This is a genomic window from Streptomyces sp. NPDC059909 (assembly GCF_042730885.1).
In the GTDB taxonomy this organism is placed as follows: Bacteria; Actinomycetota; Actinomycetes; order Streptomycetales; family Streptomycetaceae; genus Streptomyces.
Genome location: NZ_JBHWKX010000003.1, coordinates 170179 through 284449, shown reverse-complemented (window position 1 = coordinate 284449; position 114271 = coordinate 170179). Strand labels below are relative to the sequence as shown.

Here is a 114271-nt window from a genome sequence, read left to right as displayed (position 1 = left end):
GCGCAGCCCGCGTCGATGGCGGCGAACACGTACTTCGGCTGGAAGTGGATGTCCGCGATCACCGGGATCTGCGACTTCCTCGCGATCGTGGCGAGCGCGTCGGCGTCGTCCTGGGTGGGACAGGCGACACGGACGATCTGGCAGCCGGACGCCGTCAGCTCGGCGATCTGCTGCAGCGTCGCCCCGATGTCGGAGGTCCGCGTCGTCGTCATCGACTGCACGGACACGGGAGCGTCTCCGCCGACGGCGACCGAGCCGACCTGGATCTTGCGGCTGACACGGCGGTCGGCGAGCTTGGTCGGAACGGACGGGATACCGAGAGAAATCGCGGTCATCTGCTGTGCAACCCCAAGGTGTGGATCGAGGTCCCGATGTCGGCGGGCTCCAGGCTTTGAGATTACGCCACGCGACTCGGCCTGAGCACACCGCGCCCGCCGTGGCTCCCAAAGAGTGAGTGGCCGGCATCAACCATGGCCGGCCACTCCGGACAGCACCGGGGGTCCGGGGGTTGTCCCCCGGAAAACACAGCACTAAGAGATTTTCACCGGGTTGACGATGTCCGCGACCAGCACGAGCAGCGTGAAGCAGATGAAGATCCCCGCCACCACATAGGCGACCGGCATCAGCTTCGCGACGTCGAACGGTCCCGGGTCGGGCCGCCGGAACACCCTGGCGACATGGCGCCGTACGGACTCCCACAGCGCTCCCGCGATGTGCCCGCCGTCGAGCGGCAGCAGCGGCAGCATGTTGAACAGGAACAGGGAGAGGTTGAAGCCCGCGAGCAGCATCAGGAACGTCGCGATGATGTTCTCGGTGGGGGCGTCCAGGTTGAGCACCTCACCGCTGATGCGAGCCGCGCCGACGACGCCGACCGGGGAGTCGTCCTTGCGCTCGCCGTCACCGAAGGCCGCGTCCCACAGATCGGGCACCTTGGCGGGGATCGAGACGATCGACTCGGCGCCCTTCTCGATCATGTCGCCCATGCGGTCCACGGACTGGCCGAAGGTCTGCGGCACGATCTCGGTCTTGGCGGCGAAGCCGAAGTAGCCGGCCTTGACGAAGCCCTCGGGCACGATCTCCCCGTCGGCGTCCTTCTCGACCACCTCGTTCTCGGCCAGCGTGGCGTGGAGGACCTTCTCCTCGCCGCCGCGCTCGACCGTCACGGTGGCCGGGCCGATGGTGGCGCGGATCCGGTCGGACAGGTCGGCCCAGTCCTTGACCGGCACCCCGTTGAAGGCGACGATCCGGTCGCCCGCCTGGAGACCCGCGGCGTGCGCGGGACCCACCGGGTCGCCCTTCGCGCACTTCTCCCGCTTCTCGCTCTGCTCGATGACGCACTTCTGGACACCGGCCACCTCGGTGGTCTGCACCGGCGTGCCGAACGTCATCAACACGCCGAGGAAGATCGCGACGGCGAGCACCAGGTTCATGAACGGGCCCGCGAACATCACGATGACGCGCTTCCAGGGCTTGCGCGTGTAGAAGAGCCGGGTCTCGTCGCCGGGCTTCAGCTCCTCGAAGGCCGCCGAGCGGGCGTCCTCGATCATTCCGCGCCAGGGCGAGGTGGAGCGGGCCTCGATGCGGCCGTCCTCGCCCGGCGGGAACATCCCGATCATGCGGATGTAGCCGCCGGCCGGGATCGCCTTGATCCCGTACTCCGTCTCGCCCTTGTGCCGCGACCAGATCGTGGGGCCGAAACCGACCATGTACTGGGGCACGCGGATGCCGAAGAGCTTGGCCGTGGAGAGATGGCCGAGCTCGTGCCAGGCGATGGAGAAGAGCAGTCCCACGGCGAAGAGCACTATGCCGAGGACCGTCAACAGAATCGTCATGCGCGAGCCTCCGCTGTCGCCATCGCTGTCTGTGCCGCCAGTTCCCGGGCGCGAGCGCGCGCCCAGGTCTCCGCTTCCAGGACGTCCGGGACCGTCAGAGAGGTTCCCCGTACGCCCTGGTGCTCACCGACGACTGCCGTGACCGTATCCATGATTCCGTTGAACGGCAGCCGTCCCGCGAGAAACGCGTCGACGCACTCCTCGTTCGCGGCATTGAACACCGCCGGGGCCGTCCCGCCCAGTTCCCCCACATGCCGGGCGAGTCCCACGGACGGGAAGGCCTCGTTGTCGAGGGGGAAGAACTCCCAGGTGGAGGCCTTCGACCAGTCGAACGCGGGCGCCGCGTCGGGCACCCGCTGGGGCCAGCCGATGCCGATGGCGATCGGGCCGCGCATGTCGGGCGGGGTGGCCTGGGCGAGGGTCGAGCCGTCCGTGAACTCCACCATCGAGTGGACGTACGACTGGGGGTGGACGACGACCTCGATGCGGTCGAACGGGATGTCGTAGAGGAGGTGTGCCTCGATGACCTCCAGGCCCTTGTTGACGAGCGTCGCGCTGTTGACCGTGATCACCGGGCCCATGGCCCAGGTGGGGTGCGCGAGGGCGTCCTCGGGAGTGACGTCGGCGAGCTCGGCCCTCGTACGGCCGCGGAAGGGGCCACCGGACGCGGTGACGACGAGCTTGCGGACATCGGCGCGGGTGCCCGCGGCCAGGGCCTGGAAGAGCGCGGCGTGCTCGGAGTCCACGGGGATGATCTGGCCGGGCTTCGCCAGCGCCTTGACCAGGGGGCCGCCGACGATCAGCGACTCCTTGTTGGCGAGGGCGAGGGTGCGGCCCGCCTCGAGGGCGGCGAGGGTGGGCGCGAGGCCGATGGAGCCGGTGATGCCGTTGAGCACGGTGTGGCAGTCGGATGCGGCGAGCTCGGCCGCCGCGTCGGGTCCGGCAAGGATCCCGGGGAGCGGCTCGCCCGTCCCGTACCGCGCGCGCAGGGCCTCGCGGAGCGCGGGTACGGCGTCCTCGCGCGCGACGGCGACCGTGCGCACCCGGAGTGTGTGCGCCTGCTCGGCGAGCAGCTCGACCCTGCCGCCCGCGGCGGAGAGCGCGGTGACGCGGAAGCGGTCGGGGTTGCGCAGGACCAGGTCGATGGCCTGCGTACCGATGGACCCGGTGGAGCCGAGGACGACGATGTCCCGGCGGCCTTCGGCCGGATCGAAGGCGATGTGCGGGTCGGCGAGGGGGGATGGGCTGTCGCTCATGCCCCCATTGTGGCCGCATCCGCTGCGGGCCCGGACAGGGCGTCCCCGGAGAGGGTGCCTCCGGCCAGGGCGTGTCCGGGCAAGGGCCTCCTACGCGCCCTTCGCGGCCCCCGCGGAGAACTTCTCCCACTGGGCCGTGATCACTTCCTCCGGGACTCCCCCGATGTCCTTGGTGTCGGTGATCTCCGCGCGGAAGGAGAGCGTGGTGGAGCCGGAGCGGACGACGGTGAGGTACTCGTACAGCTTCAGCTTCCCCTTCACGTCGAGGATCGTGAAGCGGTACGCCTTCGCCTCGTCGCCGACGGCCGGGGCCTTGGCGGGCTCCACCGTCAGATACTTCGCCTTCGCGATGGCGCGTATCTCGGTGAACCCGGCGGCGCACTCCTTGCCGGCCGTGTCGAGGGCCTTCATGACACCGGCGGCGTCCTTGGGGCTGTAGCTGCGCAGCTGTACGGCGACGGTGGTGCCGATCATCTCGTCGGGCACGTCGACCCGGCGGTGCACCTCGGCTGCGGGGGCGTACGCGGTGGCGCCCTTGGCGAGGCTGACCAGCGGCTGGCAGGTTTCGGGGTCGGCGGTGTACTCCTCGCCGAGCGGGGCGCCGAGGGTGAACTCGGACGCGGTGTACCTGCCGACCTTCTCGCCGTCGGTGAAGGCGAGGGCGGTGAGCTGCTGCTGGGTGAGGGCGCCGGCGGCGGCCGAGCCGCTTCCGGCGCTCGCCGACGGCTTGTCGTCCCCGCCGGGCTTTCCGTCCTTCGCGTCCCCGCCGCAGCCGGCCGTGCCGCTGAGCACGGCACCGGCGAGCGCGACGGCGGCGGCGCGCCGTATCAGCTGGTTTCCCGCCCCGAACATCCTTGCCCCGTTCCTCGGTTGATGTGGCAAGGCCCACCGTATCGGCAGCCGGTGGCGGGGTGTTGTGGCCACCCTCCCCCACGACCCTTCGGGCATGGGGGAGGGTGGGCGCGACTCGCCTCACCGAATGGGGCGGTGGACGTTCTCCCGTTGCGCCGGGCCGGGGGTGGCGTCCGCGATCCAGGGGCCCTCGCCGCTGGGGTCGATGACGCCCTGCTCCAGCCAGGTGTAGGTGCCGGCGAGTACGCCCTTGACCACCTTGCGGTCGAGGTCGTCCGTGTTCGCCCAGAGGCGGCCGAAGAGCTCGTCGACGCGGAGGCGCGACTGGCGGCAGAACGCGTCCGCGAGCTGGTACGCCTCGCGGCCGTGGTCTCCGGTGATCCTCAGGTGCTCCGCGCGTACGCACGCCGCGCTCATCGCGAAGAGTTCGGCGCCGATGTCGACGACCCGGCCGAGGAAGCCCTGCTTGGTCTCCATCCGGCCCTGCCAGCGGGACATCGCGTAGAACGTGGAGCGGGCGAGCTTGCGTGCCGAGCGCTCCACGAACCGCAGGTGCGTGGCGAGGTCGGCGTGGCCGCCGCGGTGGAACTCGGCGTACGAGCCCGGCAGTTGGCCCGGCCCCGCCACGAGCTTCGGCAGCCAGCGGGCGTAGAACGCGGTCGCCTGCGCGCCCGCCTTCGCCTTGTCGCCCAGGGACTTGTCCGGGTCGATGATGTCGCCGGCGACCGCGAGGTGCGCGTCGACCGCCTCGCGGGCGATCAGCAGATGCATGATCTCGGTGGAGCCCTCGAAGATCCGGTTGATCCTCAGGTCGCGCAGCATCTGCTCGGCCGGCACCGCGCGCTCGCCCCGGGCCGCCAGCGACTCCGCGGTCTCGAAGCCACGGCCGCCGCGGATCTGGATCAGTTCGTCGGCGATCAGCCAGGCCATCTCGGAGCCGTACAGCTTGGCGAGTGCCGCCTCGATGCGGATGTCGTTGCGGTCCTCGTCGGCCATCTGGGACGACAGGTCCACGATCGCCTCCAGGGCGAAGGTCGTCGCCGCGATGAAGGAGATCTTCGAGCCGACGGCCTCGTGCTCGGCGACCGGCTTGCCCCACTGCTCACGCACGGCCGACCACTCACGGGCGATCTTCAGCGACCACTTCCCCGCGCCCACGCACATCGCGGGCAACGACAGCCGCCCGGTGTTGAGCGTGGTCAGGGCGATCTTGAGGCCGGCGCCCTCGGGGCCGATGCGGTTCGCGGCCGGGACCCGGACCTGGTGGAAGCGGGTCACACCGTTCTCGAGACCGCGCAGCCCCATGAAGGCGTTCCGGTTCTCGACCGTGATGCCCGGGGATGCCGCCTCGACGACGAAGGCGGTGATGCCGCCCTTGTGGCCGTCGGACCGGGGCACACGGGCCATGACGACGAGGAGGTCGGCGACCACGCCGTTGGTGGTCCAGAGCTTGACGCCGTCGAGGACGTAGTCGTCTCCGTCGGGCACCGCCGTGGTCGCGAGGCGCGCCGGGTCGGAGCCCACGTCCGGCTCGGTGAGCAGGAACGCCGTGATGTCCGTACGAGCACATCGCGGCAGGAACGCGTCCTTCTGCTCCGGCGTGCCGAAGAGCTTGAGCGGCTGCGGTACGCCGATGGACTGGTGCGCGGAGAGCAGCGCACCCACGGCCGGGCTGGCGGAGCCGACGAGGCCGAGGGCCTTGTTGTAGTACACCTGGGTGAGCCCGAGCCCGCCGTACTTCGGGTCGATCTTCATGCCGAGGGCGCCGAGCTCCTTGAGCCCGCTGATCACCTCGTCCGGGATCCGGGCCTCGCGCTCGATGCGTGCGCTGTCGATCCGTGTCTCGCAGAAGTCGCGCAGCTTGGCGAGGAACTGCTCGCCGCGCTGGACGTCCTCGGGGGACGGCATCGGATGGGGGTGGATCAGGTCGAGCCGGAAGCGGCCCAGGAACAGTTCCTTGGCGAAGCTGGGCTTGCGCCAGCCCTGTTCGCGGGCGGCCTCGGCGACCTGGCGGGCTTCCCGTTCGGAGACCTTGGGCGCGGATTGCGGTGTGGATGGGGCGGACATGAGGGACTCACCTCGCCGCAGCGTCGGGGGCGGCCGCACGGAATTACCGTACGGTGCTACTCGTCCGTATCTACCCGATTACCGAGCGCCTCACCAGTCCTGCGGCGCACCCGGGTGTACGCGTGCACACAGAGACACGAAGACGGCCGGAGCCCCCGCACAGTGGGCTCCGGCCGTCGGCTCGGGTGTTACTACAGGGCCAGTCCGGTGAGGACGAGCACCCGCTCGTACGTGTAGTCGTCCATCGCGTACCTGACGCCCTCGCGGCCCACGCCGGACTGCTTGACGCCGCCGTACGGCATCTGGTCGGCGCGGTAGGACGGGACGTCGCCGACGATTACGCCGCCGACCTCGAGTGCGCGGTGGGCGCGGAACGCGGTCTGCAGGTCACGGGTGAAGACGCCGGTCTGCAGACCGAACTTGGAGTTGTTGACCTCGGCGAAGGCCTCGGCCTCGCCGTCGACCCGGTGCAGGGTCAGGACCGGGCCGAAGGCCTCCTCGCAGGCGAGGGTGGCGTCGGCCGGCAGGTCGGCGAGCACGGTCGGGGCGTAGGTCGCGCCGTCGCGCTTGCCGCCGGTGAGCAGCTTCGCGCCGCCGGAGACGGCCTCGTCGACCCAGGACTCGACGCGCTTGGCCGCGTCCTCGCTGACGAGCGGGCCGACGTCGGTCGCGTCGTCGGACGGGTCGCCGGTGCCCTGCGCCTCGACAGCGGCGACGAGCTTCGGGACGAGCCGGTCGTAGACCGACGCATCGGCGATGACGCGCTGCACGGAGATGCAGGACTGGCCGCCCTGGTAGTTGGCGAAGGTGGCGATCCGGGTCGCGGCCCGGTCGAGGTCCTCCTCGGAGGACCAGTCGGCGAGGACGACGGCCGCGGCGTTGCCGCCGAGCTCCAGGGTGCAGTGCTTGTGCGGCACGGACTCCTGGATGGCGTAGCCGACCTTGTCCGAGCCGGTGAAGGAGATCACCGGCAGGCGCTCGTCCTTGACCAGGGCGGGCATGGACTCGTTCAGGACCGGCAGGACGGACCAGGAGCCGGCGGGCAGCTCGGTCTCGGCCAGCAGCTCGCCGAGGATCAGGCCGGAGAGCGGGGTCGCGGGCGCCGGCTTGAGGATGATCGGCGCGCCGACCGCGATGGCCGGGGCGATCTTGTGGGCGCAGAGGTTCAGCGGGAAGTTGAACGGCGCGATGCCGAGGACGACGCCCTTGGGGAAGCGGCGGGTGAGCGCGAGGCGGCCCTGGCCACCGGCGTCGGTGTCGAGGCGCTGGGCCTCGCCGCCGTTGAAGCGGCGGGCCTCCTCGGCGGCGAAGCGGAAGACGGATACGGCACGGCCGACCTCGCCACGGGCCCACTTGATGGGCTTGCCGTTCTCGGCGGAGATCAGCTGGGCGATCTCCTCGGTCCGCTCGACCAGACGCCTGGACACGTGGTCGAGGGCGGCGGCACGTACATGGGCGGGGGTCGCCGCGAACTCGTCCACGACGGCGTGCGCGGCGGCCACGGCCTCCTCGACCTGGGCCTCGGTCGGCACGGACACGGTGCCGACGACGCGGCCGTCCCACGGGGACGTGACGTCGAAGGTGGCGTCGCCGGTGGCCTGGCGGCCGGCGAGCCAGAAGGCGTGGGTCGAAGTCATCTGCGGTCCCGGCCCTTCCGAAGTAGTGGGGTTCTCTCCTCCACACGGTAGGGGTGTGGGCCGGGATCGTGGTTTGTCCGCGTTGGAGTGGTCGGCGGGACGGTCTGGCCGCTTTGGCGAGTGCGCAGGTCAGCGACTGCTTTCCCGGCCGCGGCGTTCCGTGCTGACGATCAGGCACACACCCGCCACGACCACGGCGCCGCCGAGGGCGATCGGCCAGGTCAGCTGCTCGTTGAGGATCAGCGCGCCGAGGAGTACGGCGACGACCGGGTTGACGTACGCGTACGTGGCGACGAGCGAGAGCGGCGCGGAGTGGAGCAGCCAGGCGTACGCCGTGAACGCGATGAGCGAGCCGAAGACGACGAGATAGGCGAGGGCGGTCCAGGAGCGGCCCGACACGTCACCGAGCACGAAGCCGTGCTGCTCGCCCCGGCCGAGGCCGACCAGCAGACAGCCGATGCCGCCCGCGACCATTTCGTACGCGCTCGCCGCGAAGGGGTTGGCAGGCATGGGGATGCGGGCGGAGGAGAAGGAGCCGACCGACCACATGACGGTCGCCCCGATCACGGTGAGGACGCCCCACAGGCGTACGTCGCCGCTCAGCCCGGGGAGGGTCAGCACGGCGAGGCCCGCGAGCCCGAGCAGGACACCGCTGTACGCGCCGATGCCGGGCCGCTCGCCGAAGGCCCTGCGCAGCACGACGACCCAGGCGGGGACCACGGCGATGAGGAGGGCGGTGAGCCCGGAGGGCACGGCGGTCTCGGCGAGGACGACGAGTCCGTTGCCGCCGAGGAGGAGCAGCAGACCGACGACCGCTGCGGAGGTGAGCTGGGCACGGGTGGCCTTCAGCGCGGAGGGGCCCTGCCGCCAGGCGATGATCGCGGAGAGGATCAGTCCGGCGGCGATGAAGCGGGCGCCGGCGGACAGGAACGGGGGCATCGTCTCGACGACGACGCGGATGCCGAGATACGTCGATCCCCAGACGACGTACACGATGGCGAGCGCGCCCCAGACGGCCCCGGATATCCGGCGCCCGGGTGCGGGGGATGCGGTGGGGATGCCCGGTGCTTCGGCGGCGGGGGCGTCGGGGCAGGGAGCGGGTTGCGTCATCGGTCCTTCTCGTCCTCGTCTCGCGGACGGGCGGCGGGTGCCTCCCCGTCGCTGGAGATCACGAGGCAGGACCCTAGTGCTTCAGCAACCAAAAGCCAGAATTCCTGCCCGACTTCGGGCAGGCGGGCGGGAAATTTCCTGCGGTGCCGGAACGGAGACGGCTTGCCGGCGCCTGAGGCGGGCCTCCTCCCCGCCCCGCCCCTCCCGAACCGGGGCTCCGCCCCAGGCCCCGTTCCGGGGCTCCATCGCCGGACCCCGCGCCTCCAGCGCCGGCGGGGCTCCTTCGGAGCCCGTCCGGCGCTTGAGGGCGAACGCCCCGGTCCACCGAGCGGTACGGGGAGGCGCCCGCAGGGCAGGGCAGAGGGCAGGGCGGGGCCCCGAGGGGTCACTCGCGGGTGGGGCCCTCCGTCGCCTTCAGGGCCAGCCAGAGCTCCATGCGGACGTCCGGGTCGTCCAGGGAGCGGCCGAGTATCTCCTCGACGCGGCGCATGCGATAGCGCAGCGTGTGGCGGTGGACGCCCAGGTCGGCGGCCGCCGCGTCCCACTGGCCGTGGCGGGAGAGCCAGGCGCGGAGGGAGGCGACGAGGTCGCCGCGGCCGGTCGCGTCGTGTTCGTACAGGGCGCGGAGCATGCCGTCGGCGAAGGCACGTACAGCGTCGTCCGCAAGGAGCGGCAGGACGGAGCCGGCGGCGAGCTCCTCGTGCTCGACAAGGGCGCGGCCGCGGCGGCGGGCGACGGACAGGGCCTGCTCGGCCTGCTTGTACGCCGACGCGGCGGCGATCGGGCCGGTCGGGGCGGACATGCCGACGACGATGCCCGCCTCCTCGGCCTCCCGTTCCGGATACGACTCGCAGGCGGCCACGACCGCTCCCCCGTCGGCCGCCAGGACGACGAGCCGGTCGTCGCCCTCGGGAACGGTCAGCATCGCCTCGCCCGACCGGGACGCCGCGGACTCCAGCGACTCGGCGAGCGCGTGCACGGGATGCTCGGCGGCCGGGTCCGGCTCGCCCGCCTGCTCGGCGATCAGCAGCCGGAAGGGGGCGTCGAGGAGCTCGCCGTACAGATCCCCGGCGACCGCGCGGGCGTGGTCGGGCTGCCCGGACAGCATCATCCGCACCACCGCGGCGCCGAGGCGCTGCTCGGCGGCCTGGAGTGAGCGGGAACGTTCCGTCGTCAGCGTCAGCAGGGCGACGGCGGAGTGCACGGCGTACCGCTCGGCCGTCCCCAGCGGGGCGCCCGTGCCGACGGCGAGCGCGCCCCGCACCCTCCGGCCGGTACCCAGCGACTGCAGCTCGACCCGGTCCTCCGTCCCGCCCACGACGGCGCTGGCGGGCGCCGGCCGCTCGCGCAGCCGCTCGACGTCGGCGGTGAGCCGGGCCGCGCGCCGGGCTGCCCAGTCGGGGGCGGCCGCGACGACGGCGCCGGACGCGTCGTAGAGCGCGGCCCAGCCGTCGACGTGCGAGGCGAGCCTGGCCAGCAGCGCGGCAGGGCCCTCGGCGAGTGCGGCGCGGGTCAGCTCGCGCTGGGCCTCGAAGCCCGCGGTCACGGCCCGGTACTGGTCAGCGGCGATGGCGGCCGACACGGCCTTGCTGATGGCGAGGAAGGGGGTGCGGCGCGGCACTTCGAGGAGCGGGAAGTCCTCCTCCTTGGCCACGTCCAGCAGGGCCTCGGGGATGTCGTCATAGTTGACCCCGACGGCGAAGCCGAGCCCGACCACTCCGGCGCCGACCAGTCGCCGCACATAGCGGCGCATCGCCTCGTGGTCCGCGGCGTCCAGCGTCGTCGCGGTGACGAGAAGCAGCTCGCCGCCCTCCATGTACGGCACGGGGTCGGCGAGCTCGCTGACGTGCGCCCAGCGCACGGGGGTCCCGAGCCGGTCCTCCCCGGCGCGCACGGTCAGTTTGAGCGCGGAGTGCTGGACAAGCTGGGCGAGGGTGACCGGCATGGGACCGCGTGCTTTCGGCAGAGGGTGAGTGCTTCTGGGGTTTTTCGCCGTCCCGTATGAACGGCACACCTCGATTCTGCCACCGCGTACGAGTGGCCGGGTCGGGTCCGGTCGGTCGGGCCGGACCCGACCGCACCAGCCGGGGTCAGGTCCGCAGATCCACCAGCAGCGGCGGGGTGTGTTCGCCCCGCACCGAAGCGAGGGACAGCACCGCATGTCCGGCCGGTACGGAGTGCGCCAGCTCGGACGCCGACCAGCGCTCCCGCTCGACCTCACGGACCGTCACCGCTTCGGCGGTGGCGGCCTTTCCGGTCACCAGGCGCCGCATGAAGTGCAGCGCCTTGGTCAGCGGTTCGTCCGAGATGATCTGCCGGTTGGTGACGTCCCGGGTCTGCACCCACTCGGTGCCCCAGGTCTCCGCGAAGCGCCCGCCGTCCCAGGGCGCGAGCCCGGCGAAGGCCATCCGGCATCCCACGGCGCCCAGCAGCGGCCCGCGCAGCGCCTCGGGCACGTCCTCCAGCGTCCGCAGCGACAGCACGACCCCGGCGTTCGCGGAGCGCAGCCGCTGCACGGCCCGCACCGAGTCCGCCGTGACGGTGTACGTGGCGTCGTCGAGCACCAGGCAGGCGAAGAGCGAGCGGTCGGTGCGGGCGAGCGCGGCCTCGGTGAACTGGGCGAGGACGAGCCGGGCGATGATCCGGGACGCCTCGGCGTGGCCGCGCTCGGGCAGGTCGACACGGACCCGCAGCGGATGCTCGATGGCCCGCAGCGAGAACTGCCGGCCGGGCTCCCTCGTACGGAAGAACGGCGCGAACGCGGGCCGGTCGAGGAACGCGATCCGCTCGGCGAGCAGCACACCGACGTCGTCCGCGCGCTCCGACTGGCGCCCGCGGGCGTCGAGTTCACGGAGCTGGGAGGCCTCGCCGGCCGCCTCCAGGGCCGTGCGCAGCTCGCCGAGCGCGGCCGGCGCGCCTCCGACGAGTTCGCGCAGCTCCGGCACGGCCGGGAAGTGGCCGTGGACGCTCCGGTACGGCCCGATCAGCTGGGCGAGCGCGGTGGCGGCCCGGCGGCTGTCGACCGTCAGGTCGCCGACGAGCGCCTCGGCGAGGATGCGGGCGGCCTCGTCGGGGTCGTCGGCGCCGCCGTAGAGGTCGAGGTCGTGCGTGGACTCGGGCCGTCCGAGGGCGATGACGAGGTCGAAGGCGTCGTCGGGGGCGAGCGCCGTGCCGTGGGCGGTGACGGCGACGACGGCGGCCCGGTTGGCGAGCGCCTGCAGGCACATGGCCTCGACGACGGGTCGTACGAGCCGCACGGTCTTGCCGGACCCGGAGGGGCCGACGGCCAGCAGTGAGGTCCCCAGGAGCGCGGGTTCGAGGGCGACACCGGTGGTGCGGCGGGCGTAGGGGTTGCGGGGGTGGTCGGCGGCGGTGCCGATCCGGACCTGCCCGGTGGCGAGGTCGTGGGCGGCCGTGCGGACAGGCAGGTCCCGTAGGCCCGAGGGGTGCGCGCAGGCGGCGGGGCCGTCGGCGCGGACGGCGTCGGTGAAGGCGGGCAGGCGCTCGGGCCGGGTGCGGACGCCCTGCCAGGCGCGGCGGATCCGGGCGTAGTCGACATCGCCGAGCCTGCCCTTCCTCGTCGCCTCGGCGAGGGTGCGCGCCGCCTCGTCGAGCCCGGCGGCACGCAACTCGGGCCAGTCGGCGGGGTCGTGCGCAGGCGCGGGAGGGGGCGCAGCGGGCGCCGACACCGGGCTGCTGCGCAGCGCCCGGCGCCACCGCCCGACCTTGGCGAACGGCCACAGCACGGGCAGGGCGATCACTGCATAGAGTGTGTAGCTCACTGCTGCCGCGACAAACCGATTGCCGCCACCCTGCAGCCAGGACTCGGGCACCGACCGGAGGACGAGGTCCACGCCCGGAACGGTCCTCGTCCAGACGAGCAGCAGGACTACGGCCGCGCCGACGGCCGTGCTGGCCACGGCGGCCTTGGGCCCGCGGACTTCCGTGAAGCGCGCGAACGCCTCTCGACAGTTGCCCAGGCGGCCGAACCCGTACACGAGCGCTCCGGTGATCAGCAGCTGGTAGATGTCCAGAGCGTTCGCCGCGCCCAGCGGCATCGGCTCGTCGCCGAAGCTGACCCACCAGTCCCGCGGCGTGAACAGCTCCAGCGGGATTCGCCAGTAAGGGATGTAACCGTTCGTCCAGAGCGACCACACCAGGACGCAGGCCAGGAACGAGATCACGGCGCCGCTCAGCAGCGCGCGATCCTGCGTGGTCACTGGCTCCTCGGCCGGCCGGGGCACATGACCGTACCGCCACACACCGGGCTCGCCCTCAGGGCGCGGCGTCCTCAGCCATTCGGAGAGCGGCGGCCGGAGGGCGGGAGGCTCTACCGGCATCGGCGGCAGCCCACGCGGCGGAGGCCCGGCGGGGCGCGGGACGGAGTGCGGGGCCGGGTGTGCCTGGTGTGCGCTCCCTGAGCTGCCCGCCCGCGAACCGCGCGCGTCGTACGTGCCTTCGGTGTCCATGAACCCTGCCCCCTGACCAGCCAGGACCGCGTCTGTGCCACCGTCAATCTAGTGCCCGTCGGCGGGGAGTTCAGCGAGTACGCCGTGGGCGAGCCGCTGCAGCGCGGCGCTGTCTCGGCACCGAGTACGAGATGGGAGTGGTCCTCCAGCAGCTCGACCATCCGCGTGGAACGCGGCGGGCCGCTCGGCGGGCGGGGCACCGGGGCCGAGCGGGGCGCGCCACGCAGGTCCGGGGGCCTCCCTCGGGAAAGCAACAGCACCGACCCCGGCTGAAGCAGCCATCCTGGAAGGAGCCCGATGCTCCCGGAGGGAATCCCGAGGCGTACTGCTCTATGTCCGTGGCGGACAACGACACGCCCCGACCACTCCCGAACGGAGCATGCCCGACCCCCAGACCCGGACCTAGCCTGCGAAGAAAGCAGAAGTGCGTCCGAAAGACACCCCCAGGAGCCCTCATGACCGCAATCCCGCAGGAGCGCCGCGTCGTCACCGCCATTCCCGGCCCGAAGTCGCAGGAGCTGCAGGCCCGTCGTCTCTCCGCGGTCGCGGGCGGCGTGGGCTCCGTGCTGCCGGTGTTCACCGCCCGCGCCGGTGGCGGCATCATCGAGGACGTCGACGGCAACCGCCTCATCGACTTCGGCTCCGGCATCGCCGTGACCTCCGTGGGCGCCTCCGCCGAGGCCGTCGTGCGCCGCGCGTCCGCCCAGCTGCAGGACTTCACGCACACCTGTTTCATGGTCACCCCGTACGAGGGCTACGTGGAGGTCTGTGAGGCCCTCGCCGAGCTCACCCCGGGCGACCACGCCAAGAAGTCCGCGCTGTTCAACTCCGGCGCCGAGGCCGTCGAGAACGCCGTCAAGATCGCGCGTTCGTACACCAAGCGCCAGGCCGTCGTTGTCTTCGACCACGGCTACCACGGCCGCACGAACCTCACGATGGCGCTGACCGCCAAGAACATGCCGTACAAGCACGGCTTCGGCCCGTTCGCCCCCGAGGTCTACCGCGTGCCGGTGGCGTACGGCTACCGCTGGCCGACCGGCCCGGAGAACTGCGGCCCCGAGGCCGCCGCCCAGGCCATCGACCAGATCACCAAGCAGATCGGTCCCGACAACGTCGCCGCGATCATCATCGAGCCGGTCCTCGGCGAGGGCGGCTTCATCGAGCCGGCCAAGGGCTTCCTCCCGGCGATCGCGCAGTTCGCCAAGGACAACGGCATCGTCTTCGTCGCCGACGAGATCCAGTCCGGCTTCTGCCGCACCGGCCAGTGGTTCGCCTGCGAGGACGAGGGCGTCGTCCCGGACCTGATCACCACCGCCAAGGGCATCGCGGGCGGTCTGCCGCTCGCCGCCGTCACCGGCCGCGCCGAGATCATGGACGCCCCGCACGCGGGCGGCCTGGGCGGCACCTACGGCGGTAACCCGGTGGCCTGCGCCGGTGCCCTCGGCGCCATCGAGACCATGCGCGAGCTGGACCTCAACGGCAAGGCCAAGCGCATCGAGGAGGTCATGAAGGGCCGCCTCGCCGCCATGCAGGAGAAGTACGAGATCATCGGCGACATCCGCGGCCGCGGCGCCATGATCGCGATCGAGCTGGTGAAGGACCCGGCCACCAAGGAGCCGAACCCCGAGGCCACCGGCGCGCTCGCCAAGGCCTGCCACGCCGAGGGTCTGCTCGTCCTGACCTGCGGCACGTACGGCAACGTGCTCCGCTTCCTGCCGCCGCTGGTCATCGGCGAGGACCTGCTGAACGAGGGCCTGGACATCCTCGAGGCCGCGTTCGCCACGGTCTGAGCCGGGCGGCTGGGGTGTGACCCCCAGTAATCGCGCGTTCCCTGTGAAGAAGGTGTGGGGGGCCAATGGCGGGATGGAATTCCGGCTGTTGGTCCCCCTCCTGCTGCCGTACGGTTTCTGCAGATGAGAGAAACACCCCGCCCGCAGGGGACTGCGAGCGATTCCAGGCCGGAGCCTCCCCAGCCCCGACCTGGCCGTGCCCTCGCGCACACCACCGGAGCCTCTGGGTCCGGAACTCCTCACCGATCGGATGGCCGCCCGCCCCAAACCCCCCGGGGCGCGCGGCAAACCGATCCAGGCGGCCGCCTCGGAACCACCCCCCCTGTTCCGGGGCGGTCGGCTCTTTCCCGGCTTTCCGGCGCCCGGCTCTCCCTCGCCCGGGTTTCCGGCGCCCTTCCTCCCCCGATTCGGGCCTCCCTGGTCTCGTCGCTTCCCCCGGCGTTCTGCGTCGCCCTCTTCGCGCTGATCACCTGGCAGGTCGCCGCGCACGGTCCGCTGCGCGCCCTGGACGAGCGCCTGGACCGTGCCCTCGTGGGCGAAGGCCCCGCCGGACTCACCGAATTCCTCGCCGACCTCGGCAACATGCCGGTCGCGCTGCCGGTGCTCGCCGCGGCCGTCGCGTACGCGCTGTACCGACGGCGTCGCCACCAGGCCCTGGCCGTCGCCCTCGCCATGGCCCTCGTACCGGCGCTCGTCGCCCCGCTCAAGGAACTCACCGACCGTCCGGGGCCGCTGACCGCCGAGACCGGCTACTTCCCGTCGGGGCACGCGGCCACGGCGATGGTGGCCTACATGGGCGCGGCACTGCTCGTCGGCAGACGGCTGATGCCCGTCGCCGTCCTGCTCACGGTGGCGACGGGCACCGGCCTCGTCCTGCGCGGTTACCACTGGCCCCTGGACGTCCTGGGCAGCTGGTGTCTGTGCGGGGTCCTGCTGCCGGCGGTCACCAGGAGTATTCGTCGAAGTTCCGGGAGAACTCCCCGCCGCCGTACCGGTCCCAGTTGATCGACCAGGTCATGAGCCCGCGCAGCCCCGGCCACCTCCCGTGGGTCTGGTAGGAGCCGCAGTTGGTGCCCTTGGTCAGGCAGTCCAGCGCCTTGTCGACCTCGGCGGGCGGCGTGTGGCCGTTGCCGGCCGTCGTCGTGGCGGGCAGACCGATCGCCACCTGCTCCGGGCGCAGGGCCGGGAAGAACCTCGACTGGTCCTTGGCGACCGGGAAGCCGGTGAGGAGCATGTCGGTCATGGAGATGTGGAAGTCCGCGTTCCCCATGGTGTGGTACTGGTCGTCGAGGCCCATGATCGGGCCCGAGTTGTAGTGCTGGACGTGCAGCAGGGTGAGGTCGTCGCGCAGGGCGTGGATGACCGGGAGGTACGCCCCGCAGCGCGGGTCCTGGCCGCCGAACGGCCCGGAGCCGTAGTACTGGTGGCCGAGCTGCACGAAGAACGTCTCCGGTGCCATGGTCAGCACGAAGTCGTCGCCGTACCTGGCCTTGAGGGTCTTGAGCGCCGAGATCAGGTTGACGACCACCGGGGTGGTGGGGTTGCGGAAGTCGGTGTCGCCCGCGTTCAGCGACAGGGAGTGCCCCTCGAAGTCGATGTCCAGGCCGTCGAGGCCGTAGTCGTCGATGATCTTCGATACGGAGGAGACGAAGGTGTCGCGGGCGGCGGTGGTGGCGAGCTGGACCTGGCCGTTCTGGCCGCCGATGGAGATCAGGACCTTCTTGCCGGCGGCCTGCTTGGCCTTGATGGCGGCCTTGAAGTCGGCGACGGACTCGACGTTCGGGCACTCTCCCCCTGGCACGGCTCCGCCAGCGCCGGGGGGACCCCCAGCCGGGCAGAGGCTGAAGCGGATGTCGCCCGAGGTCACCGAGGTCGGTTCGCCGAAGGCGAGGTTGATGATGTCCCAGGAGTCGGGCACGTCGGCCATGCGCGTGTAGCCGGAGCCGTTGGCGAAGCTCGCGTGGAGATAGCCGACCAGGGCATGGGCGGGCAGGCCGGGCCCGGGGCCGGGACCGCCGCCCGATGCCGTCGTCGCGGTGACGGCCGTGGACTTCGGCGACTCGCCCGCGCTGTTGGTGGCGGTGACCTGGAAGCTGTACGAGGTCGACGCGGCCAGTCCCGTGACGGTGGCCGAGGCGCCGGTCACCGAGAGGACCTCGGTGCCGTTGCGGTAGACGTTGTAGCCGGTCGCCCCGGGGACGGGTGACCAGGAGAGCGGCACGGTGGAGGACGTGGGGGTGCCGGCGCTGAGCCCGGCCGGCGCTGCCGGGATCCCGACCGGGGCGCCGCCCGGGCCGAAGAGGGAGAGGTCGTCGGCCTGGTAGGCGCCGGTGCCGTACCAGCCGTGCGTGTAGACCGTCACGGACGTCGTGGTGGCGCCGGTGCTGAACGTCGTCGTCAGCTTCTGCCAGTCGGGGGCCGACTGGGTCCAGGTCGAGACGTCACTGGTGCCGGTGCCGGACGCCCCGAGGTAGACATAGCTGCCGCGCACCCAACCGCTCAGCGTGTACGAGGAGTTGGGCTGCACCGTGATGGTCTGCGAGCACTTGGCGTTGTCGCTGCCGGCCGGGGTCGCCTGCAGCGCCTTGGTGCCGCTGTGCACGGGGGACGAGACGGCGGCGCCGCTGCCCGCCGTGCAACTCCAGCCGTCCAGGCCGGACTCGAAGCCTCCGTTGCGTGCCAGCTCGGCGTCGGCGGCCTGTGCGGTGTGGGCGGACGCGACGAGTCCGCTCGCGGCGAGGAGAGCCGCCACGACGACGGCGAGAGGTCTGGTGCGGACCACAACTGCCTCCGGGTGTGGGGGGATTCGAGGTGGAACCCGGCACAACATGGTCCAGACCAATCGAGTTGTCAAGACCTCTGACACCGCACCGGTGAGCTCACCCCTTGCCCTCCCCCGCGATCACGGCCGCTGCCTCGTGCATCGACAGCTCCAGCAGCGCCGGATCCGTGAGCGTCCCCGAACCGTCGGGCGGGATCAGCCAGCGCACCCCGCCCGCGGCCCGCCCGGGGTACGGGACGACGATCCAGGTACCGCGCCCGGCGGTGCGTACGCCCGTACCGACCCAGCGCCCGGATGTGCCGGGCGGCACGAAGAAGCCCATGCGGGCGTCGCCGAAGCCGGCGAGGACGGGACCCGGCCGGTCCATGAGCCGGGTCAGGACGTCGAACGTCGGATGGCCGAGCTGCCCCGGCAGGATCAGTACGTCCCAGCGCCTGCCCGCCGGGAGCAGGGCGACCCCCTGGGGGTTGCGCTCCCACTCCCAGCGGCAGGCGTCGGGGTCCGGCGCCACCGACACCAGCCATTGCACCGCAGTCCTGGACCCCGCACCGGTCATGGCCAACAGCCTCCGTCTCCATGTGACGTGCACGCGCGGACAACGCGTTCACACGGGGAGAGCGGGGCGGGCGCCGGCTATTACGCGGGTTTCGGGGACCGGTTGAATCGGCCGTCGGACCAACCGGCGGCTCGACCGTGAGCAGGTCAGCTGTCGAAGCCGAGGCCGAGGCGGTCCATCACCTTCAGCCACAGGTTCCGCCGCCCGCCGTTGGCGTCCGCGCGGGCCAGCGACCACTTGGTGATGCCGATTCCGGCCCAGGCGACCGGCTCCGGCGGGAAGGGCAGCGGCTTCGTCCGCACCATCTCCAGCTCGGTGCGCTCGGTGCGCTCACCGGCGAGGAGATCGAGCATCACCTCCGCGCCGAAGCGCGTGGCGCCGACGCCGAGTCCCGTGTACCCGGCGGCGTACGCCACCTTCCCGCCGTGGGCCGTACCGAAGAAGGCGGAGAAACGGGAGCAGGTGTCGATCGCGCCGCCCCAGGCATGGCTGAAGCGCAGCCCCTCCAGCTGCGGGAAGCACGTGAAGAACTGGCCCGCCAGCTTCAGGTACGTCTCGGGCCGGTGGTCCATCTCGGCGGTGACCTTGCCGCCGTACGGATAGATCGCGTCGTAGCCGCCCCACAGGATGCGGTGGTCGGCGGTGATCCGGAAGTAGTGGAACTGGTTGGCGCTGTCGCCGAGTCCCCGGCGGTTCTTCCAGCCGACCGACTCCAGCTGCGCGGGCGACAGCGGCTCGGTCATCAGCGCGTAGTCGTACACCGGGACGGTGAAGGGGCGGACCCGCTTGACCAGCGACGGGAAGACGTTCGTGCCGAGCGCGACGCGGCGGGCGTGGACCCGGCCGTAGGAGGTGCGGAGGGCCATCCCGGGGCCGGAGGCGGCGAGTTCGAGAGCGCGGGTGTTCTCGTACACCCGCACGCCGAGGTCGAGGCAGGCCTGCTTGAGGCCCCAGGCGAGCTTCGCCGGATGCAGCATGGCCACGCCGCGCCGGTCGAGCAGCCCGCCGAGGAAGGTCGGCGAGTTGACCTCGGCCCGCACGGCGTCCCGGTCCAGCAGCTCCAGTCCGTCGCCGAAGCCGAGGCGCTCGGCCTCCTCGTACGTCTCACGGAGCTCTTCGAGCTGGTGCGGTTCGGTGGCCACATCGATCTCGCCGGAGCGCTCGAAGTCGCAGTCGATGCCATAGGTGCCGACGGCGGCCTCGATGGCGTCGAGGTTCCGCGCGCCGAGCTCCTCCAGCTTCACCATCTCCTGCGGCCAGCGGGCGAGCCCGTTGCCGAGGCCATGGGTGAGCGATGCGGCGCAGAAGCCGCCGTTGCGGCCCGAGGCGGCCCAGCCCACCTCGCGGCCTTCGATCAGTACGACATCCCGCTCGGGGTCGCGCTCCTTGGCGAGGAGCGCGGTCCACAGTCCGCTGTAGCCGCCACCGACGACGAGGAGGTCGGTCCGCTCGTCGTCGGTGAGGGCGGGCAGGGTGGCGGGCTTGCCGGGGTCTTCCAGCCAGAAGGGGACGGGCTGGGCGTCGGAGAGTGATGAGGCAAAGGTCATGGCAGCTGGGGCCATGGTTTCCACTCCTTCAGGACCTATTTCGCTCGTGCGGTTTTCGTCCGCCGGTTGCTGATCGCCTGGCCGGCGACGACGACGATGACGGCGATGGCGAACATGGCCGTGCCGATCACGTTGATCTGGACGGGCGTACCGCGCTGGGCCGAGCCCCACACGAACATGGGGAAGGTGACGGTGTTGCCCGAGTTGAAGTTGGTGATGATGAAGTCGTCGAAGGAGAGCGCGAAGGACAGCAGCGCGCCCGCCGCGATACCCGGGGCCGCGATCGGCAGGGTGACCCGGAGGAAGGTCTGCACCGGACCGGCGTAGAGATCACGCGCCGCCTCCTCCAGACGCGGGTCCATCGACAGGACGCGCGCCTTGACGGCGGCGACGACGAAGCTGAGGCAGAACATGACGTGGGCGATCAGGATCGTCCAGAAGCCCAGCTCGATGCCCATGTTGAGGAACAGCGCGAGCAGCGAGGCGGCCATCACGATCTCGGGCATCGCCATCGGCAGGAAGATCAGCGAGTTGATCGCGCCACGCGCCCGGAAGCGGTAGCGGACCAGCGCGAAGGCGATCATCGTGCCGAGGACGGTCGCGCCGAGGGTGGACCAGGCGGCGAGCTGGAGGGACAGCGAGAGCGAGCCGCACAGGTCGGCGACGCCGCACGGGTCCTTCCAGGCGTCCAGCGAGAACTCCTGCCAGGCGTAGTTGAACCGCCCGTTGGGGTTGTTGAAGGAGAACACCGTCACGACGACGTTCGGCACGATCAGATAGGCGAGCGTGCCGAGGCCCGCGATGACGACGAGGTTGCGTCGGAGCCACTGCATCAGACCAGGTCCTCCGTTCCGGCGCGGCGGATGTAGACCGTGACCATGATCAGCACGACGGCCATCAGGATGAAGGACAGCGCGGCCGCTGTCGGGTAGTCCAGGATCCGCAGGTACTGCGACTGGATGACATTGCCGATCATTCGGGTGTCCGTGGAGCCCAGCAGCTCCGCGTTGACGTAGTCGCCGCTCGCCGGGATGAAGGTGAGCAGCGTCCCGGAGACCACGCCCGGCATCGACAGCGGGAAGGTGACCTTGCGGAAGGTCGTGGCGGGCGTGGCGTAGAGGTCGCCCGCCGCCTCGTGCAGCCGGGTGTCGATCCGCTCCAGCGAGGTGTACAGCGGAAGGATCATGAACGGCAGGAAGTTGTACGTCAGACCGCAGACGACCGCGAGCGGGGTGGCCAGCACCCTGTCCCCCTCGGTCATGCCCAGCAGGCTGGTGACGTCGAGGATGTGCAGCGCATTGAGCGTCTCCACCACCGGTCCGCCGTCGGCGAGGATCGTCTTCCAGGCGAGCGTGCGGATCAGGAAGCTGGTGAAGAACGGCGCGATGACCAGGATCAGCAGCACATTGCGCCAGCGGCCCGCCTTGAACGCGATGAGGTACGCGAGCGGGTAGCCGAGCAGCAGACACAGCGCGGTGGCGGTGCCGGCGTACAGCAGCGAGCGCAGGAACTGCGGGTAGTACTCCTGGAAGGCCTCCCAGTAGGTCTGGAAGTGCCAGGTGACCTCGAAGCCCTTCTCGAGGGAGCCGGTCTGCACCGAGGTCGAGGCCTGGTAGACCATCGGCAGCACGAAGAAGACCAGCAGCCACAGGATGCCGGGCAGCAGCAGCCAGTACGGGACCAGTTTGCGGCGGACCGAGGGCTTGTGGACGGGTGGTTCAGCGGCGGCGGCCACCGGGGGCGGCGCTTCGGTGACGGTCATGCGCTCTCCTCGACCGTCTCGACACCGGCGTCGATGTCCTGGTCGGCGTCGAGGCCGAAGGTGTGCTCCGGGTTCCAGTGCAGCACGACCTCGGCACCGGGCACGAGCCGGGAGTCCCGCTCGATGTTCTGTACGTACACCTCCAGCTCGGGGCAGACCGGGCTGTCGATGACGTACTGCGTGGAGACGCCGATGAAGCTGGAGTCGGCGATCTTTCCGGTGATCCGGTTGCGGCCGTCGGCGATCTCTCCCGCGTCGTCGGCGTGCGCGAGCGATATCTTCTCGGGCCGGACGCCGACCAGCAGCTTCCCGCCGCTGCGGGGCTGGGTGGCGCAGCGCTGCGCGGGGATCCGCAGCTTGGCGTCGGCGGCCGCCACGAGGATGTCACTGCCGCCGGTCTCGGCGACCTCGGCCTCGATCAGGTTGGAGGTGCCGAGGAAGTTGGCGACGAAGGTCGTCTGCGGGTTCTCGTAGAGCTCGGCGGGCGCGCCCAGCTGCTCGACCCGGCCGCCGTTCATCACCGCGACCGTGTCGGCCATGGTCATGGCCTCCTCCTGGTCGTGGGTGACGTGGACGAAGGTGATGCCTACCTCGGTCTGGATGCGCTTGAGCTCCAGCTGCATCTGCCGGCGCAGCTTGAGGTCGAGGGCGCCGAGCGGCTCGTCGAGGAGCAGCACCTGCGGGTGGTTGATGAGCGCGCGGGCGACGGCGACGCGCTGCTGCTGGCCACCGGAGAGCTGGTGCGGCTTGCGGTGCGCGAAGTCACCGAGCTGGACGAGCTCGAGCATCTCGTCGACCTGCTTCTTGACGGACTTGATGCCGCGGCGGCGCAGGCCGAACGCGATGTTCTCGTAGATGTTCAGGTGCGGGAAGAGCGCATAGCTCTGGAAGACGGTGTTGACCGGGCGCTTGTGCGGCGGCAGGGCGGTGACGTCCTTGCCGCCGAGGAAGACGGTGCCGGTGCTGGGGTCCTCGAGGCCGGCGATCATCCGCAGCGTGGTGGTCTTGCCGCAGCCGGATGCACCGAGCAGGGCGAAGAACGAGCCCTGCGGGACGGTCAGGTCGAGCGGGTGCACGGCGGTGAAGGAGCCGTAGGTCTTGCTGATCCCGGAGAGCCGGACGTCGCCGCCCTCGGTCTTCGAAGTCTTCGAATCAGTCATGGGTCGCGTTCCCAGTGGTGTCGATGGGCAGGGGGAGGTCAGGCGCCGATGAGTTTGGCGAACTTCTCTTCGTACGCCGTCTCTTCCTTGCTGCTGAGCGAGCGGAAGGCGTGGGACTTGGCGGCCATGGCCTTGTCCGGGAGGATCAGCGTGTTCGATGCCAGCGCGGGGTCGATCTTCGCGAGCTCGTCCTTCACCCCGTCGACCGGGCAGACGTAGTTGATGTACGCGGCCAGCTGCGCGGCGACCGGAAGCTCGTAGTAGTAGTCGATGAGCTTCTCGGCGTTGGTCTTGTGCCGGGCCTTGGCCGGGACCAGCAGATTGTCGCTGGAGGTGATGTAACCGGCCGACGGGATCGCGAACTTGATGTCCGGGTTGTCGGCCTGGAGCTGGATGACGTCACCGGCCCAGGCGAGACAGGCGGCAAGGTCGCCCTTGTCCAGGTCCGAGGTGTAGTCGTTGCCGGTGAAGCGGCGGATCTGCTTCTTGTCGACGCCCTTCTGGAGCCGCCCGATCGCGGCGTCGTAGTCGGCGTCGGTGAACTTCCCGGGGTCCTTGCCCATGTCGATCAGCGTCATGCCGACCGAGTCGCGCATCTCGGTGAGGAAGCCGACCCGGCCCTTGAGCGTGGGGTCGTCCAGCAGCTGGGCGACCGAGTCCACCTTGCGGCCGCCGGTCGCCTTGGAGTTGTAGGCGATGACCGTGGAGATACCGGTCCAGGGGTACGAGTAGGCCCGGCCCGGGTCCCAGTCGGGGCTGCGGAACTGCGAGGACAGATTGGCGAAGGCGTGCGGCAGGTTCGACGGGTCGAGCTTCTGCGCCCAGCCGAGCCGGATCATCCGGGCGGCCAGCCAGTCGGTGACGCAGATCAGGTCGCGGCCGGTGTCCTGGCCGGCCGCGAGCTGCGGCTTGATCTTGCCGAAGAACTCGACGTTGTCGTTGATGTCCTCGGTGTACTTGACCGTGATCCCGGTGCGCTTGGTGAACGCCTCCAGGGTGGGACGGCTCTTCTCGTCCTCACTGATGTCCATGTACTCGGTCCAGTTGGAGAAGGCTATGCGCTTCTCCTTGGCCGAGTGGTCGTCGGAGACCGCTGCGTCGCCCTCCCGCTTGGCGGGCGGGATGCCACACGCGCTCAGCATCCCGGCGCCGCCGATGGTGAGGGCGCCGACGCCTGACGCACGCAGCAGCGAACGGCGGGAGAGGGCGCCCCTGCCGTTCGTCATACTGCGCTGCACAGCGGCCAGCTGGGCCGCGGAGAGGCGGTCGGACTGGTAGTGCTCCATGCGCTGTTCCCTTTCGGGTGGATGAGGCCGCTGGTCGGGCGGCGAGCCACGCGGCAGTAGCCGCAGGTCCTTACGGTCGGTCCCCGAAGACGGTGCGGTGCCAGTCCTTCCTGATCACCGCAGTGTTGTCGTACATCACGTGCTTGACCTGCGTGTACTCCTCGAAGGAATACGCCGACATGTCCTTTCCGAACCCGCTGGCCTTGTATCCGCCGTGGGGCATCTCGCTGATGATCGGAATGTGGTCGTTCACCCAGAGGCAGCCCGCCTTGATCTCGCGGGTGGCCCGGCCCGCGCGGTACACGTCACGGCTCCAGGCGGAGGCGGCGAGTCCGTACGGGGTGTCGTTGGCGAGGGCGATGCCCTCGTCGTCGGAGTCGAAGGGCAGCACGACCAGGACCGGGCCGAAGATCTCGGACTGGACGACCTCGCTGTCCTGGGCGGCGCCCGCGATCAGCGTCGGCAGGTAGTACGCGCCCTTCTCCAGGTCCCCGCCGGGCGCCCGGCCGCCGGTGACGACGGTGGCGTACGAACGGGCCCGGTCGACGAAACCCGCGACCCGGTCGCGCTGGGTGTGCGAGACGAGCGGGCCGAGGTCCGTGGACGGGTCGAAGGGGTCGCCGAGCCGTACGGTCGCCATCAGGTCGGCGACGCCGGCGACGAACGCGTCGTACAGCGGGCGCTGGACATAGGCACGGGTCGCGGCGGTGCAGTCCTGGCCGCTGTTGATCAGCGAGCCGGCGACCGCGCCGTGCACGGCGGCCTCCAGGTCCGCGTCGTCGAAGACGACGAAGGGGGCCTTGCCGCCGAGCTCCAGGTGGAGCCGCTTGACGGTGGAGGTGGCGATCTCGGCGACGCGCTTGCCGACCGCGGTCGAGCCCGTGAAGGACGTCATGGCCACGTCCGGGTGGCCGACGAGGTGCTCGCCGGCCTCCCTGCCCGCGCCGGTGACGACATTGACGACCCCGTCGGGGATGCCTGCATCGGCCGCTGCCCGGGCGAACATCAGAGAGGTCAGCGGGGTGATCTCGGCGGGCTTGAGGACAATCGTGTTGCCCGCTGCGACGGCCGGGAGGATCTTCCAGGCGGCCATCTGGAGCGGATAGTTCCAGGGCGCGATGGAGCCGACGACACCGATCGGCTCCCGGCGTACGTACGAGGTGTGGTCGCCGCTGTACTCCCCCGCGGACTGCCCCTGGAGATGGCGGGCGGCGCCGGCGAAGAACGCGGTGTTGTCCACGGTGCCGGGCACGTCGAACTCGCGGGTCAGCTTGATCGGCTTGCCGCACTGCAGCGACTCGGCCTGGGCGAAGTCCTCGGCCTGCTCGGCGAGCACGGACGCGAAGCGGTGGAGTGCGTCGGAGCGCTCGCCGGGGGTGGCTCCCGCCCAGCCGGGGAAGGCCTCGCGCGCGGCGGCGACGGCGGCGTCCACGTCGGCGGTGCCCGCCAGTTCGTACGCGAGGACCTGCTCCCCGGTGGCGGGGTCGACGACGGCGTGGTGATGTCCCGACGTGCCCGGGCGCAGCCGGCCGCCGATGTACTGTGCGCCGTCGGTGAAACGGTCCTGTGCCTGGAAGCGGTTGACCATGACTCTCCGTTGCTCCAGCTCGAAGTGAGTGCCGATCCTGACAGAATGGAGTTTCGCCAACAAGGGATTCCGTAGTTGCCTTTTGATTACGCGACGGAATCGGTCGACCATGTGTCGCGCCGGCGGGGTCATCCGCGTACGGAGTGTCAGTGGCGGGTGCCAGACTCGCGTGCATGGGGATCACCAGCACCACCGTCGAGGCCCTGGTCGCGCAGGCCGGCAGCGGGCGACGGCTCAAGTATCTGCACTTCTGGGGACATACACCGCGCCGCGACGGTGCCGTCGGCGCGAGTTGTCTGAGTCAGTGGTGGCCGTCGCCGTTCACCGTGGACGGGGTCGAGTACGCGACCGCCGAGCACTGGATGATGGCCGGGAAAGCCCGGCTCTTCGGTGACGAGGACGCGGAGCGCAAGGCCGTTGCGGCCACGAGCCCGGCGCTGGCGAAGAAGACGGGCCGTCTCGTGCTCGGGTTCAACGACGGGATATGGGAGCGCGAGCGGTTCGGGATCGTGGTCGAGGGCAGCGTGCACAAGTTCGCCCAGCACGCCGACCTGCGCGAATTCCTGCTCTCGACCGGGGACCGGGTGCTGGTGGAGGCGAGTCCGCGGGACCGCGTCTGGGGGATCGGTCTCACCGCGGACGACGAGCGGGCCCATGACCCCGCGCAGTGGCGGGGGCTGAATCTGCTGGGCTTCGCCCTGATGGAGGCGCGTGAGCGCCTGCGGGCTGAGGCCTGAGCCCGGGGGACGGACGGCCGGGCGGCGCGGGGGGCCGCCCGGACGGTCCCGTCCGGTCGGGCGCCGATCAGCGCGGGGCGGCGTCGACGACCAGCGTCGTCGCCCAGGGGTCCTCGTCGACGCCGCTCTCCTCCCATTCGTCGGCGTTCACGATGATCCAGGCGAAGAACGCGATGATGGCGGCTCCCAGGGCGATGCCGACGGAGCCGAGGATGATCCCGGCGAGGGCCTGGCCCTTGTTGTTCGCCTCGCCCCGCTGGTACCGCTTGCGGCCGATGATGCCGAAGATCAGGGCGAGCGCCCCCAGGATCAGGCTGGGGATGCCGTACATGCAGAAGAGACAGACGGCGAGGATGCCGAGCACCATCGCGGCCGTGCCCATGCCGTTCTGCGGCTGGGTGCCCATGGTCCAGGAGCCGGAGTAGCCCGGGTATCCGGGGTAGCCGTAGCCGGGCGCACCGGGCTGGGCGCCCGGCGCGGCCGGATAGCCGTAGCCGGGGGTGCCGGGCGCGGCCGGGTAGCCGTACGGGCCGGGGGCGGGCTGTGCGGGCCCGCCCGGGGCTATCGGCGGTGGCGGTACGGCACCGGCGTCCCCGGTCTCCGGCCCGGTGCCCGGCACCCCGGCCGAGGGCGTCGACGTCACGGTCGGCTGGTCGTGGACGGCGGGGCGGCCCGGCTGCGCGTCGGGCGCCGTCTTGCCGAGGTCCACCCTGTCCTGCCCGCCCTGGGACGCCCTGCGCTCCGGCGGGGCCCACGGGTCGTTCGGCTCGTATCCGCCCGGCGGCCGGTCGCTCTGCTCTGGCATGGGCCCTCCCCCATCGTGAATTCGTCATGCTACGGGCTGGGCACCGCGCGGCACCCACCCCGCCTACGATGATCCCTGACCCGGACGGCTCAGCACATGGAGGACCCCGATGACCGATCTGCACCCCTTCATCGCGGGGCTGCCCAAGGCCGAGCTGCATGTCCACCACGTCGGTTCGGCGTCGCCGCGCATCGTGTCCGAACTGGCCGCCCGGCACCCGGACTCCAAGGTCCCCACCGACCCGGACGCCCTCGCCGACTACTTCACCTTCACCGACTTCGCGCACTTCATCGAGGTCTATCTCTCGGTCGTCGATCTCGTCCGCACCCCCGAGGACGTCCGGCTGCTGACCTTCGAGGTCGCCCGCGACATGGCCCGGCAGAACATCCGGTACGCCGAGCTGACCATCACGCCGTTCAGCTCGATCCGCCGGGGCATCCCCGAGCGGGGCTTCATGGAGGCCATCGAGGACGCCCGCAAGGCGGCCGAGTCCGAGCTCGGCGTCGTCCTGCGCTGGTGCTTCGACATCCCCGGCGAGGCGGGGCTCGACGCGGCCGAGGAGACGGCGCGGCTCGCGGTCGGCCTGCGCCCTGAGGGGCTGGTCTCGTTCGGCCTCGGCGGGCCCGAGATCGGCGTGCCCCGGCCGCAGTTCAAGCCGTACTTCGACCGGGCCGTCGCCGCCGGGCTGCGGTCCGTGCCGCACGCCGGTGAGACGACCGGGCCCGGGACCATCTGGGACGCGCTGAACGACCTGCGCGCCGAGCGCATCGGCCACGGCACCAGTGCCCCGCAGGACCCGAAGCTGCTGGCCCACCTGGCCGAGCACCGCATCCCGCTGGAGGTGTGCCCCACCTCCAACATCGCCACCCGGGCCGTGGCGAACCTCGACGAGCACCCCATCAAGGAGATGGTCGCCGCCGGGGTGCTGGTGACCATCAACAGCGACGACCCGCCGATGTTCGGCACCGACCTCAACAACGAGTACGCGGTCGCCGCACGGCTGCTCGAGCTGGACGAGCGGGGCGTCGCCGCGCTCGCGAAGAACGCGGTGGAGGCGTCGTTCCTCGACGCCGCCGGAAAGGCACGGATCGCCTCGGAGATCGATGCCCACACCGAGCGGTGGCTGGCGAAGTGAGGTCCGCCCCATGCGCACCGTCACGCTCGTAGCGCACCGGGGCGATCCCTACGTCGCCCGCGAGAACACGCTGCCGTCGCTGCACTCCGCGATCGCCCGGGGCGCGGACGCCGTCGAGGTCGACGTCCGGCTGACCCGCGACGGCGTGCCCGTGCTGCTGCACGACGAGACGCTCAAGCGTCTCTGGGGCCACGACCGTCCCCTCGCCCGGCTCACCCATGAGCAGTTGACCGAGCTGACGTCCGGCGGGGTGCCGACCCTGCGCGAGGCGATCATCGCGGTGGGCGCCCACCGGCTGATGCTCGATCTCCCCGGCGCCGACGACGCGGCGGTGCGCGCCGTCGTCGGCACGGTCCGCGAGTGCGGTGCGGGCGAGCGGGTCTACTACACGGGCGGCCCGGCCGGCCTGCTCGCGGTCCGCGCCGCCGACCCCCGTGCGGAGATCGCCCTGACCTGGACGACGCTCGCCCCGCCCCGGCCGGCCCTGCTGGGCGCGCTGCGCCCGCGCTGGCTCAACTACCGCTTCGGTCTGGTGAGCCGGGAGCTCGCGGACCGGGTCCATGCGGACGGGCTGCTGCTCTCCGCCTGGACCGCCGACACACGCCGTACGATGCGCCGCCTCGTCGGCCGCGGGGTGGACTCGATCACGACCAACCGCGTCGATACGCTCGCCTCCGTACTCCTCAAGTCCCGTGCCGGAAAAGGACACTTCACGTGACCGAGAACGCCGCCAGGATCCGCACCGACATCGCCCACAACGCCCGGGTCTGGAACTACTGGCTCGGCGGCAAGGACAACTACCAGATCGACCGTCAGGTCGGTGACCAGGTGACCGGGATGTTCCCGAGCATCGGCCAGGTCGCCCGCGCCGACCGGGCGTTCCTCGGCCGGGCGGTGACCTTCCTCGCGCGGGAGGCGGGGGTGCGGCAGTTCCTGGACATCGGCACCGGGCTGCCGACCGTCGACAACACCCACGAGGTCGCCCAGCGCATCGCCCCCGACGCGCGGATCGTGTACGTCGACAACGACCCGATCGTGCTGACCCACGCCCGCGCACTGCTGACCAGCACGCCGGAGGGCCGCACCGCCTACATCGACGCGGACGCCCACCGCCCCGACGACATCCTGCGGTCCGTCGAGCCGACGCTCGATCTGTCGCAGCCGGTCGCGGTGATAATGCTCGGCATCCTCAACTTCGTCCTCGACACGGACGAGGCCACGTCGATCGTGCGCCGCGTCATGGGCGCCGTACCGTCCGGCAGCTATCTGGCCCTGACACACCCGACCCTGGAGCTGGGCGGCGAGGGCAACGCCGAGGCGATGGCGTTCTGGAACGAGAACGCGACCCCGCCGATCACCGCCCGCAGCCCCGCCGAGTTCGCCGGCTTCCTCGACGGTCTCGAGGTCCTCGAGCCGGGCATCGTCTCCTGTGCGCGCTGGCGCGCCGAAGGCGACCCGGTCGCGGAGGTGGCGCAGTTCGGCGCGGTGGGCCGCAAGTCGTAGTGGACATACGGGGGACGTGGGCCGCCCGGCCGTGGGCGGTTGACGTGGGGCTCACCCCTGCTGGTGCAGGCGGCGGTCACCATGCCGTTCGTGGTGCCGCGCGACCCGCAGCTGCCGGCGGCCCCGCGGAACTGCCCGGCCTGCTGGAGCGCGTACGCGGCAGCGGTCTCGACGTCTCGTACGAGGTGGCCGGCACCGCCCGGCCCCTGCCGGGGAGGGACGTGCTCGACCTCAGGACCGGTGAGCCCGCCGCGTACTCCGTCGGGCTGTCCATGAAGGAGCTGGGCGGGCGCGAGGTGTGGGGCAAGTCGGGTGGCCGCTGGGGCTACAACGCGGCCGTCGCGGCCACCCGTGATCTGTCCCGCACGCTGGTCTACAGCGTCAACGCCACTGACGCGAAGGGCCAGGACTCCAACAAGGCGGCCCTGAACGTCATCATGGCGGCGTTCGGCTAGGCGGACCGAGCGGTCCGGGCGGCCGCGGCCTCGGCGGGCCCGGCCGGCTCGCTCGCCTCAGCCTGCTCGGCCGGGGGCAGCGCCTCCAGCTGCTTGATCAGCCGTCGTACGTACAGCAGCGGGATCACCCCGACCACCCCGAACGACATGTCGATGACCGACCACCAGAAGGGGATGTCCCGGATCGGGCCGCAGATCAGCGCGAGCGGAATGATTCCGGCGCAGGCGATCATGCCGAACTCGATGACCCAGATGTTCCGTACGGGGTCGCGGTACGGGCCGTAGAAGGCGACGGCGATGACGAGGTGCGCGAAGGCCAGCCAGTCGGTCCCGTACAGAAGGAACGGGTACTGCTCGTCGGCGACCTCCGCGCCGTGCCGCACCCGCTCGATCCACTCGGACAGAGCCGGGAAGGTGTCCGCGACCGGGGAGGCCCAGGACGTCAGGGCGTTGTGGACGAGGCGGAGTTCGGTGACAAGAGGAAAGGCCGTCAGTCCGCTCAGGACGAGGCAGCCGATGAAGACGGCCAACCACACGCGTATGCGGCGCAGCAGCGCTCTTCGCTCGCTCATGCCCGCAGCGTACGCCCGTCATGAACGCGTTCAAAAACCGGGGGTCCGGGTGATGCTTCGGGCCACGGCGTGCGAGGCGACGGTGGCGCCCGCAGCCAGCGCCAGCCCGGTCAGCACGTCACGCGGCCTGGTGGGGCGAAGCACGCCCGCGCGGCGCAGCCGCCCCCGCGCCCAGAGCGCGAACGGCACGACGACGAGGGGTGAGGTGACGGAGCCCGGGGTGTAGCCGCGGAAGGCGGCGGCCTGGGCGAGATGAACGAGGCCGTGGAGGCCGAATCCGCTGAGCGCACCCTGGTAGAAGCCGGACCGGCCCCCGGTGCGCGCACCCGCGACGGCGGCGGCACCGACGATCGTTGCCATGGCACCGACCGCGACGGCGAACTCGCGCTCGTCGACGGCTTCCAGGGCGCGCCACACCCGCTCGGGCGCATCGGGGAACCGCTTGCGCAAGGCGGGCAGATTCTCCCGTATCCAGCGCGGGCCGAAGGCCACCTCCTCCGCATCGTGCAGCACCCAGGCGGCGAACAGCCCATAGGTGACAAGTGGGTTCACGGTCTGCATGACCGCAAGTCTGCTGCAGGCCCACGACGCCGTTCCACCGCTTCGCGCATTCCGTGCGCTCCTCGGGCGTGATGTCCCCGGCCATGGCGAGTCGTTCGCGCATCGAGCCGTCGGGGACGCCGGGTGACCGGCACGAGGAGCAGCCATGGACAGGTGTCTATACTTCATGAACACATGTCCATGAAGTGATTGGCGATCATGAACGCGACGGCGAACGTCCTGGTCGGCCTGGTGGCCGCGCTGCACGTCTACATCCTGGTGCTGGAGATGTTCCTGTGGGAGCGGGCGCCGGGGCGGAAGCTGTCCGGGTTCGACCCGGAACTGGCGCGGGCGACGGCGCCGCTGGCCGCGAACCAGGGGCTGTACAACGGGTTCCTGGCGGCCGGGCTGATGTGGGGGCTGATCGCCGCGGACCCGGCGGGCCACCAGGTGCGGGTCTTCTTCCTCGCGTGCGTGGTGGTCGCCGGGCTGTACGGCGGCGCCACCGCGAACCGGCGCATCTACGTGGCCCAGGCCCTGCCGGGCGCGGTGGCGCTGGCCGCGGTGCTGGTGGCGGGATGAGCGGGGACCCACGGGCGGAGCGCACCCGGGACCGGCTGCGGCAGGCGCTGCTGGAGGTGTGCGCCGAGCGGCCGCTGGCGGAGGTCAGCGTCGCGGGTCTGGTCCGCCGGGCGGGCCTCGGGCGTGCCACGTTCTACCTGCACTACCCGGATCTGGACGCGCTCGCCGTGGACGCCTGCGCCGAGATCGTCCGCGACGCGGTGGAGGCGCTGCACGCGTGGCGGGGGGTACCGGATCCGGCGGTCCCGCCCGCCGCGCTGACGTCGTTCTTCGGCCGGATCGCCCCGCACGCCGCGCTCCACCGCACACTGCTCCGCGAGGGCGGCGGCGGGCCGCTGGGCGACCTCCTCCACCGCGAACTGCGCGCCCGCAGCTGCGACGAGCGCGCGCTGGCGGGCGCGCCCGAACCCGATCTGATCGCGTCGGCGGTGGCGGCGACGTTCACGGGCGTCCTTGCCGACTGGCTCCACGACCGCATCCCGGCGTCACCGGATGCGATGGCGGCCCGTGTGTGGCGCCTGCTGCTCTCGCTGCACATGACTGCGCTGCCGTAGACGCGGCGGCTCGCGTGCGTGCGTGCGTGCGAGCGCCTGTGGCGGGCTTCCTCCCCGCCCCTTCCCGAACCGGGGGCGAGCCCCCAGCCCCCCGAGCGTGATCGGTACCGCCTGGTGGGCCCGCGTGTCCGTCCCTCAAACGCCGGACGGGCCCGAAGGGCGCCCAGCAAACGGCTCCGGGCCGGGGCGGGGAGGGGAGGGGAGGAGGCCCGCGCAGGCGCCACCGCCATCCGCAGGGAACGCCGAAGGGCGGGCCTTTGGCCCGCCCTTCGACTGCCGCCCGTTGGGGCACGGGGCACACGGGGCGCCGCACGCGGTCAACTCCCGGCCCCGCCGGAGGCGTTATACGTCCAGCGACGTCATCACGTGCTTGATGCGCGTGTAGTCGTCGAAGCCGTACGCCGACAGGTCCTTGCCGTAGCCCGACTTCTTGAAGCCGCCGTGCGGCATCTCGGCCACCAGCGGGATGTGCGTGTTGATCCACACGCACCCGAAGTCCAGCGCCTTGGACATCCGCATCGCCCGCGCGTGGTCCTTCGTCCACACCGACGACGCCAGCGCGTACTCCACGCCGTTCGCGTAGTCGAGCGCCTGCTCCTCGTCGCGGAAGGACTGGACCGTGATGACCGGGCCGAAGACCTCGTTCTGGATGATCTCGTCGTCCTGCTTGAGGCCGGACACGACGGTCGGGGCGTAGAAGTAGCCCTTGTCACCGACCTGGTGACCGCCGGCCTCCACCTTCGCGTGCGCCGGCAGGCGGTCGATGAAGCCGGCGACCTGCTTCAGCTGGTTGGCGTTGTTCAGCGGCCCGTAGAGCACGTCCGCGTCGTCCGGCTGACCGGTCTTCGTGTCCTTCGCGGCCTTGGCGAGCGCCGCCACGAACTCGTCGTGGATCGACTCGTGCACGAGCACACGCGTTGCCGCCGTACAGTCCTGGCCCGCGTTGAAGAAGCCCGCCACCGAGATGTCCTCGACGGCCTTCGCGATGTCGGTGTCCTCGAAGACGACGACCGGCGCCTTGCCGCCCAGCTCCAGGTGGACGCGCTTGACGTCCTTCGCCGCGGACTCGGCGACCTGCATGCCGGCGCGCACCGAACCCGTGATGGACGCCATCGCCGGGGTCGGGTGCTCGACCATCATGCGGCCCGTGTCGCGGTCGCCGCACAGGACGTTGAAGACACCCTTGGGCACGATGGAGCCGATGATCTCGGCGATCAGGACGGTGGACGCCGGGGTGGTGTCCGAGGGCTTCAGCACGACCGTGTTGCCCGCGGCGAGCGCCGGCGCGAACTTCCACACCGCCATCATCATCGGGTAGTTCCACGGCGCGACCTGCGCGCAGACGCCGACCGGCTCGCGGCGGACGATGGAGGTCATGCCCTCCATGTACTCACCGGCCGAACGGCCCTCGAGCATCCGGGCCGCACCCGCGAAGAAGCGGATCTGGTCGACCATGGGCGGGATCTCTTCGGTGCGGGTGAGCTCCAGCGGCTTGCCGGTGTTCTCCGACTCGGCCGCGATCAGCTCCTCGGCCCGCTCCTCGAACGCGTCCGCGATCTTCAGCAGTACCTTCTGGCGCTCCGCCGGCGTGGTGTCGCGCCAGGCCGGGAAGGCCGCGGCGGCGGCGGCCATGGCGGCGTCGACGTCCGCCTGACCGGAGAGCGGTGAGGTCGCGTACACCTCGCCCGTGGCCGGGTTGACCACCTCGATGGTCCGCCCGTCCGCGGCGTCCCGGAACTCTCCGTCGATGTAGTTGCGCAGACGACGCAGTTCGGTGGTCACAGCCACCCCTCCTCAGATGTCCGATGGGTGAGACACCCCAACCCTACGTCGCCCAGGCTAGCCCGCCAGGCGACGCTTTCGACAGGCCTGACCCCCGTCGACTTCGAAATCGGTGAGATTTCTTCCCGAGAACAACGAATTTCATCGCTGACGGGTTGCGGGATCGACGAGTCCGGTGCACAGTGTGCTCGTGGCCAGCCGAAGCACAGACTCCAGGACCGGGAGCGGATCGTCCCCGACGATCGATGCCGTCTCCCTGGCGATCATCGAGCAGTTGCAGGAGGACGGACGCCGTCCGTACGCCGCTATAGGCAAGGCCGTCGGCCTTTCCGAAGCGGCCGTCCGGCAGCGCGTCCAGAAGCTGCTCGACCAAGGCGTGATGCAGATCGTCGCCGTCACCGACCCGCTCACCGTGGGTCTGCGGCGCCAGGCGATGGTCGGGATCAACGTCGAGGGCGACCTGGACCCGGTGGCCGACGCGCTGACTGCCATGCCCGAGTGCGAGTACGTCGTCATGACGGCGGGCTCGTTCGACCTCATGGTGGAGATCGTCTGCGAGGACGACGACCACCTGCTTGAAGTGATCAACCGACGCATCCGCACCCTCCCCGGTGTGCGCTCCACCGAGAGCTTCGTCTACCTCAAGCTCAAGAAGCAGACCTATATGTGGGGAACCCGATAGCCGTGAGCAAGGACCTCTCCAAGACCGCCTACGACCACCTGTGGATGCACTTCACCCGCATGTCGTCGTACGAGAACTCGCCCGTACCCACCATCGTGCGTGGTGAGGGCACCTACATCTACGACGACAAGGGCAAGCGCTACCTCGACGGCCTCGCGGGCCTGTTCGTGGTGCAGGCCGGCCACGGCCGCAGGGAACTGGCCGAGGTCGCCGCCAAGCAGGCCGAGCAGCTCGCGTTCTTCCCCGTCTGGTCGTACGCCCACCCGCAGGCGGTGGAGCTGGCCGAGCGGCTCGCCAACGAAGCCCCGGGCGACCTGAACAAGGTCTTCTTCACCACGGGCGGCGGTGAGGCGGTCGAGACCGCATGGAAGCTCGCCAAGCAGTACTTCAAGCTCGTGGGCAAGCCGACCAAGTACAAGGTCATCTCGCGTGCGGTCGCCTACCACGGCACCCCGCAGGGCGCCCTGTCCATCACCGGCCTGCCGGGCCTGAAGGCCCCGTTCGAGCCGCTGGTGCCCGGTGCGCACAAGGTGCCGAACACCAACATCTACCGCGCCCCGCTGTACGGCGACGACCCGGAGGCCTTCGGCCGCTGGGCCGCCGACCAGATCGAGCAGCAGATCCTCTTCGAAGGCCCCGACACCGTCGCCGCGGTCTTCCTCGAGCCCGTGCAGAACGCGGGTGGCTGCTTCCCGCCGCCGCCCGGCTACTTCCAGCGGGTCCGCGAGATCTGCGACCAGTACGACGTGCTGCTCGTCTCCGACGAGGTCATCTGTGCCTTCGGCCGCCTCGGCACGACGTTCGCCTGTGACAAGTTCGGCTACGTGCCGGACATGATCACCTGCGCCAAGGGCATGACCTCGGGCTACTCCCCGATCGGTGCCTGCATCGTCTCCGACCGGCTCGCCGAGCCGTTCTACAAGGGCGACAACACCTTCCTGCACGGCTACACCTTCGGTGGCCACCCGGTCTCCGCGGCCGTCGGCATCGCCAACCTCGACCTGTTCGAGCGCGAGAAGATCAACCAGCACGTGCTCGACAACGAGGGCGCGTTCCTGCGCACGCTGCAGAAGCTGCACGACCTGCCGATCGTCGGCGACGTCCGCGGCAACGGCTTCTTCTACGGCATCGAGCTCGTGAAGGACAAGAACACCAAGGAGTCCTTCAACGAGGAGGAGACCGAGCGCGTCCTGTACGGCTTCCTCTCCAAGGCCCTGTTCGACGCCGGTCTGTACTGCCGCGCCGACGACCGGGGCGACCCGGTCGTCCAGCTGGCCCCGCCGCTGATCGCCGACCAGTCCACCTTCGACGAGATCGAGCAGATCCTGCGCTCGGTCCTCACGGAGGCCTGGGCCAAGCTGTAGGCGACGAGGCTGCCGGCAACGACTGCCGGTCATCCGCTCATCGGCTTCTCGCGGCCCGGATGCACCCCTTCGAGTGAGAGGGGGGCGTCCGGGCCGCGTGCTGTCCGCACACCCGGTTCCGAGTCCCTACGGTGCTGTGACCGATCGGCCCCGACCTCGTTCCCCCGTACGGGGGAACGGAACAACGGATCTGAACCGAGGTGTACGCCATGGTGGTGGCCCCGCCGGACAACGATGTGCTCTGGGCGCGCTCCCTGCACCACTCCCTGGGCGGCTCGCCGGCCCTGTGCGGAGTCTCCCTCGGTGTGCGCGAAGGCGAGATCCTCGCCGTGAACGGCCCGCGCGGCTGCGGAAAGACCACGCTGCTGCGCTGCCTGTCGGGCCAGCTCGTCCCGGAGGAGGGCGAGGTGTGGTTCAACAGCAGCCCCGTCCACACCATGCGGGCTCCCGCCCGCGAGCGACTGCGCCGCGACCGCTTCGGCTGGATCGGCCCCGAGCCGCAGCTGGTCCCCGAGCTGAACGCGTGGGAGAACGCCGCCCTGCCGCTGCTGCTGCGCGGCTCGTCCCACCGGGCCGCCCGGGCCACCGCCATGGAGTGGCTGGAGCGGCTCGATATCGGCGCGTGCGCGCGCAAGCGCCCCCGCGTGCTGCTCCAGGCCCAGCGGCAGCGGATCGCCCTCGCCCGCGCGCTCGTCACCACGCCCGCGGTGGTCTTCGCCGACGAGCCCACCGCCGCGCTGCACCAGAGCGACCGCGTCCAGGTGCTGCGTACGCTCACCACCGCGGCGCGCTCGCACCGCATCACCCTCGTCATCGCCGGCCACGACGCGGAGGTGGCGTCGCTCGCCGACCGCACGGTGTCGCTGGTCGACGGACGGCGCATCAGCTCCGCCCACGGTTCCGACGCGGAAGGCCGGGCCGCGTGCTCGCTCTCCGTCTGACCCGCGGCTCCCACCCGCTGGTCCTGCTGCGCCGGCTGATGGTCGCCGCGGCTTCGGCCGGCGTCGGCTTCCTGCTGCTGTGCACGCTGGCGGAAGCGGCGGCGCAGACGGAGCCCACCCCCGGGCCACTGCTGCGGCTGCTGTGGTGTCTGGTGCCGCTCGCCGCGACCGTGCACCTCGCGGTCGCCGTGGCGCGTACGGACCCGAGCACCCGGCCCCGGCCGGGGCTCTCCGCCGTCGGTCTGGGGCCCGTACGGCTCACCGCCCTGGCCGCGGTGTCGACGGCCGTGTCGTGCACGCTCGGGAGCATGGTGGCCCTGCTGGTCTTCCTCCATCTACGGGGCGATCTGACCGGACTGCCGATCGACGGGGCGGCCGCCGAGCAGCTCTCCGCCGGTGCGCCCCTGCCTCTGGGCGCCGCGCTCACCCTCCTGTCGCTCGTACCGCTGGCCGGGGCGGGGGCGGCGGCGCTCGCGCTGCGCCCGCGCCGTACCAAGCCCGGCGAGGAAGCCGAGGACGGACATGACGGGCGCCGGTCCGGAGCCGCGCCCGGCGGGCTCCCGTGGGGCGTCGCGCTCACCGCGGCGGGCATCGCGGTCGAGGCGTACGCGGGCGAAGGCGTGCTGGGCGCTGTCGCCGGCGGCGCGGGGGATCCTCCCGCCGGGGTGCTGCTGGGCTGGACGCTGACCGCGCTGGGGCTCGCGATGGCGGGCCCGGGCATCGTGCATCTGTGCGGGCGCGTGGTGCAGGCCGTCCGTCCCGGGGCGGTACGGCTGCTCGCGGGCCGGGCGCTGATGGACGACGCGGCCCGCATCGGGCGGCCGCTCGGGGTCGTCTGCGCGGTGGCGTCCGCCCTGATCGCCGCGGCGGCGCTCTCCGGCGGCGGGCAAGGACCGCGGCCCTTCGGCGAGTTGACCGGACTCGGGGCCACACTGGTCCTGGCCTGTACGGCGGCGACGCTGCTCACCTCGGCCCTGGAGGCCAAGCACACCCGCGAGGCCAGACAGACCGGACTGCTGGACCTCGGCACCCCCGTGTCCTTCCTCCGGGCGTCCGTGGTGCTGCGCACGGTGGTGCTGCTTGCGGTCTTCGCCCCGCTCACCTGGGCGGTGGCGGAGCTCGCGGCGCTGCCGCTGCGCCGCTGACCCGGCCACGGCGGCGGGTGGGCAGGGCCCTATCGTGGGCGCATGGTGCACGGACACAGGCGCAGGCTGGGGTCGTCGTTCGACGACGACCGCGAGATCGAGACCCTTGAGGAGTTCGACCAGGTGGTCGCGCGGCGCGGCACCCTCGCCGGGCACCGCGTCCAGTCGGTCGACCTGACGGCACGCACCTTCGCCCTGCTCTCCGCCGACACCACCGGTGCGATGTTCTTCGGCTGTCCCATGGAGCCCGACGCCGCCACGAAGGTCCGCTCGGACGGTGCGCTCGTCTTCCCGCCCATACCGGATCTGCCGTTCGATCCGTACCGCGGGCTTCTGTACTCCCCCGACGAGCTGTTCGACGGTCTTGCCGACGGCGGTTACGAGGGCACGACCGACGCCCTCGCGTACGAGTGGTTCCAGCAGACCAAGGCCGACCGCGACATCTACGCCTCGATGCTGCGCTCGATCCACGACGACGCCGTTTCGGACGCCCTCGACGAACTCCTGAACGGTGCACGGGTCGTGGGCGTGATGGGCGGCCACGCGATGCACCGCGGCACCGACGCCTACGCCGGCGCCGCCCGGCTCGGCCGGGCTCTGGCCCGTACCGGCCTGACCGTTGCGACGGGCGGCGGCCCCGGCGCGATGGAGGCCGCGAACCTGGGCGCGTACGCGTCGGCGCACAGCGACGAGATGCTCGACGAGGCCCTCGAACTCCTCGCCAAGGCCCCCTCGTTCACCCCGTCCGTCACCGAATGGGCGGCCGCCGCCTTCGAGATCCGCTGGCGCTGGCCGCAGGGCGGCGACTCGATCGGCATCCCCACCTGGTTCTACGGCCACGAGCCGCCGAATCCGTTCGCGGGTCACATCGCCAAGTACTTCGCCAACGCCACCCGCGAGGACGGCCTCCTCGCCCGCTGCAACGCCGGGGTGGTCTTCCTCCCGGGGGCGGCAGGCACGGTCCAGGAGATCTTCGACAACGCGACCCCGAACTACTACGAGTCGCGTGGCGAGCCCACCCCCATGGTGCTGGTGAACCGCGCCCACTGGACCGAGAAGCTCCCGGCATGGTCCCTCCTCCGCTCCCTGGCCGCGAGCCGCTCCATGGAGTCCCGGATCGCCCTGGTCGACTCGGTGGACGAGGTCCCGGAGGCGCTGGCCCGGCTGACGCCTGGCGCGTAGGCCCCTGCGGGGGGCCGCCCCGCCCTTCCCCAGTGTCGATGTGCGCTCCGCCTCGTGGGCCCGCCGCAGGCGCCCCGCGGACGTCAGCCCTCGGCAGCCGCCAGCGCCACCACATCCTCGGCGTCGAAAGCAACGCCGACCTCCGCCCCCACCTCGGGCACGTCCTTCAGCCCGCACTCCGCCTCCAGCGCAGGCGCGTCGGAGGGCCTCAGCCGTACGGCCACGTGATGGCCTCGGAAGGTGAGCGACTCGACCACGCACGGCAGGCCCTCGTCCGCCGCCCCGAGCCGCACCGCCGCCGGACGGACCAGCAGCCGGCAGGCGCCCTGCGGGGAACCGGGCGGGACGGGGATCTTGCCCCAGGGGGTGTCGGCGGCCTCGCCGGTCACCGTCGCGGGCACCACGTTGTCGAAGCCGAGGAAGCGGGCGACGAACTCGGAGGCGGGCCACTGCCACACCTCGCGCGGGGTGCCGCTCTGGGCGATCCGGCCGTCGCGCATGACGACGACCCGGTCGGCGAGCGCGAAGGCCTCGCCCTGGTCGTGGGTGACGGCGAGCACGGTCGTACCCAACTGCCCGAAGAGCTCGCGCAGTTCGACGACGAGCCGCTCCCTGAGCGTCCGGTCGAGCTGTCCGAGTGGCTCGTCGAGCATCAGCAGCCGGGGGCGGGGAGCGAGCGCGCGGGCGAGGGCGACGCGCTGCTGCTCACCGCCGGAGAGCGCGGCGACGGACCGCTTCCCGGCACCGGGCAGCCCGACGAGTTCGAGCAACTCCTCGACGCGGCGCCGCTGTTCCGCCTTCGGTACGCCGTGCATGCGCAGACCGAAGGCGACATTGCCGCCGACGTCGCGCTGCGGGAACAGCTGGTGGTCCTGGAACATCAGGCCGACCCCGCGCCGGTGCACCGGCACGCCCGCCTGGTCGGCGCCGCCGAGCAGGACCCGCCCTGCGGCCAGCGGCTGGAGTCCGGCCACGGCCCGCAGCAGCGTCGACTTGCCGCTGCCGCTGGGGCCCAGCACGCAGACGATCTCGTGGTCGGCGACCTCCAGGTCCACGGCGTCGAGCGCCGCCCGCCGCCCGAACCGTACGGTCGCGTCGTCCAGCGTCAGCATCAGAACTCCCCTGCGGAACGGTCGGGCCGGATACGTTCGAGCAGCAGCAGAGCCGCCGCGCAGACCAGCATGAGGATGGTCGAAAGGGCCATCGCCTGCCCGTAGTTGAGTGCGCCGGGGCGGCCCAGCAGCCGCGCCACGGCCACCGGCAGCGTGGGATTGTCCGGCCGGGCGATGAAGACGGTCGCCCCGAACTCACCGAGCGAGACGGCGAAGGCGAAGCCCGCGGCGACGAGCAGCGCCCGGCGCACCATCGGCAGATCGACCTCGCGCCACGCGCGCAGCGGCGACGCGCCCAGCACGGCCGCCGCCTCACGCAGCCGTGAGTCGACCGCCCGCAGCACGGGCAGCATGGTCCGCACCACGAACGGCACCCCGACCAGGGCCTGCGCGAGCGGCACCAGGATCCATGACGTGCGCAGGTCGAGCGGCGGCTCGTCGAGCGTGATGAGGAAGCCGAAGCCGACGGTGACGGCGGAGACGCCGAGCGGCAGCATCAGCAGCGCGTCGAAGCCCCGCACCAGCCGGCCGGCCTTGCGGGTGAGGGCCGCGGCCGCCAGTCCGCCGATCAGCAGGGCGATGGCGGTGGCGGCGAGCGCGTACTGCAGGGAGTTCCACACCGCCTCCAGCGGCGGTACGAGGAACGTGCCGCCGCTCGCCTCGGCGGACTGCAGGGCCTCGTAGAAGGCGAAGCCGTAGCCGCCGGCCCCGGCGCTCACGGCGAAGGAGCGCTCGACCAGCACACCGAGCGGCGCCAGGATCAGCAGGACGACGGTGGCCAGTACGGCCGCGAGCAGCGACCACTGGCCCGCTCCGCGCGGCCGGTGTGCGGTCAGCGCGGGATCGACGAGCTTCAGGGCGGTCTCGCGCCGGCGTACGGTCCACGCGTGCACAGCGAGGATCGCCATGACCGCAGCGAACTGAACCAGCGTCAGCACGGCGGCCGTCGACAGGTCGAGCCGGACGGCGGTCTGCCGGTAGATCTCGACCTCGACCGTGGAGTACGCGGGTCCGCCCAGGATCTGTACGACACCGAAGGAGGTGAAGGTGAAGAGGAACACCATCAGCGCGGCGGCGGCCACGGCCGGGGTCAGCGCGGGAAGGGTGACGCGCCGCCAGGCGGCGAACCGGCCCGCGCCGAGGACCCGTGCCGCCTCCTCCTGGCGCGGGTCGAACTGCGCCCACAGGCCGCCCACGGTCCTTACGACGACCGCGTAGTTGAAGAAGACATGGGCGAGGAGGATCGCCCAGACGGTCGTGTCGAGGCGTACGCCCCACAGCTCGTCGAGCAGTCCGCCGCGTCCCAGCAGCGCGAGGAAGGCGGTGCCGACGACCACGGTCGGCAGCACGAACGGCACGGTGACGACCGCGCGCAGCAGCTGCTTCCCGGGGAAGTCGAAGCGGGCGAAGACATATGCGCCGGGGAGCGCGAGCAGCAGCGTGAGCCCGGTGGAGGCGAGCGCCTGCCACGCCGTGAACCAGACGACGTCCAGCACGTCCGGCCGGCCGAGCACCTGGCCGATCCGGCCGAACTGCCAGACACCCTCCGCCGTGAGCCCGCGGCCGACGATCGCGGTCACGGGATAGGCGAAGAAGACCGCGAAGAACGCGACGGGCACGGCCATCAGGGCGAGCCGCGCCGCGTTCCCGCGGAGTGTGCTGCGTGCTTCGGGACGCCTGTCCGGGTCGGAACGCCTGGTTACTTCAGGACGAGCGAGGACCACGACTGGATCCACTGGTCACGGTTGTCGGCGATCTTCTTCGGCTCCATGGTCTGCGGCTTGTCGACCACGGCACCGAACTCGGTGAAGAGCTCGGGCACCTCGGCTTCGTTCACCACCGGGTTCACGAACATGTTGAGCGGCATGTCCTCCTGGAACTTCTTGCTGATCAGGAAGTCCAGCAGGGCCTTGCCGCCCGCCTCGTTCTTCGCACCCTTCAGCAGGCCCGCGGCCTCGGTCTGGCGGAAGCAGGTGCCGGTGGCGACACCGGTCGGCGCCTCCTTGGGCTGCGGCTTGGCGTAAAGCACCTCGACCGGCGGGCTGGAGGCGTACGAGACGACGAGCGGCCGGTCGCCCTTGGCCTCCTTGCCGCCCGCGGAGCCCGAGAACTCCTGGTTGTAGGCGAGTTCCCAGCTGTCGACGACCTTCACGCCGTTCGTCTTCAGCTTCTTCCAGTAGTCCTGCCAGCCCTCGTCGCCGTACGCGGCGGCCGTGCCGAGGAGGAAGCCGAGACCGGGTGACGAGCGCTCGGCGTTCTCGACCACCAGGAGGTTCTTGTAGACCGGCTTCGCCAGGTCGTCGAGGGTCTGCGGCGGGGCGAGCTTCTTGTCGGCGAAGTACGCCTTGTCGTAGTTGACGCAGATGTCGCCGGTGTCGACCGGCGTGACCCGGTGTTCGTCCTTGTCGAGCTGGACGGCAGCGGGGACCCGGTCCAGGCCCTTGGCCTCGTACGGCGTGAAGAGGCCGTTGTCGAGGGCCCGCGAGAGGGTGGTGTTGTCGACGCCGAAGAACACGTCGCCCTGCGGGGAGCCCTTGGTGAGGACCTCCTTGTTGAGGGCTTCGACGGCGTCACCGCTCTTCAGCACCTTGACCGTGTACCCGGTCTGCCGGGTGAACTCCTCGAGCACCGCCGGGGTGGCGTTGAACGAGTCGTGGCTGACGAGCGTCACGGTCTTCGACGCCTTGCCGGAGTCCGAGCCGGACGACGCGTCCGTCGACTCCCCGCCGCAGGCCGCGAGCGTGCTGATGCCGAGCGCGGCGGCCACGGCCGTGACCGTGATCTTCTTGGTGGTGCTCACTGACATGTCCTCCTGGGGGTGACCAGGAAGAGACGCGGCCCTGCCCGGGTCCCGTGAACGGGAGCCGGGCAGGGCGCAACAGCTTGAGTCTCGTCCGAACTTCCTACCCCGAATGACCGGGGCGAGGTTCAGAGGGTCTGCGGTCTGACGGTCACCGCACTCTCAGCGCTGTGGCGCTCCCCTGTCGGAATATGCAAATGTTCGAGCCCAGGTTACACGGGGGTCAGCGCTCGGAAGCCGCGAGCTGTCCGCATGCTCCGTCGATCTCCTGACCGCGTGTGTCCCGAACGGTCACGGGCACTCCGTGGGCGGCGATCGCCTCGACGAACGCCTTCTCGTCCTCCGGGCGGGAGGCCGTCCACTTCGATCCCGGCGTCGGGTTGAGCGGGATGAGGTTGACGTGCACCCGCTTGCCCTTGAGGAGCCGGCCGAGCAGGTCACCGCGCCACGCCTGGTCGTTGATGTCGCGGATCAGGGCGTACTCGATGGAGATCCGCCGGCCGGACTTCTCCGCGTACTCCCAGGCGGCGTCCAGCACCTCCCGCACCTTCCAGCGCGTGTTCACCGGCACGAGGGTGTCGCGCAGCTCGTCGTCCGGGGCGTGCAGGGAGACGGCGAGACGGCACTTGAAGCCCTCGTCGGCGAACCGGTGCATCGCCGGGACCAGACCCACGGTCGAGACGGTGATCCCGCGCTGCGAGATGCCGAGGCCGTCCGGCTCGGGGTCGGTGAGCCGGCGGATGGCGCCGACGACCCGCTTGTAGTTGGCGAGCGGCTCACCCATGCCCATGAAGACGATGTTGCTGAGCCGGGCGGGTCCGCCGGGGACCTCCCCGTCGCGCAGGGCCCGCATGCCGTCCACGATCTGGTGCACGATCTCGGCGGTCGAGAGATTGCGGTCCAGCCCCGCCTGACCGGTGGCGCAGAACGGGCAGTTCATGCCACAGCCGGCCTGCGAGGAGATGCACATCGTCACCCGGTCCGGGTAGCGCATCAGGACCGACTCGACGAGCGTCCCGTCGTGCAGCCGCCACAGCGTCTTGCGGGTCGTGTCCTCGTCACAGGAGATGTGCCGGACGACGGACATCAGATCGGGCAGCAACTCCGACGCGAGCCGCTCGCGCGCGGCCGCCGGGATGTCGGTCCACTGCGCGGGGTCGTGCGCGTACCGCGCGAAGTAGTGCTGCGACAACTGCTTGGCGCGGAACGGCTTCTCGCCGATCGCGGCGACGGCCTCCTTGCGCTCGGCGGGCGTGAGGTCGGCGAGGTGCCGCGGGGGCTTCTTGGCTCCGCGGGGGGCGACGAAAGTGAGTTCTCCGGGCTTGGGCATGGTTCATCCAGTGTCGCAGACGGAATCCGGTGACCTGCGGCCGCTGATATTGGGGGTGGGCGTCACCGGTCGTCGCAGGTGGCTGCCGGGCGCCCTCGGACGGCCCGGAGACGGCCCGGCAGGGTGAGCGTTCTGGCTGGCCAGAGCGGTAACGAGCGGTCCCGGGCCCGACCGGCTGCTGCGCCCGCGCCAGAACCTGTGAAGCGCAGCACCCCTCTCTCGGGAAGGACGTTGCCGCTCGGGCCCCATCCAGCCCTAGAATCGAACTTGTGTCCGAACAAGTGTCGCGCCTGGAACGCCTGCGCAGTGTCCGCCAGTGGCTGGCCTGGCAGCTGCGCCGCACTGACGAGACGATCGCGGATCTGGAGCGACAGGAGGTGGCGGCCGCACGTGCAGCGCGCACGCCGCCCCCGCCTCAACCTGGGTGGAAACTCGCGATGCGGCGAGCAGGCGGCACGTCCACCCCCGACGCCGTCCACACGAGCGACTGCGGCATGGCCGGCTGGCACACGAAGCCGCTGGCGCGCGAGCAGGCCCTCCGCGCCATCACCGAGGACGGCATCGCAGCGTGCCCGTACTGCCGCCCCGACACCGATCTCGGTGTGCTGTGAACGGTGACCCGTCGCAGCCTGATGACGCAGGCACTGCACCGATCCTCGTCCACCGCGCCACGGCCGCCGGCGGCCGCCGGGTGACAATCCGCACCCGGATCGTCGGCCTCGCCCACAGCGACGCCGACCTGATCGAGTTCCTGCGCCGCGCAGGCCTGCCGGACGCGTGGGAACTGCTGGACGACCCGCACTGGGTGGAATGGCAGGGCGGGCGACCGCACGACTACGGCACGGACTGACCCCTCCGGCGAACCGATCGGCCCTTGAAACGATCTCGTCGCCCTGGCTGAGGCCCGGTGGCCCCGAGGGTCGATCGGGTGTCGACGCACGCCGGGGCCGGGCGACGTGGTCGCTGAAAGGGCAATGGCCCGGGAACTGGAGAGTTCCCGGGCCATTGCTGGGCGGATCAGCCCTTACGACGAGGGGCCCGCCGCCCTGTGGCGACGAGCCCCTGCACCGGGAAGGACCAGCTCAGCCGGACCCTACGAACACGACGAACAGCAACCACACCACCGGCGCGGTCGGCAGCAGCGAGTCCAGCCGGTCCATGATCCCGCCGTGCCCCGGCAGCAGCGTGCCCATGTCCTTGATCCCGAGGTCCCGCTTGATCATCGACTCGCCGAGGTCGCCCAGGGTCGCGCTGACCGCGACCGCGAGGCCGAGCAGCACACCCTGCCACCAGGTGCCGCCGTCGATCAGCAGCGGCATGCAGAGCACGCCCGCCGCCATGCCGAACGTCACCGCTCCGACGAGGCCCTCGCGGGTCTTCCCGGGGCTGATGCGCGGCGCGAGCTTGTGCTTGCCGAAGCGCCAGCCGATCGCATAGGCGCCGGTGTCGCTGACCACGGTCAGCAGCAGGAAGGTGAACACGCGCTGCGGCCCGTCGTCGGCGGTGAGCATCATCGCGACGAACGTGGCGAGGAACGGTACGTAGAACGCGGCGAAGAGGCCTGCCGTGACGTCCTTGAGGTAGCCCTCGGGCGGTTCGGTCATGCGCCAGACCAGCACGGCCAGCGCGGTGAGCGCCATGGCGACCCACGCGCCCTCGGCGCCCCGGACGTAGCCGGCCACGACCATCGCCGCGCCGCCCACCGCGAGCGGCACCAGAGGGGCCTTGATGCCCTTGCGCTCGTCGAGCCGCGAGGTCAGCTCCCACAGGCCGACGACCACGGCGACGGCGATGACGCCGACGAACACCGCCTTGACGACGAAGAGAGATGCGATGATCACGGCGCCGAGCCCGACGCCGACGCCTATGGCGGCCCGCAGATCCCGGCCGGCGCGCTTCTTCTGCGGCGGCTGTGAGGGCTGCGGCGACTCCGGCGGCTCGGACGCCGCAGGCGGCGGAGGGGTGGGCATGGGCTCCTGCGGCATCTCGTCGCGGAACAGGGGGCCACTCCATCGAGCGGCCCCCCGGTCGCGGTCGTCGCGGTGATCGCGGTCTTCTGCGTCTCTACCTGCGTCGGGAACGTCCGGCTCCGGCACGATGGGCACGGGCCGAGTGTGCTGGGCGCCATGCTCATCGTAAGCGGGACCCGCCGGGGCGGCCCCCTGGTCGGGCGGCCCCCAGTGACCGGGGCTGTAACCCGCGCTCGGCGGGGCCCCCCAGGAAGAGTCGTTCATCAGACCTCGAGCAGCTCGGCTTCCTTGTGCTTGAGCAGCTCGTCCACCTGCGCCACGTACTTCGCGGTGGTGTCGTCGAGCTCCTTCTCCGCGCGACGGCCCTCGTCCTCGCCGACCTCGCCGTCCTTGATCAGCTTGTCGATGGCCTCCTTGGCCTTGCGGCGCACGGAGCGGATCGAGATCTTGGCGTCCTCGGCCTTGCCCTTGGCGACCTTGATGAACTCCTTGCGGCGCTCCTCGGTCAGCTCGGGGAACACCACCCGGATGATGTTGCCGTCGTTGCTCGGGTTGACGCCCAGGTCCGAGTCCCTGATCGCCTGCTCGATGTTGCGCAGCGCGCTCTTGTCGAACGGGGTCACCACGGCCATCCGCGGCTCGGGCACCGAGAACGAGGCGAGCTGGTTGATCGGCGTCAGCGCACCGTAGTAGTCGGCCACGATCTTGTTGAACATCGCCGGGTGCGCACGCCCGGTGCGGATCGCGGCGAAGTCCTCCTTGGCGACCACGACGGCCTTCTCCATCTTCTCCTCGGCCTCGAGGAGGGTCTCTTCGATCACCACTTGCTCCTGCGTGTCTTGAGTAGGCCCGGCGTGTACGCGTGTCGGTCAGCTTGGCGCTTGCGAGTCCACGTGACGAATACGAGTACGAGGCCGGCGAATCTTGGCGGCGCGTTCCCCTGCACGGTGTCCGACCGGCAGGGCTTTGTCCATCCCCACTGGGGGCTAGCGGGCGTTCGTCCGGATCAGGCCCGGGTGCCCTGGGCGCTCACGAGCGTGCCGATCTTCTCACCCCGGACCGCCCGCGCGATATTGCCCGCGGCGAGCAGTTCGAAGACGAGGATGGGCAGATCGTTGTCGCGGCAGAGGGTGATGGCGGTGGCGTCGGCAACCTTGAGGTTGCGGGCGAGCACCTCGCCGTACTCCAGCGCGTCGAACTTCACGGCGTCCGGGTTGGCCTTGGGGTCGGAGTCGTAGACCCCGTCGACCCCGTTCTTGCCCATGAGGAGGGCCTCGGCGTCGATCTCCAGGGCGCGCTGGGCCGCGGTGGTGTCGGTGGAGAAGTACGGCATGCCCATACCGGCGCCGAAGATGACGACGCGGCCCTTCTCCAGGTGGCGCACCGCCCGCAGCGGGATGTACGGCTCAGCGACCTGCCCCATGGTGATGGCGGTCTGGACTCGTGAGTCGATGCCCTCCTTCTCCAGGAAGTCCTGGAGGGCGAGGCAGTTCATGACCGTACCGAGCATGCCCATGTAGTCGGAGCGGGCCCGGTCCATGCCGCGCTGCTGCAGTTCCGCGCCACGGAAGAAGTTGCCGCCGCCGATGACGACCGCGATCTCCGCGCCGTCACGGACGACCGCGGCGATCTCGCGGGCGATGGCGTGTACGACGTCGGGATCGACGCCCAGGCCCGTACCACCGGAGAAGGCTTCACCGGACAGCTTCAGCATGAAGCGGCCGGCCTTCTTGCCGGTGTGGTCGCTCTTGTCGTCGGCTGCCGGGTTGGCGTCCGCGCCCTTGTTCATGGAGATCTCCTCGTGCACATACGAAGAAGGCCACTGCCGGTGGGTGCTGGTGTCCCTGCGGCAATGGCCTCCTCGTCTGATCTGCGGTCGTCCGACGTCTACGCGGCCGACGACTGCTGGGAAACCCTAGCGGGCTCCCGTGTCGATCGCGTACCGGCTCAGATGCCGACCTTGATGCGCGAGAAGCGCTTCAGGGTGACACCGGCCTCGTCCAGGATCTGCTGGACGGACTTCTTGTTGTCGAGCGCGTAGGGCTGGCCAAGGAGGGTGGCCTCCTTGAAGAAGCCGTTGACACGACCCTCGACGATCTTCGGGAGGGCGGCCTCGGGCTTGCCCTCGGCGCGCGTGGTCTCCTCGGCGACGCGACGCTCGGACTCGACGACCTCGGCCGGAACGTCCTCACGGGAGAGGTACTTCGGCGCGAAGGCGGCGATGTGCTGCGCGACGCCCTTGGCGATCTCGGCGTTCGGCTTGTCGAGCTCGACGAGAACACCGATCTGCGGGGGCAGGTCCGGCATGGTGCGGTGCATGTACGCCGTGACGTAGGCGCCGGAGAACTGCGCGAAGCGGTCCAGGACGATCTTCTCGCCGAGGTTGGCGTTGGCCTCGTCCACGTACGCCTGGACGGTCTTGCCGGGCTCGATCTCGGAGGCGAGCAGCGCCTCGACGTCCGCCGGGTTGGTCTTGGCGACGTGGGTGGCCAGAGCGCCCGCGACGGCCTGGAACTTCTCACCCTTGGCGACGAAGTCCGTCTCGCACTTCAGCTCGAGGATGACACCGGAGGTGTTGTCCTCGGCGATCAGGGAGACGACGGCGCCGTTCTCGGCGGAGCGGCCCTCGCGCTTGGCCACACCCTTCTGGCCCTTGATGCGCAGCGCCTCGACGGCCTTGTCGACGTTGCCCTCGGCCTCGTCGAGCGCCTTCTTGCAGTCCATCATGCCCGCGCCGGTGAGCTCGCGGAGCTTCTTAACGTCAGCGGCGGTGTAGTTCGCCATGTCTGTGAATCTCTCTGAAGTCGAAGAGTCGAACGATCTACGGGCCGACGGCGGGGGCTTCATGGGCCCCCGCCGTCAACTTCCGAACCTGGGGTGTCAGGCCTGCTCGGCGTCCGCAGCCGGAGCCTCGGCCGGGGCCTCGGCAGCAGCCTCGGCCGGCTTCTCGGCCTCGGCGGCCGGGGTCTCGTCGGCCTTCTTCTCGCCCTCGAGCAGGTCGCGCTCCCACTCGGCCAGCGGCTCGCCCGCGGCCTTGTCGCCCGGCTTCGAGTCACCGGCGGCAACGCCGGAGCGGGCGATGAGGCCCTCGGCGACGGCGTCGGCGATCACGCGGGTGAGCAGCGTGACGGAGCGGATCGCGTCGTCGTTGCCCGGGATCTTGTAGTCGACCTCGTCGGGGTCGCAGTTGGTGTCGAGGATCGCGACGACCGGGATGTGGAGCTTGCGCGCCTCACCGACGGCGATGTGCTCCTTCTTGGTGTCGACGATCCAGACGGCGCTCGGCACCTTCTGCATCTCGCGGATACCGCCGAGGGTCTTCTCCAGCTTGGCCTTCTCGCGCGAGAGGACCAGGAGCTCCTTCTTGGTGAGGCCGGAGGCGGCCACGTCCTCGAAGTCGATCGCCTCGAGCTCCTTCAGACGCTGAAGGCGCTTGTAGACGGTGGAGAAGTTGGTGAGCATGCCGCCGAGCCAGCGCTGGTTGACGTAGGGCATGCCCACGCGGGTCGCCTGCTCGGCGATAGCCTCCTGCGCCTGCTTCTTGGTACCGATGAACATGATGGAGCCGCCGTGCGCGACGGTCTCCTTGACGAACTCGTAGGCGCGGTCGATGTACGACAGCGACTGGAGCAGGTCGATGATGTAGATGCCGTTGCGCTCGGTGAAGATGAAGCGCTTCATCTTCGGGTTCCAGCGACGGGTCTGGTGACCGAAGTGGACGCCGCTCTCCAGCAGCTCCCGCATCGTGACGACGGCCATGGCCGTATCTCCTTGAGTTTCTCGGTTGTGTCCTGACGCCCCGACGCGCCTGCCACAAGGGACCGAGGAGCGCGGCCACCGACCAAGGTTGAGGGTGGTGGCGGGGCGTGCGAAGTCGACCCGGTGACCCGGATCGCCAGAAGAAGTGTACGGGACCGGCGCAGTGCCGGGTGACGGCGCTGTCCACAACCGGCCGGTTGTCCACAGATCCGGACCATGATCAGCGGATTGGGGCGGTGGTGCGGCACGGTCCTGAGCCATGAAACGTGTTGTGAGGTGTGTACGTGGCGTGAGGCACGTAGGGGGCGGGGTGAGGCGCGTACGGGACGGGGTGCGGCGCGTACGTGGCGAGAGACGCGTACGTACCGTGCCGCCCACACGTGCCGTGACGTTGGCCGTCATCGCGGTGGCGGCGTTGCTGGTGCTGCTGCCGGGAGGGGTGGCGTGGGCGGGCACATGGCCGGTGGGGCCGCCGCGGCCTGCTGTGGTCCGGGGCTGGGAGCCGCCGGCCGCGCCGTACGGGCGGGGGCACCGCGGTGTGGATCTGGCGGCGCCGCCGGGCGCGGAGGTACGGGCGGCCGCGGCGGGCCGGGTGTCGTTCGCGGGGGTGGTGGCGGGCCGCGGGGTCCTCTCCATCACCCTGTCGGGCACGGGCAAGCCTCCCTTGCGCACGACGTACGAGCCCGTGCGCCCGCTGGTCCGCCCGGGCACCGAGGTGACCGCGGGCCAGGTGGTGGCCGTCGTGTCGGAGGGCCCGTCCCACTGTCCGCAGGGCTGTGTGCACTGGGGTCTGCGCCGCGGGGACGCCTACCTCGATCCGCTGTCGCTGCTGTCGCCCTCCCAGCTGCGCCGTGGCCCGTCCCGGCTGCTCCCGGTCTTCGGGGTGCCGGTGCCGGTGGCGCAGTCGCCGCCAGGGCCGAGGCACGCGGTTGAGGCCCTGGCCACGGGGGCGGGGTCGGCCCAGGCGCCGGCGCTGGCGGTGGCCGCGGCGGCGGTCTGGTTGCGCCGGCCCCGTCGGCGCACCGGCGGGCGCGAGGACGCGGGGGCGCGACGGACAGGCCGGGTAGTGGCGCGAATCCGCCCTCGGTGTCCGACGGCCAGGCCGGCGGATGCCGGCACGAGCGCCCGGTCGCTCGAGCGCCGCAGCGCGGGGCGGGCCGCACAACACCGGCTCCGCCGCCCAGGTGACCCCGGTGGACCCAGTCGTCACGGAGGCGAAGCTGGCCTACAGGGCACCGGCGTCCGCGCCCGTGACCCCGGTGGTCACTCCCCGCGGACGCCCCGGAGCGCCATCCCCACCGCGGCCTCGGCGATGTCGGAGGGGTCCTCCGCCGCGCCGAGCTCGATGCGGCGGACAGCGGCGTCGACGACGCCTTGGAGGAGCATCGCGGCGAGGCGAGGCTGCTGGTGGCCGAGCTCTCCGAGGGCCTCGACGATCATCGCGACGAGGCCGCCGTGCGCCGCGCGGATCTTCTCGCGGGCACCGGCGTCGAGCTCGCTCGCGGAGATCGCGACTACGGCCCGGTGGCGCCGGTCGCCGACGAGGTCGAGCTGCCGGCGGACATAGGCCTCGACCTTGCCCTCGGGCGTCCCGGCACGCTCCATGGCGGCTTCCACCTCCGCGGCCCAGACCGGGAAGTCGACGGCACACAGCTCTTCGACGACCGCGGCGCGCGAGCGGAAGTACTCGTACACGGAGGACCTGGCCAGGCCCGTGCGCTCTGCGAGGGCGGGGAAGGTCAGCGCTTCCGTACCGCCTTCGGACAGCAGGGAACGCGCGGCATCCAGCAGGGCGCCGCGCTGCATGGTCCGGTGCTCGGCCACGGAGGCCGCTCGAATCCTGGGCACGAATCCACTTTACGGGCGCTCCTCCGACGACGGAGGGGTGCGGGGACGATTCGGCATCCCCGGGGGCCACGTGTCAGCGGCCGACGTCCGCCAGCTTCGCCCTGAGCTGCAGCACCGACTTCGTGTGGATCTGGCTGACCCTGCTCTCCGTGACCCCGAGGACATTGCCGATCTCGGCAAGGGTGAGGCCTTCGTAGTAGTAGAGCGTGACAACCGTCTTCTCGCGGTCGGGGAGCGTGTTGATCGCGCGGGCGAGAAGCCGTCGCAGCTCCCGGTCCTCGGCGACCTCCACCGGGTTGTCCGCGGCGGTGTCCTCCAGCGTGTCCATCAAGCTGAGCCGGTCGCCGCCCTCCCCGCCGACGTGCAGGAGCTCCTCCAGGGCCACCACGTTCGCCAGGGACAACTGACTGAAGACCGAGTGCAGTTCCTCCAGACCGATGCCCATCTCCGCGGCGACCTCGCTCTCGGACGGGGTGCGCCGCAGTTGCGCCTCCAGCGTGGCGTAGGCGCGCTCGACTGCGCGTGCCTTCTGCCGGACGGACCGGGGGATCCAGTCCAGCGCCCGGAGTTCGTCGATCATGGCACCCCGGATGCGGGTGATCGCGTACGTCTCGAACTTGATCGACCGGTCGATGTCGAACTTCTCGATGGCATCGATCAGCCCGAACACCCCGGACGAGACGAAGTCCGCCTGCTCGACGTTGGACGGCAGCCCCACGCTCACCCGGCCCGCGACGTACTTCACCAGCGGTGAGTAGTGCAGGATCAGCTGCTCCCGCAGCCGCCCGTCGCCCGTGGCCTTGTACGACCGCCACAACTCGTCGAGCGACGAGGGGGCGGGCGGCCGCACGGCGCCACGTGCAGCTGAGGGCACTGCCGCGCGGTCAGACCCGGAGGTGTGCTGGGGCATGCGTTGCCTTGAGCCGTTCTGCTGTGGGTGAGGTGTGGGGGGACGGGTTTCCGGTCGGGTGGCTGGGCGGGGAACCTGGTGAGCGTAGCGTGACTGAGCTGTTGCGGTGCGCGAAGACCGGCGGATGGCGCCTGTGCAGGTTTGGCCCATCGACCACATCTTCGAACGAGGGCCGACGCCGTGTGCGCCGGCCCTCCGGGCGTCACCGGGGGAGTCGTGAAGGCCTTCGGCATCACCTTTTCACCCGAATGCGCCAGGTCAAGCACCGCCTCGCCGGGTGTTCGACGGGGGTATCGCGGACCTGACCAACTGCCAGCCGTCGCCGTGCCGTTCGACGAACCCCAGCGCCAGCAGTTCGTACAGCCTCCCGAGCGCCTCGTCCGTGGGGACTCCTGCTCGGCGGGCGATGTCGCGTCCGTGGATGACGCCATGCGCCGGGAGCGTCTCCAGGACCTGTGCCTCGGCGGGTCCGAGGAGGTCCCGGGGCAGCACCGGCCCGCGGCGCTCCGGGGCGAGGTCGCCGATGTCGCCGACCAGCTCCACGACTTCGTCGGCGTCGGTGACGAGCACCGCCTCACCCCGGAGGAGTTCATGCACGCCTGCCGAGAGTCCGCTGGTCACCGGCCCCGGAACGCCCATCGTCAAGCGGCCGAGGCGCTGCGCGGCGCGTGCAGTGACCAGCGAGCCGCTGCGGTATTCGGCCTCCACGACGACGGTGCCCCTGGTGAGAGCGGCGATGACGCGGTTCCGCAGGACGAACCGGCTGCGCGTCGGATGGCTGCCCGGCGGCAACTCCCCGATCACCAAGCCCTGTTCGGCGATGCGGCCGATCAACTCGGCGTGGGAGCGCGGGTAGACGACGTCGACCCCGCAGGCGAGCACCGCGATGGTCGCGCCGCCGGCGGCCAGGGCGCCTCGGTGAGCGGCGCCGTCGACGCCGTGCGCGCCGCCGGAGACGACGACCCAGCCGCGCTCGGCGAGTCCGGAGCCGAGACCCGTCGCCATATGGGCGCCGTACGGCGTGCAGGCCCGGGCGCCCACCACGGCAACCGACCGCAGCGCCCATTTCCGCAGGTCCGGGCCGCCCCGGACCCAGAGTCCGACGGGCCTCGCGTCGCCGAGATCGTCCAGCTGGCGCGGCCACTCAGGGTCGCCCGGACACAGGAAGCGCCCGCCGACCCCCGCCGCTGTCTCGAGATCGCGATCCGGGCGGGCCGCCGCCGCCCGTATCCGGTGGCCCTCGATGCGCCGCTCCCCCGCGCCGGGCAGCGTGCCTTCGGGGAATCGGGGTGCGGTCAGGCGCGCCATGAGCTCCACCGCGCCGTGCTCGCGCAGCCAGCGCCCACCATGTTCGTCACCCGGTTCGACGACCCCGGTCAACGCGGCGCGCGCCAGCCGCTCCTCGTTGTTGACGCCGCCGGCGGTCATGTGGGGCCCCCGCTCTTCCCGCCGATCCGGCACCGGCGGGGGCAATTCGGTGGTGCACCGGGCGACGCCACGCGGCCCAGCGCCGCCCGGTGCACCACCGCACTGCCCGTCCGCCCGGACCACATCCCGGGACCACCGGTGCTCCCGCTGCCGCCGTCGGTCACGGCGCTGCACCTGGCCGTGGCGCCGCGGCCGGTCACGGCGCCGCTCCCACCACCGTCGGGGCGCCCCTCGCAATGCCGGTGCGCAGTTGCAGGGCGAGGGCGACGTCGTCGACGGCGGGGCAGTCATGACCGGCGAGGTCGGCGATCGTCCAGGCGACGCGGAGGACGCGATCCATGCCTCGGGCGGTGAGCAGACCCCGCTCCATGTCCCGCTCCGCTGCGGCGAGCACGCCGGGTGCCGCCTGCCAGCGGGTGCGGAGCTCATGGCCGGGCACCTCGCTGTTGACGCTCCACGGGGTGCCCTCCAGGCGGGCGGCGGCCCTGGCCCTGGCCTCTCGGACCCGGTCGGCGACGGTCTCCGAGGTCTCCCCTCGTCCGCCCTGCCCCAGCAGATCGGAGCGGCTGACCGGATCCACCTCGACGCGTAGATCGACCCGGTCGAGCAGCGGCCCGGACAGCCGTGCCTGGTAGCGCCGGATCGCCGACGACGGGCATTCGCACCCGGCGCCGTTCAGCGTGTGCCGCCCGCACGGGCACGGGTTCGCCGCGAGGACCATCAGGAAGCGGGCCGGCAGCCGGACCACTCCCGCGCTCCGCGCCACGATCACATGCCCGGACTCCAGTGGCTGGCGCAGCGCGTCCAGTGCCTTGGCGGAGAACTCCGGGGCCTCGTCCAGAAAGAGCACCCCTCGGTGGGCCAGTGACACCGCTCCGGGCCTCGGCAGTCCCTGGCCGCCGCCGACGAGGGACTGCATCGTCGCCGAGTGGTGGGGGGCGCAGTACGGCGCCGTACGCACCAGGGGCTCGCCGGGCGGCAGGATGCCCGCGACCGAGTGGACCGCGGTGACTTCGAGGGACTCCTGCCGGGTCAGCGGTGGCAGCAAGCCCGGCAGCCGCTCCGCGAGCATCGTCTTGCCCGCGCCCGGCGGGCCCTGCAGCAGCAGATGGTGGGCTCCGGCCGCCGCGACCTCCAGGGCGGTGCGGGCAGCGTGCTGGCCTGCCACGTCCGCGAGGTCCGGCCACTGGTTCTGCCCGTCACCGGCTGCCGCGCCCGGCGCGAGCCCTGTGCCGACCCCGGCTCCCGGCACGAGGAGGCCGGCGAGCATGGCGTCCGGCCGGCCTTCGCCGTCCGGCTCCTCCTCGGGCACCGGCTCATCGTTCAGCACGGCGATCAGCTGGCGCAGGCTGCGCACGCCCAGGACGGAGACGCCCGGCACCAGCGAAGCCTCCCCCGCCGTCTGCTCGGGAACGACCACCTGCCGGTAGCCCGCCTCGGCAGCCGCGAGGACCGCGGGCAGCACGCCGCGCACCGGCCGCGCCCTGCCGTCGAGCCCCAGCTCCCCGATGAGCACGAGATCGGCGATCGCCCTCGGATCGATACGCTCCGCCGCGCCGAGCACGGCGCAGGCGACGGCCAGGTCGAAACCGCTCCCTCCCTTGGGCACGAAGGCCGGGCTGAGCCCCACCGTGAGTTTCTTCTGCGGCCATTCGGCGTCGGAGTTGACCACGGCCGCCCTGACCCTGTCCCGGCTCTCCACCAGGCTCTTGTCGGGCAGTCCCACGAGAGCGAAGGTCGCGACGCCGGGCTCCAGGTCGGCCTGGACCTCGACCACCACGCCTTCGACGCCGACCAGGGCCACCGAGCACGTGCGCGCGAATCCCATCAGGCCACCCCCCGCGCGTGCTCGACGCGAGGCGCGCCTCTCCGGGGGACGACCACTCCGACGAGATCGATCCGCACTCCGCCCGGCGGGGGTCCGCCGTGGCGCTCCAGCCAGCAAGCGGCCAGCCGTCTCAGCCGGTCCGCCTTGGCGGGCGTGACCGCGGCCATCGGGTGCTCGAAGGCCCCCGTCCCCGGCGGGGCGCCCCTGCGGGTCTTCACCTCGCAGACGACCACCGCATCGCCGTCCCGGGCGACGATGTCGATCTCGCCGGCCCGTCCACACCGCCAGTTCCGTGCCAGCACGGCCATTCCGGCTTCGGTGAGCCGACGTGCCGCCAGCTCCTCGCCGTACCGCCCCAGTGCCCCCGTCGCGTTCATTTCGGCACCACCTCCGGCACCGACTCTGACGCGTCACACCCCAGCTTGTGGATCTTGGTGGACAACCCGTCCGTTGTGGATAACTCAGCCACCCGGAAGTTCGAGGTCGGTCTTGTTCAGCTCCTCGATGTTCACGTCCTTGAACGTGAGCACGCGGACCTGCTTGACGAACCTGGCCGGCCTGTACATGTCCCAGACCCAGGCGTCCGCCATCGAGACCTCGAAAAAGACCTCACCCTGGACCGAGTGCACCTGCATCTCGTAGTCATTGGTGAGATAGAAGCGACGCTCGGTCTCGATCACGTATTTGAACAGACCGACGACGTCGCGGTACTCCCGGTAGAGCTTCAGCTCCATCTCGGTCTCGTACTTCTCGAGGTCCTCGGCGCTCATGGCATGTTCCCCTTCAGCCGTGCGTCCCCCCATTGTGCGCCAGCCTCCCGTACCCCTAGGCGATTTCTGGGGCCAGGACCACCGGCATGCTCGGAGGACCCTCGTCGAGCAGCGTGCGCAGCAGCTCGGCGAGTCTGGTCGGGTACACCGTCTCATGTGCCGCCGACAGTTCCGCGGAGGTCCACCACCTCAGGCCCGCGACGCTGCGCTGCTCAAGCGTGGTGAGCCCGCCGAGGCTGGTCGCGGTCTGCCCCGTTCGTGCCAGGTAGTACCACTCGTCCTGGTCCCAGCGCCGCCCGTCGAAGGGGAAGGAGCAGAGGCGCTGCCAGATCACCGGCCCCAGCTCGACGTCTGTGATTCCGGTCTCCTCGGCGAGCTCGCGCAGCGCGGCCTCCTCGCGGGTCTCACCGCCCTCGACACCGCCGCCCGGCGTGAACCACCAGGTGTCTTCGGGATCGTCCGGTTCGTACCCGTGGATCAGCAGAATGCGGTCCTCCGGGTCGAGCAGGATCACCCGCGCGACCTTCCGCAGTTCATTCGTTGCAAGGCGCTCGACGGTCTCCGTGGTCGCCACACCGGCCTCACCGGCCTCTACGACCGGCTCCCGCCCGGGCACCTCACGCATCCACCATCACCCTTCCCCGCGCCCCGGGCGCCCTGCGCCGCCTCAGGAATGCCGCGACGGGCCCGTACGCCGCACCGCCCAGGATCAGCGCGACACCGGCCAGCACGGACCCGACGACCAGCTTCACCGGCCCCGGCTGCGACACTCCGCCCGGCAGGCCGGCAAAGCCCTGCGGCCGCTCCACGAGCCCGCCCAGGGGCCACGCCACGGCATCGACCCGGGCGCTCACGGCCGTCCGCGGCACGGACCCCTGCCCCGGATCCTGCAGATGCACCCGGGAGTCCAGGGAACCCATGCGCTCGTCGCCCAGGAGGAAGATCTGCCCTTCGGGCACGGTGGCGTTGAACGCCGTCGAGGCAGGGCCCTTGGTGCGCAGATACGGTTCTTCGACGGCCTTGCCGTTGATGGTCATCCGGCCGTCCGCATCGCAGCACGCGATCTTGTCACCGCCGACCGCGACGACCCGCTTCACCATCGGCAGGTCGCCCCACACCTTGTCGGTGAAGACCACGACATCCCCGCGCCGCACCTGGGACCCGTCGATCCGCTGCGCCAGCACCCGGTCGCCCGCCTCGACGGTCGGCGACATGGAGTCGGTCGGGACCGTGTACGGCTGGTACACGACGGCTCCCCAGACGAAGCCTCCGAGGAAGAGCACACAGCCGACGGCCACGGCCAGCCCCGACAGCGCGCTGCCGAGGCGGCCGCGGCCGCCTTCCGTACGTCCTGTTCCGCTCATCCCAGCGCTCCCCACCTCGGAGATCGACGATCGCTGATCTGAGCGGCACCCTACCCGCCGGTCCGCCCGCGGGTCAGCCCCACCGGTTACCCGGCGGTCCGCCCCTCGGTCTCTCCGGCGCTCGTCCCGACGCCCGCCACCACTGCGGTCGGGACGCCGGCCGCGGCAGCCGCGGCCAGCCTCCTCCTGCGCAGCACGACGATCGGCACCGCGCCCGCGAGCCCCAGCGCACCGGGCGCGACGGCGGCAGCGGCCGAGGCCGCGGCGCCGAGACCGGGCTGGTCGAAGGTGCTGGGCACGGGCAGCGTGGACCAGCGGCCGGGCGGCCAGGCCACCACGACCGCCCGGCCGACGACGTCGTCGACCGAGACGGTGCCGTTGCCCGGAAGCTCCTGGTGGTAGCGCGAGTCCAGCGAGTTCTGCCGGTTGTCGCCCATGACCCAGATGCGGCCCTCGGGCACCTTGATCGGCCCGAACGGCTCGTCGTCGCAGGGAGTGCTGCCGGGGTGGATGTACGACGTCTCGTCCAGCTCTTTGCCGTTGACCTTGACCTTTCCGCCCTGCTTGCACTCGACGGTGTCACCGCCGACCGCGATGACCCGCTTGATGAGGTCCTTCTCCTCGGCGGACGGCATGAGGCCGATGAAGCTGAGGAACTTCTGCACCGCGTTCGGCTCGGGGGTCTGCGTGGTCTCCAGCCAGCCGCCCGGGTCGTGGAAGACGACGACCTCGCCACGCTCGGGCTCCGCGCCGAACCAGGGCGTCAGCTTGTCGACCAGCACCCGGTCGCCCCGCTGCAGGGTGTTCATCATCGAGTCCGAGGGGATCGAGAAGGCCTGCACCAGGAAGGTCTTGATCAGGAGCGCGAGGAGAAGGGCGATACCGATCAGCAGCGGCAGTTCCTTCCAGAACGACCGGTGCTTCCTCGCCGCGCCGCCGTCGGCCGACGAGTCGTCGTCCCCGAAGCCGTCGTCACCGGAACCGCCGCCGGGAGCACCGCCACCCGACGCGGGGTCGTGGTCCGCGGGACCCTGGCCTCCATGGCCGCCGTCAGTCGTCCGGAAAGCCTCGCCGAAGCTGCCGTGGCCGCCGAAGCCCCCGGAGACTCCGGAGCCGCCAGGACCGGGGGAACGCTCCGTGAGCCGCTCGGGCCGTTCCTCCGGCTCGTCGCGTCCGGATCGTGCGCCGACCGCCAAATCCCCCACATCCACTCCTCACTCCGTGCGACCACCCGCGCCGAAAGCGACGCAGGCCCATTACTCCCATAACGAGCGGGAGTTCCGCAGGGCTCGGGAGCAGGATCATTCCATTGGGATCCCGGGAGGACACACTATGCGACGGGGCCTGCGCCGTGGTCGCCCCGGCACGCGGTTCGGGGACCGACGCGTACGTCTCCCGCTGTTCCAGCTTGCTCCAGTGGTCGAGGGGCCACGCGATGTAGACCGCGCGGCCGACGACATCGTCTTCCGACACCGTGCCGCGGAACGGCTCCTGGAGGTGGAAGCGCGAGTCGGCGGAGTTGGACCGGTGGTCCCCCATCACGAAGAGCCGCCCGGCCGGGACCTTCACCTCGAACTTGAGTTTGGAAGGCTCGTTTCCGGGATGCAGGTACGGCTCGTTCAGCGGTACGCCGTTGACGGTGACCCTGCCGTTCGCGTCGCAGCACTTGACGGTGTCGCCGCCGACCGCGATGACGCGCTTGATCAGATCCTGCTCGTCGTCGGACGGCAGCAGTCCGATGAAGGTCAGTCCCTGCTTGACCTGCTTGACGACGACCGGATCGTCCTTCTTGGGCGCCTGCTCCTGTTGCAGCCAGCCGCCCGGGTCCTTGAAGACGACGACGTCGCCGCGCTCCGGCTCGGAGCCGAACCAGGGTGTCAGCTTGTCCACCAGCACCCGGTCGTCGATCTTGATCGTCTGCTCCATCGATCCTGACGGGATCACGAACGCCTGGACCAGGAAGGTCTTGAGTACCAGCGCGATCAGCAGCGCCACGGTTATGAGGAGGGGTATCTCCTTGACCGCGGAGCGCTGCCTCCGCCGCTTCACCTTGCGCGCCAGCTTGCGCCGCTCCGCGCGCCCCGGGAGAGTCCGTGCGCCGTCGGTGGGGCGGGTCCCGGTGGGCAGCCGGGTGTCGGCCCGGTGGCTCGCGCGCCGTCCGCGATTACCCATGCGTGCCGCCGGGTCCGGGTACGCGGTCGAAGGCGCCGGTCTGCTCCAGTGCGGACCAGCGGCCGGCCGGCCAGCCGATCCAGTCGGCCCGGCCGATCACCTTGTCGAGGGGCACCATCCCGCCGCCGGGCTCGCCGAGGTGGTCCCGGGAGTCGCGGGACTTGCTGCGGTGGTCGCCCAGGACGAAGAGGGTGCCTTGCGGTACGACGATGTCGAAGGGCACCCGGGACGGGGCGTCGCCGAAGTAGACGTAGCGCTCTTCGACCGGTACGCCGTTCACCTCGAGTCTTCCCTCCTTGTCGCAGCACACGACCCGGTCGCCGCCGATGCCGGCCACGCGCTTCACGAAGTCGGTCTCGGCCGGCTCTGCCAGGCCCAGCGCCGCGGCGGCGCCCTGCACCAGCCCGGCGACCGCGTTCTCCTCCGGGGCCTCCCGGAGGAATGATCCGGTGCCGTCGAACACGACCACGTCCCCGCGCCGGGGCTCGGAACCGAAACGGTACGCCAGCTTGTTCACCAGCACCCGGTCGCCGACTTCCAGGGCCGGCTCCATCGAGGTGCTGGGGATCAGGAAGGGCTGCAGCACGAAGTGGCTGAGCAGCAGCAGGACGACGCCGCAGCCGACACCGAGCAGACCGGCCCGCCTCAGCGAGAGACCTGTCGTCAGTCCGGTCGGCAGCCCGGTCACGACGCCGGGAACGCGCGCGGAGCGCGACCCCTCCTCCGCCTCGGACCCTTGGGTCCCTGGTGCGGATGAGCGGCCACGCTCCGTGTGCTGTGCTTCGGTGTCCATCGGGGCCAGATGCTATCCGGCCGCCATAAGAACCGTATGAGGCCGAAGCCCCGCGCGGGTGTGAGCCGTGGCTCAGTTCTCGCGCTTCTCCTTGATCTTCGCGGCCTTGCCGCGCAGCTCGCGCAGGTAGTACAGCTTGGCGCGACGGACGTCACCGCGGGTGACGAGCTCGATCTTCTCGAAGATCGGGCTGTGCACCGGGAAGGTGCGCTCGACGCCGACGGAGAAGGAGACCTTGCGGACCGTGAAGGTCTCGCTGACACCGGAGCCCTGGCGGCGGATGACGACGCCCTTGAACTGCTGGATACGGGAGCGGTTGCCCTCGATGACGCGAACGTGGACGTTCACGGTGTCACCGGGACGGAAGGCGGGGACGTCGGTCCGCAGCGAGGCGGCGTTGACGACGTCGAGCACGTGCGACATGTTCGTCTGCTTTCTTCGCCGATGCCACAGGTCATCAGCGGTAGAGAGATAAGGATTCAGGGGCCGGGTCGTCGGAGCGGGCGTCGTGTCCCCCTGTGGCAGGGGCGCACGCCGGACGCACGGCAGCGGCCTATTCTTCCACGGCCTGTGGCCGTCGCCAAAATCGACCGTCGGGCGACGGAGCCCAGCCCAGGATGGAGAGGATCTCGCGGTCCTTCTTGTCGAACTCCGACGGGTCGCAGCGCTCGATGAGATCGGGCCGGTTCTCGGCCGTACGACGGAACGCCTCGTCCCGCCGCCAGCGCGCGATCTTCCCGTGGTGCCCGCTGAGCAGGACGTCCGGGATGTCCCGTCCGCGCCACTGAGGGGGCTTGGTGTAGACGGGGCCCTCAAGGAGGTTCGCCATGGCGCCGGGCGCGAAGGAGTCGTCGCGGTGCGACTCGGCGTTCCCGAGGACGCCCGGCAGCAGGCGTGCGACCGCCTCCGTGATGACGAGTACGGCCGCCTCGCCGCCGGCCAGGACGTAGTCCCCGATGGAGACCTCGTAGACGGGTATCCGGGTGGCGTACTCGTCCATGACACGCCGGTCGATGCCCTCGTACCGGGCCGGGGTGAAGATCAGCCACGGCCGCTCGGACAGCTGGACGGCGAGCTCCTGGGTGAAGGGCCGGCCGCTGGGAGTGGGGACGACCATCACGGGGCCGTGCGCCCCGGCCTCGTAGCCGTCGGCGAGCGCCTGGTCGAGCGCGTCGCCCCAGGGCTCGGTCTTCATGACCATGCCGGGGCCGCCGCCGTAGGGGGTGTCGTCGACGGTGCTGTGCCGGTCGTACGTCCAGTGCCGCAGGTCGTGCACGTGCACGTCGAGCCTGCCGCGCGCCCGTGCCTTGCCGACGAGCGAGACGTTCAGCGGCTCCAGGTACTCGGGGAAGATCGTGACGACGTCGAGCCGCATCAGTCGCCGTCCTCGTCGCGGGCGGAGGCGATCTCGGACCGGTCGTCGATGAGCCCGGGCGGAGGGTCGATCACGGCCTTCTGTTCCTTCAGATCGATCTCGGTGACGATCTCCTCCACGAACGGGATCATCACCTCGCTGCCGTCGGGCCGCTCCACGATGAACAGGTCCTGCGAGGGCAGGTGCGAGATCTCGGTGATCCGGCCGACCTCCGTGCCGTCGGCGAGCACCACGTCCAGGTCCATCAGCTGGTGGTCGTAGTACTCGTCGGGCTCCTCCGGCTGCTCGTCCGGGTCGACGTCGGCGATGAGCAGGATGTTGCGCAGGGCCTCGGCACCGTTGCGGTCCCGTACGCCCTCGAAGCGGAGCAGCAGCCTCCCGCTGTGCACCCGACCGGTCTCGATGGTCAGCGGTCCGGCGGATGCCGGGTCGGTGGCCAAAACGGCTCCGGGGGCGAGCCGCAGTTCCGGCTCGTCGGTGCGGACCTCGACGGTGACCTCGCCCTTGATGCCATGGGCACGGCCGATCCGTGCGACTACCAACTGCACGCTCAACGCTCCTGTCATACGACGACGGGCCGGGGCGGGCCGTAAGCCCTCCCCGGCCCGCGCCGGTGTTTCGATCGAGTCAGTGGACCTGGTCCACGTCGACGAGGTCGACACGGATGCCACGGCCACCGATGGCGCCCACGACGGTGCGCAGGGCGCGTGCGGTGCGGCCGTTACGGCCGATCACCTTACCGAGGTCGTCGGGGTGCACCCGGACCTCGAGCACACGCCCGCGACGCAGATCGCGCGAGGCGACCTGCACATCGTCCGGGTTGTCGACGATGCCCTTCACGAGGTGCTCGAGAGCCTCCTCGAGCATGCTCAGGCCTCGGTCGACTCGGCGGGAGCGGCCTCGGCCTCGTCCGCCTTCTTCTCGGTCTTCTTCGCCTTCGGGGTGATGGCCTCACCCTTGGCGTCGTCGCCCTCGAGCGCCTTCGCGAAGGCGTCGAAGGAGGCGCGCTTGTCTTCCTTCGTCTCCGGCTGCAGCAGCGGCTTCTCCGGGGCCGGCAGGCCCTTGTGCTTCTGCCAGTCACCGGTGAGCTTCAGGATGGCGAGAACCGGCTCGGTCGGCTGGGCGCCGACGGACAGCCAGTACTGCGCACGCTCCGAGTCGACCTCGATGCGCGACGGGTTGTACGTCGGGTGGTACAGACCGATCTCCTCGATGGCCCGGCCGTCACGGCGGGTACGGGAGTCGGCGACGACGATGCGGTAGTGAGGCGAACGGATCTTGCCCAGACGCTTCAGCTTGATCTTGACTGCCACGGGAGTGGGATCTCCTGGTTTTGACGTGGTTGGGCACAACGAGATGCCGCGTGGGGTTGCGGACCCGATGGCCCGATGGACGCGTCAGCCGGAGGAGAGAGGGGTCCTATGCGACTGTCGAGTACAGCTAGCCATTGTGCCACACGGATCCGGCGCGTCGGACCCGAGTCCGTCCGGCCTCCCGGCCACGGCCCGGCGCCCGCCCCCGCGGCTCGGGGAGCGGCCGTCTCAGCTTGCCGCGGCCACCGCTTCCGGGATACGGAACGGCTTTCCGCAGCCGCCGCAGACGATCGGCGCCTGGGCGAGGACCGAGGGCACCACCCGGACGTTGCGACCGCAGTCGCAGACCGCCTTCACCCGCACACCGCCGCCGGACGAGCCGTGCCGGGCGGCCGGACCCCGGAAGGTCCGCTTGGTGTCGGAGGCCGTCGCGACCGAGTGCGCCGCGAGGGCGCGCTGCAGCCGCTCGATCGTCGGTCGGTACCGCCGCTTCGCCTCGGCGTTGAGCGTGACCAGCGAGAAACCGCTGCTCGGGTGCGGCTCCTCGGGGTGGTCCAGGCCCATCTCCTCGGCGATCGCCAGGAACCGGCGGTTGTGGTAGCGGCCGGCGCGGGAGGTGTCTCGGACCCCTCGGGCGGCGGCGATGCCGTGGACTGCCTCATGAAGCAGTCGCTCGAAGGAGAGCTCGTGACCGCAGGCGGACGAGGACTCTCCGATCAGGGACTCTGGCGCGGCAAGATCCGGCAGCTCGGGGTGGTGCCGCTGAATGTCGGCCCACGCCTGTGCCAGCTCTGCGGCGAGAACAGGTGGTGTCGTGCTCACGTCGTGATAACGAGCCTGGCGGCTCACGGGTTCCATTCCGGGGCATCCCAAATATTTTGCACGTACCCGTCAGTTGCCATTGATGCGTCCTGACGAGGGCGGGTGCGCTGATCTGCGGAGAAGCCTCACAGCTCACACCAAGGTGGTACGTAGCGACGCGTACGCCCGGCGTGTAGCCGACTCCGCACGCCGGGGCGCGGGTGCCTGCCCGGGGCTCAGGGGCCTCCGGAGGCGCCCCCGCCAACCGGAGCCGGGGCGTCCTGACGCCGGACGTCAGGGCGTCGGGGCGTCAGTAGGCGCGCGCGACGATCGCGAGGGTACCGGGGGCGTCGTCGGTGTCCGGCACCGCCCCGTCCTCGGTGACCAGACACCGTACGGACACGGCCTGATCGGCCAGCAGAGCCTCGCCCTCGGTGCCGAGCGTCGCCCACGGGATACGCGCCCAGCCGCCCGCGGCCGCGGCCTCGGCGGCCTCCTCGATCGTGGTCACGTCGGCCGTGCGGGACTCGCGGCGTTCACGCGATTGGCTCAGAAGCAGCGCCTGGTCGTCCTCCAGGACCTTGGGCAGCAGACCGGTGAGCGCGTCGATGGCGACGGGCTCCTTGCCGCCGGGGATGCGGCGGGCCAGCATCGCCGTGCCGCCCTCCAGGTCGCGCGGGCCGACCTCGATCCGGACCGGTACGCCCTTGAGCTCCCAGTCCACGGCGCGCCGGCCGAAGGGGGTGTCGGTGCGGTCGTCGACCTGGACCCGGATGCCGGCGGCCTTCAGCCGGTCGCCGATCTCGCGCACCTTCGCCAGCACGGCCTCGTCGCCCTTGATGGCGAGGACGACGGCCTGGACGGGCGCCAGCCGGGGCGGGACCCGCAGTCCGCTGTCGTCGCCGTGCGACATGATCAGGCCGCCGACCATCCGCGTGGAGGAGCCCCAGGAGGTCTGCCAGGCCAGCTCCTGCTTGCCCTCCTTCGACAGGTACGTGGTGTTGAAGGCCTTGGAGAAGTTGGTGCCGAGCTCATGGCTCGTGCCCATCTGGAGTGCCTTGCCGTCGCCCATCATGCCTTCGAGCGTGAGGGTGTTGATGGCGCCGGCGAAGCGCTCCCTGGCGGTCTTGCGGCCGAGCACCACGTCGATAGCGAGGACGTTCACCATGAAGTCGGCGTAGACCTCGCGGTGGATGTGGGCGGCGTAGTCCCGGGCCTCCTCGTACGTGGCGTGGGCGGTGTGGCCCTCCTGCCAGAGGAACTCGGTGGTGCGCAGGAAGACCCGGGGGCGCATCTCCCAGCGGACCACGTTCGCCCACTGGTTGATGAGCAGCGGCAGGTCGCGGTAGCTCTGGATCCACTTGGAGAAGTAGTCGTTGATGATCGTCTCGGAGGTGGGGCGGACGACGACCGGCTCCTCCAGCTCCTTGCCCCCGCCGTGTGTGACGACCGCGAGCTCGGGGGCGAAGCCCTCGACGTGCTCGGCTTCCTTCGTCAGGTAGGACTGCGGGATGAAGAGGGGGAAGTACGCGTTGGACGCCCCGGCTTCCTTGATGCGGGCGTCCATCTCCTGCTGCATCCGTTCCCAGAGCCCGTAGCCGTACGGTCGGATCACCATCGTGCCGCGCACCGGGCCGTTGTCGGCGAGCTCGGCCTTGTTGATGAGGTCCTGGTACCAGCGGGGGAAGTCCTCGGCCCTGGGCGTGAGAACGGGTGCCTTTGCCATGGCGGGAATCGTACGGCGGCTGCACCCTGGATGGGGAATCGTTCCGGGCGCGGGGGCGCACGACCGGGGCACGTCAGGCTTTGCGGCGCGACCCCTGGACGTACGGACGGATGCGGAGTTCTCTGGCATACGGGGGGAGCAAGAGCGCACGTACACGGGGGGCTGTCATTCAGGGCACTGCTGACCTCTCGGCGGATTGGGGCGCTTTTCGATGACACCTACGCTCGTCCGGCACCACCCGCGTACGGCTGCCGCCCCGGCGGATCCCGCGGCGCGCGCCCGCGACTGGGCGGAGATCCAGGAGCGGATGCTGGTGCCCCTCTACGAGGCGGTGTACGAGCACCTGGAGGTCGGCAAGGGCTCCCGGCTGCTGGGGCTCGGCTGCGGCTCGGGCCTCGCCCTGCTGATGGCCGCGGCGCGCGGGGCGCGCGTCACGGGAGTCGACACGGACCGGTCGCGGCTCGCGCTGGCCCGCGAGCGGCTGCTCGGGCCGGAGCCCGACCGGTCCGGCGGGACCGGGGCGCGGCTGGTGGAGGGCGGCCCGGAGGAGGCGGCCGATCCCGCGCGCGCCCGGTTCGACGTGATCACGGTTTTTCAGCCGATCGGGTGTACGGCGGGTGACTCCGAAGGACTCGTACCCGCGCTGGAGGCGGCGGTTCCGCTCGCCGAGCGCGGCAGCCGGGTCGTGCTGGCGGGCTGGGGCCCGCCGGAGCGGTGCGCCACGTCGGCCGTGCTGCGGGTCGCGAGCCGGCTCACCGAGCGGCTGCGCGGAGGCGGGGGCTGGCGCCCCACGAAGCGGGACGACCTGGAGGACGTGGCGACCAGTGCGGGGCTGAAGCCGGACGGCTCCGGGCGGGTGGCGTGCCCCTTCGGCTACGCGGACCTGGAGAGCGCGGTGCGCGGACTGCTGTCGACGGGGCTGTTCGACGCGGCGATACGGGCGACGGACCAGGCCCAGGTGGAGAAGGAGATCACGGAGGCGCTGCACGCGCATGTGCGGGCCGACGGGACGGTGTGGATGCCGAACGTCTTCCGGTACCTGATCGCGCGTACGCCGTAGGCGATGTACGGCCCGCGCGAGGGTGGGCGATGTACGGCCCGCGCGGGGTAGGCGATGTACGGCCCGCGCGGGGGTGGGCGATGTACGGCCCGCGCGGGCCGGACGGGCGGGCTTCGAAGCCGGTACGGTCCGGGTGGCCCGGGTGTCCGTCCTCGAACGCCGGACGGGCTTGAAACGCACCCCCGGACAGGCCCGCTCAGTCGGTGGAGTTCTTCGCGAGGCGCGGGATGCCTGCGGCGCGGTACGCCTCGGCCTCCTCCAGCGTCTCGTTGGCCAGCAGCGCCTCCGCGAGCGCGTCCAGGCGGTCCCGGTTGTCGCGCAGCAGGCTGCAGGCGCTCTCGTAGCACTCGTCGACGATCCGGCGCATCTCGTGGTCCACCGCGTCCAGCGTCGCCGGAGCGGCGATGAGCCCGTACGGCTCCTGTGCATCGCCCGGGATCGCGGTGAGCCGGCCGACGCGTTCGCTCATGCCCCAGCGGCCGACCATGCCCCGGACCAGCCGGGTGGCCTGCTCGAGGTCGCTCTCCGAGCCGGTGGTGATGATGCCGAAGACGACATGCTCGGCCGCCATCCCGCCGAGCGCGCCGGTGATGCGGCCGCGCAGGTACTCCTCCGTGTACGCGTACCGGTCGGCATCCGGGGTGGAGAGGGTGACGCCCAGGGCCCGCCCGCGCGGCACGATCGTGATCTTGCGAACGGGGTCGGCGCCCGGCTGGAGCATGCCGAGGAGGGCGTGGCCGCTCTCGTGGTAGGCGGTCCTGCGGCGCTCCTCCGCGGGCATCACGAGCGGCCGCTCCGCACCGAGCTGGACCTTCTCCAGGGCGTCGGAGAGATCGCTCTGGGTGACCTGGCGCTGTTGCCGCTTCACGGCGAGCAGCGCGGCCTCGTTCGCGAGGTTGGCGAGTTCGGCGCCGGTCATCCCCGGTGTCGTACGGGCCACTTGGGCGAGGTCGACGGTCTCGGCGAGCGGGATCCCCCGGGTGTGGATCCTGAGGATCGCCTCGCGGCCGCCCCGGTCGGGCGGGCTGACCTGCACGATGCGGTCGAAGCGCCCCGGCCGGGTGAGCGCGGGGTCGAGGACGTCGGCGCGGTTCGTGGCGGCGAGCACGACGACCCCTTCGGAGCCGGTGAAGCCGTCCATCTCGGTGAGGATCTGATTGAGCGTCTGCTCGCGCTCGTCGTGGCCGCCGAGGCCCGCCCCGCCGCCACGGACCCGTCCGATGGTGTCGATCTCGTCGATGAAGACGATGGCCGGGGCGACCTTGCGGGCCTCGGCGAAGAGTTCCCGTACGCGCGAGGCGCCCACGCCCACGATCATCTCGATGAACTCGGAGGCGGAGGCGGAGAAGAACGGCACCCCAGCCTCGCCCGCCACGGCCCGCGCGAGCAGGGTCTTTCCGGTGCCGGGCGGTCCGGCGAGCAGCACACCGCCGGGCATCCGGGCACCCATCTCCCGGTAGGCCCGCGGGTTCTTGAGGAAGTCGACGACATCGTTGAGCTCGCCCTCGACCTCGTCGATCCCGGCCACGTCCTCGAAGGTGGTGCGCTTGCCCGCCATCAGCTCGACGGGTTTCGGCGGCGCCTTGCGTCCGAGCGCCCCGGCGCCCATCCCCCCGCCCATCCGCCGTGCGATGAACACCCACAGGAGGACGAGCAGGGCGATCGGTGCGAGCGAGATCAGCAGATTGGACAGAAAGCCGCGCTGGACGACGACGGGCTCGGCCGTCACGGTCACGCCCTTCCGGGTGAGCTGCTGCCAGAGGTCGTCGTCGGCGAAGGCGGGTCGCTGGGTGGTGAACTTGGAGTAGTCGCCCTTGCCGTCCGGGAGGGGCTGCTCGTTCTTCAGCTGGCCCTGGATCGCGTCGCCCTTGGCGTAGATCTTGGTGACGTTGCCCGCGGTGACCTGCTTGCTGAACTCCGTGTACGAGACGGTCGGCTCTTCGCTCTCGCCGAAGTACGACAGCGCCAGGAACGCGGCGAGGAAGACGACGAACGCGGCGAGGACCAGCCCGGGCCAGCCGCCGGGCATCTTCTTCTTCGGCGGCGGAGCCCCCTCGGAGCGCCAGGGCTGGTCGGTGCGGTCACGCGGGGGTACGGGATTGGCCACGCTGCCCTCCTGCTCCGGTGCTCCGCTGGTCAGGCCATATCTCCTGCCCATGACCGCACACATCACCGGTCCCCGCCACCGGGGCGCCGGGCACCCCGGCCGGGCGGCTCGGCGGGCCGGACGTCCCGGCGAGCCCGGCACACGGCGGAGGGCCCCGCGGTCCGTGACCGCGGGGCCCTCCTCACGTGCTGTTCCGGCAGGTCCTGACAGATCCTGGCAGGTCAGCCCATGAACTTCTTGAACTCCTCGGGGAGCTCGAAGTCCTTGGCCTGGCCGCCCGCCGGGAGGCCGAACGCGCCGCCCTGAGCGGCCTGCTCGCGCCGGGCGGCGGCCGCCTGCTCCTCGGCCTTGCGCTTCATCGGGTTGCCGCTCTTGCGCTTGCCCTTGGCCTGCTTCTGCTGCTTCTTCTGGCGGCCGGGGCCGCCACCCATGCCGGGGATGCCCGGCATACCCGGCATACCGCCGCCCTGCGCCATCCGCGACATCATCTTGCGGGCCTCGAAGAAGCGCTCGACCAGGCCCTTGACCGCGCTGACGTCGACACCGGAGCCCTTGGCGATACGGGCACGGCGCGAGCCGTTGATGATCGTCGGGTCCTGGCGCTCGCCGGGCGTCATCGACTTGATGATCGCGGCCGTACGGTCCACGTCACGCTCGTCGATGTTGTTGATCTGGTCCTTGATCTGGCCCATGCCGGGCAGCATGCCGAGCAGCTTGGAGATGGAGCCCATCTTCCTGACCTGCTCCATCTGGGCCAGGAAGTCGTCGAGCGTGAAGTCCTTGCCCTTGCTGCTCGCCAGCTTGGAGGCCATCTTGGCGGCCTCTTCCTGGCTGAAGGTCTGCTCGGCCTTCTCGATGAGCGAGAGCATGTCGCCCATGCCGAGGATGCGGGACGCCATGCGGTCCGGGTGGAACGCGTCGAAGTCGTCCAGCTTCTCGCCGTTGGAGGCGAACATGATCTGCTTGCCCGTGACGTGCGCGATGGAGAGCGCGGCACCACCACGGGCGTCGCCGTCCAGCTTGGACAGGACCACGCCGTCGAAGCCGACGCCGTCGCGGAAGGCCTCCGCGGTGTTGACCGCGTCCTGCCCGATCATCGCGTCGACGACGAAGAGGACCTCGTCGGGGCTGACCGCGTCACGGATGTCCGCGGCCTGCTGCATCATCTCCTGGTCGATACCGAGGCGGCCCGCGGTGTCGACGATGACGATGTCGTGGACCTTCGTCTTCGCGTGGTCGATCGACTCCTTGGCGACCTGGACCGGGTCGCCCACGCCGTTGCCCGGCTGCGGGGCGTAGACGGCGACGCCGGCGCGCTCGGCGACGACGGCGAGCTGGTTGACGGCGTTCGGGCGCTGGAGGTCACAGGCGACGAGCAGCGGCGAGTGGCCCTGGCTCTTGAGCCAGAGACCGAGCTTTCCGGCCAGGGTCGTCTTACCGGCACCCTGGAGACCCGCGAGCATGATCACGGTCGGGGGCTGCTTGGCGAACCGCAGCCGGCGGGTCTCGCCGCCGAGGATGCCGATGAGCTCCTCGTTGACGATCTTGATGACCTGCTGGGCCGGGTTCAGCGCCTGGGACACCTCGGATCCCATCGCGCGCTCCTTCACCTGCTTGATGAAGGAGCGGACGACGGGCAGCGCCACGTCCGCCTCGAGCAGCGCGATCCGGATCTCGCGCGCCGTGGCGTCGATGTCCGCCTCGGACAGGCGGCCCTTGCCCCGGAGGTTCTTGAATGTCGCTGCAAGGCGGTCGGAGAGGGTATCGAACACGGTGGTCGCGGATCCTCAGGTCTCGGGGGCGGGCGGACAGATGTCCCCCAAGGGTATCCGGACGCGTGGGATGGGGTCTGCCCCCTGTCCACCCGCCCGCCGGTGATCCGTCATCCGCGCAGTGCGGTTTCGAGCGTACGGGCCACGTCAGCGGCCTCCTCGGACGGCAGCGGCGCCCCCTCGGGGCCTGTGACGTAGAACGCATCCACGGCATTCGCGCCGAGCGTGGACACATGCGCGCTGCGCACCAGCACCGCCGCCGATTCGAGGGCGTGCCCGATGCGGTGGAGCAGCCCGGGGGCGTCCTGCGCACGGACCTCGATGACCGTGGCCAGCCGGGAGGCCGCGGAGGCGACCGTGACCCGGGGCGGCGGCGCCGTGACCCCGCGCCGCCGCGGATAGGCCGCGTCACGCTCGGCCAGCCGGGCCGGGACGTCCAGCGACCCGTCGAGGGCGCGTACGAGGTCGGCGCGGAGCCTGGCGGCCTGCGGCAGGGACCCGTACGCGGCCGCGACCCGCCAGTTCAGTACGAGGACGGCGCCCGGCCCCACCTCGCTCGGCAGTTCGATGGCGCGCAGGTCGGCGGCGCGGACGGTGAGCCGGTGCAGGGCGAGGACGCCGGCGACCGCGGGCAGCACGCCCGGCTGGTCGGGCAGGGCGATGAGCAGCTCCACGCCGACGGGTTCCGGTTCGCCGTCCGGGTGCGGGGTCTCCGCCTGGGCGTGCAGGGCGAGCACGGGCCCGCCGGTGCGCAGTGCCTCGATGGCGAGCCGCTCCTGCTCGGCGCTGGGCGCGGCGGGCTCGGGTTCGGCCGGGGCCTCCCCCGCGAGCACCCCGGCGACCCGTTTGACCAGGTCGGCGACGAGCGAGCCGCGCCAAGCGGACCAGGCCGCGGGGCCGGTCGCGAGGGCGTCGGCCTCGGTGAGCGCGTGCAGCAGTTCCAGGGTGCTCAGGGATCCCACGACGTCGGCGACCGAGCGCACGGTGTGGGGGTCGTCCAGATCGCGCCGGGTGGCCGTCTCGATGAGCAGCAGGTGTTGGCGTACGAGCGTGGCGATCACGCCGACGTCGTGCTTGTCGAAGCCGATCCGGGTGGCGACGTCGCGGGCGATGGTCTCGCCCGCCACCGAGTGGTCGCCCGGCCAGCCCTTGCCGATGTCGTGCAGCAGGGCGGCGACGAGGAGCAGATCGGGGCGGCCGACGCGCCGGGTCAGGGCCGAGGCACGCACGGCGGCCTCGACGAGGTGACGGTCGACGGTCCAGGTGTGGACGGGGTTGCGCTGCGGGCGGCACCGCACGCGCTCCCAGTCCGGCAGCAGCCGGGTGATCAGCCCTTCGGCCTCCAGAGCCTCCCATACGGCGACGGTGGATTCGCCGGCGCCGAGGAGGGTGACGAGCTCCTCGCGGGCCTCGGCCGGCCAGGGCACGGGCAGGGTCTTGCCGGCCGTGGCGAGGTGGCGCACCGCGTGCAGGGATACCGGCAGCCCGGACTGGGCCGCGGCGGCGGCCGCCCGCAGCGGCAGCACCGGGTCGCGCTCCGGCTTGGCGGTTCGGGCGAGGACGACCTCGCCGTCCATCTCGACGACGCCCTCGGCGAGCGGGGTGCGCTCGGGCTCAGTCCGGCGGCCGCCCAGCATGGTGCGCAGCCGGGGGCGTACGGACCGGGCCTTGAGGACGCGGTTCACCTCGCGCCAGGTGACGTCCGAGGCGTACGAGACGGTCCGCGCGGCCTCGTACACCTGCCGCAGCAGCGCGTCGGGGTCGAGGAGGCCCAGCTCCTCGGCGACCTGGTCCTGCTCCTGGAGGGCGAGCCTGTCGGTGGCGCGCCCGGTGGTGAGGTGGAGGGCGTCCCGGGTGTCGAGGAGCACGCGCCGCGCGTCGGCGAGCCCTTCGCGGGGTGCGTCGGCGAGCCAGGACGCGGCGACCGCGCGCAGGGCGGTGGCGTCGCGCAGTCCGCCGCGGGCCTCCTTGAGGTCGGGCTCCAGCAGGAACTGCAGCTCGCCCTGGCGTTCGGCCCGCTCGCGGCACAGTTCGTCGAGCTCGGGGAGGCGCTTGGGCGCCTGGTTGCGCCAGTCGGCCAGTACGGCGGTGCGCAGCGCGGCGACCAGGCCCAGGTCTCCGGCGACGCCGCGGGCGTCGAGCAGCCCGAGCTGCACCTTGAGGTCGTCGCCCGCGGTCTTGCGGGCCTCGCCGGGGGTTCGTACGGAGTGGTCCAGGGCGAGCCCGAGGTCCCACACCGGGTACCAGATCCGGTCGGCGAGTGAGGCGATGGCGTCCGCGTCGGCGCTGCCGTCGTGCAGCAGGAGGAGATCGAGGTCGCTGCGCGGGGACAGCTCGCCGCGTCCGTAGCCGCCGACGGCCACGAGTGCGGCCCCGCGTACGCCGATGCCGTGCGCCGCCGTGGTGAACAGCGCGGAGAGCCAGTCGTCGGTCAGCCTGGCCAGGGCGGCACGGCGCGGCGGCCCGGACCGCGCCTTCTCCTGGAGGAGGCGCAGCCGGGCCGCCGCGTAGCCGCTGGGTCCCGAGTCTTCCGCTTCTGTGGTCACATCGAGGCTCGTCACCCAGCAACTCCCGTCTACAGCGCGTCCGGTCCGCGTTCGCCGGTCCGTACCCGGACCGCGGTCTCGACCGGCACGCTCCACACTTTGCCGTCTCCGATCTTGCCGGTTCGCGCCGCCTTCACCACCACGTCGATGAGCTGTTCGGCGTCATCGTCCTCGACCAGTACCTCGATACGGATCTTGGGGACGAGGTCGACGGTGTACTCCGCGCCGCGGTAGACCTCGGTGTGGCCGCGCTGCCGTCCGTAGCCGCTGGCCTCGGTGACCGTGAGCCCCTGGACTCCGAAGGCCTGCAGAGCCTCCTTGATCTCGTCCAGCCGGTGCGGCTTCACGACTGCGGTGATGAGCTTCATGCGTCCACCTTCTTGTTCTGCGGTGCGGCTGCCACGGTGTCGGCGGGGGCAGGAGCGGCCTTGCGCGATCCCGCACCACCGCCCGCTCCGCTGAAGTCGTACGCGGTCTCGGCGTGCTCGACCTGGTCGATGCCGGAGATCTCGTCGTCCTCGCTGACCCGCATCCCGATCGTCTTGTCGAGCAGGAAGGCGAGGATCGCGGAGACGATCAAAGAGTAGGCCAGGACCGCGAAGACACCGATGGCCTGCTTGCCGAGCTGCTCGAATCCGCCGCCGTAGGCGAGGCCCTTGACCTCGGACTGCATCGTGCCGGTGGCGAAGACGCCCACGAGGAGGGAACCGGCGACACCGCCCACGAGGTGGACACCGACGACGTCGAGGGAGTCGTCGTAGCCGAACTTGTACTTGAGGCCGACGGCCATGGCGCACAGCAGACCGGCGATGGCACCGATGGCGATGGCACCGATCGGGCTGACCGCGCCGCCGGACGGGGTGATGGCGACCAGGCCCGCGACCGCGCCGGAGGCGGCGCCGAGGGTGGTGAAGGAGCCGTGCCGGATCTTCTCGTAGGCGAGCCAGGCGAGCATCGCGGCGGCGGTGGCGACCTGCGTGTTGACGAACATCACCGCGCCGACGCCGTCGTCGTTGCCGAGCCACGAGCCGGCGTTGAAGCCGAACCAGCCGAACCACAGGAGCCCGGCGCCGAGCATCACCAGCGGCAGGCTGTGCGGGCGCATCGGGTCCTTCTTGAAGCCGACGCGCTTGCCGATCACGAGGATCACGCCGAGCGCCGCGGCACCGGCGTTGATGTGCACGGCGGTACCGCCGGCGAAGTCGATGACGCCCATCTCGAACAGCCAGCCGCCCGTGCCCCACACCCAGTGCGCGACCGGGAAGTAGACGACGGTGACCCACAGCGCGACGAAGAGCGCCCAGGCGGTGAACTTCACCCGGTCCGCGAGGGCACCGCTGATCAGCGCGGGCGTGATGATCGCGAACATCAGCTGGAACACGGCGAAGACGAACACCGGGATGGTGTAGCCGTCCCACAGCTGGGCCTTGTCGATGCCGGCGAATCCGACGAAGTCGGAGGACCAGCCGATGAGGGAGCCCGAGTCGGTGCCGAAGGCGAGGCTGAAGCCGTACAGCACCCACAGGATCGTGACGATCCCGAGGCTGATGAAGCTCATCATCAGCATGTTGAGGGTGCTCTTGACGCGGACCATGCCTCCGTAGAAGAAGGCCAAGCCCGGTGTCATGAGCATCACCAGGGCGGAACAGATGAGCATGAACCCGGTGTTCGCGGCAGACAGCTCGGGGGCGTCTGCGGCAAGCGTCGTGATGCCTGGAGGCATCGGCGTCTCCTCGTCGTCGTACGGCCTGTGCGGGGCGGGAAGCCTGTTCGGCTGGACAACCGTGCGGCTGGGTCCGGTGCGGCTGCCTTTGGAGTCGGCCGGTTATGCGCCATGAGATTGGCGCGCCGCGGTTTCCGCCGATGCCGCTCGATGTTTCGCCGCAGTGACGAAGAGGTCGGGCGTGTTACGCCCTCATGAACTGCCCGTCGCGACCCGGCCACGGGCATACCATCCCGAAACCGGAACCACCATGGGAGAAGCCACGACGGCGATCAGCCACATCCGCGAGAGCGGCGCCGGTTCAGACGCAAAAGGGGGCCGGTCGCGACGGCCACCCGACGTGACCTGGCGTGGGGGGCCGAGTCGGGCTGTTCGTGGGTGACCGTCGCGCCGGGGTCCGGGGGTGCGGCGCGTGGTCAGACCGCCTCGGCGGTCTCGGGCAGCTGGGCGGTGAGCAGATCGGTGAGACGGACGACCTCGGCAACGTCCCCGAAGTCCCTGGCCGCCGTGTCGACGGTCTTGCGCAGCCTGGTGTTGACCCGCTCGGAGCGGACCCGCCTGGCGATGTGGAGCGCCTGCTCGGCGAGCTGTGTGGACTGCTCGGGCTCCCTCTTCAGCAGATGCACCGTGGCCATGCCGATGAGGTTCAGTGCATACGAGCGCTGGTGCTCGGTGTCGTCGTGGAAGAGCTCGACGGCGCGCTCCATGACGGGCTCGGCGAGCGAGGCGTAGGTGGGGCTGCGACCCGCGACGTAGGCCAGGTCGCGGTAGGAGTGGGCGTTCTCGCCGTTGAGCTCGGCCTCGGAGAAGAAGCGGATCCAGTCGGGCTCGGGCTCACCGGCCTCGAGCGCGTCGGCGAAGGTGTCCTCGGCCATGCGGACGGCCCGCTTGGTCTTGCTGGGCTGGCCCATGTTGGCGTACGCACGGGCCTCCATCGCATACAGCATCGCCTGGGTGCGCGGGGTCGCGCAGTCGCGGCTGCCGTACTGCGCGAGGTGGATGAGTTCCAGGGCGTCGTCGGGCCGGCCGAGGTGGATCATCTGGCGGCTCATGGACGAGAGGATGTACGAGCCGAGGGGCTTGTCGCCGGCCTCCTTGGCGGCGTGCAGGGCGAGGACGAAGTACTTCTGGGCGGTGGGCTGCAGGCCCACGTCGTAACTCATCCAGCCGGCCAGCTCGGCCAGCTCGGCGGCGACCTTGAAGAGCCGTGTGGCCGTCGCCTCGGGCTGGGGCTCCTGGAGCAGGTCGGTCACTTCGTGCAATTGGCCGACGACCGCCTTGCGGCGCAGTCCGCCGCCGCACTGGGCGTCCCACTGGCGGAACATCGCGGTCGTGGACTCCAGCAGGTCGAGCTCGGGCCTGGAGAGCCGGGAGGGGCGGCGGACGGCCGCCGCTGGCCCGGACGGTCCGGGCTCGGCGGCGGGGCTGGGAACGAGCCAGCGCTGCATGGGCTCGATGAGGGCGGGGCCCGCGGAAAGCGCGAGCGAGGTGCCGAGGAAGCCGCGGCGGGCCAGCATCAGGTCGCTGCGCGAGAACTCGCTGAGCAGGGCGACGGTCTGGGGGCCGGCCCAGGGCAGGTCGACTCCGGAGACGGAGGGCGACTGGTGCGCGGTGCGCAGTCCGAGGTCCTCGATGGCGATGACGCTGCCGAAGCGCTCGGAGAACAGCTCGGAGAGGATGCGCGGGATGGGCTCACGGGGCTGCTCGCCGTCGAGCCAGCGGCGCACGCGCGAGGTGTCCGTGCTGATGTGGTGCGCGCCGATCTGGCGCGCCCTGCGGTTCACCTGGCGTGCGAGCTCGCCCTTCGACCAGCCACTGCGCATGAACCACGAGCCCAGCTGCTCGTTGGGGCGCTTGCCGGTTGCCGTACCGTCTGCGCCGTTGCCGCTCACTGGAATGCCCCCATCCGGATGATGCCTTCGTCGCACGAACCCGTACCAGAATGCCGTGAGTTGCCGCCCTCCGTAGGGAGCTTGCACTCCATCGAACGGGAAATCGATTTGCCTCCGGCATACCCGCGAGTTCGGAGATTTCCAGGGTTCGTGTACCGAAAGTAATCCTACGATCACCGCTCCGGCCATGGCGATTCCATAATCGCCACCATTCGCCACCCCTTCGAATGAACTCGCCGGGCGCCAGGCGCGATTCACTTGACATGCGACGAGCAGGAGTGGGCGGAGCGTTGCGTGCCAGGGCGCGCGGACCCGGACGCACCACCCCGAGTGCCGCGGGACGCCGCCGGGTCCGGCCGATGCCGGACCGGTGGACACTCAGCGTCACTGGAAAACTCCGGGTCGTAACCACCGGCGAGTTCGACCCGTTGGAGGGGGCATGGGCTTCACGATCGGCGGCAGCCGGGGCGTCCGGGAGATCCGGACCGGCTCACGGCGCCGCGGCCGCGCGACGGAGTGCACAGTGGTGGCCGAGTACACCGGGCTCTGGGGCTGGGACGTCGTCCCGGGCGCCAGGGCATCGGCGGGACGCTGCTCGTGCGGGGATTCCTCGTGCGCGGCGCCGGGGGCGCATCCCCTGGAGTTCGCGCCGGAGGTGCCGGCCGGGGCGACGCTCGACGACGCGACGAAGGCGTGGGCGCAGGTGCCAGGGGCGTCGATCCTGCTCCCGGTGGGGCGTACGTTCGACGTGCTGGAGGTCGGGGTCGCGGCGGGGCGTCGCGCGCTGGTCCGGCTGGAACGGATGGGTCTGCCCCTCGGCCCGGTCTGCGCGACGCCGGCGGGCCGTGCACAGTTCTTCGTGGCGCCGGGTGCGTCGTCGGAGCTCCCCGAGCTGCTCTACCGCATGGGCTGGGACGACGCGGACCTGGACCTCCACTGCCTGGAGCCCGGCGCCTGCATCACGGCGCCCCCTTCGGACCACGCGGGCCTCGGCCCCTCGTACTGGCTCCGCCCGCCGTCACTGGACACCACCGCCACCCCGCCCCAGGCCCGCCTCCTCCTGGGCACCCTGGCGTACATCTGCCACCGGTCCGCGACGGCGTGACGTTCCCGCCCGTCCGCGCTTGAGCGCCCGCACGAAACCGGCCCCGCGCCGCCGAGGGCGGGCGCGGGGCCGTGGGTACGGGGGAGGCGCCCCCACGTAGTACCGCCAGGTCCTGTCGGGCCGATCCTGCCGGGCTCGCGTGCCCTGGCACCGCACCTCGCTGTGTTGTCGCCGGTCACCGACTCCCCCGTAGCCCTACGGCCACGGGAGGTGCCCCCACCGCGTCGATTTCTCCCCCCACCTCCACGGGGACCCCCGGAGGTGGGGGGACCCCACCTCCGCCTTGCGATTCGTCCCCCATGCCCTGCGGGCCTGGGAAGACCCCATGCTCCAGACCCCGCTCACCGATCCGGCCTGATCGAGCGGACAGGACCTAGTCGCCGATCAGCGCGTCGACGAACGCCTCCGGCTCGAACGGCGCCAGGTCGTCCGGCCCCTCGCCCAGGCCGATCAGCTTCACCGGGACGCCCAGCTCGCGCTGGACCGCCACGACGATGCCGCCCTTGGCCGTGCCGTCGAGCTTGGTCAGGACGATGCCGGTGATGTCGACGACCTCGGCGAAGACGCGCGCCTGGACCAGACCGTTCTGGCCGGTCGTCGCGTCGAGCACGAGGAGGACCTCGTCCAGCGGACCGTGCTTCTCCACGACGCGCTTGACCTTGCCGAGCTCGTCCATGAGGCCGGTCTTCGTGTGGAGGCGGCCCGCCGTGTCGATGAGGACGACGTCCGCACCCTCGGCGATGCCCTCCTTGACCGCGTCGTACGCGACCGAGGCCGGGTCCCCGTTCTCCGGACCGCGGACCGTGCGCGCGCCGACCCGATCGCCCCAGGTCTGCAGCTGATCCGTGGCGGCGGCGCGGAACGTGTCGGCCGCGCCCAGGACAACCGACTTGCCGTCGGCGACCAGCACCCGCGCCAGCTTGCCCGTCGTCGTGGTCTTGCCGGTGCCGTTGACGCCGACGACCATCACGACGCCCGGGGTCTCCGAACCGTTCTCGGTCTTCACCGCGCGGTCGAATTCCGTGCCGACCAGCCGCAGCAGCTCCTCACGGAGCAGTCCGCGCAGCTCCTCGGGCGTGCGCGTGCCCAGCACCTTCACGCGCTCACGCAGGTGCTCGACCAGCTCCTGCGTCGGGGCGACACCGACGTCGGCGGTGAGGAGCGTGTCCTCGATCTCCTCCCACGTCTCCTCGTCGAGGTGCTCGCGCGACAGCAGGGTCAGCAGCCCCTTGCCGAGCGTGTTCTGCGAGCGGGCCAGCCGGGCCCGGAGCCGGACGAGACGGCCCGCGGTCGGTTCCGGGATCTCGATCGCGGGCGCCTCGGGCGCGGCGACGACCGGGTCCTCGACAGCCGCCGGGGTCTGCACGGCCTCCTCGGCCGTGGGGAGGTCGACCTCCTCGATGGTGCGACGTGGTTCTTCCCGCGGGGTCTCCGCCTCCTCACCGACGTGCGGCTCGGCGGGCGGAGCGGTGATGGTCGGCGTGCTCGAGGGGGCGGACGGCGGCAGCTGCTTCTTGCGGCGGCGGCTGCTGACCAGGAGCCCGCTGATCGCGCCGACCGCGACCAGAGCGATGACTACAGCAAGGATGACGAATTCCATAACGCGTCCAGTATCGGCCACGCCCGGCACCGGGAAGCGTTCTCGGAGGATCACACAAGATATGTGCCCGCGATTTGAACCTTTTGGGGGGAACGTACGATAGTTGACTCTTCCTGCCACCCCGTACGGAGCCTCTTCCATGCCCCACGCCTCCGAATCCGAAGGCGCGATAGAGACCCGCGGCCTCGAGCCCGTCCCCGACGGCGAGCGCACCGGCCACGTCCGCGAACTCTTTCCGACCTGGGTCGCCGCGAACATCAGCGTGCTGCTGCTCACCATGGGCGCGGGCCTGGTCGTCTTCAACGGACTCAACATCTGGCAGGTCCTGGTCGTCGGGGTCACGGCACCGGTCGTCTCGTACGGGATCGTCGGACTGATCTCCCTCGCCGGAAAGCGCGGCGGGTCACCGGGGATGGCGCTCTCCCGCGCGGTCTTCGGCCAGCGCGGCAACCTCTTCCCGGGCTCCCTGATCTGGGTGGCCCGCTGGGGCTGGGAGACCATCAACGCCGTCACCGGCGCCTACGCGCTGCTGACCGTGCTCGATCTGCTCTTCGGCATCCGGTCCGGCACCGCGCTGATCGTGGCCACCCTCCTCGTCTTCGTCGCCGCGACCTTCCTGGTCTCCGGGCTCGGCATCAACGCGCTGCGCGTGTGCAGCAAGTGGTCGACGTACCTCTTCGGCGGCTTCTCGGTGCTGGTGCTCGCCCATCTGGCCGCCACCACCGACTGGTCGGCCGTCCTCGGCAAGCCGGCCGGCTCCACGGCGCTGATGATCGCCGGTATCGGCACCCTCGCGGCGGGCGGCATCAGCTGGGTGCCGTCGGGCCCGGACTTCACCCGCTATCTGCCGCGCACCGCGTCGAGCCGCGCGGTGGTCGGCTCCACGGTCGGCGGCGCGGCGGTGGTCGTGCTGCCGATGGTGCTGATGGGTGCGGTGATGGCGGTGGCCACCCCGGACCTGGCCTCGGCACAGGACCCGGTCTCGTTCATCGGTGAGCTGCTGCCCGTCTGGATCGCGGTGCCGTACCTGCTGATCGCGCTGGTCGGCATGCTGCTGATCAACTCGATGTCCATGTACTCGGCCGGCTTCACCGCGCAGACCCTGGGCATCAGGGTGCCGCGCGCCTGGGCCGTCAGCGTCAACGCGGTCATCTCGCTCGTCTTCGGCTTCCTGCTGATGGTGGTGGCGACCAGCTTCATCGGCTCGTTCATCTCGTTCCTGACGCTGCTTGCCGTGGCGTTCTCCGCGTGGATCGGCGTCTTCGGCATCGACATGCTGCGCCGTCGTGCGTACGACGGCGAGGCGCTGATGGACACCACACGCACCAGCGCCTACTGGTACAGGGGCGGCTTCGCCTGGCAGGCGATGACCGCGTGGGGCGTGGCCCTCGTCGTCGGTCTGCTCTTCACCAAGGTCGACTGGTTCGCCGGTCCGCTGGCCTCGTCGTGGGTCGGCGAGAACGGTCTGGGCTGGGGGGTGACCATCGTCGTCGCGGCACTGCTGTACGCCGTTCTGCCGCGCACGGGCACGGCCGCCGCGGCGGATCCCGTGGAAGAGCGCGAGCCCGCGGCTGTTTCCATCTGACACCACGTCAGCTAACGTCCCTCTTCGCTACCGGCACCCGGCGGAGGGGGATGTCTCGTCATGGCCTTCACAGTCGTACGGTTCAACCTCGTCGACCCCGCGGCGAGCCCCGAGTCCCTCGCGGACCGCTACCGGGCCGCTCTGGAGATGGCCGCGTACGCCGACGACCGCGGCATCGACACGATCCAGACCGAGGAGCACCACGGCGCCGCCAACAACTGGCTGCCCTCCCCCTTCGCCTTCGCGGGCGCGGTCTTCGGCGCGACCCGGCGGATCGCGGTCACCGTCTCGGCGATCATCGGCCCGCTGCACGATCCGCTGCGGCTGGCCGAGGAGATCGCCGTCCTCGACCTGCTGAGCCGGGGACGGCTGGTCACGGTCGCGGGCATCGGCTACCGGCCCGAGGAGTACGCGGCCCGCGGTGTCGACTGGAAGCGCCGCGGCGCGCTCCAGGACGGGCTCCTGGACACCCTCCTGGCGGCCTGGAGCGGCGAGGAGTTCACCCACCAGGGGCGTACGGTCCGGGTCACCCCGCGCCCGTACACCCAGCCGCATCCGTTGCTGCTCGTCGGCGGCTCGTCGAAACCGGCGGCCCGGCGCGCGGCCCGCCGCGGGCTGCCGTTCTTCCCGAGCGCCCATCTGCCGGAGCTGGAGGCGTACTACCACCAACTGCGCGAGGAGTACGGCACGGACGGCTTCTGCATGATGCCGGCCGCCGAGACGCCGCTGCTGCACATCGCGGAGGACCCGGACGAGACCTGGGCGCGGTACGGGGAGCACTTCCTGCACGAGGCGCGTACGTACGCCTCCTGGCAGTCCGGTGACATCCGCTCGGCGGTGAAGTCGTCGGCGACGACGGTGGAGGAGCTGCGGGCGGAGGGGGTGTACCGGGTGCTGACGCCGGACGAGTGCGCCTCGCTCACCGCCGACAGCCTCGTCCTGCATCCGCTGTGCGGCGGGATGCCCGTCGACGAGGGCTGGCGCAGCGTCCATCTGTTCTGTGAACAGGTACTGCCCCGGCTCAAGGGCTGAGCCGGGGCAGTTCCGTGACGAGGAGAGGGGCAGCGGGGATTAGCCCATCTCCTCCAACGCCTTGCCCTTCGTCTCCGGCACCCACTTGAGGATGAACGGGATCGAGAGCACGGCGAAGACCGTGTAGATGACGTACGCGCCGGACAGGTCCCAGTCCGACAGGCTCGGGAAGGTCACCGTGATCAGCCAGTTGGCGATCCACTGGGCGGAGGCGGCGACGCCCAGCGCGGCGGCGCGGATCTTGCCGGGGAACATCTCGCCGAGCAGCACCCACACCACGACGCCCCAGGAGAGGGCGAAGAAGAGCACGAAGAAGTTGGCGGCGAAGAGCGCCACCGCGCCCTGGAGGTCGGGCAGCGAGACCTGTTTGCCGACCCCGCTCCGGTACGAGAAGGCCCAGGCGGCGACGCCCAGCGAGATCGACATGCCGACGGACCCGATGAGGGCCAGCGGCTTGCGGCCGATCCGGTCGACGAGGAGCATCGCGATCACCGTGCCGATGATGTTCACGATGGACGTCTCGAAGGAGTAGAGGAACGAGCTCTCCGGGTTGACGCCGACCGACTGCCACAGCGAGGAGCTGTAGTAGAAGATCACGTTGATGCCGACCAGTTGCTGGAAGACGGAGAGGCCGATACCGACCCAGACGATCGGCAGGAAGAGGAACTTGCCGCCCATCAGGTCCTTGAACGAGGGCTTCACCTCGTGCCGCATGTTCTGCTCGATCTCGGCGACCCGGGTGTCCAGGTTCACCGCCTTGCCCTCGACGTCACGGAGCACCTTGCGGGCCTGGTCGAAGCGGCCGGCGGAGATCAGGTAGCGGGGCGACTCGGGGATGACGAAGGAGAGCAGCCCGTACATCAGGGCCGGGACGACCATGATGCCGAGCATCCACTGCCAGGCCTCGAACCCGCCGATCCTGCCTCGCTGTTCCCCGCCCGCGAGATTGAGGATGGCGAAGTTGACCAACTGCGAGATGGCGATGCCGGTGACGATGGCGGCCTGCTGGAAGGAGGCGAGGCGGCCGCGGTACACCGGCGGGGAGACCTCGGCGATGTAGGCCGGGGCGATGACCGAGGCCATACCGATGGCGATGCCGCCGATGACGCGCCACATCGCGAGGTCCCAGAGGGCGAACGGCAGGGCGGAGCCGAGCGCGCTGGCGATGAAGAGCACGGAGGCGATCTGCATGACGCGGATCCGGCCGATGCGGTCGGCGATCCGGCCGGCGGTGGCCGCGCCGATGGCGCAGCCGATCAGTGCGGCGGCGATGACCTGCGCCAGGACCTCGGGACCGACGTCGAAGCGGTCGCGGATCGCGACGACGGCTCCGTTGATCACCGCACTGTCGTAGCCGAAGAGGAAGCCGCCCATCGCGGCAGCCGCCGCGATGAAGATGACGTGGCTGAGATGCTCCGGCCTGGCCTTACGGCCTTCGGGTGCCTGCGCCTGCGGTGTGCTGGTCACGTGTACTCCTGGGGCCGCCCGGCGGCGCCGGACGTTGTGGGGCGAGCCCTTCCAGTGGCGCACAAGATCACGCCGCCCACCACTTGAAGGTAAAAGCAACGTTGCAGAGACTATTCCTTCAAGTTTCGAAGTCAACACCCGGGCTATTGAGATAGAACCCCGGAGCCCTCTCCATTTGGATTCAAGTGTTGAAGATCGAGTGAAGGTGAGGTGACCGTGCTCAGCGAAGCCGCTGGCTGATGACCTTCGAAACGCCGTCACCCTGCATGGACACGCCGTACAGTGCGTCCGCGACCTCCATCGTCCGCTTCTGATGCGTGATCACGATCAGCTGGGAGCTCTCCTGGAGCTCCTGCATGATCCGGATCAGCCGCTGGAGGTTGGTGTCGTCCAGAGCCGCCTCGACCTCGTCCATGACGTAGAAGGGACTGGGCCTGGCCTTGAAGATCGACACCAGCATGGCCACGGCGGTCAGCGAACGTTCGCCACCGGACAGCAGCGACAGCCGCTTGACCTTCTTGCCGGGCGGACGGGCCTCCACGTCGACGCCCGTGGTGAGCATGTTGTCGGGGTCGGTCAGGACGAGGCGCCCCTCGCCGCCCGGGAAGAGGCGCGAGAACACACCCTCGAACTCCCGTGCGGTGTCGCGGTACGCCTCCGTGAAGACCTGCTCGACGCGCTCGTCGACCTCCTTGACCACCTGGAGGAGATCGGCACGGGTCTTCTTCAGGTCTTCGAGCTGCTCGGAGAGGAACTTGTGGCGTTCCTCCAGGGCCGCGAACTCCTCGAGGGCGAGCGGATTCACCTTGCCGAGCTGCTGGTACGCCCGTTCGGCGGACTTCAGCCGCTTCTCCTGCTCGGCACGGACGAAGGGCCGCGGCTGGTTCCGCGGATGCTCCGGGTCCTCGGGGAGCTCCTCGCCCTCCGCGGGCGGCGACGGCGGTACGAGCTGGTCGGGGCCGTACTCGGACACGAGGCCCGCGGGCTCGACGCCGAGCTCCTCCAGGGCCTTGGTCTCCAGCTGCTCGATGCGCAGACGCTTCTCGGCGCCGAGCACCTCGCCGCGGTGGACGGAGTCGGTGAGCTTGTCGAGCTCGCTCTTGAGCTCGCGGCCCTCGGACCGGGCGGCCGTCAGCTCCCGCTCGCGGGCCGACTTGGCGGCCTCGGCCGCGGTCCGCTCCTGCTCCGCGCGTACGACGGAGACCTCGACATGGGCGAGGAGCCGGCGCGCGCCACTGGCCACGGCCCCGGCCACCGCGGCCTCGTGGCGGAGCCGGGCGCGCCGCTGTTCGGCGCGCGTCCGTGCCTCGCGCTCGGCGCGCGCCCCGCGGTCGAGCGCGTCGGCGCGGCCCGCGAGCCCCTTGACGCGCTCCTCGTGGGTACGGACCTGGAGGCGGGCCTCCATCTCGGTCTGGCGGGCGTTGGCGCCGTCGGCCGCGAGCCGGTCCCGTACGGACGTGTCGGGCTCCTCCTCGACCGGGGTCTCCTCGGCGACGGCGAGCCGCTCGGCGAGTTCCTCCACCTCGTACAGCGCCTGCTCCAGCGCCTCCTGGGCGCGGGCGGCCGCAGCGGCCGTGCGCTCGGCCTCCCCTGCGGCGCCGCGTGCCTGCCCGGCGAGCCGCCCCAGCTGCTGCGCGACCCCGGCCTTCTCCTTCTCGGCCGCGCGCCGCCGCTCCCCCAACTCCTCGACGAGCCGGCCGCACTCGGTGCGCCGCGCCGCGGCCTCCTGCTGGTGCCCGGCCAGCTCCTCGCACCGTACGGCCAGCTCCTCCAGCTCCGCCGCGGCCTCGTCGACGGCCGCCTGCACCTCGAGCAGGCTGGGCGCCCCCGCCGACCCTCCGTGCGCGAAGTGCGCGCCGAGCACATCGCCTTCGGCGGTGACCGCGGTCACCTCGGGCCGGCCCTGGACGAGATCCTCGGCGTCCTCGAGCGTCCCGACGACCACCATGTCCCGCACCAGCCGCTCCACTGCGGGCATCAACTCGCGCGGCCCGCGCACGAGGTCGACGACACGAGGGGGGTGGCCGTGGGCGCCGGACACCTGGGCCGGGACGGAAGCCGCGGCACCGACCGGTCCCTCCCCCGGTCCGCCGTCCGGTTCGCCCCGCTCCGGCCCGCCCTGGGCAGGGACGGACAGCAGAAGGGACGCGCGCCCCGCGTCCTGCTTCCGGAGCAGCCGGATCGCTTCTGCCGCCGTGGACGGGTCCGTGACCGCGATCGCGTCCGCCGCGGCGCCGAGTGCCGCCGCGACCGGGATCTCGTAGCCGGCGGTCACCGTCAGAAGCTCGGCAGCGGGGCCCAACAGGCCGGTGAGGCGGTCGCGGGCCCCCAGGAGTGCGCCGGTGCCGTCCTTGCGGCGCAGGCCCTGGGCGAGGGCTTCGTGGCGGGCCGCGAGGGCGGCGCGCTTGCGCTCCGCCGTGGTGGCCGCCTCGCGGGCCGCGGCCAACGCGGCCTCCGCCTCCGCCAGTTCGCCCTTGGCCGCGTCATGCTGGTCCGCCAGGGCCGAGTCGTCCGCGTCCAGGCCGTCGACCTCGGCCTTGAGCTGCTCGTACTCCTCCTGCGCGGAGGCCGCCCGCTCCTGTGCCTCGTCGCGGGCCGCCGCCAGCCGGCCGATCTCCGCCTGGGCCGAGGCCGCGCGCGAACGGGCCGCGTTGACCTGCCCGTTCAGCCGTGCGAGGCCCTCGCGCCGGTCGGCGATCGCCCTCGCCACGTCCTTCAGCCGGCGCTCCTCGACCGCGAGCTCGCGCTCCAGTTCGGCGCGGTGCGCGACGGTGTCGTCCAGGGCGCGCTCAGCCGCCTCCAATGCTGCCTCCAGCTCCGCCTCCTGCTCGCGGATCCGGGCGGCCTCGCGCTCCATGTCCTCGGGGTCCCGGCCGCGCCGCTCCTCCGTGGGCGCCGACGTCGCGCTCTTCACCCGTGCGTCGGCCAGCGACACCGTGCCCCGCACCCGTTCGGCCAGCTGCGACAGTTCGTACCAGGTCTGCTGGGAGCGCTGCAGCCGCGGCGCGAGCCGCCGTACCTCGTCCTCCAGCTCCGCCTCGCGTGCCAGCGCGGCCTTGAGCTCAGCTTCCGCGGCCTCCTTGCGCTGCTTCAGCGCGGCCTCGTCGGCGATCTCGGACTTCAACGCCTCGCGCAGCCGTACGAGGTCGTCGGCGAGGAGGCGCAGCCGGGCGTCGCGCAGATCGGCCTGGATGACGGCGGCCCGCCGCGCCACCGCGGCCTGCCGTCCCAGCGGCTTGAGCTGCCGCCGCAGCTCGTCGGTCAGGTCCTGGACACGGGCGAGGTTCGCCTGCATCGCGTCCAGCTTCCGCAGCGCCTTCTCTTTCCGCTTGCGGTGCTTGAGGACCCCGGCCGCCTCTTCGATGAACGCACGGCGTCCCATCGGATCCGCGTGCAGGACCGAGTCGAGCTGCCCCTGCCCGACGATGACGTGCATCTCCCGCCCGATACCCGAGTCGGAGAGCAGTTCCTGAATGTCCAGCAATCGGCAGGTGTCGCCGTTGATCTGGTATTCGCTGCCGCCGTTGCGGAACATGATCCGCGTAATGGTGACCTCGGCGTACTCGATGGGCAGCGCACCGTCGGAGTTGTCGATCGTCAGGGACACCTCGGCGCGGCCGAGCGGAGGGCGCCCGGTCGTCCCGGCGAAGATGACGTCCTCCATCTTGCCGCCGCGCAGCGACTTGGCACCCTGCTCGCCCATGACCCACGACAGCGCGTCCACCACATTGGACTTGCCTGAGCCATTCGGCCCCACGACACACGTGATGCCCGGCTCGAAACGCAGCGTCGTGGCGGACGCGAAGGATTTGAACCCGCGCAGGGTCAGGGCCTTGAGATGCACGCCCGAGGACTCTACCTTTCGGTCTCGGTTTCACCTATGAAGGTGCAGGGCACATCAGACGGTAAAGCACGGTAAACGCAGCCCAACACCGGGGGAGACAAAGGGGAGAGGAAAGAAAGAAGGGACGCCGAAGCGTCCCTTGCGTACCTACCTTGCGAGAGTGTTTCTCACCTGATCCCCGACGGGGACTGGAGTCAGGTGAGCGCCGGCTCGCCCTTGGGTACGTCGATGTCGATGCCTTCGAGCAGCGACTCGCCACGGTGCTGTGCGGCGGCAGCGCTCAGCGCGTCGTTCTCGGACTGGATCCGTACGAGCTCGGACTCCAGATCCTGGACGCGCTGCTGAAGCCGTCGCATCTCGGCGAGGAGTCGCGGGTCGGAACCGCCGACGTAACCGAGAAGCGCCTTTGCCATGATGGATGGTCCTCCACACTGAGTGACCGACCGATGCGGTGTGGGTCGTGAGGGATTCGCACCCGCGGTGTCTGGCAGCGGCTTCACATCACGCGGTTCGTACTGCCAAACAGCTAAGGTGCGCGGGGCTTCCAGCGTCTCACCAAAAAGTTTGACGGTCAACACGATCACGCCCCGCATCAACGGACAGCCCGGGGGCTCACGGCCGTCGAAGTGACGGCGGCGGCGCTCCAGCGGGGCCCTGGGGGCGTGGAGATCATCCTTACCCCCGCAGCCTGGCACGGCGAGACCGTTATTGGCAACCACCAGGCCGTTTCCCCCGAACACGCGTGCTGTCGGCAGTCATCTGAACACATCACGTGTCCGCCCAGCGGGCCTCTCCGGGGACTCCCTCAGCGGATCGCGAACCCGTCGTAGCCCCCGCGCGGAGTGCCCCAGATCTCGGTGACTCCGTCGACTTTGCCGGGCGTGTCGGACGACTGGAGCCAGTCCAGGAGACGGTGGCAATTCTCACGTGGCCCCTCCGCCACAACCTGCACTCTGCCGTCGTCGAGATTGAGGGCGAAGCCGTGGAGGCAGCCGATCTCCAAAGCATTTGCCCTGGTGAACCATCGGAAGCCCACTCCCTGTACTCGGCCGCGTACCCAGGCGGTCAGCCGCGCATGTTCATTCATGCGCGCAAGCTAACCGACCAATTCTTTTCGGATCACATCGCCCTCCCGGCTCTTCGCGTACAGTCGCGCAGCAATGGGCCTCACTCGTTCGGGTGAGTCTCTCTGTCATCGAGTGTGAAGTCGAGAAGAGAAAGGGCGAGCGGATGGGACGCCACCGCCGGAAGAAGCGGGCTGCAGTGCCCGTACGTACCGGACTGCTCGGAGCCTCCGCCGCCATGGCGGTGGGCGCCGTGGCCGTGGCTTCCGGTCTGCTGCCGGGCGGCGAGAAGTTCGTCATGGGCGGAAGCAGCACCAGCGGTCAGCAGGTGCGCGAGTCGGCCTCCGGGCAGCTGAGCGCCCAGGGCGGCGCGTCCGCCACGCCATCGGACCGCCCCTCGGCGAGCGCGAGCCCCACCGCCGGGGCCTCGGCGTCCGCGGGCGCGTCCTCGACGTCCGGCAAGGTGTCCGCGACGCCGTCGAAGCCGAAGACGAAGGCGCCCGAGGCGAAGAAGCCCGCCGCCCCGCAGAAGAAGACGCCCGAGAAGCCGGCGCAGCGGACCAAGGCTCCGCAGAGCAAGGCCCCGGCCGCTCCCCCGAAGCCGCCCAGGTCCAAGGCGCCGACCGGCGCGGACGCGGCGGAGGCCGCGGTGCTGAGGCTGGTGAACGAGGAGCGCGCCAAGGTGGGCTGCAGCCCGGTGCGCGCGGACGCGTCGCTGGGGGCGCTCGCCGGTGCGTTCAGCGCGGACATGGCTTCGCGTGGCTTCTTCGACCACACCGACCTGGACGGCGACACCCCGTGGGACCGGGCCGCGCAGGCCGGCATCACCGGGATGGCCGCGGAGAACATAGCCCGCGGGCAGGCCGACGCGGAGACGGTGATGCGGTCGTGGATGAACAGCGACGGCCACCGCGCGAACATCCTCAACTGCGACTACCGGACGATGGGCGTGGGTGTGTACTTCGCGGACGGCGGTCCGTGGTGGACCCAGGACTTCGGCTTCTGAGATTTCCGCTGGTCAGCGACCCATGAACCTTTCTGGGCCGTTTCGGGGCCGCCATTGGCACCCGAGGCGGCCCGGACTGCGTCCACGGCCGCCGGCGTACGGGTCTCGCTCGTACGGCATCGGACGCGTGTAGGTCCGCAGCGTGAAACCCGGGTCATGGTGGCCGAGGTATTCACAGCGCACTTCCTGTCCGGCGGCTCGCTTCCGCTCCCCGGCTCACCGCCGGTCGCGCGGCCGAAGCAAGCACCTGGGCCGAGGAGAAGGCGTCGGCGGGTGCCGGTCGCCAGAACCGGACGGCAGCGGGGCGGATTCCCTGCTTCCGAGACTGAGGTCGCTCCCACACAATGGGCACTCAGAGGGGAGGGGTGGACATGTCACGACGATGGAAGATCACGATCATCGTGCTGACGGCGGGGGTCGCCGTCCTGGTCCTGTGCTTGCTCTACGGGCCCTATTACTTCATTCGCTGGGCGGACGACCCGGGCACGTAAGGCAGGAGACCCCGACCGGGCACCCGGTCAGGGTCTCACCTCGTCCCACACTGCTTCGGTCCGGGCCGTCTCTGGGCCGTGCGAGGGTGGCCAATGGTGACAGTGCCGACAACCAGTCACGAGATCACCGCAGGTCAACAAGTTGCGCTGGGATGGCCACGCCTTCCCAACCACTAACTTCCAGTAAGCGCAGGCGTATGGTGGCTGTCGTGGACGACGACCTCGCCTTCGACGTGTTCGACCGGCAGTGCCCGTCGCGCGGCACGCTGGAGCATGTGACCGGGCGGTGGGGCAGCCTGACGCTGGGCGCCCTGTACGAGTCCGGCTGCCGCTTCAACCAGCTGCGGCGGCGCGTGGACGGCGTCAGCGAGAAGATGCTGTCGCAGACGCTGCAGGCCCTGGAGCGGGACGGGCTGGTGCACCGCGAGGCACAGCCGACGAATCCGCCCCGGGTCGACTACGAGCTGACGCCGCTCGGGCGGGATGTCGCCGAGCGGCTGCTCGGTCTGATCCGGCTCGTGCAGAGCCGGATGCCCGAGGTGCTGACGGCGCGGGAGCGTTACGACGCGACGCGCGGGGGTGACGAGGCGACGCGCGGCGGGCGCTGACAGCGCGGGCAGAAGTAACTGGACCGGTTCATCCAGGGACGCCGACGCATCAGGGTGCCGCAGCGGCGGCACGGCTCGCCCTCGCGGCCGTACGCGTCCAGGGAGCGGTCGAAGTACCCCGACTCGCCGTTCACGTTGACGTAGAGGCTGTCGAAACTGGTGCCGCCGGCATCGAGGGCCGCGTTCATGACGTCCCGGGCATGCCCGAGGAGCTCGGCGGCCCGGGGCCGGGTCAGCGTCGCCGTCGGCCGGTCGTAGTGCAGCTTGGCGCGCCACAGGGCCTCGTCGGCGTAGATGTTGCCGACCCCGCTGATCAGCGACTGGTCGAGCAGGGCGCGCTTGACGGTCGTACGGCGCAGGCGCAGAGAGGTGACGAACGCGTCGTCGTCGAACCGGGGGTCGAGCGGGTCCCGCGCGATGTGGGCGATGGCCTCCGGGAGACCTTCGGGTGTGGTGTCGTGCACCGAAAGACCGCCGAAGGTGCGCTGGTCGACGAAGCGGAGCTCGGTGGCGAGGTCGTCGGCGAACCGCACCCGGATCCGCAGATGCTTCTCGTCGGCGGCCGCCTCCGGCTGGACGAGCAGCTGCCCGCTCATGCCCAGGTGGCCGAGCACCGCGTCGCCGCTGTCCTCCAGCGGCAGCCAGAGGTACTTTCCCCGGCGCTGTGCGGGTCCGATCCGATGGCCCTTGAGGCGGGCGGCGAAGTCCTCCGCGCCGCCGAGGTGGCGGCGTACGGCCCGCGGATGCAGGACCTGCACCTCCGCGACGACCCGGCCGGCGACCCAGGTCTCGAGGCCTCGCCGCACGACTTCAACCTCGGGCAACTCGGGCACGGGTCTCCTCCGGAGGAGCTACGGGACGACGCCCGCAGCCTACCTCCGGGCGTCACCCGTGCGGGCCGGGGGGCTGTGCCTTGGGGACCGGGGGCCGCCTGCGGCGAGCTGCTCCCCACCCCGCCCCTTCCCGGCTGGTCGATGTGCGGCTCCGCCGCGTGGGGGCTCCGCCCCGGACCCCGGATTGCGGGGGGCCGCACCCGAACCCGCGCCCCGAACTCCCTCTGCGCCCTGCGGCGCGGGGGGACCCCCAGCGAGGCTGGATTCCAGGGCCCCCCTCGTCCGCTCTCTACGCCCTGCGCGCGGGGGTGCCCCCCGGGGCGCTCGCTCCGAGCCGTCCGGCGCATGAGGACGGACGGACACCCGGGCCCGCCGGTCGGTACCGGGCACACCTCGGGGTCCGGCGGCGAAGCCCCGCCATGGGGCGGGGCAGGCCGGCCCAGCCGACCGGAAAAGGAAACCCCCTGCCGCGCAAAGCGCGGCAGGGGGCAGGAGCGGTGTGGCTCAGGCCGTTGCTTGGGGCGAAGGGGTGTCGGCGGGCCCTTCGGCCTCAGGGGCGGCGGCCTTCGCCGCCTCGGCGCGTTCGTCCGCGGCCGCGCGAATCGCGCGCCATGCGGACTCCGCAGCCTGCTGCTCCGCTTCCTTCTTGCTGCGGCCGGTGCCGGTGCCGTACGAGACACCACCGACGCGGGCGGCAGCAGTGAAGGTCTTCTCGTGGTCCGGACCGGTCTCGGTGACCAGGTACTCGGGCACGCCCAGACCCTCGGCCGCGGTCAGCTCCTGGAGACTGGTCTTCCAGTCCAGGCCTGCACCGAGGTTCGATGACTTCTCGATCAGCGGGTCGAAGAGCCGGTGCACCAGCTCGGACGCCGCGTCGAGGCCCTGGTCGAGATAGACCGCACCGATCACCGCTTCCAGGGTGTCGGCGAGGATGGATGCCTTGTCCCGGCCGCCCGTGCCCTCTTCGCCCCGGCCGAGCCGGATGAAGGAGCCCAGGTCGAGGCCGCGACCGACCTCCGCCAGCGCACGCGAGTTGACCACCGCGGCCCGCAGTTTGGCCAGCTGGCCTTCGGGCAGGTCGGGGTGGGTGCGGTAGAGCGTGTCCGTGACCACCAGTCCGAGCACCGAGTCCCCGAGGAACTCGAGCCGCTCGTTGGTGGGCAGGCCGCCGTTCTCGTACGCGTACGAACGGTGGGTCAGCGCACGCACCAGAAGGGCGGACTCGAGCTGATACCCGAGCCGCCCTTCCAGAAGCGTGTGGGACGAGGCTGCGCTTGCGTTGTCTGCCTGCATACTGTTGCCGGCGTCAGACATGGAGCCTCTCACCAGCCGCTCAGACCTCGAGGACCTGGCGCTTGTTGTAGGTGCCGCAGCTCGGGCACGCGATGTGCTGCTGCTTCGGCTCCTGGCAACGCTCACACGAAACCAGGGTGGGGACCGCAGCCTTCCACTGCGACCGGCGGTGGCGCGTGTTGCTGCGCGACATCTTCCGCTTCGGAACAGCCACGGCTACTTCTCCTGCTTCTCGTCGACGCCCGCTTCGGCGCCGCTCATGTTGTCCTTCTCACCGGTTCCGAGTGAACCGGCGAGTCCCTGCAGTGCCGCCCAACGAATGTCGACGGCGTCGTGATGGTGGTCCGGGTCGTCGTTCAGGTTGATCCCGCATTCGGGACACAGGCCTGCACAGTCCTCCCGGCACACCGGCTGCATCGGCAGTGCGAGCACCACCGCATCCCGCAGCACGGGTTCGAGGCCGAGCAAGCCGTCCTCGAGGAAGAGCCTGTCCTCGTCGTCCTCGGCGTCGTCGACAGGCTCCGCCTTGGGGCGGCCCCGGTCGTCGGCGTCAGGGTACGAGAACATCTCCTGGAAGTCCGCCGCGACCTCCTGGTGCAGCGGCTCCAGACACCTTACGCACTCCCCCTCGGCCGTCGCACGGACGGTGCCTGTGACGAGCACACCTTCCATGACCGACTCGAGGCGGAGCTCCAGCTCCATCGGCGCGCCCTCGGGCACACCGACGACCCCTTCGATACCGAAGTCCTTGGGGGCCGCGACCGAGCGGGAGAGCCGCTGGAGCGCACCGGGCCGCCGGCCCAGCTCGTGCGTGTCGAACACGAGGGGGTTGCGGTGGTCGAGGCGGGCGTTCAGGGTTCTTCCTGCTTTCGGATCGTGTGGGGGGCCGCGAAATCAGCGCAGCATCGGATGCGGCGCACGCGCGACCGAAGAGCCAGGATACTGGACCGTTCGCTGTAGGCCCAATCCGGTCAGCGACCCTGCTCGTAGCGGCGCAGCTGCTCCAGGTCGATCATGCTCGTGTCGAAGAAGCTGGTCTCGTCGAGCTGCGGCTGCACCTGGGGCTGAGGCTGATGCTGGGGCTGCTGCTGGTACGCGTACGGGTCCTGCTGCTGGTAGGCGTAGCCCTGCTCGTACCCCTGCTGCTGGTACGCGTACGGGTCCTGCTGGTACGCGTACGCGTCCTGCGGCTGGTACGTGTACGGATCCGCCTGGGCCGGGACCGGCTGGACGTGCTGCGGCTGCTGCGCGTGGTGGGGCTGCTGCTGGTGCTGCGGCTCCGGGTCCGCCAGCTCCGCGAGCCCCGCGAGATAGTCCGCGTCGCTCGTGTGCTGCATCCCGGCGGCGTCCTGGGCGGCCATGTGCGCGCCGAGCTCGTCGGTGGCGATGCGGCCGTGCAGCTTCTGCCGGCCGCGGCCCACGGCCTCCAGCGTCTTGGAGAGCACCGCCTCGAAGGCGCCCAGCTTGGCGTCGACGTACTCGTCGGCCCGCTGGATCAGCGTCTGGGGGTCCGCGCTGTACTCGGGGGCGTCCTCATCGGCGTACCCCTGCTCGTCCAGGCCGGGGCCGCGGCCGAGCAGCTTCTCGCGGCCGCGGTCGACCGAGCCGATGGTCTTGTTGAGCACGACCTCGAAGTTCGCGAGCTTGGAGTCGACGTAGTCGTCGGCCTCGGCGCGGATCTCCTCGGCCTCCCGGCGGGCCTCGGCGAGGATGCGGTCGGCCTCCTCCTGGGACTGCCGGGCGATCTGGGTGTCGGAGATCAGCGAGCCGCGCTCGGAGTGGGCGGCCTCGATGATCCGCTCGGCCTCCTGGCGGGCCTGCTCGACGAGCTGCTCCCGGCCGCCGATCAGCTCCTGCGCCTGGGCGAGCGAGCCGGGCAGGGCCTGCCGGACCTCTTCGAGCATCGCGAGCAGCTCGGCGCGGTTGACCACGCAGGAGGCCGACATGGGCATGGACCGGGCGTTCCCGACCGCCTCGACGATCTCGTCGAGCTTCTTCTGCACGTCCACCGTGTGCTCGCCACTCTCTACAGTCACTACAGCCGATTTGGAGACGGATGGGACGACTGTACGGGCAGTCGGCGCCCTCCCCCAATGCCCTGGGGGCATGGGGGCACCCCCAGACACCTGGTGACGGTCAGTCAGGAGGTGACGTCCGACGCGGCGACCGACGCAGCGTCCGACGTCACGCCCTCGGTCACTTCTTCGGAAGCCGGCCCTTCAGGGCCTCGAGGACCGGCGCCGGCACCAGGTGGGAGACGTCGCCGCCCCAGGCCGCGACCTCCTTGACCAGGGAGGACGAGAGGAAGCTGTAGGTCGGGCTGGTGGGCACGAACAGCGTCTCGACGCCTGACAGGCCGTTGTTCATCTGGGCCATCTGCAGCTCGTAGTCGAAGTCGCTGACGGCGCGCAGGCCCTTGACGATGGCGGGGATGTCCCGCTCCTTGCAGTAGTCGACGAGGAGGCCGTGGTAGGCCTCCACCTCGACGTTCCCGTACTCCGCGGTGACCTCGCGGATCAGCTCGATCCGCTCGTCGACCGTGAACAGTCCCTGCTTGGACTGGTTGATCATCACCACGACGTGCACGACGTCGTACAGCTTGGAGGCGCGGGCGATGATGTCGAGATGTCCATTGGTGATGGGGTCGAACGACCCCGGACAGACGGCGCGGCGCAACTGAAGTCCCTCGCTCTCCGGTCCGGTCATGGTGCGTCTTCGCACGTAGAGGCGGCGCGACCGTACCAAAGGGTCCCTTCGCCGTAGCGACGGGCCCGCAGTGGCTCGATGCCCGTCGGCCAGACGAACTCCCCGCCTCTGGTGCTGCGCTCCACGGTGACGAGGGCGTCCTCCGCGAGCCAGCCCCCGGTGCGGAGTGTGAGGAGAATCTCGCGAAGATCGTCGTCCGTGACGGCGTACGGCGGGTCGAGGAACACGATGTCGTACGGGGCTGCCGGCGCCGGTCCCTGGACGATCTGCTCAGCCCGCCCGGTGCGGACCTCGGCACCGGGCAGGGCCAGCGTCCGTACGTTCTCCCGGACCGTGCGGGCGGCGCGGTTGTCAGCCTCGACGAGGAGCGCGTGGGACGCGCCGCGCGACAGTGCCTCCAGGCCGACGGCTCCCGAGCCCGCGTACAGGTCCGCGACCCGGATGCCCTGCAGCGTACCGAGCAGCGACTCCCAGGTGGAGAACAGCCCCTCGCGCGCCCGGTCGGAGGTGGGGCGGGTGCCGTTGCCCGGCGGCACGGCCAGGCGACGTCCGCCGGCCGCGCCGGCGATCACGCGGGTCATCTGAGTCCTTCTAGCCGTTCGTTCGGTCCCGTTCGATGCGGGCCGGTCTCCTCCACGATATCCACCGGCGGGCGCGTCAGCCCTTGTCGAGATACTGCTCGCGGTCCTTGTCGAGGAGTGCGTCCAGGGCCGTCCGCAGCTCCGGCAGGCCCTTCAGCTCGGGGTCCGCGGTGACGACCGCCACGGCCTCCTCGCGTGCGGCGGCGATGACCTCCTCGTCGTCGATGACCGCCAGGACCCGCAGCGAGGAGCGGACCCCGGACTGGGCCTGGCCCAGCACATCGCCCTCCCGGCGCTGTTCGAGGTCGATACGGGAGAGCTCGAAGCCGTCGAGCGTGGCGGCGACCGCGCCGAGCCGGGCCCGGGCGGGACTCGCCTCCGGCATCTCGGTGACGACCAGACACAGTCCGGGGGCCGAGCCGCGGCCGACGCGGCCGCGCAGCTGGTGCAGCTGGGAGACGCCGAAGCGGTCGGCGTCCATGATCACCATCGCGGTCGCGTTCGGCACGTTCACGCCGACCTCGATGACCGTGGTGGCCACCAGCACGTCCACGTCGCCCGCTGCGAAGCGGCGCATGACGTCGTCCTTGTCGTCCGGCGGCATCCGGCCGTGCAGCACCTCCACGCGCAGGCCCTTCAGCGGGCCCGCCGTCAGCTGCTCGGCGACGTCCATGACGGCGAGCGGCGGCCGCTTCTCGGCCTCGTCCTCCGCGGACTTCTTCCTGGGCTCGTCCTGATCGTCACCGATGCGAGGACACACGACGTACGCCTGGTGGCCGCCCTCGACCTCCTCGCGCACCCGCTCCCAGGCCCGCGCCAGGAAGTGCGGCTTGTCGGCGGCCGGGACCACATGGGTGGCGATCGGGGAGCGTCCGGCGGGCAGCTGGTCCAGTACCGAGGTCTCCAGGTCGCCGAAGACCGTCATGGCGACCGTCCGCGGAATGGGCGTGGCGGTCATGACCAGCAGGTGCGGGGGCTGCTTGCCCTTGCCCCGGAGGGCGTCGCGCTGCTCCACGCCGAAGCGGTGCTGCTCGTCGACGACGACCAGCCCCAGGTCGTGGAACTGCACCTTGTCCTCGATCAGCGCGTGCGTGCCGATGACGATCCCGGCCTCGCCGGTGACCAGGTCGAGCAGGGCCTGGCGGCGGGCGGCGGCGCCCATGGAGCCGGTGAGCAGCACGACCTTGGTCGCCTTCTCGGCGCCGCCGAGCATGCCGCCCTCGGCGAGGTCGCCCATCATCTCGACGATCGAGCGGTGGTGCTGCTGGGCGAGGACTTCGGTGGGGGCCAGCATCGCGGCCTGGCCGCCCGCGTCGACGACGGCGAGCATGGCCCTCAGGGCGACCATGGTCTTCCCGGAGCCGACCTCGCCCTGGAGCAGCCGGTGCATCGGGTGCTCGGTGGCCAGATCGCCGAAGATCTCCGCGGACACCTTCTGCTGGCCCTCGGTGAGCGTGAACGGCAGCCGGGCGTCGAAGGCATCGAGCAGGCCGTCGGGGACGGGTTTGCGGGCGACGGCGGGAAGCTGCGTGTCCGCGTAACGCCGCCGGGCGAGGGCGACTTGGAGGACGAACGCCTCGTCCCACTTGAGGCGCTGTCTGGCGTCCTCGATGTCCGCCTTGGTCTGCGGGCGGTGGATCTTGAGCAGCGCCTCCGGGAGGGGGACGAAGCCCCGGCCTTCCCGCAGCGCGGGCGGCAGCGGGTCGAGGGCCTCCTGGGCCTGTGGAAGGACCGCGTCGACGGCCTTGGCGATCTTCCACGACTCCAGCCCCTTGCAGGCCGGATAGATCGGGATGAGCTTCCCTGCGAACGCACTGACCGCACCCTCGCCGGTGTCCGCGTCCAGCCGCTCGTAGGTGGGGTGGGCGAGCTGCAACTTGCGGTTGAACATGGACACCTTGCCGGCGAACATCGCGCGGCTGCCGGGCGGCAGGTCCTTGTGCGGCTTGTGGATACCCCGGCCGAAGAAGACGAGCTGGAGCCGGCCGCTGCCGTCGGTGATGGTGATCTCCAGCCGCTGCCCGCGCCCGGCGTTGAACTTGAGCACACGGGAGTCCGCGACCTGCGCGACGACCGTGACGTGCTCGTCGAGCGGCAGATCCGCGAGCCGGGTGAGCTGGCCCCGCTCCTCGTACCGCCGCGGGTAGTGGTGGAGCAGATCTCCGACGGTGTGCAGGTCGAGGTTCTCGGCCATGACCTTCGCGGTCGCGGGACCGAGCGTCTTCCTCAGTGACTCACCCAGCACGATGCCTCCCGCCCTGCCCCGACGCGCCCCCTGCCGGGGGTCCGGGGGGCGCCCCCCGGAAAAGCGCAGCGTGGTGGAGCAGATCTCCGACGGTGTGCAGGTCGAGGTTCTCGGCCATGACCTTCGCGGTCGCGGGACCGAGGGTCTTCTTCAGGGGTTCGTCGAGCGCGGACACGCGATCCATTGCACACCACCTCACCGACAACCGTCGTGCACCGATCGATATCCGCTGGTCACCACGGTGCCGCGACCCCTAGGACGGCGCGGTCTCCCCCGCCTTCCCACGCCGCGATCACCGCCGTAGCGGGATCGCCCGACCCGCGCCGCCGCTCGTCCCCCCACCGGCGCAGCGACGATGACTGCTGAGACCTCTGAGACGTCCGAGACCATTCCTCACACCTTCCAGGTCGATCTGCGCGGCCTGGTGGATCTCCTGTCCCACCACCTCTACTCCAGTCCCAAGGTGTATCTGCGCGAGCTGCTGCAGAACGCCGTGGCCGCCATCACCGCACGCCGCTCCGTGCAGCCGGACGCGCCCGCCCGGGTGCGGCTGTACGCCGGGGGAGGCACGCTGCGCGTCGAGGACAGCGGGATCGGCCTGACCGAGGCGGACGTGCACAGTCTGCTCGCCACGATCGGTCGCAGCTCGAAGCGGGACGGCGGCCTGGAGTCGGCGCGGCCGAGTTCCTGGGCCAGTTCGGGATCGGGCTGCTCGCCTGCTTCGTCGTCGCGGCGGAGATACGGGTGGTCAGCCGTTCCGCGCGCACGCCGGACGCGCGGCCCGTCGAGTGGGCGGCGCGCGACGACGGTTCGTACACCGTGCGCGCGCTCCCGGACGGCGCCCGTACCGAGCCCGGCACCACCGTGTACCTCACCGCCCGCCCCGGCAGCGGCGATTGGCTGAACGAGGACCGGGTACGGGCGCTCGCGCGTGACTTCGGCTCCCTCCTGCCGTACGACGTGCGCATCGGCGAGGAGCCCGTCACCGACCTGCCGGCCCCGTGGGACCGGCCGTACCCGAGCCCGGCCGCGCGCCGCGTCGCGCTCGCCCGCCACTGCCACGACCTCTTCGGCTTCACGCCGCTCGACTCGATCGATCTGGATCTGCCGCTCGCCGGCGTCCGGGGCGTCGCCTACGTACTGCCTTCGGCAGTGAGTCCCGCGCAGCGCGCCGGGCACCGTGTGCACCTCAAGGGGATGCTGCTCACCGACCGTGCGGACGAACTCCTGCCCGACTGGGCCTTCTTCGTGCGCTGCGTCCTGGACACCGACAGCCTGCGGCCCACGGCGTCGCGCGAGTCGCTGTACGCGGACGAGACCCTCGCCGCCGTACGGGACGCGCTCGGGGCCCGTATGCGTGACTGGCTGACCGGTCTCGCGGCGGGCGATCCCGAGCGGCTCGCGCAGTTCCTGTCCGTGCACCACCTGGGCGTGAAGTCGCTGGCCCGGCACGACAACGACATGCTGCGCACGATGCTGCCGTGGCTGCCGTTCGAGACGACCGACGGCCGCCTGTCGCTGGAGGAGTTCGCCCAGCGGCACCGGGTGGTGCACTTCACGCGCACCGTCGAGGAGTACCGGCAGGTCGCCCCGATCGCGTCCGCCCAGGGCATCGGCGTCGTCAACGGCGGCTACACGTACGACTCCGAGCTCGTCGAGCGGCTCCCCTCGGTCCGCCCGGGAACGGCGGTCGCCGAACTCGACGCGGACACCGTCACCGCACACCTCGACGCGGTCGACCCGGCCGACGAACTCGCGCTCGCGGGCCTCCTGTCGGTGGCGCGTGCCACGCTGGACCCACTCGGCTGTGATGTGTCCCTGCGTTCCTTCCACCCCCTGACCGTTCCCGCACTGCACCTCGACGACCGGGCGGCCCGCCATGAGCAGGCCCGCGCGGAGGCGGAGGAGCAGGCGGACGACCTGTGGGCGGGCATCCTCGGCTCGCTGCGCGGCAGCGCGCCGCGGGCCCGTCTCGTCCTCAACCACCTCAACCCGCTGGTCCGCCGGATCAGCACCCTCGCCGACCCGGAGCTCGCAGGCACGGCCGTCGAGTCGCTCTACGGACAGGCCCTGCTCATGGCGCAGCGTCCGCTGCGCCCCGCCGACTCGGCCCTGCTCAACCGCGCGTTCATCGGCCTGCTCGCATGGGCCACCCACCACGAGACCGACCCGGAGGAGGAGAGCCGATGAGCCACGACGTCGACGCGATACGGCAGGCCCTGTACGACAACTACCGGGCGCCGGAGGGCGCCGCGCGCAACGCCCGTGCGGAGCGGCTGCTCGCCGAGGCCGAGCAGACCGGCGACACGCCCCTGCTCATCGAGGCCCTCTCGCACCTCCTCCAGGCGTACAACTACAGCTCGGAGCGGGACGAGCTGTTCGTGCCGTTCGCCCGGCTGCTGCGGCTGTGGGACGAGCGGCCCGGGGAGTTCGACGCGCAGGCGGCCCACTCCCTGCACTGGTACTTCAAGTGGGTCTCCACGGACATGCTCGACCAGCCGCACATCCCGCTCGCGTCCATGGAGAAGTGGCTCGGCGAGATGGAACACCGCTACCGGCTGGCGGGCCACTCCGAACGGGCCGTGCGGCAGGGCGAGTTCTGTCTCGCCCGCCACATCGGCGACCTGGAGCGCGCCGAGCGGACGTACGCGGCGTGGCTGGCGGCCGACCGGGACCGGATGGCCGACCGCCATGCGTGCGAGCTGCACGACCAGGGCTCCTGGCAGGCCCGTCTCGGGAACGACGAGAAGGCGCTGGAGCTGTGGCGTCCGGTCCTGGCCGGCGAGTACACGTGCGCGCACGAGCCGCACGCCGTGCTCGCGGCCTCGCTGCTGCCGCTGCTGCGGCTCGGCCGCGCGGATGAGGCCCGCGCCCACCATCTGCGGGGCTACCGCATGGTCCGGCCCATGGAGAGCATGCGCGGCTGGGTCGCGATGCACGTCGAGTTCTGCGCGCTGACCGGCAATGAGGCGCGGGCCCTGGAGATCCTCTCGGACCGGCCCGCGTACTTCACGGACAGCGGCGACCCCGACTCCCTGATGGACCATCTCGCCGTCACCGCGCTCCTGATGGACCGGCTCGTGGCCCTCGGGCACGGCGAGCAGACCGTGCCGGGGCCGGCCGGGACCGCCTGGACCGCGCGGACGCTGGCCGTCCATGCGCGCGAGCAGGCCCTCGCGATCGCGGCGCGCTTCGACGAGCGCAACGGAACGGATGCCGTCAGCACGCTCGTACGGGAGCGTCTGGAGCGCAAGCCGCTGCTGGAGCGGCTGCCGCTGGGGATACGGACGGTGAAGCCGGTTTCTTCCGCTCCTGCGGAGCGGCCCGTGCCCGCGCCCGCATCCGCGCCGCCGCGTCCCGCGGAGCCGGCCGGTCTGAACGAGCTGCTCGCCGAGGCGCGGCGGCTCTCCGAGGAGCGGCATCCGGACGCGGGCGCCGCGTGGGAGGCCGTCGCCGATGCGGCCGGGGACGGGGACCTGGACAATCTGGCGCTCGCCGAGATCGACGACCACCGCGGCTTGTCGCGGCGGACCGACCCGGAGGAGGCCGTCCGGCTGTGCCGCTCGGCGGCCGAGCGGTACGAGGCCGGGGGCGACCCGGGTGAGGCCGCGGCCGCGCTGGCCCGCGGCGCGTACGCGATGGCGCGCGGCGGGGACCCGGAGGCGGCCCTCGCGGCCGTCGAGGAGCCCGTCGCCCGTGCGCTCGCGCTGTACGCGGAGGGCACGACGGGCGTGCGCCAGGCCGCCGGGGCGCTGCTCAACCGCGCCCGCATCCATCTGGGGCGGCTGCACGACGGTGACGACTCCGGAGAACGGGTCGACGCGCTGGAGGCGGCCGTGGCCGAGCTCATCGACTTCGCCGGGCCGCACCGGGCGGCCCCGAGGGTCGCCGACCGCATCGCCGAGGCCGAGGCCATGCTCGGCGACCTCGCGGTGCACCGCGGCGAGATCGCGGCAGCGGCCGAGCGATACGCGGCTGCGGCCGAGCTCTTCCACGCGGCCGGGCTGCCCTGGTACGCGGTCGAGCCCGAGGCGCGTCTCGTCGGGGCGGCCCGCCGTCTCGGCGACCTGGACACCGCGGAGCGCGCCGCCCGCGCGGCTCTGGAGCACGGCGCCCCGTACGTCGAGGCGAGCGGGCACACCCGGCTGCACATCCAGCTCGCCGAAGTCCTCGGCGAGGCGGGCCGGTTCGGTGAGGCGACCGGGCATGCGCTGGAGTCCGCGCACTCGGCCGACGAGGCCGGCGAGAGCGCCGGAATCGGCGCCTACGCGCGGCACCGGCTGGGCGGCTGGCTGCTGCGCGCGGGCCGCCCGGAGGAGGCCGCGGCCGTCCTGGAAGCCGTGCTTCCCGACCTGACCGTCGACGACCACGGCGACGGCATGGTCGTCCAGACCCTGTGGTGGCTCGGCGACTGCCTGACCGAGCTCGGGGAGCCGCGGCAGGCCGCCGAGCACTGGCTCGAGGCGGCCGACATCGCCCGCGGCCGGCCCGAGCAGCACGACCACGCGATGCTCGCCAATCTCGCGGGCCAGGCGCTGTACCGGGCCGGGCTCAACGCTGAGGCCGACCGCGTGTACGAGCGCGCGTGCGGGCTCTGGCGGGACCTGGGCGACGTCCACGGGGTCGTGCGGGCCCTGCGGGTGCGGGCATGGATCGCGGTCCGCGAGGGTCAGGCGGGGCCGGAGGCCGGCCTCGGCTTCATGGCGGCCGCGGCCGAGGAGTGCGAGCGGGCTCTGCCGGCGGTGGAGGACCCGGCGGCCCGCGCCCGGCTGCGTGCGGAGCTCGCCGACACGCATCGGCAGACGGGCGAGCTGATCGCGGGCCAGGGCGAGGGCGAGTCGACGTACGGGGAAGCTCTCCCGTACGTCGAGCGGGCGATCACGGGCTTCGCGGAGGCGGGCGAGGACTTCACGGACCTGCGGACCGCGGCGGAGCTGATGGCCGCGTGGCTGGAGGCCGACCTGGGCGCGAAGCCCTCGGCGACGCGGCGCGCCGAGTCGGTCCTGGCGACGTACGCGGACGCCTCGGGCACCACGGCGGACGCGCGCCGCGCGGAGGCGACGTCGATCCTGGAGTACGTGGCCTGACCCCTCCGGGGGTGCGGGATCCGGTGTGCGGTGTGCCGGTACCGCGCGGCGGGGGACTCTTCAAGCCCGTCCTGCGTTTGAGGACGGACACACCGGGACACCCCGCGGTGCCGGTCACACCCCGTCCCGGGGGCGGCCCCTACTCCACCCCGATCAGCAGGGGCGCACCCCGCCCGCCGTGGTGGACCACCGTGTCGACCGCCAGGTAGCCGCGGCGGACGTGGGACTCCAGGCGGTCTCCCAGCGCCGCAGGCGCATCGTCCGGAAGCACGAGGGTGACCAGTTCGCCGCCCGCGGAGAGCATGCGGTCCAGGACCGTCTCCGCCGTCTCCGCGAGATCGGCGCCGATCACCGCCACGTCGCCGTCGATCAGGCCCAGCACGTCCCCGGCCTGGCAGACGCCTGCCGACGTGAAGGACTGCCGTTCGGCGACGGTCAGTTCGCCGTAGCGGGTGGCGCCCGCCGCCGAGGTCATCGCGACGACGTCCTCGTCGAAGCTGCGGTCGGGTTCGTGGACCGCGAGCGCCGCGATGCCCTGGACCGCGGAGCGGGTGGGGATGAGGGCGACGCGTACGCCCTCGGTACGGGCCTGTTCCGCGGCCGCCGCCGCGGTGTGCCGCAGCTCGGCGTCGTTCGGCAGGAGCACGACCTCGCGTGCGTGCGCCCGCCGGATCGCCTCGACGAGCTCGCCGCTCGCGGGGGGCTCCCCGGGACGGGCGAGCACCGTGGTCGCCCCCGCCGTCTCGCAGAGGCCGGCCAGCCCCTCGCCGGGAACCACGGCGACGACGGCCCGCTGCACCGGCTCGCGCCGCTCGGCGTGGTCGGCCGCGGCGAAGTGGGTGATCCGGATCCGGTACGGCCGCCCCGCCTCGACGCCTGCCTCCACCGCCTCGCCCGCGTCGTCGACGTGCACATGGACGTTCCACAGCCCGTCGCCGCCGACGACGACGAGCGAGTCGCCCAGCCCGTCGAGGCGGTCCTTGAGGCGGGTGACAGCGGTGTCGTCCGCCTCGAGGAGGTAGATCACCTCGAAGGCGGGCCCGCCTTCGGCACACGGCTCGGCGGCCGCCGCGACGGCCGGGTGGGCCCGTCCGGTGTGCCGTACCGCCGGCGCCTCCCCGGTCACCGCTTCGACCAGCGCGCCGAGCACCGCCACCAGCCCCTGTCCGCCGGCGTCCACGACACCGGCCCGGCCCAGGACCTCGAGCTGCCCGGGTGTGTTCTCGAGCGCCCGGCAGGCGCATGCGTACGCCGCCCTCACCGCTGCCGCGTCATCGCCGGAGACCGTCCCGTCGGCCGCGTCCGCCGCCGCCGACGCCACGCTCAGGATCGTGCCCTCGACCGGATGCGCGACCGCCTCACGCGCGGACTCCGCGGCCCGCCGCAGAGCCCCCGCCGCCCCGCCGTCGCGCTCCACGAGCACCTCGGCCATGCCCCGCAGCAGCTGCGCCAGGATCGTCCCCGAGTTGCCGCGCGCCCCGATCAGCGCCCCGTGCGCCATGGCCCGCATCGCGTCGGCCAGTACGGGAGCCGCCGAACCCGTCTCGTAGGCCGCGAAGACCGCTTCGACGGCCCGGGCGGCCGACTCCACGGTCAGATAGAGGTTCGTGCCGGTGTCTCCGTCCGCGACCGGATAGACGTTGATCGCGTCGATCTCCTCGCGTTCGCGGCCCAGCGCCTCCAGCGCGAGTGAGCACCATGTGCGTACCGCGAGGGCATCGAGAGTCTGCGGCAACTGATGTCCTCCTTGAGCTGCTGGGCTGCACCGCAGAGTAGCCCGGTCGCATTCCGCCGCCTCGCCTTCCGGCGGGTTTTCTCCAACGGGGGAGGTCGTTGTATGCTTTCGCGGTCGCCTGGCAAGAAGCCGGGCGAATCCACTGCTTGAGCCTTAAGGCACGAACCGGTCACCCGGGGTCACGGTTGGGGCACAGATAGGGGTGGAATCGCCGTGCTACCGATGGTACGGCGTGGGTACGTGTCGTCGTGCCCGTGCCGGAGCGGTCCGCTCCGGCAGATGCGGCCCATACGTCACCTCCAGTGACGGGCAGGAGCTGCGATCCCGGCGTAGAGTCGTCTGCGGCTGGGAAGGCGACTGTAAGTGCATCTGAAGTCTTTGGAGTGACCCGTGGCTGCCAACTGCGACGTCTGCGGCAAGGGGCCGGGCTTCGGCAACAACATTTCGCACTCGCACCGCCGTACGTCCCGTCGCTGGAACCCGAACATCCAGCGCGTGCGTGCCGTGGTCGGTCGGACGCCGAAGCGGCTCAACGTCTGCACCTCGTGCATCAAGGCCGGCAAGGTCTCGCGCTAAGTGATGCTCCCCGCGTTCGTGCGGGGATGATCCCGCCGACGTTTCGTCGTAGCGCAGCCCCTGCGGTTGCCTTGAAAAGCCGGTCCACCTCGGTGGACCGGCTTTTTGCCGTCCTGCGGCATGGCAGAGCCCGGCAGGATCCGAAAGACAGGCTCTATTCGGGCCCGCCCTGGCGCAGCTGCCACGCGTGGTCGACGGGGCCGATGCCGCCGCCCAGCGGGAAGCCCGCGGCGATGGCCCCCGTCACGTACTCCTTCGCGGCCCGTACCGCCTCCGGGACGGACAGCCCCTTCGCCAGACCGGCCGCGACCGCGGAGGCGAGCGTGCAGCCCGTGCCGTGCGTGTGGCGGTTGTCGTAACGGGGCGCGCGCAGCCAGTGCTCGTCGGTGCCGTCCGTGAGCAGGTCCACGGCGTCCCCTTCGAGGTGCCCGCCCTTGATGAGCGCCCAGCGCGGCCCGTAGGCGAGCACCGCGTCGGCCGCGCGCCGCAGATCGGTTTCGGTCGCCACCCGCACGCCGGTGAGCTGGGCGACCTCGTCCAGGTTCGGGGTCGCCACGGTCGCGGCCGGCAGCAGTTTCGTCCGCACCGAGTCCAGCGCGGACACGGCCAGCAGCGCGTCCCCGTGCTTGGAGACACCGACCGGGTCGACGACCACGGGCGCAGCGGTCCCGGCGAGCAGCTCCGCGACCGTCTCGACGAGCTCGGCCGACGCCAGCATGCCGGTCTTCACGGCCTGTACGCCGATGTCGTCGACGACGCTCCTGAACTGCGCCCGCACCGCGTCGACCGGCAGCTCCCAGGCACCCTGCACGCCCAGGGAGTTCTGCGCCGTGACGGCCGTGATGACGCTCATGCCGTGGACGCCCAGCGCCAGCATGGCCTTGAGGTCGGCCTGGATACCGGCGCCGCCGCCGGAGTCGGACCCGGCGACGGTCAGCACCCGGGGCGGGGCCGGGGTCACGATCCCTCGCCGAAGTGGTCCCAGCCGCCCTTGTTCGTCCACGGTGCCCCGTCCACCGTCACCTGCGGCAGGGCCGACGGGTTGAGCACCTCGCCGATCACCTTCCAGCGGGCGGGCAGCTTCACGTCCGCGGGGAAGGTCGCGACGATCGCGTGGTCCTCGCCGCCGCTGAGCACCCACTGCAGCGGGTCGACGCCGACGGCCTGGCCGATGTCGTTCATCTGCGAGGGGATGTCGAAGAGTCCGGAGCGCAGGTCTATGCGGACCTTGCTGGCCTCGGCGATGTGTCCGAGGTCGGCGACGAGTCCGTCGCTGACGTCGGTCATCGCGGTCGCACCGAGTCCGGCCGCGGCCGGCCCCGCGTGGTACGGCGGTTCGGGCCTGCGGTGGGCCTCGACGAAGGCACGGGGCGAGCGGAAACCGCGCGAGAGGACCGCGTGCCCGGCCGCGGACCAGCCCAACCATCCTGTGTAGGCGACGACATCGCCGGGCTGGGCGCCCGCGCGGGTCACCGGGTCGTGGTTGCGCAGATCGCCGAGTGCCGTGATCGCGACGGTGATGGTGTCGCCTCGTACGACATCGCCGCCCACCACCGCCGCGCCCGCGACCTGGCATTCGTCGCGGATGCCGTCCATCAGCTCGGTGGCCCAGGTGACGGGCAGATCGGCCGGGACGACGAGGCCGAGCAGCAGTGCGGTCGGCACGGCGCCCATGGCGGCGATGTCGGCGAGGTTCTGCGCGGCCGCCTTGCGGCCCACGTCGTACGCGGTCGACCAGTCGCGCCGGAAGTGCCGTCCCTCCAGCAGCAGGTCGGTGCTGGCCACGACCCTGCGGTCGGGCGCGGCCACGACCGCGGCGTCGTCGCCGGGTCCGAGCCGTACGGCGGGGGTGGAGGTGAGCCGGGAGGTGAGCTCCTTGATGAGCCCGAACTCCCCCAGTTCGCCCACGGTGCCCTTCATTCCTGTGCTCCTTCTGCCCCAGTGCGCTTGCGGTAGCGAGCCGTCACTGCTGTAGGTACCGTCGAGTAGGCCGAGCAGGCCGACAACTTCTGTGCTTCGTGCGCCACGCTGCGAGCGCCTCGGGGCGCGCAGGTCTCCCCGCGGCCCGCGGCGACGCGATACCGTGGCGTCCCTTCTCCCCACATGATCCTCGTGGCCGCCCTGGAGGTTCCGTGGTACAGGCGTACATCCTTATTCAGACCGAGGTGGGCAAGGCGTCGACCGTCGCCGACACCATCTCCAAGATTCCGGGGGTGATCCAGGCCGAGGACGTGACAGGCCCGTACGACGTGATCGTGCGCGCTCAGGCCGATACGGTCGACGATCTGGGCCGCATGGTGGTCGCCAAGGTCCAGCAAGTGGACGGCATCACGCGAACGCTGACCTGTCCGGTCGTGCATCTGTAGCCCCCGTCTACGCTTGGCCGGTGATGTCCCCTCGCCGGCTCCTGTCTCTGCCCGCCACAGCCGCTGTGCTGCTGGCCGCCGCGGGCTGCTCCGCCACGGACGCACCTGCGTCGGTCACGGTTCCCACTCCCCCTCCCGAGGAGCAGGCCCTGTGCCGGGCCCTGCACGAGGCGCTGCCCGGGTCGGTGGCCGGTCTGGACCGCCGGGACCCCGAGCCGCGTTCCGAGCTGACCGCCGGGTGGGGGGACGCCGCGATCGTACTGCGCTGCGGTGTCCCCCGGCCCGCGGGGATGAGTGATCCGCAGGGGCAGGGGGTCGACGTGAACGGCGTCAACTGGCTGGTGGAGCAGCGCGACGACGACGGCCCCCGGCTCACCACGACGTACCGCAGGACTTATGTCGAGGTCACGCTGTCGAAGCAGTACGCGCATGACCTCGGCCCGCTGACGGACTTGGCGGGACCGGTCGCGAAGACGGTCCCGCCCCTCTTCTCCGAAACCCCCTGAAGGGGAATCCGGTTCAGCGCAGTCCGGTGGAGCGGCGCAGCGCCGCCTGGATGAGCCGGTCGACGAGCTCCGGGTAGCCGACCCCGGTCTCCTGCCACATCCGCGGGTACATCGAGATCGGCGTGAAGCCCGGCATCGTGTTGATCTCGTTGATCACGAACTCGCCGTCCTCGGTGAGGAAGAAGTCCGCGCGGACGAGCCCTTCGCACGACGCGGCCTCGAACGCCGCGACCGCGAGCCGCCGCACCTCGGCGGTCTGCTCCTCGGTGAGCGGCGCGGGCACCAGACCGGTGGCCGAGTCGATGTACTTGGCCTCGAAGTCGTAGAAGTCGTGCGCCGACACGGGCGGGATCTCGGCGGGCACGCTGGCGCGCGGGCCGTCCTCGAACTCCAGCACACCGCATTCGATCTCGCGGCCGCGCAGCAGCGCCTCGACGATGATCTTCGGGTCGTGGCGCTGGGCCTCCTCGATCGCCTCGTCCAGTCCGGAGAGGTCGTCGACCTTCGTGATGCCGATCGAGGAGCCGGCGCGGGCGGGCTTCACGAAGAGCGGCCAGCCGTGCTCGCCGGCGAAATCGATGATCTTCTTACGGGCGGCGGAAGGATCCTGCACCCACTCGCGGGGCCGGATCACCACGTACGGACCGACGGGCAGCCCGAAGGAGGTGAAGACCCGCTTCATGTACTCCTTGTCCTGGCCGACGGCCGAGGCGAGGACGCCCGAGCCGACGTACGGGACGCCGGAGAGCTCCAGCAGGCCCTGCAGGGTGCCGTCCTCGCCGTACGGGCCGTGCAGCATCGGGAAGACGACGTCGACCTCGCCGAGCGCCTTGGGAACGGAGCCCGGCTCGCTGTAGACCACCTCGCGGTTGGCCGGGTCGACGGAGAGGACGACGCCGCCGTCGGCGGACTCGGCGAGACCGTCGACGGAGGGCAGTTTCCGGTCGGCGATGGCCATACGGTCCGGCTCGTCGGCGGTCAGCGCCCAGCGGCCGTCCGTCGTGATGCCGATGGGCAGCACGTCGTACTTGGTGCGGTCGATGGAGCGCAGCACGGCGCCGGCCGTCACGACGGAGATCGCGTGCTCGGAGCTGCGGCCGCCGAAGACGACCGCGACGCGCGGCTTGCGGCGCGCCTCGCCTCCGGCGGAGGCGGGGGCGGGGCTGTGGGAGGGGTTCTCGCTCATATCGCGACGAGACTACCCTGCGCGTTCCGCCTGCCGAAGGGGCGCGCCCCGCCCCATTTCGAACCTGAGGCGCTGCCCCGGGCACCGGTACGCCCTTCGGGCGGACCCCGATACGGACCGGTGTCTTCCGGTTGCCCCGGGTGTCCGTCCTGGCTCGGCGGGGACTCAACACGGGCCCCCGCCGGGCAGGTCCTAGGTCCGGCCGATCTTGCGGGGCTCGCGTGCCCTGGCACCGCACCTCGCTGCGTTGTCGTCGGACACCGACTCCCCCGTAGCACTTCGGCGGGAGGTGCCCCCACCGCATCGCGTCCCCAAGGCCCTGCGGGCCTGGGGAGACCCCATGCACCAGACCCCGCTCACTGATCCGGCCTGATTGACCGGACAGGCCCTAGTGGCGCTCGGGCTTCGCGCTGCGCGACATCAGCTCCTTGAGCGCGACGACCGGCGGCTTGCCCTCGTGGACGATGGACACGACGGTCTCGGTGATCGGCATGTCGACGCCGTGCCGCCTGGCCAGATCCAGTACGGACTCACAGGACTTGACGCCCTCGGCGGTCTGCTTGGTGGCGGCGATGGTCTCCTGGAGGGTCATGCCGCGGCCGAGGTTGGTGCCGAAGGTATGGTTCCGCGAGAGCGGCGAGGAGCAGGTGGCGACGAGATCGCCCAGTCCTGCCAGGCCGGAGAAGGTCATCGGGTCGGCCCCCATGGCGAGGCCGAGGCGGGTCGTCTCGGCGAGGCCTCGGGTGATGAGCGTGGCCTTGGAGTTGTCGCCGAGGCCCATGCCGTCCGCGATGCCGACGGCGAGGCCGATGACGTTCTTGACGGCACCGCCGAGTTCGCAGCCGACGACGTCGGTGTTCGTGTACGCACGGAAGTACGGCGTCATGCACGCGGACTGGAGCCGCTGGGCGACCGTCTCGTCGGCGCAGGCCACAACCGCTGCGGCAGGCTGGCGGTCGGCGATCTCCTTGGCCAGATTGGGTCCTGTGAGGACGGCGACGCGCTCGGCAGGGGCCTTGGCGACCTCCTCGATGACCTCGCTCATCCGCTTGGCGGTGCCGAGTTCGACGCCCTTCATCAGCGAGACGAGGACCGTGTCGGGCGACAGCTTGGGCGCCCATTCCGCGAGGTTGGCGCGGAGGGTCTGGGAGGGCACGACGAGGACGGTGAAGTCGGCGTCGCGGGCGGCCTCCGCAGGGTCGGTGGTGGCCCTGACCCGCTCGGGGAGCTGGATGCCCGGCAGGTAGTCCGGGTTGGTTCGGGTGGTGTTGATGGCGTCGACGAGTTCGGCGCGGCGGCCCCAGAGGGTCACGTCGCAGCCAGCGTCGGCGAGCACCATCGAGAAGGCCGTGCCCCAGGATCCGGTGCCGAACACGGCGGCCTTGACGGGACGAGTCACTTGGTGCCCTCCTCGGCCTTGCGCCGCTGCTCCGCCCGCGCCTTGCGGTGGTCGTACGGCTCGGCGGGCGCCTTCTCGCCCCGTACGTCCTCCAGCAGCCCGGTGATCGCGGCCATGATGACCTCGGTGGCCTCGCGCAGCACCTCGGGAGTGGGCTCCATACCGTAGAAACGGGAGAGGTCGACGGGCGGTCCGGCCTGCACGATCAGGCTCTTACGCGGGAACAGCCTGAGCTTGTTCTCCTTGGCGTACGGCGGCATCGCCAGGTTGGCGCCCCACTGGGCGACCGGGATGACCGGGGCCTTGGTGAGCAGCGCGACGCGGGCGGCGCCGGTCTTGCCCGCCATGGGCCACATCTCGGGGTCGCGGGTCAGCGTGCCCTCCGGGTAGAACGCGACGCACTCACCGCGCTCGATGGCGTCGACGGCGGCACGGAACGCGTCGAGCGCGTTGGTGGTCTCGCGATAAACCGGGATCTGGCCGGTTCCGCGGAGCATCGTGCCAACGAAAGAGCCCTTGAAGAGGGCGGCCTTCGCAAGGAACCGGGGGACGCGTCCGGTGTTGTACTGGAAGTGCGCGTAGGACAGCGGGTCCAGATAGGAGTTGTGATTCACCGCCGTGATGAATCCGCCGTCGGCCGGAATGTGCTCCATTCCTCGCCAGTCCCGCTTGAACAGAACCACCAACGGCGGTTTCGCGATGACCGCCGCCAGGCGGTACCAGAAGCCGATTCTGCGGCGGGACACTCGGACACCTTCCTCTAGGACCTGGCTGCAACTGGGTGCTGCCCGGATGCTGGGGGTCAAGTGTCGCCCCAGGCCCCTGGTCTGTCGAGGACACGGTACGCCCCGCCCTGGAGCACGTCCCTCCTGGCCGCCGGACGGGGGCGGGTGACAATGTTGCGATGCACTGGTCACTGGTCGTCCCGCTGAAGCCCCTCGCCCTGGCCAAGAGCAGACTGGCAGCGGCCGCGGGCGGGGCGCTGCGCCCCCATCTCGCACTGGCCTTCGCCCAGGACACGGTGGCGGCGGCCCTGTCGTGTCCCGCGGTACGGGATGTGGCGGTCGTCACGGACGATCCGCTGGCCGCGGCGGAGCTGGCCGCGCTCGGAGCGCGGATCGTGCCGGACCTGCCGGCCGCGGGACTCAACGCGGCACTGGCGCACGGGGCGGACACGGTGCGCGCGGAACGCCCGGGCGCCGCGGTGGCGGCGCTCAACGCGGATCTGCCGGCGCTGCGGGCCGCGGAATTGGCGCAGGTCCTCGCCCTGGCCACGCAATTTCCGCGGGCTTTCCTCGCGGACTCCGCGGGAATTGGGACGACATTTCTGTCGGCCGCTCCGGGCGTGGAATTGAGCCCGGCATTCGGTGGGCCTTCCCGAAACCGGCATTTGCGCTCGGGCGCGGGGGAAATTGCAGTGGACGGCGTCGACTCGGTCCGGCGCGACGTCGACACCCCCGACGACCTGCGGGCCGCGCTGGCGCTGGGCGTGGGCGCGCGTACGGCGGCACGCTGTGCGGCGCTTCCCCTGGCGCTGCCGGGCGGGGCCCATGAGGAGGGGCTCTAGCCGGCGGAACCGCCTTCGGCGCGCCTTCGGAGTGCCGGCGCCGGTACCGGCCGATGAGCCAGGGTGTCCGTCCTCAAACGCGGGACAGGCTCGGAGCTTGCGGCCGGCACTCCGGGGCGAAGCCCCCGAGAACGGGGCCCGGGGCGCAGCCCCCGGTTCGGGAAGGGGTGGGGTGGGATGGGGCAGGGGCAACGGCCCGCCGCAGGCGAGCGGGCGGCCGCCGGGGCGAGCGAGCGCGCCCGTTAGGCTCGGACCATGCAGGCGACCGCGTACACGTACGACTCAGAGACCCGCAGCGGAAGTGTGCTGCTCGACGA

The 114271-nt window shown here is 71.3% G+C and carries 100 protein-coding genes, 3 pseudogenes and 1 riboswitch (2 of these 104 running past the window's edge); of the genes and pseudogenes, 30 read left to right on the top strand and 73 right to left on the bottom strand.

The genetic code is table 11. The annotated features are described in order from the left end of the window. The 9 genes from ispG to ACFV9O_RS04940 all read right to left on the bottom strand — a co-directional run. Positions 1-335, bottom strand: partial view of a flavodoxin-dependent (E)-4-hydroxy-3-methylbut-2-enyl-diphosphate synthase gene (gene ispG, locus ACFV9O_RS04980; protein ID WP_385412366.1) — the beginning only. It extends 820 nt beyond the left edge of the window; the window shows 335 of its 1155 coding nt (coding positions 1-335); the start codon lies at positions 333-335; the stop codon falls past the left edge of the window. A gap of 195 nt (positions 336-530) precedes the next feature. Beyond that, a complete protein-coding gene (locus ACFV9O_RS04975; RefSeq protein ID WP_385412363.1) occupies positions 531-1832 on the bottom strand; it encodes a M50 family metallopeptidase in 1302 nt (433 codons plus the stop codon). Next, the gene (gene dxr, locus ACFV9O_RS04970; RefSeq protein ID WP_385412360.1) at positions 1829-3088 is read right to left on the bottom strand and encodes a 1-deoxy-D-xylulose-5-phosphate reductoisomerase; all 1260 of its coding nucleotides are present in this window, start codon (positions 3086-3088) and stop codon (positions 1829-1831) included. The genes ACFV9O_RS04975 and dxr overlap by 4 nt, the downstream gene beginning before the upstream one ends. Positions 3089-3178: 90 nt before the next feature. Beyond that, a complete protein-coding gene (locus tag ACFV9O_RS04965; RefSeq protein ID WP_385412357.1) occupies positions 3179-3940 on the bottom strand; it encodes a hypothetical protein in 762 nt (253 codons plus the stop codon). A gap of 120 nt (positions 3941-4060) precedes the next feature. Next, on the bottom strand, positions 4061-6007 hold the full coding sequence (locus ACFV9O_RS04960) for an acyl-CoA dehydrogenase family protein (RefSeq protein ID WP_385412354.1): 1947 nt from the start codon (positions 6005-6007) through the stop codon (positions 4061-4063). 191 nt (positions 6008-6198) lie between these two features. Next, a complete protein-coding gene (locus tag ACFV9O_RS04955; protein ID WP_385412352.1) occupies positions 6199-7644 on the bottom strand; it encodes an aldehyde dehydrogenase family protein in 1446 nt (481 codons plus the stop codon). A gap of 129 nt (positions 7645-7773) precedes the next feature. Further along, complete coding sequence (locus tag ACFV9O_RS04950) at positions 7774-8754, bottom strand: EamA family transporter (protein WP_385412349.1); 981 nt, start codon at positions 8752-8754, stop codon at positions 7774-7776. Between the two features lie 385 nt (positions 8755-9139). Beyond that, entirely contained in the window at positions 9140-10699 is a 1560-nt protein-coding gene (locus ACFV9O_RS04945) for a PucR family transcriptional regulator (RefSeq protein ID WP_385412346.1), read from the bottom strand. A gap of 145 nt (positions 10700-10844) precedes the next feature. Continuing rightward, entirely contained in the window at positions 10845-13223 is a 2379-nt protein-coding gene (locus tag ACFV9O_RS04940; protein ID WP_385412345.1) for an ATP/GTP-binding protein, read from the bottom strand. A gap of 455 nt (positions 13224-13678) precedes the next feature. On the opposite strand from ACFV9O_RS04940, the gene gabT reads away from it, so the two are divergent. Together gabT and ACFV9O_RS04930 are read left to right on the top strand one after the other, a co-directional pair. After that, positions 13679-15013, top strand: a complete 1335-nt coding sequence (gabT, locus tag ACFV9O_RS04935) for a 4-aminobutyrate--2-oxoglutarate transaminase (protein WP_385412342.1) — start codon at positions 13679-13681, stop codon at positions 15011-15013. A 123-nt stretch (positions 15014-15136) separates the two neighbouring features. Next, positions 15137-16018 (top strand): phosphatase PAP2 family protein, encoded by an 882-nt coding sequence (locus ACFV9O_RS04930; protein WP_385412339.1) that lies wholly within the window; start codon positions 15137-15139, stop codon positions 16016-16018. On the opposite strand, the gene ACFV9O_RS04925 is transcribed toward ACFV9O_RS04930, so the two are convergent. The 8 genes from ACFV9O_RS04925 to ACFV9O_RS04890 all read right to left on the bottom strand — a co-directional run bounded on the left by ACFV9O_RS04925 (position 15957) and on the right by ACFV9O_RS04890 (position 25694). After that, complete coding sequence (locus ACFV9O_RS04925; RefSeq protein WP_385412336.1) at positions 15957-17795, bottom strand: chitinase; 1839 nt, start codon at positions 17793-17795, stop codon at positions 15957-15959. The genes ACFV9O_RS04930 and ACFV9O_RS04925 overlap by 62 nt on opposite strands. A 97-nt stretch (positions 17796-17892) precedes the next feature. Continuing rightward, a complete protein-coding gene (locus ACFV9O_RS04920) occupies positions 17893-18351 on the bottom strand; it encodes a hypothetical protein (RefSeq protein ID WP_385412334.1) in 459 nt (152 codons plus the stop codon). A 146-nt stretch (positions 18352-18497) separates the two neighbouring features. Next, entirely contained in the window at positions 18498-19913 is a 1416-nt protein-coding gene (locus tag ACFV9O_RS04915; RefSeq protein WP_385412331.1) for an NAD(P)/FAD-dependent oxidoreductase, read from the bottom strand. A gap of 20 nt (positions 19914-19933) precedes the next feature. Continuing rightward, complete coding sequence (locus tag ACFV9O_RS04910) at positions 19934-20731, bottom strand: ABC transporter permease (RefSeq protein WP_385412328.1); 798 nt, start codon at positions 20729-20731, stop codon at positions 19934-19936. Next, entirely contained in the window at positions 20731-21660 is a 930-nt protein-coding gene (locus ACFV9O_RS04905; RefSeq protein ID WP_385412326.1) for an ABC transporter permease, read from the bottom strand. Before ACFV9O_RS04905 ends, ACFV9O_RS04910 begins: the two co-directional genes overlap by 1 nt. Next, entirely contained in the window at positions 21657-22820 is a 1164-nt protein-coding gene (locus ACFV9O_RS04900; RefSeq protein ID WP_385412323.1) for an ABC transporter ATP-binding protein, read from the bottom strand. The genes ACFV9O_RS04905 and ACFV9O_RS04900 overlap by 4 nt, the downstream gene beginning before the upstream one ends. Before the next feature lie 38 nt (positions 22821-22858). Next, complete coding sequence (locus tag ACFV9O_RS04895; RefSeq protein WP_385412322.1) at positions 22859-24106, bottom strand: PotD/PotF family extracellular solute-binding protein; 1248 nt, start codon at positions 24104-24106, stop codon at positions 22859-22861. 70 nt (positions 24107-24176) lie between these two features. Then, the gene (locus tag ACFV9O_RS04890; protein WP_385412319.1) at positions 24177-25694 is read right to left on the bottom strand and encodes a gamma-aminobutyraldehyde dehydrogenase; all 1518 of its coding nucleotides are present in this window, start codon (positions 25692-25694) and stop codon (positions 24177-24179) included. A gap of 173 nt (positions 25695-25867) precedes the next feature. Here ACFV9O_RS04890 and ACFV9O_RS04885 point away from each other — a divergent pair, with 173 nt between their 5' ends. Further along, the gene (locus ACFV9O_RS04885; protein ID WP_385412316.1) at positions 25868-26431 is read left to right on the top strand and encodes an NADAR family protein; all 564 of its coding nucleotides are present in this window, start codon (positions 25868-25870) and stop codon (positions 26429-26431) included. A 67-nt stretch (positions 26432-26498) separates the two neighbouring features. Here the strand turns inward: ACFV9O_RS04885 and ACFV9O_RS04880 are convergent, their stop codons facing one another. After that, positions 26499-27236, bottom strand: a complete 738-nt coding sequence (locus ACFV9O_RS04880; RefSeq protein WP_385412313.1) for a DUF4190 domain-containing protein — start codon at positions 27234-27236, stop codon at positions 26499-26501. 109 nt (positions 27237-27345) lie between these two features. On the opposite strand from ACFV9O_RS04880, the gene ACFV9O_RS04875 reads away from it, so the two are divergent. From ACFV9O_RS04875 to ACFV9O_RS04860, 4 genes and pseudogenes are all read left to right on the top strand, one after another. Next, positions 27346-28371 carry an adenosine deaminase gene (locus ACFV9O_RS04875; RefSeq protein ID WP_385412310.1) on the top strand — a complete coding sequence of 342 codons (1026 nt, stop codon included), beginning with the start codon at positions 27346-27348 and terminating at the stop codon, positions 28369-28371. A 10-nt stretch (positions 28372-28381) separates the two neighbouring features. After that, positions 28382-29089 carry a glycerophosphodiester phosphodiesterase gene (locus ACFV9O_RS04870; RefSeq protein ID WP_385412308.1) on the top strand — a complete coding sequence of 236 codons (708 nt, stop codon included), beginning with the start codon at positions 28382-28384 and terminating at the stop codon, positions 29087-29089. Further along, positions 29086-29874, top strand: a complete 789-nt coding sequence (locus tag ACFV9O_RS04865) for an SAM-dependent methyltransferase (protein WP_385412306.1) — start codon at positions 29086-29088, stop codon at positions 29872-29874. The genes ACFV9O_RS04870 and ACFV9O_RS04865 overlap by 4 nt, the downstream gene beginning before the upstream one ends. Before the next feature lie 233 nt (positions 29875-30107). Next, positions 30108-30329 (top strand): annotated as a pseudogene (locus ACFV9O_RS04860) (peptidase); the annotation flags it as partial. Here ACFV9O_RS04860 and ACFV9O_RS04855 read toward each other — a convergent pair. Both ACFV9O_RS04855 and ACFV9O_RS04850 read right to left on the bottom strand, forming a co-directional pair. Continuing rightward, positions 30326-30901, bottom strand: coding sequence for a hypothetical protein (locus ACFV9O_RS04855; RefSeq protein WP_385412305.1), 576 nt, complete (start codon positions 30899-30901; stop codon positions 30326-30328). The pseudogene ACFV9O_RS04860 and the gene ACFV9O_RS04855 overlap by 4 nt on opposite strands. 30 nt (positions 30902-30931) lie before the next feature. Next, on the bottom strand, positions 30932-31462 hold the full coding sequence (locus tag ACFV9O_RS04850; RefSeq protein WP_385412303.1) for an HXXEE domain-containing protein: 531 nt from the start codon (positions 31460-31462) through the stop codon (positions 30932-30934). A gap of 198 nt (positions 31463-31660) precedes the next feature. Here ACFV9O_RS04850 and ACFV9O_RS04845 point away from each other — a divergent pair, with 198 nt between their 5' ends. Both ACFV9O_RS04845 and ACFV9O_RS04840 read left to right on the top strand, forming a co-directional pair. Beyond that, on the top strand, positions 31661-32023 hold the full coding sequence (locus tag ACFV9O_RS04845) for a DUF1304 domain-containing protein (RefSeq protein ID WP_385412301.1): 363 nt from the start codon (positions 31661-31663) through the stop codon (positions 32021-32023). Continuing rightward, the gene (locus ACFV9O_RS04840) at positions 32020-32577 is read left to right on the top strand and encodes a TetR/AcrR family transcriptional regulator (protein WP_385412299.1); all 558 of its coding nucleotides are present in this window, start codon (positions 32020-32022) and stop codon (positions 32575-32577) included. Before ACFV9O_RS04845 ends, ACFV9O_RS04840 begins: the two co-directional genes overlap by 4 nt. A 342-nt stretch (positions 32578-32919) precedes the next feature. On the opposite strand, the gene ACFV9O_RS04835 is transcribed toward ACFV9O_RS04840, so the two are convergent. Continuing rightward, positions 32920-34359: a gamma-aminobutyraldehyde dehydrogenase gene (locus tag ACFV9O_RS04835; protein ID WP_385412298.1), complete on the bottom strand. Its 1440-nt coding sequence runs from the start codon at positions 34357-34359 to the stop codon at positions 32920-32922. Positions 34360-34549: 190 nt separating this feature from the next. Between ACFV9O_RS04835 and ACFV9O_RS04830 the strand changes: the two genes are divergently transcribed. The 5 genes from ACFV9O_RS04830 to ACFV9O_RS04810 all read left to right on the top strand — a co-directional run bounded on the left by ACFV9O_RS04830 (position 34550) and on the right by ACFV9O_RS04810 (position 39673). Beyond that, positions 34550-35041 (top strand): Lrp/AsnC family transcriptional regulator, encoded by a 492-nt coding sequence (locus ACFV9O_RS04830; protein ID WP_385412296.1) that lies wholly within the window; start codon positions 34550-34552, stop codon positions 35039-35041. Beyond that, positions 35026-36405, top strand: coding sequence for an aspartate aminotransferase family protein (locus ACFV9O_RS04825; protein WP_385412293.1), 1380 nt, complete (start codon positions 35026-35028; stop codon positions 36403-36405). Before ACFV9O_RS04830 ends, ACFV9O_RS04825 begins: the two co-directional genes overlap by 16 nt. Positions 36406-36617: 212 nt before the next feature. Continuing rightward, positions 36618-37346 carry an ABC transporter ATP-binding protein gene (locus ACFV9O_RS04820; protein WP_385412509.1) on the top strand — a complete coding sequence of 243 codons (729 nt, stop codon included), beginning with the start codon at positions 36618-36620 and terminating at the stop codon, positions 37344-37346. Further along, positions 37328-38491, top strand: a complete 1164-nt coding sequence (locus ACFV9O_RS04815; RefSeq protein WP_385412290.1) for a hypothetical protein — start codon at positions 37328-37330, stop codon at positions 38489-38491. The genes ACFV9O_RS04820 and ACFV9O_RS04815 overlap by 19 nt, the downstream gene beginning before the upstream one ends. A 42-nt stretch (positions 38492-38533) precedes the next feature. Next, entirely contained in the window at positions 38534-39673 is a 1140-nt protein-coding gene (locus ACFV9O_RS04810) for an LOG family protein (protein ID WP_385412288.1), read from the top strand. 83 nt (positions 39674-39756) lie between these two features. Here ACFV9O_RS04810 and ACFV9O_RS04805 read toward each other — a convergent pair whose 3' ends face one another. The 4 genes from ACFV9O_RS04805 to rlmN form a co-directional block, all read right to left on the bottom strand. Further along, positions 39757-40785, bottom strand: coding sequence for an ABC transporter ATP-binding protein (locus tag ACFV9O_RS04805; RefSeq protein ID WP_385412285.1), 1029 nt, complete (start codon positions 40783-40785; stop codon positions 39757-39759). Continuing rightward, positions 40785-42410 carry an ABC transporter permease gene (locus ACFV9O_RS04800; RefSeq protein WP_385412283.1) on the bottom strand — a complete coding sequence of 542 codons (1626 nt, stop codon included), beginning with the start codon at positions 42408-42410 and terminating at the stop codon, positions 40785-40787. Before ACFV9O_RS04800 ends, ACFV9O_RS04805 begins: the two co-directional genes overlap by 1 nt. Before the next feature lie 74 nt (positions 42411-42484). Continuing rightward, positions 42485-43585: a thiamine ABC transporter substrate binding subunit gene (locus tag ACFV9O_RS04795; protein WP_385412281.1), complete on the bottom strand. Its 1101-nt coding sequence runs from the start codon at positions 43583-43585 to the stop codon at positions 42485-42487. A gap of 82 nt (positions 43586-43667) precedes the next feature. After that, a riboswitch (TPP riboswitch) is annotated at positions 43668-43778 on the bottom strand. A 30-nt stretch (positions 43779-43808) separates the two neighbouring features. Continuing rightward, positions 43809-44915, bottom strand: coding sequence for a 23S rRNA (adenine(2503)-C(2))-methyltransferase RlmN (gene rlmN / locus ACFV9O_RS04790; RefSeq protein WP_385412278.1), 1107 nt, complete (start codon positions 44913-44915; stop codon positions 43809-43811). Between the two features lie 269 nt (positions 44916-45184). On the opposite strand from rlmN, the gene ACFV9O_RS04785 reads away from it, so the two are divergent. After that, on the top strand, positions 45185-45526 hold the full coding sequence (locus ACFV9O_RS04785; protein WP_385412276.1) for a DUF6233 domain-containing protein: 342 nt from the start codon (positions 45185-45187) through the stop codon (positions 45524-45526). A 41-nt stretch (positions 45527-45567) separates the two neighbouring features. Further along, the gene (locus tag ACFV9O_RS04780; protein WP_385412505.1) at positions 45568-45765 is read left to right on the top strand and encodes a hypothetical protein; all 198 of its coding nucleotides are present in this window, start codon (positions 45568-45570) and stop codon (positions 45763-45765) included. Positions 45766-45997: 232 nt separating this feature from the next. Here the strand turns inward: ACFV9O_RS04780 and ACFV9O_RS04775 are convergent, their stop codons facing one another. The 5 genes from ACFV9O_RS04775 to rpsB form a co-directional block, all read right to left on the bottom strand. Continuing rightward, on the bottom strand, positions 45998-47149 hold the full coding sequence (locus tag ACFV9O_RS04775; RefSeq protein ID WP_385412274.1) for a phosphatidate cytidylyltransferase: 1152 nt from the start codon (positions 47147-47149) through the stop codon (positions 45998-46000). Beyond that, on the bottom strand, positions 47149-47706 hold the full coding sequence (gene frr, locus ACFV9O_RS04770) for a ribosome recycling factor (RefSeq protein ID WP_385412271.1): 558 nt from the start codon (positions 47704-47706) through the stop codon (positions 47149-47151). Before frr ends, ACFV9O_RS04775 begins: the two co-directional genes overlap by 1 nt. Before the next feature lie 185 nt (positions 47707-47891). Then, positions 47892-48674 carry a UMP kinase gene (pyrH, locus tag ACFV9O_RS04765; protein WP_385412269.1) on the bottom strand — a complete coding sequence of 261 codons (783 nt, stop codon included), beginning with the start codon at positions 48672-48674 and terminating at the stop codon, positions 47892-47894. A gap of 158 nt (positions 48675-48832) precedes the next feature. Next, complete coding sequence (gene tsf / locus ACFV9O_RS04760) at positions 48833-49669, bottom strand: translation elongation factor Ts (protein WP_385412266.1); 837 nt, start codon at positions 49667-49669, stop codon at positions 48833-48835. Between the two features lie 96 nt (positions 49670-49765). Then, positions 49766-50644, bottom strand: coding sequence for a 30S ribosomal protein S2 (rpsB, locus tag ACFV9O_RS04755; protein WP_385412263.1), 879 nt, complete (start codon positions 50642-50644; stop codon positions 49766-49768). A 448-nt stretch (positions 50645-51092) separates the two neighbouring features. Between rpsB and ACFV9O_RS04750 the strand changes: the two are divergent. Beyond that, positions 51093-51545 (top strand): annotated as a pseudogene (locus ACFV9O_RS04750) (murein hydrolase activator EnvC family protein); the annotation flags it as partial. A gap of 362 nt (positions 51546-51907) precedes the next feature. Here the strand turns inward: ACFV9O_RS04750 and ACFV9O_RS04745 are convergent. From ACFV9O_RS04745 to proS, 18 genes are all read right to left on the bottom strand, one after another. After that, on the bottom strand, positions 51908-52468 hold the full coding sequence (locus ACFV9O_RS04745; RefSeq protein ID WP_385412502.1) for a TetR/AcrR family transcriptional regulator: 561 nt from the start codon (positions 52466-52468) through the stop codon (positions 51908-51910). A 97-nt stretch (positions 52469-52565) separates the two neighbouring features. Continuing rightward, positions 52566-53402: an RNA polymerase sigma factor WhiG gene (gene whiG / locus ACFV9O_RS04740; RefSeq protein WP_385412261.1), complete on the bottom strand. Its 837-nt coding sequence runs from the start codon at positions 53400-53402 to the stop codon at positions 52566-52568. 258 nt (positions 53403-53660) lie between these two features. Then, entirely contained in the window at positions 53661-54830 is a 1170-nt protein-coding gene (dprA, locus tag ACFV9O_RS04735; RefSeq protein ID WP_385412258.1) for a DNA-processing protein DprA, read from the bottom strand. A gap of 196 nt (positions 54831-55026) precedes the next feature. Further along, a complete protein-coding gene (locus tag ACFV9O_RS04730) occupies positions 55027-56658 on the bottom strand; it encodes a YifB family Mg chelatase-like AAA ATPase (RefSeq protein ID WP_385412255.1) in 1632 nt (543 codons plus the stop codon). Next, a complete protein-coding gene (locus tag ACFV9O_RS04725; RefSeq protein WP_385412253.1) occupies positions 56658-57035 on the bottom strand; it encodes a YraN family protein in 378 nt (125 codons plus the stop codon). The genes ACFV9O_RS04730 and ACFV9O_RS04725 overlap by 1 nt, the downstream gene beginning before the upstream one ends. Before the next feature lie 84 nt (positions 57036-57119). Then, the gene (locus ACFV9O_RS04720) at positions 57120-57428 is read right to left on the bottom strand and encodes a DUF2469 domain-containing protein (protein ID WP_008745401.1); all 309 of its coding nucleotides are present in this window, start codon (positions 57426-57428) and stop codon (positions 57120-57122) included. Between the two features lie 55 nt (positions 57429-57483). After that, entirely contained in the window at positions 57484-58053 is a 570-nt protein-coding gene (locus ACFV9O_RS04715; RefSeq protein WP_385412250.1) for an NUDIX hydrolase, read from the bottom strand. Next, positions 58046-58792, bottom strand: a complete 747-nt coding sequence (gene lepB, locus ACFV9O_RS04710; RefSeq protein WP_385412248.1) for a signal peptidase I — start codon at positions 58790-58792, stop codon at positions 58046-58048. The genes ACFV9O_RS04715 and lepB (ACFV9O_RS04710) overlap by 8 nt, the downstream gene beginning before the upstream one ends. An 86-nt stretch (positions 58793-58878) precedes the next feature. Further along, positions 58879-59637: a signal peptidase I gene (gene lepB, locus ACFV9O_RS04705; protein ID WP_385412499.1), complete on the bottom strand. Its 759-nt coding sequence runs from the start codon at positions 59635-59637 to the stop codon at positions 58879-58881. Positions 59638-59842: 205 nt separating this feature from the next. Further along, positions 59843-60964: a signal peptidase I gene (gene lepB, locus ACFV9O_RS04700; protein WP_385412246.1), complete on the bottom strand. Its 1122-nt coding sequence runs from the start codon at positions 60962-60964 to the stop codon at positions 59843-59845. Then, the gene (gene lepB, locus ACFV9O_RS04695) at positions 60957-61757 is read right to left on the bottom strand and encodes a signal peptidase I (protein ID WP_385412244.1); all 801 of its coding nucleotides are present in this window, start codon (positions 61755-61757) and stop codon (positions 60957-60959) included. Before lepB (ACFV9O_RS04695) ends, lepB (ACFV9O_RS04700) begins: the two co-directional genes overlap by 8 nt. Positions 61758-61829: 72 nt before the next feature. Beyond that, complete coding sequence (gene rplS / locus ACFV9O_RS04690) at positions 61830-62180, bottom strand: 50S ribosomal protein L19 (RefSeq protein WP_385412242.1); 351 nt, start codon at positions 62178-62180, stop codon at positions 61830-61832. A gap of 130 nt (positions 62181-62310) precedes the next feature. Then, on the bottom strand, positions 62311-63132 hold the full coding sequence (gene trmD / locus ACFV9O_RS04685; protein ID WP_385412241.1) for a tRNA (guanosine(37)-N1)-methyltransferase TrmD: 822 nt from the start codon (positions 63130-63132) through the stop codon (positions 62311-62313). After that, positions 63132-63680, bottom strand: a complete 549-nt coding sequence (rimM, locus tag ACFV9O_RS04680; protein ID WP_385412240.1) for a ribosome maturation factor RimM — start codon at positions 63678-63680, stop codon at positions 63132-63134. The genes trmD and rimM overlap by 1 nt, the downstream gene beginning before the upstream one ends. Positions 63681-63759: 79 nt before the next feature. Continuing rightward, complete coding sequence (locus ACFV9O_RS04675) at positions 63760-63999, bottom strand: RNA-binding protein (protein WP_215097147.1); 240 nt, start codon at positions 63997-63999, stop codon at positions 63760-63762. Positions 64000-64001: 2 nt separating this feature from the next. Next, the gene (gene rpsP, locus ACFV9O_RS04670; protein WP_385412237.1) at positions 64002-64445 is read right to left on the bottom strand and encodes a 30S ribosomal protein S16; all 444 of its coding nucleotides are present in this window, start codon (positions 64443-64445) and stop codon (positions 64002-64004) included. Positions 64446-64673: 228 nt separating this feature from the next. Beyond that, complete coding sequence (locus tag ACFV9O_RS04665) at positions 64674-65267, bottom strand: hypothetical protein (protein WP_385412234.1); 594 nt, start codon at positions 65265-65267, stop codon at positions 64674-64676. A gap of 289 nt (positions 65268-65556) precedes the next feature. After that, a complete protein-coding gene (gene proS / locus ACFV9O_RS04660; protein WP_385412232.1) occupies positions 65557-66972 on the bottom strand; it encodes a proline--tRNA ligase in 1416 nt (471 codons plus the stop codon). 211 nt (positions 66973-67183) lie between these two features. On the opposite strand from proS, the gene ACFV9O_RS04655 reads away from it, so the two are divergent. Next, positions 67184-68032 (top strand): methyltransferase domain-containing protein, encoded by an 849-nt coding sequence (locus tag ACFV9O_RS04655; protein WP_385412230.1) that lies wholly within the window; start codon positions 67184-67186, stop codon positions 68030-68032. 196 nt (positions 68033-68228) lie between these two features. Here ACFV9O_RS04655 and ftsH read toward each other — a convergent pair whose 3' ends face one another. The 6 genes from ftsH to ACFV9O_RS04625 form a co-directional block, all read right to left on the bottom strand. Next, entirely contained in the window at positions 68229-70139 is a 1911-nt protein-coding gene (gene ftsH / locus ACFV9O_RS04650) for an ATP-dependent zinc metalloprotease FtsH (RefSeq protein ID WP_385412228.1), read from the bottom strand. 221 nt (positions 70140-70360) lie between these two features. Further along, positions 70361-71911, bottom strand: a complete 1551-nt coding sequence (gene ffh, locus ACFV9O_RS04645; protein WP_385412226.1) for a signal recognition particle protein — start codon at positions 71909-71911, stop codon at positions 70361-70363. Positions 71912-72021: 110 nt separating this feature from the next. Beyond that, the gene (locus ACFV9O_RS04640; protein WP_385412225.1) at positions 72022-74472 is read right to left on the bottom strand and encodes a [protein-PII] uridylyltransferase; all 2451 of its coding nucleotides are present in this window, start codon (positions 74470-74472) and stop codon (positions 72022-72024) included. A 14-nt stretch (positions 74473-74486) separates the two neighbouring features. Then, the gene (locus tag ACFV9O_RS04635; RefSeq protein ID WP_101390346.1) at positions 74487-74825 is read right to left on the bottom strand and encodes a P-II family nitrogen regulator; all 339 of its coding nucleotides are present in this window, start codon (positions 74823-74825) and stop codon (positions 74487-74489) included. Then, positions 74822-76180 (bottom strand): ammonium transporter, encoded by a 1359-nt coding sequence (locus ACFV9O_RS04630; protein WP_385412223.1) that lies wholly within the window; start codon positions 76178-76180, stop codon positions 74822-74824. The genes ACFV9O_RS04635 and ACFV9O_RS04630 overlap by 4 nt, the downstream gene beginning before the upstream one ends. Before the next feature lie 416 nt (positions 76181-76596). Continuing rightward, positions 76597-78072 carry a hypothetical protein gene (locus ACFV9O_RS04625; protein ID WP_385412221.1) on the bottom strand — a complete coding sequence of 492 codons (1476 nt, stop codon included), beginning with the start codon at positions 78070-78072 and terminating at the stop codon, positions 76597-76599. A 439-nt stretch (positions 78073-78511) separates the two neighbouring features. On the opposite strand from ACFV9O_RS04625, the gene ACFV9O_RS04620 reads away from it, so the two are divergent. After that, positions 78512-79177 (top strand): bifunctional DNA primase/polymerase, encoded by a 666-nt coding sequence (locus tag ACFV9O_RS04620; protein WP_385412219.1) that lies wholly within the window; start codon positions 78512-78514, stop codon positions 79175-79177. Positions 79178-79550: 373 nt separating this feature from the next. Here ACFV9O_RS04620 and ftsY read toward each other — a convergent pair whose 3' ends face one another. Further along, the gene (ftsY, locus tag ACFV9O_RS04615; RefSeq protein WP_385412216.1) at positions 79551-80777 is read right to left on the bottom strand and encodes a signal recognition particle-docking protein FtsY; all 1227 of its coding nucleotides are present in this window, start codon (positions 80775-80777) and stop codon (positions 79551-79553) included. Between the two features lie 139 nt (positions 80778-80916). Between ftsY and ACFV9O_RS04610 the strand changes: the two genes are divergently transcribed. Then, the gene (locus ACFV9O_RS04610) at positions 80917-82362 is read left to right on the top strand and encodes a cytosine permease (RefSeq protein ID WP_385412213.1); all 1446 of its coding nucleotides are present in this window, start codon (positions 80917-80919) and stop codon (positions 82360-82362) included. 60 nt (positions 82363-82422) lie between these two features. Beyond that, a complete protein-coding gene (locus tag ACFV9O_RS04605) occupies positions 82423-83394 on the top strand; it encodes an LLM class flavin-dependent oxidoreductase (RefSeq protein ID WP_385412210.1) in 972 nt (323 codons plus the stop codon). Positions 83395-83433: 39 nt separating this feature from the next. Here ACFV9O_RS04605 and ACFV9O_RS04600 read toward each other — a convergent pair whose 3' ends face one another. From ACFV9O_RS04600 to ACFV9O_RS04585, 4 genes are all read right to left on the bottom strand, one after another. Further along, on the bottom strand, positions 83434-84861 hold the full coding sequence (locus tag ACFV9O_RS04600) for a sugar porter family MFS transporter (RefSeq protein WP_385412207.1): 1428 nt from the start codon (positions 84859-84861) through the stop codon (positions 83434-83436). Between the two features lie 220 nt (positions 84862-85081). Next, entirely contained in the window at positions 85082-88705 is a 3624-nt protein-coding gene (smc, locus tag ACFV9O_RS04595) for a chromosome segregation protein SMC (protein WP_385412206.1), read from the bottom strand. 194 nt (positions 88706-88899) lie between these two features. After that, positions 88900-89118, bottom strand: a complete 219-nt coding sequence (locus ACFV9O_RS04590; protein WP_269728178.1) for a hypothetical protein — start codon at positions 89116-89118, stop codon at positions 88900-88902. Between the two features lie 392 nt (positions 89119-89510). Continuing rightward, positions 89511-89792 (bottom strand): acylphosphatase, encoded by a 282-nt coding sequence (locus tag ACFV9O_RS04585; RefSeq protein WP_385412203.1) that lies wholly within the window; start codon positions 89790-89792, stop codon positions 89511-89513. A gap of 143 nt (positions 89793-89935) precedes the next feature. Between ACFV9O_RS04585 and ACFV9O_RS04580 the strand changes: the two genes are divergently transcribed. Further along, on the top strand, positions 89936-90775 hold the full coding sequence (locus ACFV9O_RS04580) for a CAP domain-containing protein (protein ID WP_385412200.1): 840 nt from the start codon (positions 89936-89938) through the stop codon (positions 90773-90775). 688 nt (positions 90776-91463) lie between these two features. Continuing rightward, positions 91464-91874 carry a winged helix-turn-helix transcriptional regulator gene (locus ACFV9O_RS04575; protein ID WP_385412197.1) on the top strand — a complete coding sequence of 137 codons (411 nt, stop codon included), beginning with the start codon at positions 91464-91466 and terminating at the stop codon, positions 91872-91874. Here the strand turns inward: ACFV9O_RS04575 and mutM are convergent. The 8 genes from mutM to recG all read right to left on the bottom strand — a co-directional run bounded on the left by mutM (position 91826) and on the right by recG (position 99532). Then, positions 91826-92707, bottom strand: coding sequence for a bifunctional DNA-formamidopyrimidine glycosylase/DNA-(apurinic or apyrimidinic site) lyase (gene mutM / locus ACFV9O_RS04570; RefSeq protein WP_385412194.1), 882 nt, complete (start codon positions 92705-92707; stop codon positions 91826-91828). The genes ACFV9O_RS04575 and mutM overlap by 49 nt on opposite strands. Before the next feature lie 504 nt (positions 92708-93211). Next, the gene (rnc, locus tag ACFV9O_RS04565) at positions 93212-94021 is read right to left on the bottom strand and encodes a ribonuclease III (RefSeq protein ID WP_385412192.1); all 810 of its coding nucleotides are present in this window, start codon (positions 94019-94021) and stop codon (positions 93212-93214) included. Positions 94022-94040: 19 nt separating this feature from the next. Continuing rightward, positions 94041-94214: a 50S ribosomal protein L32 gene (gene rpmF, locus ACFV9O_RS04560; protein ID WP_026165248.1), complete on the bottom strand. Its 174-nt coding sequence runs from the start codon at positions 94212-94214 to the stop codon at positions 94041-94043. Positions 94215-94216: 2 nt separating this feature from the next. After that, on the bottom strand, positions 94217-94855 hold the full coding sequence (locus ACFV9O_RS04555) for a YceD family protein (RefSeq protein ID WP_385412496.1): 639 nt from the start codon (positions 94853-94855) through the stop codon (positions 94217-94219). A 116-nt stretch (positions 94856-94971) separates the two neighbouring features. Further along, positions 94972-96009: an ATP synthase F0 subunit B gene (locus ACFV9O_RS04550; protein ID WP_385412493.1), complete on the bottom strand. Its 1038-nt coding sequence runs from the start codon at positions 96007-96009 to the stop codon at positions 94972-94974. A gap of 187 nt (positions 96010-96196) precedes the next feature. Next, the gene (gene coaD / locus ACFV9O_RS04545) at positions 96197-96676 is read right to left on the bottom strand and encodes a pantetheine-phosphate adenylyltransferase (protein ID WP_385412491.1); all 480 of its coding nucleotides are present in this window, start codon (positions 96674-96676) and stop codon (positions 96197-96199) included. A 26-nt stretch (positions 96677-96702) separates the two neighbouring features. After that, on the bottom strand, positions 96703-97380 hold the full coding sequence (rsmD, locus tag ACFV9O_RS04540; protein WP_385412488.1) for a 16S rRNA (guanine(966)-N(2))-methyltransferase RsmD: 678 nt from the start codon (positions 97378-97380) through the stop codon (positions 96703-96705). Then, positions 97364-99532 (bottom strand): ATP-dependent DNA helicase RecG, encoded by a 2169-nt coding sequence (gene recG / locus ACFV9O_RS04535; protein WP_385412190.1) that lies wholly within the window; start codon positions 99530-99532, stop codon positions 97364-97366. The genes rsmD and recG overlap by 17 nt, the downstream gene beginning before the upstream one ends. A gap of 355 nt (positions 99533-99887) precedes the next feature. Between recG and ACFV9O_RS04530 the strand changes: the two are divergent. Together ACFV9O_RS04530 and ACFV9O_RS04525 are read left to right on the top strand one after the other, a co-directional pair. Beyond that, positions 99888-101722 (top strand): annotated as a pseudogene (locus ACFV9O_RS04530) (HSP90 family protein). After that, positions 101719-104619, top strand: coding sequence for a tetratricopeptide repeat protein (locus tag ACFV9O_RS04525; RefSeq protein WP_385412187.1), 2901 nt, complete (start codon positions 101719-101721; stop codon positions 104617-104619). The pseudogene ACFV9O_RS04530 and the gene ACFV9O_RS04525 overlap by 4 nt, the downstream one beginning before the upstream one ends. A gap of 139 nt (positions 104620-104758) precedes the next feature. On the opposite strand, the gene ACFV9O_RS04520 is transcribed toward ACFV9O_RS04525, so the two are convergent. Further along, entirely contained in the window at positions 104759-106354 is a 1596-nt protein-coding gene (locus ACFV9O_RS04520; RefSeq protein WP_385412185.1) for a DAK2 domain-containing protein, read from the bottom strand. A 390-nt stretch (positions 106355-106744) separates the two neighbouring features. On the opposite strand from ACFV9O_RS04520, the gene rpmB reads away from it, so the two are divergent. Then, the gene (gene rpmB, locus ACFV9O_RS04515) at positions 106745-106930 is read left to right on the top strand and encodes a 50S ribosomal protein L28 (RefSeq protein WP_003957616.1); all 186 of its coding nucleotides are present in this window, start codon (positions 106745-106747) and stop codon (positions 106928-106930) included. Between the two features lie 154 nt (positions 106931-107084). On the opposite strand, the gene thiD is transcribed toward rpmB, so the two are convergent. Beyond that, entirely contained in the window at positions 107085-107891 is an 807-nt protein-coding gene (thiD, locus tag ACFV9O_RS04510; RefSeq protein WP_385412183.1) for a bifunctional hydroxymethylpyrimidine kinase/phosphomethylpyrimidine kinase, read from the bottom strand. Beyond that, positions 107888-108850 carry a thiamine-phosphate kinase gene (locus tag ACFV9O_RS04505; RefSeq protein WP_385412180.1) on the bottom strand — a complete coding sequence of 321 codons (963 nt, stop codon included), beginning with the start codon at positions 108848-108850 and terminating at the stop codon, positions 107888-107890. Before ACFV9O_RS04505 ends, thiD begins: the two co-directional genes overlap by 4 nt. A gap of 212 nt (positions 108851-109062) precedes the next feature. Between ACFV9O_RS04505 and ACFV9O_RS04500 the strand changes: the two genes are divergently transcribed. Both ACFV9O_RS04500 and ACFV9O_RS04495 read left to right on the top strand, forming a co-directional pair. Further along, positions 109063-109296, top strand: coding sequence for an Lrp/AsnC family transcriptional regulator (locus ACFV9O_RS04500; protein WP_019068732.1), 234 nt, complete (start codon positions 109063-109065; stop codon positions 109294-109296). 23 nt (positions 109297-109319) lie between these two features. Then, the gene (locus ACFV9O_RS04495) at positions 109320-109802 is read left to right on the top strand and encodes a DUF3515 domain-containing protein (RefSeq protein WP_385412485.1); all 483 of its coding nucleotides are present in this window, start codon (positions 109320-109322) and stop codon (positions 109800-109802) included. Positions 109803-109815: 13 nt separating this feature from the next. On the opposite strand, the gene ACFV9O_RS04490 is transcribed toward ACFV9O_RS04495, so the two are convergent. The 3 genes from ACFV9O_RS04490 to ACFV9O_RS04480 all read right to left on the bottom strand — a co-directional run bounded on the left by ACFV9O_RS04490 (position 109816) and on the right by ACFV9O_RS04480 (position 113133). Beyond that, positions 109816-110988 (bottom strand): D-alanine--D-alanine ligase family protein, encoded by a 1173-nt coding sequence (locus ACFV9O_RS04490; protein WP_385412177.1) that lies wholly within the window; start codon positions 110986-110988, stop codon positions 109816-109818. 388 nt (positions 110989-111376) lie between these two features. Continuing rightward, positions 111377-112387, bottom strand: coding sequence for an NAD(P)H-dependent glycerol-3-phosphate dehydrogenase (locus tag ACFV9O_RS04485; RefSeq protein ID WP_385412174.1), 1011 nt, complete (start codon positions 112385-112387; stop codon positions 111377-111379). Then, positions 112384-113133 (bottom strand): lysophospholipid acyltransferase family protein, encoded by a 750-nt coding sequence (locus tag ACFV9O_RS04480; RefSeq protein WP_385412172.1) that lies wholly within the window; start codon positions 113131-113133, stop codon positions 112384-112386. Before ACFV9O_RS04480 ends, ACFV9O_RS04485 begins: the two co-directional genes overlap by 4 nt. Before the next feature lie 158 nt (positions 113134-113291). Here ACFV9O_RS04480 and cofC point away from each other — a divergent pair, with 158 nt between their 5' ends. Next, on the top strand, positions 113292-113954 hold the full coding sequence (gene cofC / locus ACFV9O_RS04475) for a 2-phospho-L-lactate guanylyltransferase (protein ID WP_385412170.1): 663 nt from the start codon (positions 113292-113294) through the stop codon (positions 113952-113954). 255 nt (positions 113955-114209) lie between these two features. Beyond that, positions 114210-114271 carry the 5' end (the start) of a hypothetical protein gene (locus tag ACFV9O_RS04470; RefSeq protein ID WP_385412167.1) on the top strand. The gene runs 142 nt beyond the window's last position, so only the first 62 of its 204 coding nucleotides appear in the window; it begins with the start codon at positions 114210-114212; its stop codon lies beyond the right edge, outside the window.

Coding starts and splice junctions, on each gene's coding strand:
- ACFV9O_RS04975 (WP_385412363.1), bottom strand. CDS start 1,832: ATGACGATTCTGTTGACGGTCCTCGGCATAGTGCTCTTCGCCGTGGGA.
- dxr (WP_385412360.1), bottom strand. CDS start 3,088: ATGAGCGACAGCCCATCCCCCCTCGCCGACCCGCACATCGCCTTCGAT.
- ACFV9O_RS04965 (WP_385412357.1), bottom strand. CDS start 3,940: ATGTTCGGGGCGGGAAACCAGCTGATACGGCGCGCCGCCGCCGTCGCG.
- ACFV9O_RS04960 (WP_385412354.1), bottom strand. CDS start 6,007: ATGTCCGCCCCATCCACACCGCAATCCGCGCCCAAGGTCTCCGAACGG.
- ACFV9O_RS04955 (WP_385412352.1), bottom strand. CDS start 7,644: ATGACTTCGACCCACGCCTTCTGGCTCGCCGGCCGCCAGGCCACCGGC.
- ACFV9O_RS04950 (WP_385412349.1), bottom strand. CDS start 8,754: ATGACGCAACCCGCTCCCTGCCCCGACGCCCCCGCCGCCGAAGCACCG.
- ACFV9O_RS04945 (WP_385412346.1), bottom strand. CDS start 10,699: ATGCCGGTCACCCTCGCCCAGCTTGTCCAGCACTCCGCGCTCAAACTG.
- ACFV9O_RS04940 (WP_385412345.1), bottom strand. CDS start 13,223: ATGGACACCGAAGGCACGTACGACGCGCGCGGTTCGCGGGCGGGCAGC.
- gabT (WP_385412342.1), top strand. CDS start 13,679: ATGACCGCAATCCCGCAGGAGCGCCGCGTCGTCACCGCCATTCCCGGC.
- ACFV9O_RS04930 (WP_385412339.1), top strand. CDS start 15,137: ATGAGAGAAACACCCCGCCCGCAGGGGACTGCGAGCGATTCCAGGCCG.
- ACFV9O_RS04920 (WP_385412334.1), bottom strand. CDS start 18,351: ATGACCGGTGCGGGGTCCAGGACTGCGGTGCAATGGCTGGTGTCGGTG.
- ACFV9O_RS04915 (WP_385412331.1), bottom strand. CDS start 19,913: ATGGCCCCAGCTGCCATGACCTTTGCCTCATCACTCTCCGACGCCCAG.
- ACFV9O_RS04910 (WP_385412328.1), bottom strand. CDS start 20,731: ATGCAGTGGCTCCGACGCAACCTCGTCGTCATCGCGGGCCTCGGCACG.
- ACFV9O_RS04905 (WP_385412326.1), bottom strand. CDS start 21,660: ATGACCGTCACCGAAGCGCCGCCCCCGGTGGCCGCCGCCGCTGAACCA.
- ACFV9O_RS04900 (WP_385412323.1), bottom strand. CDS start 22,820: ATGACTGATTCGAAGACTTCGAAGACCGAGGGCGGCGACGTCCGGCTC.
- ACFV9O_RS04895 (WP_385412322.1), bottom strand. CDS start 24,106: ATGGAGCACTACCAGTCCGACCGCCTCTCCGCGGCCCAGCTGGCCGCT.
- ACFV9O_RS04890 (WP_385412319.1), bottom strand. CDS start 25,694: ATGGTCAACCGCTTCCAGGCACAGGACCGTTTCACCGACGGCGCACAG.
- ACFV9O_RS04885 (WP_385412316.1), top strand. CDS start 25,868: ATGGGGATCACCAGCACCACCGTCGAGGCCCTGGTCGCGCAGGCCGGC.
- ACFV9O_RS04880 (WP_385412313.1), bottom strand. CDS start 27,236: ATGCCAGAGCAGAGCGACCGGCCGCCGGGCGGATACGAGCCGAACGAC.
- ACFV9O_RS04875 (WP_385412310.1), top strand. CDS start 27,346: ATGACCGATCTGCACCCCTTCATCGCGGGGCTGCCCAAGGCCGAGCTG.
- ACFV9O_RS04870 (WP_385412308.1), top strand. CDS start 28,382: ATGCGCACCGTCACGCTCGTAGCGCACCGGGGCGATCCCTACGTCGCC.
- ACFV9O_RS04855 (WP_385412305.1), bottom strand. CDS start 30,901: ATGAGCGAGCGAAGAGCGCTGCTGCGCCGCATACGCGTGTGGTTGGCC.
- ACFV9O_RS04850 (WP_385412303.1), bottom strand. CDS start 31,462: ATGCAGACCGTGAACCCACTTGTCACCTATGGGCTGTTCGCCGCCTGG.
- ACFV9O_RS04845 (WP_385412301.1), top strand. CDS start 31,661: ATGAACGCGACGGCGAACGTCCTGGTCGGCCTGGTGGCCGCGCTGCAC.
- ACFV9O_RS04840 (WP_385412299.1), top strand. CDS start 32,020: ATGAGCGGGGACCCACGGGCGGAGCGCACCCGGGACCGGCTGCGGCAG.
- ACFV9O_RS04810 (WP_385412288.1), top strand. CDS start 38,534: ATGGTGCACGGACACAGGCGCAGGCTGGGGTCGTCGTTCGACGACGAC.
- ACFV9O_RS04805 (WP_385412285.1), bottom strand. CDS start 40,785: ATGCTGACGCTGGACGACGCGACCGTACGGTTCGGGCGGCGGGCGGCG.
- ACFV9O_RS04800 (WP_385412283.1), bottom strand. CDS start 42,410: ATGGCCGTGCCCGTCGCGTTCTTCGCGGTCTTCTTCGCCTATCCCGTG.
- rlmN (WP_385412278.1), bottom strand. CDS start 44,915: ATGCCCAAGCCCGGAGAACTCACTTTCGTCGCCCCCCGCGGAGCCAAG.
- ACFV9O_RS04775 (WP_385412274.1), bottom strand. CDS start 47,149: ATGAACGACTCTTCCTGGGGGGCCCCGCCGAGCGCGGGTTACAGCCCC.
- pyrH (WP_385412269.1), bottom strand. CDS start 48,674: ATGAACAAGGGCGCGGACGCCAACCCGGCAGCCGACGACAAGAGCGAC.
- tsf (WP_385412266.1), bottom strand. CDS start 49,669: ATGGCGAACTACACCGCCGCTGACGTTAAGAAGCTCCGCGAGCTCACC.
- rpsB (WP_385412263.1), bottom strand. CDS start 50,644: ATGGCCGTCGTCACGATGCGGGAGCTGCTGGAGAGCGGCGTCCACTTC.
- whiG (WP_385412261.1), bottom strand. CDS start 53,402: ATGCCCCAGCACACCTCCGGGTCTGACCGCGCGGCAGTGCCCTCAGCT.
- dprA (WP_385412258.1), bottom strand. CDS start 54,830: ATGACCGCCGGCGGCGTCAACAACGAGGAGCGGCTGGCGCGCGCCGCG.
- ACFV9O_RS04730 (WP_385412255.1), bottom strand. CDS start 56,658: ATGGGATTCGCGCGCACGTGCTCGGTGGCCCTGGTCGGCGTCGAAGGC.
- ACFV9O_RS04725 (WP_385412253.1), bottom strand. CDS start 57,035: ATGAACGCGACGGGGGCACTGGGGCGGTACGGCGAGGAGCTGGCGGCA.
- ACFV9O_RS04720 (WP_008745401.1), bottom strand. CDS start 57,428: ATGAGCGCCGAGGACCTCGAGAAGTACGAGACCGAGATGGAGCTGAAG.
- ACFV9O_RS04715 (WP_385412250.1), bottom strand. CDS start 58,053: ATGCGTGAGGTGCCCGGGCGGGAGCCGGTCGTAGAGGCCGGTGAGGCC.
- lepB (WP_385412248.1), bottom strand. CDS start 58,792: ATGAGCGGAACAGGACGTACGGAAGGCGGCCGCGGCCGCCTCGGCAGC.
- lepB (WP_385412246.1), bottom strand. CDS start 60,964: ATGGGTAATCGCGGACGGCGCGCGAGCCACCGGGCCGACACCCGGCTG.
- lepB (WP_385412244.1), bottom strand. CDS start 61,757: ATGGACACCGAAGCACAGCACACGGAGCGTGGCCGCTCATCCGCACCA.
- rplS (WP_385412242.1), bottom strand. CDS start 62,180: ATGTCGCACGTGCTCGACGTCGTCAACGCCGCCTCGCTGCGGACCGAC.
- trmD (WP_385412241.1), bottom strand. CDS start 63,132: ATGCGGCTCGACGTCGTCACGATCTTCCCCGAGTACCTGGAGCCGCTG.
- ACFV9O_RS04675 (WP_215097147.1), bottom strand. CDS start 63,999: ATGCTCGAGGAGGCTCTCGAGCACCTCGTGAAGGGCATCGTCGACAAC.
- proS (WP_385412232.1), bottom strand. CDS start 66,972: ATGGCAAAGGCACCCGTTCTCACGCCCAGGGCCGAGGACTTCCCCCGC.
- ACFV9O_RS04655 (WP_385412230.1), top strand. CDS start 67,184: ATGACACCTACGCTCGTCCGGCACCACCCGCGTACGGCTGCCGCCCCG.
- ACFV9O_RS04635 (WP_101390346.1), bottom strand. CDS start 74,825: ATGAAGCTCATCACCGCAGTCGTGAAGCCGCACCGGCTGGACGAGATC.
- ACFV9O_RS04630 (WP_385412223.1), bottom strand. CDS start 76,180: ATGCCTCCAGGCATCACGACGCTTGCCGCAGACGCCCCCGAGCTGTCT.
- ACFV9O_RS04620 (WP_385412219.1), top strand. CDS start 78,512: ATGGGCTTCACGATCGGCGGCAGCCGGGGCGTCCGGGAGATCCGGACC.
- ftsY (WP_385412216.1), bottom strand. CDS start 80,777: ATGGAATTCGTCATCCTTGCTGTAGTCATCGCTCTGGTCGCGGTCGGC.
- ACFV9O_RS04610 (WP_385412213.1), top strand. CDS start 80,917: ATGCCCCACGCCTCCGAATCCGAAGGCGCGATAGAGACCCGCGGCCTC.
- ACFV9O_RS04605 (WP_385412210.1), top strand. CDS start 82,423: ATGGCCTTCACAGTCGTACGGTTCAACCTCGTCGACCCCGCGGCGAGC.
- ACFV9O_RS04590 (WP_269728178.1), bottom strand. CDS start 89,118: ATGGCAAAGGCGCTTCTCGGTTACGTCGGCGGTTCCGACCCGCGACTC.
- ACFV9O_RS04585 (WP_385412203.1), bottom strand. CDS start 89,792: ATGAATGAACATGCGCGGCTGACCGCCTGGGTACGCGGCCGAGTACAG.
- ACFV9O_RS04580 (WP_385412200.1), top strand. CDS start 89,936: ATGGGACGCCACCGCCGGAAGAAGCGGGCTGCAGTGCCCGTACGTACC.
- ACFV9O_RS04575 (WP_385412197.1), top strand. CDS start 91,464: ATGGTGGCTGTCGTGGACGACGACCTCGCCTTCGACGTGTTCGACCGG.
- rnc (WP_385412192.1), bottom strand. CDS start 94,021: ATGTCTGACGCCGGCAACAGTATGCAGGCAGACAACGCAAGCGCAGCC.
- ACFV9O_RS04525 (WP_385412187.1), top strand. CDS start 101,719: ATGAGCCACGACGTCGACGCGATACGGCAGGCCCTGTACGACAACTAC.
- ACFV9O_RS04505 (WP_385412180.1), bottom strand. CDS start 108,850: ATGAAGGGCACCGTGGGCGAACTGGGGGAGTTCGGGCTCATCAAGGAG.
- ACFV9O_RS04495 (WP_385412485.1), top strand. CDS start 109,320: ATGTCCCCTCGCCGGCTCCTGTCTCTGCCCGCCACAGCCGCTGTGCTG.
- ACFV9O_RS04490 (WP_385412177.1), bottom strand. CDS start 110,988: ATGAGCGAGAACCCCTCCCACAGCCCCGCCCCCGCCTCCGCCGGAGGC.
- cofC (WP_385412170.1), top strand. CDS start 113,292: ATGCACTGGTCACTGGTCGTCCCGCTGAAGCCCCTCGCCCTGGCCAAG.